103 protein-coding genes, 1 tRNA gene and 1 pseudogene (2 of these 105 only partly in view) are annotated in these 115,343 nt (G+C 51.1%); 47 read left to right on the forward strand and 58 right to left on the reverse strand.

Going from position 1 to position 115,343, the window contains the following annotated elements; translation table 11 throughout:
* The 6 genes in view from pilB to CEK60_RS07170 are tightly spaced (at most 40 nt apart) and all read left to right on the forward strand, a layout consistent with a single transcriptional unit that may run on beyond the window.
* A protein-coding gene (gene pilB / locus CEK60_RS07145; RefSeq protein ID WP_089038435.1) for a type IV-A pilus assembly ATPase PilB crosses the window boundary here: on the forward strand, positions 1-537 show its 3' portion. Its footprint begins 1,218 nt before the window's first position; only the last 537 of its 1,755 coding nucleotides appear in the window; its start codon lies beyond the left edge, outside the window; it ends in the stop codon at positions 535-537.
* A 6-nt stretch (positions 538-543) separates the two neighbouring features.
* Entirely contained in the window at positions 544-1,773 is a 1,230-nt protein-coding gene (locus CEK60_RS07150; protein WP_089038436.1) for a type II secretion system F family protein, read from the forward strand.
* Positions 1,774-1,813: 40 nt separating this feature from the next.
* The gene (locus CEK60_RS07155; protein ID WP_089038437.1) at positions 1,814-2,659 is read left to right on the forward strand and encodes a prepilin peptidase; all 846 of its coding nucleotides are present in this window, start codon (positions 1,814-1,816) and stop codon (positions 2,657-2,659) included.
* Between the two features lie 40 nt (positions 2,660-2,699).
* The gene (gene coaE, locus CEK60_RS07160; protein ID WP_089038438.1) at positions 2,700-3,296 is read left to right on the forward strand and encodes a dephospho-CoA kinase; all 597 of its coding nucleotides are present in this window, start codon (positions 2,700-2,702) and stop codon (positions 3,294-3,296) included.
* Between the two features lie 39 nt (positions 3,297-3,335).
* Positions 3,336-3,569 (forward strand): DNA gyrase inhibitor YacG, encoded by a 234-nt coding sequence (gene yacG / locus CEK60_RS07165; RefSeq protein ID WP_083004574.1) that lies wholly within the window; start codon positions 3,336-3,338, stop codon positions 3,567-3,569.
* A 13-nt stretch (positions 3,570-3,582) separates the two neighbouring features.
* Positions 3,583-4,455: a DNA replication terminus site-binding protein gene (locus CEK60_RS07170; RefSeq protein WP_089038439.1), complete on the forward strand. Its 873-nt coding sequence runs from the start codon at positions 3,583-3,585 to the stop codon at positions 4,453-4,455.
* A gap of 27 nt (positions 4,456-4,482) precedes the next feature.
* Here CEK60_RS07170 and CEK60_RS07175 read toward each other — a convergent pair whose 3' ends face one another.
* Positions 4,483-4,830, reverse strand: a complete 348-nt coding sequence (locus CEK60_RS07175) for a hypothetical protein (RefSeq protein WP_089038440.1) — start codon at positions 4,828-4,830, stop codon at positions 4,483-4,485.
* A gap of 370 nt (positions 4,831-5,200) precedes the next feature.
* Between CEK60_RS07175 and CEK60_RS07180 the strand changes: the two genes are divergently transcribed.
* On the forward strand, positions 5,201-5,782 hold the full coding sequence (locus CEK60_RS07180) for a helix-turn-helix transcriptional regulator (RefSeq protein ID WP_232471483.1): 582 nt from the start codon (positions 5,201-5,203) through the stop codon (positions 5,780-5,782).
* Between the two features lie 333 nt (positions 5,783-6,115).
* On the opposite strand, the gene CEK60_RS07185 is transcribed toward CEK60_RS07180, so the two are convergent.
* The 8 genes from CEK60_RS07185 to CEK60_RS07220 form a co-directional block, all read right to left on the reverse strand.
* Positions 6,116-6,490, reverse strand: a complete 375-nt coding sequence (locus CEK60_RS07185) for a histone-like nucleoid-structuring protein, MvaT/MvaU family (protein WP_009724762.1) — start codon at positions 6,488-6,490, stop codon at positions 6,116-6,118.
* A gap of 285 nt (positions 6,491-6,775) precedes the next feature.
* Positions 6,776-8,452: a 30S ribosomal protein S1 gene (gene rpsA, locus CEK60_RS07190; protein ID WP_089038441.1), complete on the reverse strand. Its 1,677-nt coding sequence runs from the start codon at positions 8,450-8,452 to the stop codon at positions 6,776-6,778.
* A gap of 184 nt (positions 8,453-8,636) precedes the next feature.
* Positions 8,637-9,326 (reverse strand): (d)CMP kinase, encoded by a 690-nt coding sequence (cmk, locus tag CEK60_RS07195; protein ID WP_089038442.1) that lies wholly within the window; start codon positions 9,324-9,326, stop codon positions 8,637-8,639.
* Positions 9,316-11,607, reverse strand: coding sequence for a bifunctional prephenate dehydrogenase/3-phosphoshikimate 1-carboxyvinyltransferase (locus tag CEK60_RS07200; RefSeq protein WP_089038443.1), 2,292 nt, complete (start codon positions 11,605-11,607; stop codon positions 9,316-9,318). The genes cmk and CEK60_RS07200 overlap by 11 nt, the downstream gene beginning before the upstream one ends.
* An 11-nt stretch (positions 11,608-11,618) precedes the next feature.
* On the reverse strand, positions 11,619-12,710 hold the full coding sequence (pheA, locus tag CEK60_RS07205; RefSeq protein WP_089038444.1) for a prephenate dehydratase: 1,092 nt from the start codon (positions 12,708-12,710) through the stop codon (positions 11,619-11,621).
* Between the two features lie 5 nt (positions 12,711-12,715).
* Complete coding sequence (gene serC / locus CEK60_RS07210) at positions 12,716-13,819, reverse strand: 3-phosphoserine/phosphohydroxythreonine transaminase (RefSeq protein ID WP_089038445.1); 1,104 nt, start codon at positions 13,817-13,819, stop codon at positions 12,716-12,718.
* On the reverse strand, positions 13,803-16,577 hold the full coding sequence (gyrA, locus tag CEK60_RS07215) for a DNA gyrase subunit A (protein WP_089038446.1): 2,775 nt from the start codon (positions 16,575-16,577) through the stop codon (positions 13,803-13,805). The genes serC and gyrA overlap by 17 nt, the downstream gene beginning before the upstream one ends.
* Positions 16,578-16,730: 153 nt before the next feature.
* Positions 16,731-17,165: an acyl-CoA thioesterase gene (locus tag CEK60_RS07220; protein ID WP_089038447.1), complete on the reverse strand. Its 435-nt coding sequence runs from the start codon at positions 17,163-17,165 to the stop codon at positions 16,731-16,733.
* Positions 17,166-17,322: 157 nt separating this feature from the next.
* Here CEK60_RS07220 and CEK60_RS07225 point away from each other — a divergent pair, with 157 nt between their 5' ends.
* From CEK60_RS07225 to metG, 4 genes are all read left to right on the forward strand, one after another.
* On the forward strand, positions 17,323-18,261 hold the full coding sequence (locus tag CEK60_RS07225; RefSeq protein WP_089038448.1) for a recombination-associated protein RdgC: 939 nt from the start codon (positions 17,323-17,325) through the stop codon (positions 18,259-18,261).
* Positions 18,262-18,319: 58 nt separating this feature from the next.
* Positions 18,320-19,501 (forward strand): 1-acyl-sn-glycerol-3-phosphate acyltransferase, encoded by a 1,182-nt coding sequence (locus CEK60_RS07230; RefSeq protein ID WP_089038449.1) that lies wholly within the window; start codon positions 18,320-18,322, stop codon positions 19,499-19,501.
* Positions 19,502-19,686: 185 nt separating this feature from the next.
* The gene (locus CEK60_RS07235; RefSeq protein WP_038484684.1) at positions 19,687-19,968 is read left to right on the forward strand and encodes a hypothetical protein; all 282 of its coding nucleotides are present in this window, start codon (positions 19,687-19,689) and stop codon (positions 19,966-19,968) included.
* A 99-nt stretch (positions 19,969-20,067) separates the two neighbouring features.
* Positions 20,068-22,104 (forward strand): methionine--tRNA ligase, encoded by a 2,037-nt coding sequence (gene metG, locus CEK60_RS07240; protein WP_089038450.1) that lies wholly within the window; start codon positions 20,068-20,070, stop codon positions 22,102-22,104.
* Between the two features lie 130 nt (positions 22,105-22,234).
* Here the strand turns inward: metG and CEK60_RS07245 are convergent, their stop codons facing one another.
* The 3 genes from CEK60_RS07245 to CEK60_RS07255 are packed head-to-tail and all read right to left on the reverse strand — an operon-like array spanning position 22,235 to position 24,608.
* On the reverse strand, positions 22,235-23,197 hold the full coding sequence (locus CEK60_RS07245) for a PstS family phosphate ABC transporter substrate-binding protein (protein ID WP_198361474.1): 963 nt from the start codon (positions 23,195-23,197) through the stop codon (positions 22,235-22,237).
* Complete coding sequence (locus CEK60_RS07250; RefSeq protein WP_089038451.1) at positions 23,194-23,424, reverse strand: hypothetical protein; 231 nt, start codon at positions 23,422-23,424, stop codon at positions 23,194-23,196. Before CEK60_RS07250 ends, CEK60_RS07245 begins: the two co-directional genes overlap by 4 nt.
* A gap of 20 nt (positions 23,425-23,444) precedes the next feature.
* Complete coding sequence (locus CEK60_RS07255; protein ID WP_089038452.1) at positions 23,445-24,608, reverse strand: Na/Pi symporter; 1,164 nt, start codon at positions 24,606-24,608, stop codon at positions 23,445-23,447.
* 244 nt (positions 24,609-24,852) lie between these two features.
* Here CEK60_RS07255 and rsxA point away from each other — a divergent pair, with 244 nt between their 5' ends.
* The 7 genes from rsxA to nth are packed head-to-tail and all read left to right on the forward strand — an operon-like array spanning position 24,853 to position 30,774.
* A complete protein-coding gene (rsxA, locus tag CEK60_RS07260; RefSeq protein WP_089038453.1) occupies positions 24,853-25,434 on the forward strand; it encodes an electron transport complex subunit RsxA in 582 nt (193 codons plus the stop codon).
* Positions 25,435-25,439: 5 nt separating this feature from the next.
* Complete coding sequence (rsxB, locus tag CEK60_RS07265) at positions 25,440-26,042, forward strand: electron transport complex subunit RsxB (RefSeq protein WP_089038454.1); 603 nt, start codon at positions 25,440-25,442, stop codon at positions 26,040-26,042.
* The gene (gene rsxC, locus CEK60_RS07270) at positions 26,029-27,708 is read left to right on the forward strand and encodes an electron transport complex subunit RsxC (RefSeq protein WP_089038455.1); all 1,680 of its coding nucleotides are present in this window, start codon (positions 26,029-26,031) and stop codon (positions 27,706-27,708) included. The genes rsxB and rsxC overlap by 14 nt, the downstream gene beginning before the upstream one ends.
* Positions 27,705-28,754 (forward strand): RnfABCDGE type electron transport complex subunit D, encoded by a 1,050-nt coding sequence (locus CEK60_RS07275; protein ID WP_089038456.1) that lies wholly within the window; start codon positions 27,705-27,707, stop codon positions 28,752-28,754. Before rsxC ends, CEK60_RS07275 begins: the two co-directional genes overlap by 4 nt.
* A complete protein-coding gene (gene rsxG / locus CEK60_RS07280) occupies positions 28,751-29,422 on the forward strand; it encodes an electron transport complex subunit RsxG (RefSeq protein WP_089038457.1) in 672 nt (223 codons plus the stop codon). Before CEK60_RS07275 ends, rsxG begins: the two co-directional genes overlap by 4 nt.
* Positions 29,419-30,120: an electron transport complex subunit E gene (locus CEK60_RS07285; protein ID WP_089038458.1), complete on the forward strand. Its 702-nt coding sequence runs from the start codon at positions 29,419-29,421 to the stop codon at positions 30,118-30,120. The genes rsxG and CEK60_RS07285 overlap by 4 nt, the downstream gene beginning before the upstream one ends.
* Positions 30,121-30,135: 15 nt before the next feature.
* Positions 30,136-30,774: an endonuclease III gene (gene nth / locus CEK60_RS07290; protein WP_089038459.1), complete on the forward strand. Its 639-nt coding sequence runs from the start codon at positions 30,136-30,138 to the stop codon at positions 30,772-30,774.
* A 53-nt stretch (positions 30,775-30,827) separates the two neighbouring features.
* Here nth and CEK60_RS07295 read toward each other — a convergent pair whose 3' ends face one another.
* Positions 30,828-31,886, reverse strand: coding sequence for a tRNA-queuosine alpha-mannosyltransferase domain-containing protein (locus tag CEK60_RS07295; protein ID WP_089040875.1), 1,059 nt, complete (start codon positions 31,884-31,886; stop codon positions 30,828-30,830).
* A 154-nt stretch (positions 31,887-32,040) separates the two neighbouring features.
* Here CEK60_RS07295 and CEK60_RS07300 point away from each other — a divergent pair, with 154 nt between their 5' ends.
* Genes CEK60_RS07300 through CEK60_RS07315 form a run of 4 tightly spaced genes read left to right on the forward strand, consistent with a single transcriptional unit; the run spans position 32,041 to position 37,443 of the window.
* On the forward strand, positions 32,041-32,415 hold the full coding sequence (locus CEK60_RS07300) for a response regulator transcription factor (RefSeq protein ID WP_089038460.1): 375 nt from the start codon (positions 32,041-32,043) through the stop codon (positions 32,413-32,415).
* The gene (locus tag CEK60_RS07305; RefSeq protein WP_089038461.1) at positions 32,412-34,472 is read left to right on the forward strand and encodes a 3'-5' exonuclease; all 2,061 of its coding nucleotides are present in this window, start codon (positions 32,412-32,414) and stop codon (positions 34,470-34,472) included. Before CEK60_RS07300 ends, CEK60_RS07305 begins: the two co-directional genes overlap by 4 nt.
* Positions 34,469-34,672 carry a hypothetical protein gene (locus tag CEK60_RS07310; protein WP_089038462.1) on the forward strand — a complete coding sequence of 68 codons (204 nt, stop codon included), beginning with the start codon at positions 34,469-34,471 and terminating at the stop codon, positions 34,670-34,672. The genes CEK60_RS07305 and CEK60_RS07310 overlap by 4 nt, the downstream gene beginning before the upstream one ends.
* A 2-nt stretch (positions 34,673-34,674) precedes the next feature.
* A complete protein-coding gene (locus CEK60_RS07315; protein ID WP_089038463.1) occupies positions 34,675-37,443 on the forward strand; it encodes an ATP-binding protein in 2,769 nt (922 codons plus the stop codon).
* A gap of 3 nt (positions 37,444-37,446) precedes the next feature.
* Here CEK60_RS07315 and CEK60_RS07320 read toward each other — a convergent pair whose 3' ends face one another.
* Genes CEK60_RS07320 through CEK60_RS07330 form a run of 3 tightly spaced genes read right to left on the reverse strand, consistent with a single transcriptional unit; the run spans position 37,447 to position 40,205 of the window.
* Complete coding sequence (locus CEK60_RS07320; RefSeq protein WP_089038464.1) at positions 37,447-38,574, reverse strand: DUF294 nucleotidyltransferase-like domain-containing protein; 1,128 nt, start codon at positions 38,572-38,574, stop codon at positions 37,447-37,449.
* Between the two features lie 30 nt (positions 38,575-38,604).
* Positions 38,605-38,931, reverse strand: coding sequence for an HlyU family transcriptional regulator (locus CEK60_RS07325; RefSeq protein ID WP_089038465.1), 327 nt, complete (start codon positions 38,929-38,931; stop codon positions 38,605-38,607).
* Between the two features lie 53 nt (positions 38,932-38,984).
* Positions 38,985-40,205 carry an argininosuccinate synthase gene (locus tag CEK60_RS07330; RefSeq protein ID WP_030072775.1) on the reverse strand — a complete coding sequence of 407 codons (1,221 nt, stop codon included), beginning with the start codon at positions 40,203-40,205 and terminating at the stop codon, positions 38,985-38,987.
* 209 nt (positions 40,206-40,414) lie between these two features.
* Here CEK60_RS07330 and rnt point away from each other — a divergent pair, with 209 nt between their 5' ends.
* Both rnt and CEK60_RS07340 read left to right on the forward strand, forming a co-directional pair.
* The gene (gene rnt / locus CEK60_RS07335; RefSeq protein ID WP_038484741.1) at positions 40,415-41,083 is read left to right on the forward strand and encodes a ribonuclease T; all 669 of its coding nucleotides are present in this window, start codon (positions 40,415-40,417) and stop codon (positions 41,081-41,083) included.
* A 217-nt stretch (positions 41,084-41,300) separates the two neighbouring features.
* On the forward strand, positions 41,301-42,560 hold the full coding sequence (locus CEK60_RS07340; RefSeq protein ID WP_089038466.1) for a 6-phosphofructokinase: 1,260 nt from the start codon (positions 41,301-41,303) through the stop codon (positions 42,558-42,560).
* Positions 42,561-42,651: 91 nt separating this feature from the next.
* On the opposite strand, the gene CEK60_RS07345 is transcribed toward CEK60_RS07340, so the two are convergent.
* Positions 42,652-44,367, reverse strand: a complete 1,716-nt coding sequence (locus CEK60_RS07345; protein ID WP_038484747.1) for a bifunctional protein-serine/threonine kinase/phosphatase — start codon at positions 44,365-44,367, stop codon at positions 42,652-42,654.
* 257 nt (positions 44,368-44,624) lie between these two features.
* Here CEK60_RS07345 and ppa point away from each other — a divergent pair, with 257 nt between their 5' ends.
* The 8 genes from ppa (at position 44,625) to purH (ending at position 53,506) form a co-directional block, all read left to right on the forward strand.
* On the forward strand, positions 44,625-45,155 hold the full coding sequence (gene ppa, locus CEK60_RS07350) for an inorganic diphosphatase (RefSeq protein ID WP_009724723.1): 531 nt from the start codon (positions 44,625-44,627) through the stop codon (positions 45,153-45,155).
* A gap of 217 nt (positions 45,156-45,372) precedes the next feature.
* A complete protein-coding gene (gene dsbD / locus CEK60_RS07355) occupies positions 45,373-47,253 on the forward strand; it encodes a protein-disulfide reductase DsbD (protein ID WP_089038467.1) in 1,881 nt (626 codons plus the stop codon).
* A gap of 296 nt (positions 47,254-47,549) precedes the next feature.
* On the forward strand, positions 47,550-48,014 hold the full coding sequence (gene accB, locus CEK60_RS07360; protein ID WP_089038468.1) for an acetyl-CoA carboxylase biotin carboxyl carrier protein: 465 nt from the start codon (positions 47,550-47,552) through the stop codon (positions 48,012-48,014).
* A gap of 30 nt (positions 48,015-48,044) precedes the next feature.
* Positions 48,045-49,385 carry an acetyl-CoA carboxylase biotin carboxylase subunit gene (gene accC / locus CEK60_RS07365; RefSeq protein WP_038484756.1) on the forward strand — a complete coding sequence of 447 codons (1,341 nt, stop codon included), beginning with the start codon at positions 48,045-48,047 and terminating at the stop codon, positions 49,383-49,385.
* Positions 49,386-49,493: 108 nt separating this feature from the next.
* The gene (gene prmA / locus CEK60_RS07370) at positions 49,494-50,405 is read left to right on the forward strand and encodes a 50S ribosomal protein L11 methyltransferase (protein ID WP_089038469.1); all 912 of its coding nucleotides are present in this window, start codon (positions 49,494-49,496) and stop codon (positions 50,403-50,405) included.
* Positions 50,406-50,504: 99 nt separating this feature from the next.
* On the forward strand, positions 50,505-51,545 hold the full coding sequence (dusB, locus tag CEK60_RS07375) for a tRNA dihydrouridine synthase DusB (RefSeq protein ID WP_089038470.1): 1,041 nt from the start codon (positions 50,505-50,507) through the stop codon (positions 51,543-51,545).
* Positions 51,542-51,865: a DNA-binding transcriptional regulator Fis gene (gene fis / locus CEK60_RS07380; RefSeq protein WP_038484762.1), complete on the forward strand. Its 324-nt coding sequence runs from the start codon at positions 51,542-51,544 to the stop codon at positions 51,863-51,865. Before dusB ends, fis begins: the two co-directional genes overlap by 4 nt.
* Before the next feature lie 60 nt (positions 51,866-51,925).
* Positions 51,926-53,506, forward strand: coding sequence for a bifunctional phosphoribosylaminoimidazolecarboxamide formyltransferase/IMP cyclohydrolase (purH, locus tag CEK60_RS07385; protein WP_089038471.1), 1,581 nt, complete (start codon positions 51,926-51,928; stop codon positions 53,504-53,506).
* A 129-nt stretch (positions 53,507-53,635) separates the two neighbouring features.
* Here purH and CEK60_RS07390 read toward each other — a convergent pair whose 3' ends face one another.
* Entirely contained in the window at positions 53,636-55,093 is a 1,458-nt protein-coding gene (locus CEK60_RS07390; protein ID WP_089038472.1) for an NAD-dependent succinate-semialdehyde dehydrogenase, read from the reverse strand.
* Between the two features lie 119 nt (positions 55,094-55,212).
* Positions 55,213-55,764, reverse strand: a complete 552-nt coding sequence (folE, locus tag CEK60_RS07395) for a GTP cyclohydrolase I FolE (protein ID WP_038484772.1) — start codon at positions 55,762-55,764, stop codon at positions 55,213-55,215.
* 297 nt (positions 55,765-56,061) lie between these two features.
* Between folE and CEK60_RS07400 the strand changes: the two genes are divergently transcribed.
* The gene (locus CEK60_RS07400) at positions 56,062-56,655 is read left to right on the forward strand and encodes a hypothetical protein (protein ID WP_089038473.1); all 594 of its coding nucleotides are present in this window, start codon (positions 56,062-56,064) and stop codon (positions 56,653-56,655) included.
* 56 nt (positions 56,656-56,711) lie between these two features.
* Here the strand turns inward: CEK60_RS07400 and CEK60_RS07405 are convergent, their stop codons facing one another.
* From CEK60_RS07405 to CEK60_RS22670, 3 genes and pseudogenes are all read right to left on the reverse strand, one after another.
* On the reverse strand, positions 56,712-57,686 hold the full coding sequence (locus CEK60_RS07405; RefSeq protein ID WP_089038474.1) for a serine/threonine protein kinase: 975 nt from the start codon (positions 57,684-57,686) through the stop codon (positions 56,712-56,714).
* A 34-nt stretch (positions 57,687-57,720) separates the two neighbouring features.
* Positions 57,721-58,059, reverse strand: a complete 339-nt coding sequence (locus CEK60_RS22665; protein ID WP_232471536.1) for a ComF family protein — start codon at positions 58,057-58,059, stop codon at positions 57,721-57,723.
* 174 nt (positions 58,060-58,233) lie between these two features.
* A pseudogene (locus CEK60_RS22670) lies at positions 58,234-58,440 on the reverse strand (double zinc ribbon domain-containing protein); the annotation flags it as partial.
* Positions 58,441-58,526: 86 nt separating this feature from the next.
* Here CEK60_RS22670 and CEK60_RS07415 point away from each other — a divergent pair.
* Both CEK60_RS07415 and CEK60_RS07420 read left to right on the forward strand, forming a co-directional pair.
* Positions 58,527-58,611: transfer RNA gene (locus CEK60_RS07415), tRNA-Leu, on the forward strand.
* Between the two features lie 158 nt (positions 58,612-58,769).
* Entirely contained in the window at positions 58,770-59,783 is a 1,014-nt protein-coding gene (locus tag CEK60_RS07420) for a hypothetical protein (protein WP_089038476.1), read from the forward strand.
* A 103-nt stretch (positions 59,784-59,886) separates the two neighbouring features.
* Here the strand turns inward: CEK60_RS07420 and CEK60_RS07425 are convergent, their stop codons facing one another.
* Entirely contained in the window at positions 59,887-60,648 is a 762-nt protein-coding gene (locus CEK60_RS07425; RefSeq protein WP_089038477.1) for an SDR family oxidoreductase, read from the reverse strand.
* 229 nt (positions 60,649-60,877) lie between these two features.
* Here CEK60_RS07425 and CEK60_RS07430 point away from each other — a divergent pair, with 229 nt between their 5' ends.
* From CEK60_RS07430 to CEK60_RS07445, 4 genes are all read left to right on the forward strand, one after another.
* On the forward strand, positions 60,878-61,348 hold the full coding sequence (locus CEK60_RS07430) for an FxsA family protein (RefSeq protein WP_038484793.1): 471 nt from the start codon (positions 60,878-60,880) through the stop codon (positions 61,346-61,348).
* A gap of 232 nt (positions 61,349-61,580) precedes the next feature.
* On the forward strand, positions 61,581-61,874 hold the full coding sequence (locus CEK60_RS07435) for a co-chaperone GroES (RefSeq protein ID WP_038484796.1): 294 nt from the start codon (positions 61,581-61,583) through the stop codon (positions 61,872-61,874).
* Positions 61,875-61,932: 58 nt separating this feature from the next.
* Positions 61,933-63,576, forward strand: coding sequence for a chaperonin GroEL (groL, locus tag CEK60_RS07440; protein WP_089038478.1), 1,644 nt, complete (start codon positions 61,933-61,935; stop codon positions 63,574-63,576).
* A 155-nt stretch (positions 63,577-63,731) separates the two neighbouring features.
* Complete coding sequence (locus CEK60_RS07445) at positions 63,732-64,466, forward strand: RNA methyltransferase (RefSeq protein ID WP_089038479.1); 735 nt, start codon at positions 63,732-63,734, stop codon at positions 64,464-64,466.
* 75 nt (positions 64,467-64,541) lie between these two features.
* Here CEK60_RS07445 and CEK60_RS07450 read toward each other — a convergent pair whose 3' ends face one another.
* From CEK60_RS07450 to CEK60_RS07460, 3 genes are all read right to left on the reverse strand, one after another.
* Positions 64,542-65,888 (reverse strand): Na+/H+ antiporter family protein, encoded by a 1,347-nt coding sequence (locus CEK60_RS07450; RefSeq protein ID WP_089038480.1) that lies wholly within the window; start codon positions 65,886-65,888, stop codon positions 64,542-64,544.
* A 169-nt stretch (positions 65,889-66,057) separates the two neighbouring features.
* Complete coding sequence (locus CEK60_RS07455; protein ID WP_089038481.1) at positions 66,058-67,305, reverse strand: acetate/propionate family kinase; 1,248 nt, start codon at positions 67,303-67,305, stop codon at positions 66,058-66,060.
* 2 nt (positions 67,306-67,307) lie between these two features.
* Positions 67,308-68,735 (reverse strand): bifunctional enoyl-CoA hydratase/phosphate acetyltransferase, encoded by a 1,428-nt coding sequence (locus tag CEK60_RS07460; RefSeq protein ID WP_089038482.1) that lies wholly within the window; start codon positions 68,733-68,735, stop codon positions 67,308-67,310.
* Positions 68,736-69,167: 432 nt separating this feature from the next.
* Here CEK60_RS07460 and CEK60_RS07465 point away from each other — a divergent pair, with 432 nt between their 5' ends.
* From CEK60_RS07465 to mntR, 5 genes are all read left to right on the forward strand, one after another.
* Positions 69,168-70,376, forward strand: a complete 1,209-nt coding sequence (locus CEK60_RS07465) for an MFS transporter (protein WP_089038483.1) — start codon at positions 69,168-69,170, stop codon at positions 70,374-70,376.
* Complete coding sequence (locus CEK60_RS22790) at positions 70,373-70,504, forward strand: hypothetical protein (protein WP_269768699.1); 132 nt, start codon at positions 70,373-70,375, stop codon at positions 70,502-70,504. The genes CEK60_RS07465 and CEK60_RS22790 overlap by 4 nt, the downstream gene beginning before the upstream one ends.
* 35 nt (positions 70,505-70,539) lie before the next feature.
* On the forward strand, positions 70,540-70,989 hold the full coding sequence (locus CEK60_RS07470) for an ion channel (protein ID WP_089038484.1): 450 nt from the start codon (positions 70,540-70,542) through the stop codon (positions 70,987-70,989).
* A gap of 29 nt (positions 70,990-71,018) precedes the next feature.
* The gene (locus tag CEK60_RS07475; protein ID WP_089038485.1) at positions 71,019-72,557 is read left to right on the forward strand and encodes a cation:proton antiporter domain-containing protein; all 1,539 of its coding nucleotides are present in this window, start codon (positions 71,019-71,021) and stop codon (positions 72,555-72,557) included.
* Between the two features lie 288 nt (positions 72,558-72,845).
* On the forward strand, positions 72,846-73,322 hold the full coding sequence (gene mntR / locus CEK60_RS07480; protein WP_089038486.1) for a manganese-binding transcriptional regulator MntR: 477 nt from the start codon (positions 72,846-72,848) through the stop codon (positions 73,320-73,322).
* A gap of 14 nt (positions 73,323-73,336) precedes the next feature.
* Here mntR and CEK60_RS07485 read toward each other — a convergent pair whose 3' ends face one another.
* The 31 genes from CEK60_RS07485 to CEK60_RS07635 form a co-directional block, all read right to left on the reverse strand.
* Positions 73,337-74,053, reverse strand: coding sequence for an RES family NAD+ phosphorylase (locus CEK60_RS07485; RefSeq protein WP_089038487.1), 717 nt, complete (start codon positions 74,051-74,053; stop codon positions 73,337-73,339).
* Positions 74,047-74,445: an antitoxin Xre-like helix-turn-helix domain-containing protein gene (locus tag CEK60_RS07490; RefSeq protein WP_089038488.1), complete on the reverse strand. Its 399-nt coding sequence runs from the start codon at positions 74,443-74,445 to the stop codon at positions 74,047-74,049. Before CEK60_RS07490 ends, CEK60_RS07485 begins: the two co-directional genes overlap by 7 nt.
* A gap of 304 nt (positions 74,446-74,749) precedes the next feature.
* Positions 74,750-75,691 (reverse strand): glycosyltransferase, encoded by a 942-nt coding sequence (locus tag CEK60_RS07495; protein ID WP_157698018.1) that lies wholly within the window; start codon positions 75,689-75,691, stop codon positions 74,750-74,752.
* Between the two features lie 79 nt (positions 75,692-75,770).
* Positions 75,771-76,982 (reverse strand): CDP-glycerol glycerophosphotransferase family protein, encoded by a 1,212-nt coding sequence (locus CEK60_RS07500; protein WP_089038490.1) that lies wholly within the window; start codon positions 76,980-76,982, stop codon positions 75,771-75,773.
* 40 nt (positions 76,983-77,022) lie between these two features.
* Positions 77,023-77,484, reverse strand: coding sequence for a glycerol-3-phosphate cytidylyltransferase (gene tagD, locus CEK60_RS07505; protein WP_089038491.1), 462 nt, complete (start codon positions 77,482-77,484; stop codon positions 77,023-77,025).
* A gap of 26 nt (positions 77,485-77,510) precedes the next feature.
* Positions 77,511-78,431 carry a glycosyltransferase family A protein gene (locus CEK60_RS07510; protein ID WP_089038492.1) on the reverse strand — a complete coding sequence of 307 codons (921 nt, stop codon included), beginning with the start codon at positions 78,429-78,431 and terminating at the stop codon, positions 77,511-77,513.
* 88 nt (positions 78,432-78,519) lie between these two features.
* Positions 78,520-79,734, reverse strand: coding sequence for a glycosyltransferase family 4 protein (locus tag CEK60_RS07515; protein ID WP_089038493.1), 1,215 nt, complete (start codon positions 79,732-79,734; stop codon positions 78,520-78,522).
* A 141-nt stretch (positions 79,735-79,875) separates the two neighbouring features.
* Positions 79,876-81,081 (reverse strand): DegT/DnrJ/EryC1/StrS family aminotransferase, encoded by a 1,206-nt coding sequence (locus tag CEK60_RS07520; protein WP_089038494.1) that lies wholly within the window; start codon positions 81,079-81,081, stop codon positions 79,876-79,878.
* Positions 81,074-82,150 carry a hypothetical protein gene (locus CEK60_RS22375; RefSeq protein ID WP_198361475.1) on the reverse strand — a complete coding sequence of 359 codons (1,077 nt, stop codon included), beginning with the start codon at positions 82,148-82,150 and terminating at the stop codon, positions 81,074-81,076. The genes CEK60_RS07520 and CEK60_RS22375 overlap by 8 nt, the downstream gene beginning before the upstream one ends.
* On the reverse strand, positions 82,143-82,766 hold the full coding sequence (locus CEK60_RS07530; RefSeq protein WP_089038495.1) for a sugar transferase: 624 nt from the start codon (positions 82,764-82,766) through the stop codon (positions 82,143-82,145). Before CEK60_RS07530 ends, CEK60_RS22375 begins: the two co-directional genes overlap by 8 nt.
* 81 nt (positions 82,767-82,847) lie before the next feature.
* On the reverse strand, positions 82,848-84,230 hold the full coding sequence (locus CEK60_RS07535; protein ID WP_089038496.1) for a UDP-glucose dehydrogenase family protein: 1,383 nt from the start codon (positions 84,228-84,230) through the stop codon (positions 82,848-82,850).
* A 51-nt stretch (positions 84,231-84,281) separates the two neighbouring features.
* Positions 84,282-85,364 (reverse strand): NAD-dependent epimerase, encoded by a 1,083-nt coding sequence (locus CEK60_RS07540; RefSeq protein ID WP_089038497.1) that lies wholly within the window; start codon positions 85,362-85,364, stop codon positions 84,282-84,284.
* 53 nt (positions 85,365-85,417) lie between these two features.
* Positions 85,418-86,611 carry a hypothetical protein gene (locus tag CEK60_RS07545; RefSeq protein WP_089038498.1) on the reverse strand — a complete coding sequence of 398 codons (1,194 nt, stop codon included), beginning with the start codon at positions 86,609-86,611 and terminating at the stop codon, positions 85,418-85,420.
* A 188-nt stretch (positions 86,612-86,799) separates the two neighbouring features.
* Complete coding sequence (locus CEK60_RS07550) at positions 86,800-87,648, reverse strand: hypothetical protein (protein WP_089038499.1); 849 nt, start codon at positions 87,646-87,648, stop codon at positions 86,800-86,802.
* A gap of 1 nt (position 87,649) precedes the next feature.
* Entirely contained in the window at positions 87,650-89,659 is a 2,010-nt protein-coding gene (locus CEK60_RS07555) for a polysaccharide biosynthesis protein (protein ID WP_089038500.1), read from the reverse strand.
* 73 nt (positions 89,660-89,732) lie between these two features.
* Positions 89,733-90,872, reverse strand: a complete 1,140-nt coding sequence (locus CEK60_RS07560; protein ID WP_089038501.1) for a hypothetical protein — start codon at positions 90,870-90,872, stop codon at positions 89,733-89,735.
* 38 nt (positions 90,873-90,910) lie between these two features.
* Positions 90,911-92,728, reverse strand: a complete 1,818-nt coding sequence (locus tag CEK60_RS07565) for an ABC transporter ATP-binding protein (RefSeq protein WP_089038502.1) — start codon at positions 92,726-92,728, stop codon at positions 90,911-90,913.
* Positions 92,729-92,734: 6 nt separating this feature from the next.
* The gene (locus tag CEK60_RS07570; RefSeq protein ID WP_089038503.1) at positions 92,735-94,993 is read right to left on the reverse strand and encodes a polysaccharide biosynthesis tyrosine autokinase; all 2,259 of its coding nucleotides are present in this window, start codon (positions 94,991-94,993) and stop codon (positions 92,735-92,737) included.
* Positions 94,994-95,035: 42 nt separating this feature from the next.
* Positions 95,036-96,187 (reverse strand): polysaccharide export protein, encoded by a 1,152-nt coding sequence (locus CEK60_RS07575; RefSeq protein ID WP_089038504.1) that lies wholly within the window; start codon positions 96,185-96,187, stop codon positions 95,036-95,038.
* Between the two features lie 645 nt (positions 96,188-96,832).
* A complete protein-coding gene (locus CEK60_RS07580) occupies positions 96,833-97,285 on the reverse strand; it encodes a low molecular weight protein-tyrosine-phosphatase (RefSeq protein WP_089038505.1) in 453 nt (150 codons plus the stop codon).
* 150 nt (positions 97,286-97,435) lie between these two features.
* Complete coding sequence (locus CEK60_RS07585; protein WP_089038506.1) at positions 97,436-98,668, reverse strand: O-antigen ligase family protein; 1,233 nt, start codon at positions 98,666-98,668, stop codon at positions 97,436-97,438.
* A 479-nt stretch (positions 98,669-99,147) separates the two neighbouring features.
* Positions 99,148-100,044 carry a 1,4-dihydroxy-2-naphthoate octaprenyltransferase gene (gene menA, locus CEK60_RS07590; protein WP_089038507.1) on the reverse strand — a complete coding sequence of 299 codons (897 nt, stop codon included), beginning with the start codon at positions 100,042-100,044 and terminating at the stop codon, positions 99,148-99,150.
* A gap of 394 nt (positions 100,045-100,438) precedes the next feature.
* Positions 100,439-101,428 (reverse strand): GTP 3',8-cyclase MoaA, encoded by a 990-nt coding sequence (gene moaA / locus CEK60_RS07595; protein WP_089038508.1) that lies wholly within the window; start codon positions 101,426-101,428, stop codon positions 100,439-100,441.
* Positions 101,425-101,829, reverse strand: a complete 405-nt coding sequence (locus tag CEK60_RS07600) for a putative zinc-binding protein (protein WP_089038509.1) — start codon at positions 101,827-101,829, stop codon at positions 101,425-101,427. Before CEK60_RS07600 ends, moaA begins: the two co-directional genes overlap by 4 nt.
* A gap of 53 nt (positions 101,830-101,882) precedes the next feature.
* On the reverse strand, positions 101,883-103,145 hold the full coding sequence (locus tag CEK60_RS07605; RefSeq protein ID WP_089038510.1) for a molybdopterin molybdotransferase MoeA: 1,263 nt from the start codon (positions 103,143-103,145) through the stop codon (positions 101,883-101,885).
* The gene (moaB, locus tag CEK60_RS07610; protein ID WP_089038511.1) at positions 103,142-103,720 is read right to left on the reverse strand and encodes a molybdenum cofactor biosynthesis protein B; all 579 of its coding nucleotides are present in this window, start codon (positions 103,718-103,720) and stop codon (positions 103,142-103,144) included. The genes CEK60_RS07605 and moaB overlap by 4 nt, the downstream gene beginning before the upstream one ends.
* Before the next feature lie 22 nt (positions 103,721-103,742).
* Positions 103,743-104,564, reverse strand: a complete 822-nt coding sequence (locus CEK60_RS07615; RefSeq protein WP_089038512.1) for a peptidylprolyl isomerase — start codon at positions 104,562-104,564, stop codon at positions 103,743-103,745.
* A 138-nt stretch (positions 104,565-104,702) separates the two neighbouring features.
* The gene (gene narI, locus CEK60_RS07620; RefSeq protein ID WP_039858452.1) at positions 104,703-105,395 is read right to left on the reverse strand and encodes a respiratory nitrate reductase subunit gamma; all 693 of its coding nucleotides are present in this window, start codon (positions 105,393-105,395) and stop codon (positions 104,703-104,705) included.
* A gap of 13 nt (positions 105,396-105,408) precedes the next feature.
* Positions 105,409-106,221, reverse strand: coding sequence for a nitrate reductase molybdenum cofactor assembly chaperone (gene narJ, locus CEK60_RS07625; RefSeq protein WP_089038513.1), 813 nt, complete (start codon positions 106,219-106,221; stop codon positions 105,409-105,411).
* Positions 106,214-107,776 (reverse strand): nitrate reductase subunit beta, encoded by a 1,563-nt coding sequence (gene narH / locus CEK60_RS07630; RefSeq protein WP_089038514.1) that lies wholly within the window; start codon positions 107,774-107,776, stop codon positions 106,214-106,216. The genes narJ and narH overlap by 8 nt, the downstream gene beginning before the upstream one ends.
* Entirely contained in the window at positions 107,773-111,600 is a 3,828-nt protein-coding gene (locus tag CEK60_RS07635; RefSeq protein WP_089038515.1) for a nitrate reductase subunit alpha, read from the reverse strand. Before CEK60_RS07635 ends, narH begins: the two co-directional genes overlap by 4 nt.
* Positions 111,601-111,911: 311 nt before the next feature.
* Here CEK60_RS07635 and CEK60_RS07640 point away from each other — a divergent pair, with 311 nt between their 5' ends.
* Positions 111,912-112,358 carry an Rrf2 family transcriptional regulator gene (locus CEK60_RS07640; protein ID WP_089038516.1) on the forward strand — a complete coding sequence of 149 codons (447 nt, stop codon included), beginning with the start codon at positions 111,912-111,914 and terminating at the stop codon, positions 112,356-112,358.
* Between the two features lie 6 nt (positions 112,359-112,364).
* Here the strand turns inward: CEK60_RS07640 and CEK60_RS07645 are convergent, their stop codons facing one another.
* A complete protein-coding gene (locus CEK60_RS07645; protein WP_089038517.1) occupies positions 112,365-113,576 on the reverse strand; it encodes an NnrS family protein in 1,212 nt (403 codons plus the stop codon).
* 158 nt (positions 113,577-113,734) lie between these two features.
* On the opposite strand from CEK60_RS07645, the gene hmpA reads away from it, so the two are divergent.
* Together hmpA and CEK60_RS07655 are read left to right on the forward strand one after the other, a co-directional pair.
* Positions 113,735-114,907 (forward strand): NO-inducible flavohemoprotein, encoded by a 1,173-nt coding sequence (gene hmpA / locus CEK60_RS07650; protein ID WP_089038518.1) that lies wholly within the window; start codon positions 113,735-113,737, stop codon positions 114,905-114,907.
* Between the two features lie 116 nt (positions 114,908-115,023).
* On the forward strand, positions 115,024-115,343 hold the 5' portion of the coding sequence (locus CEK60_RS07655) for a DUF488 domain-containing protein (protein ID WP_089038519.1). It continues 31 nt past the right edge of the window; the window shows 320 of its 351 coding nt (coding positions 1-320); it begins with the start codon at positions 115,024-115,026; the stop codon falls past the right edge of the window.

Genomic DNA, 115,343 nt, shown 5'->3' on the forward strand with positions numbered 1-115,343 from the left:
CCTGATGTCGTCATGGTGGGCGAAATTCGCGACTTGGAAACCGCTGAAATTGCCGTAAAGGCAGCCCAAACAGGCCACTTAGTGCTATCTACCGTACACACTAACTCCGCCGCTGAAACGCTAACCCGTTTAGCGAATATGGGCATCGCATCGTATAACATTGCAAGCTCAGTTAGTTTGATCATTGCCCAGCGCTTGGCACGCAAGCTATGTGACCTATGCAAAGTACCCGCTAAGATTCCTGCCGAAGCGCTGCGTCAGGCTGGCTTTAGCCAACAGGATATTTGCAACGGCACGATTTATTCAGCAGTCGGTTGTAAACAATGCACCCAGGGCTATAAAGGTCGTATTGGTATCTATGAAGTGGTGCCTATTACTGATGCCATGCGCCAGCTGATTATGCGCGATGGCGATGCGCTAGATATCGATCAACAAGCCCGCCGCGAAGGCTACCCTAGCCTTTATCAGCGTTGCCTAAGTCGTGTGCTGGATGGCAGCACTAGCCTGGCAGAAGTTAACCGCATCAGTAAGGAGTAACGCGCCATGGCCAACGCTAAAGCATATCGCACCAAGCCAACGCCGCTACACCGCTGGAAGTGGGAAGGTAAAGGGCCGCAAGATCGAGCCATGCGCGGTGAGTTGATTGGCCGCACCAAACCCGAAATCATTGAACAACTGGCTAAGCAGCGTATTGTCGCCACAAAAATCCAAAAACGTAGCAGCTTTAGTGGTCGCAGCAAGGTATCCAACGTCGACATCATGATTTTTGCACGGCAAATGGCCACCATGGTGCGAGCAGGTATCCCTATTCTTCAGGCGTTACAAGCCGTTTCTGAAAGCCTAAAAAAACCCGCGATGGTAGCCCTAACCCAGAAAATCATGGAAGACGTCTCTTCGGGCGATAGCCTTTCCAGCGCCATGGCAAAACACCCCAAACAGTTTGACCGCCTGTTCGTTAGCCTGGTCGACGCAGGAGAGCAGGCTGGTGCGCTTGACCAGATGCTGGAGCGGGTAGCCAGTTATAAAGAGAAAGTTGAATCACTCAAAAATCGTGTCAAAAAAGCGCTCTGGTACCCCACTACGGTGATGATCATTGGTGTTGCCGTTACCATGCTACTACTCATCAAAGTCGTGCCTGAATTTGAGAGTATGTTTCAAGGTTTTGGCGCAGAACTGCCAGCGCTCACTCAGTTTACGGTTAACTTATCGGACATGGCCCAAAAGTACTGGTTACAAGCAACGGGTACACTAATCGGCAGTATCATGCTGCTGAAAGCTGCAGCGCGACGCTCACCACGCGTCGCTTATCGGTTAGACAGCATGATGCTTCACCTGCCTATCCTTGGCGATATTTTACACAAATCGGCTGTCTCACGATTCACACGCACCTTAGCGACTACCTTTACTTCAGGCGTGCCACTTATTGAAGGGCTCGAAACTGCCGCAGGTGCATCGGATAATCGCGTGTATATCAGAGCGATTAATGAAGTGCGCCAAGATGTCACTACTGGACAACAGCTGCATTTCGCCATGCGTATGACCAACCGCTTTCCAGCGCTGGCAGTTCAAATGGTGAGTATTGGTGAGGAAGCCGGCTCACTAGATGCCATGCTTAACCGAGTCGCCGATTACTACGAAGAAGAAGTGGATAATAAAGTAGACGCCCTGACCTCGTTAATGGAACCGATTATTATCGTTGTCCTTGGCGCACTAGTGGGCGGCGTTGTAGTCTCCATGTATTTGCCTATTTTTGAAATTGGCACCGCACTATAAATAAACCGTTCACACGCACTTCCCCAACAATTGGAATACCATGGGTTTATCATCAAGCTTTTACCTCTTTTTTGCTTTACTGATCGGCCTCTGCTTTGGCAGTTTTCTCAACGTTGTCATCACCCGTTTACCCGTTATGCTAATGCGCCGTTGGCGTAATGAAGCACGCGCCTCTCTTGAACTGGCCGAAGAAACACCCCCCCGCTTTAACCTTGCTACTCCAAGGTCAATGTGTCCACGCTGCGAACAACCCATTGCTTGGCACGATAACCTACCCTTAATCGGCTGGCTAAAAAGAAGGGGAAAATGCGCCCATTGCCAAACCTCCATCAGTGTACAGTACCCATTCGTTGAGCTGATGGGCGGACTACTTGCTGTGGTCGTTGTGGCTTTGCATGGCCCGACGCTAAGCGCAATGTTTATCTATGGCGCTTGTGTAACACTACTGGCTTTGGCAGTGATCGACTTTCGAACCTATTTACTCCCTGATATGTTGACCCTACCGTTGTTATGGGCTGGCTTAGCTTACCAACTGTTCTTTCAGCCCCTGCTGCTCCCTGGCGCTGTCATCGGCGCAATGGCGGGCTATCTTGTGCTATGGAGCTTTTACTGGGTATTTAAGCTCATAACTGGCAAAGAAGGCATGGGGTTTGGGGATTTCAAATTACTCGCTGCGCTTGGTGCCTGGGTAGGTTGGAGCATGTTACCGCTACTGCTTATTTTATCTGCAGGTATTGGCGCAATCATAGGATTAGCCGCTCAAGCTATTTATCCCCGGTTACGCGGCCAACCTCTCCCCTTTGGCCCCTTTCTTGCGCTGGCGGGCTGGATTTGCATACTGGTAGGCAACGAGTTAATGACACTCTATACGTCGTTGCTGTATTAAGCCTAACGCCGGTTTTGATTCAATTCTATGGGGAGCATGCATGATCATTGGACTAACAGGCGGTATAGGCTCGGGAAAGTCAACCGTTGCCCGTGCATTTGAAGAACTGGGGATTGGCTGGGTAGATGCCGATGATGTCGCGAGAGAAGTCGTTGCCGTTGGCGAACCCGCGCTAGCCGCTATTGCCGAACACTTTGGCAGCGACGTATTGAACCTCGACGGGACACTGAACAGGTCAGCACTGCGTAGCATCATTTTTGAAGATCCTGCGCAACGGCAGTGGTTAGAGTCTGTTACTCATCCCAGAATACGCGAGCGCCTGCTTTTGCATCTAGACCGCCTGCAGGCACAGTCGCCTTATGTGTTATTAGTGTCTCCTCTGCTTTTTGAGTCTGGCCAAGATAAGTTGGTTAATCGTACGTTAGTCATTGATGTGCCCGAATCGCTGCAATTAGCGCGTACGCTTGCCCGAGATGGGGTGAGTGAATCCCAGGTGCGTGCTATCCTCGCCGCCCAACTTCCACGCGAAGAACGCCTTGCTAAAGGCAATGATGTCATCGACAACAGTGGTGACCATGCGAATATGACGCGCCAGGTCATCCAACTGGATCGTCGTTATCGCGCCGAGTGCACTTAACGACGTACTTGAGACGTACTTTTGAAACAGGAGTTTGTCATGCCCACACCGGCAAATGATTCACCGCTAGAGGTTGCTTGCCCCCAATGTGGCAAGAAAGTTATCTGGGGGCCAGAAAGTACTTATCGCCCTTTTTGTAGCAAACGTTGCCAACTGCTTGATTTGGGCGCCTGGGCGGAAGAGTCACATCGCATTGCAGGTGAGTCCGCCATGGATGAGGCGGACTTAGATACCCTGCTTGCTCAAGCAGATAGAGACGCACCGCTTTCTTAAAGGCTCGCCCAACATGACTGACGCCACGCTGCCTCTATATCATCTACTGCATGAACTTGATGCCCACTTTGATCAACTGGTAGCCACCATTGAGCGGGCTGCAGCGCTCTACGAATTTAGCCCACCACCTACTTGGCGGTTCCAGCCTGACGCGAACGATTCTATTTGGCTGAGGGAAGCACTGCTGGACATGTGGCATCAGCAGGGACAGGATGGCCGCGAAACGCGTAACTACATCGCGGTCATCGCCGCTAACGATGATTTATTAGCAGCGTGCCATCAAATTAACCACGCAAAAGCACGTATCAGCGATTTACTCGCGCGCATTAAGCAGTCTCATCCAAACGCGTTGAGCGATGCCAAGTCTCGTTTACCGAGCAGGCACCCACATATCGACGACATACTGCGTAAAAGCGGATTTGCAAGACTCCACTTGAAACAGTGCTGGCGACAACTCCCCATTGCCCCTGCGCCGGTGTCTAGAGTTAGGCTAGCGTGGTACAGCAGCGGTCGCTCAATCAAACGCGTTAGTGTTCAAGAGGCTGAGCAAAAATTATTACAACTAGACAGCGATGCACCACATATTCGTATACAGCTACGCAAGCTCGCCAGCATTCCAAGTGGAGAAATATTGGCGCAGGTACAAACCCAAGCCCCTTTAATGCGCGCGAATCTGTTTTTTGTCGAACCGCTTGCGGATGGGCACACGCGACGAGCACTTAATATTGCAATGCCGCTAATTGTGCCTGCTAATGAAGGGCGATTACCACATCTCAAAGCCCCAGCAGAAATGCCTCCAACGACTCGCACAAGAGCTAAGCGGCGCGACGAAAAACTAGAAGATGACGTATATTTACCTAGCTTACGCATCTATCGGTATCGCTAACGAGTTACCTCATCTCATAACGTCGCATTATTTACCCGCTACTGGCACGTCATCAAGCTTCCACCGCTTAGACTCCAGCAGCGCGTGTATGACCTCGCTTACATCTCGCTCCGACAAATCATATTCGCCAATCAGCGCTTTTAAGCGTTGATCAAACAGACGCTCTTGCTCATCCGAGTGTGCCGCTTCGTCTGCAGCTTGATCCTCAGCTTCCAACGCTGCAATTGAACGTACTGGCGGCCCCGTTGGAATATTGAAATCGCTGTTAGGATCTTCTAACTGGCGCAGCGCCTGCGCGAAGGCATCATCCAGCTCACGAAACTTACGTAGCTTTTCACGCTCATCTAGCTGTTTTTGAACTTTTTGATATTTCATCGATGTTTCATTTACACCTTACTTGAAATGGATGACAAGTCTGCTGAAACAGACCTTTTTCCGACAAAACTGTGCCCAAACGCGTAAAGCCTCTGAGCAAACTTGCCTTTGCTCTTTCTTCCCAGCATAAAGGCATCACAACTTAGTAATAAATAAGCTGCTCCCGATATAAAACAGGATGCTCCTACTGGCAGAGCAAAAACGCCCAGTTAAGCAACCTAAGGTGGCGCATATAGCGGCAAATTCATCTAGTAGGCAAGCAGCAATGTTAATCGCCTATTAGATCACTAGCAACGCAAGCACCGGGATGGTGCATTACAGGTGAGATGAGTAGCGCGACCTGTACGACTTAAGCATAGGAGGCCAGATAATGTTCAATGCAATGATGCGAGCTGAGATCTGGCTGCAAGACACTCTCGATAAGCCGCTTGGAATCGAAGACCTTGCTAATCACTTAGGATACTCAGCATCACAAATACGCCGACAGTTCCGCCACTGTTTCAACATTTCACCTAGTGCTTACCGTGAAAAAAGGCGTCTTGAGCGAGCCGCTGTCTTACTTTCACTCACCTCACAAAATATAGCGCAAATCGCTATTCGTTGTGGATATACTAATCACTCTTCTTTTTCACGTGCATTTCAGCGCCGCTACCGGCTGTCACCCCGCGAATACCGTCAAGCGATAAGCAGCCTGTATCTTCTGAACAGACCTGACAAAAAATTCACAATCAGCATTGAAAGAAACCGTCCCGCACATGTGGTTTTAATGCGCTTGTACCAAGCACCAGACCACATTCCTGGGCTAGGCAACAAAAAGTATCACGCTAACCATTTAGACCACCTACAAGCCCAACTAGAGGCGTCCACCCCAACCATGGTATTGCCAGACCTTTTAACAGAGAAAGTGACAGCCGCTGTAAGAAGAGCCTGCACCGAACCACACTCGAACTGATATCGGGCTCTATCTAGAGAATAGAGATACTGCCGAATACCTAGCACTGCCTGTCAACTACCGTCGGGTAGACATTCCTTCACGCTACTATGCGAAAATATACTTCGATAATATTTCGCAATTATCTTATGTAATATCTGAAACGCTAGTGGCATTAATGGATGAAAAAAATCGTTTAAATATCAGCGGTGATGCACCGCAAGTATTATGGCATCCGCATCATATTGAGCTTCGAATACCTTTATCTGCCTAGCCAGTCTGGATAATTTTTTTATCCGCTCTCATCAAACCAAAAACCGGCACTTCTTGTTAGAAATGCCGGTTTAAAACGACTCAGTCTTCCATACGCTCTAGCCAGGATTCGACGGCTTCATCACCATGCTCATCTTTCCAGCTACGCAGGCCTTTATGATTACCGCCACGAGTTTCAATCACTTCACCAGTATGCGGGTTCTTATAAATCTTCAGACGACGCTTACGACGCGTAGAGGATGCCGCAGCACCTTTGGATCCGCGCTGATCCGCGTTAGGGTCCAGCAATGCAATAACATCAGAAGGACGCTTACCAAACTCGTTCATTAACGCTTCAAGCTTAGCTTTAAATTCAAGCTCGCTTTTCAAGCGCTGATCACCTTCCAAGCGCTGTAAGTCTTCTTGCAGTTGTTTTAGCTGCTGTTCCTTTTGAATATACTCATTTAATAACGACATGGGGATTCCTTTTAGCAAAGGTTTAACTGCGCGAGTTAATCAATCTATCAACTCAGTACGCACGGGTTCAGGATGCGCGCACATTATTGCTTTAAATGCGCTAGCTGACAATAGTCTAGTTGATTTTAGCTTAAATACTAATCGATTTTTATTGCTTAGTTGGAACTATAAAAACGAGCTTTATACTCAAGTCAAACATAGGCTAATGATCTATGTCATATCATACAGATTCATAAAAAACGCCGCCCATTAGGGCGGCGTTTTTCAAGACTATCAACTACTTAATTAGTCTTGGCCCATCTGCTGTTTGATTAGATCACCGATAGTGGTCGGACCACCTGCTTCCGGCTCTTGATCACGCAGCTTCTTCAGATTTTGACGAGTATCATCTTGCTCTTTCGCTTTAACCGACAGACTGATCTGACGGCTCTTACGATCAACGCTTACGATACGCGCTTCAATGCTATCGCCTTCATTCAGCACGTTACGGGCATCTTCAATGCGATCAGCACTGATTTCAGACGCCTTGAGGATAGCAACAACATCAGTCGCTAGCTCAACGTGTGCTTCTTTGGCATCAACTTCTACGATACGGCCTGTAACGATGCTGCCTTTGTCGTTAACCGACAGATATTCAGCTACTGGATCGGAATCCATTTGCTTAATACCTAAGGAGATACGCTCACGCTCAGGATCGATTGAAAGAATAACGGCTTCAGCTTCGTCACCTTTCTTGAAGTTACGGACGGCTTCTTCGCCAGTTTCTGTCCAAGAGATATCGGACAGGTGAACCAGACCATCAATACCGCCTTCAAGGCCGATAAAGATACCGAAGTCAGTGATTGACTTGATGGTACCTGAAACACGGTCGCCCTTGTTGTATTCAGCGTTGAAAGTTTCCCATGGGTTAGCAGTGCACTGCTTGATACCCAGAGAAATACGACGACGTTCTTCATCGATGTCAAGAACCATAACGTCAACATCGTCGCCCACTTGGACAACTTTAGACGGATGGATATTCTTGTTAGTCCAGTCCATTTCTGAAACGTGAACCAGACCTTCAACGCCCTCTTCTAGCTCAGCAAAGCAGCCGTAGTCAGTCAGATTAGTGACAACTGCGTGCACTTTGGTGCCTTCCGGGTAACGGTCTTTGATGTTGACCCAAGGATCTTCACCCAGCTGCTTAAGACCTAGTGATACGCGGTTACGCTCACGGTCAAACTTCAGCACTTTGACGTTGATTTCGTCGCCAACAGCAACGATTTCGGACGGATGCTTGATGCGCTTCCACGCCATATCAGTGATGTGCAGCAGACCATCAACGCCGCCGAGATCAACGAAGGCACCGTAATCAGTCAGGTTCTTAACGATACCTTTGATTTGCTGACCTTCCTGCAGGGTCGCCAGCAGTGCTTCACGCTCAGCACTGTTTTCAGCTTCCAATACAGCACGACGCGAAACAACGACGTTGTTGCGCTTCGGGTCAAGCTTGATGACTTTGAAGTCTAGTTCTTTGTTTTCCAGGTGCGCAGTGTCACGAACCGGACGAACGTCAACCAGAGAGCCCGGCAAGAAGGCACGGATAGAGTCGACGTCGACGGTGAAGCCGCCTTTGACCTTACCGTTGATCACGCCCTTGACGACTTCGTCTTTCTCGAAGGCTGCTTCCAGAATCTTCCAAGCTTCTGCGCGCTTGGCTTTTTCACGGGACAGACGCGTTTCACCGAAGCCATCTTCTACGGCTTCAAGTGCAACGTGCACGTCGTCACCGATAGCGATGGTCAGTTCACCGTTCTCATCGCGGAATTGTGACGCAGGGATCTGACCTTCAGATTTCAGACCAGCGTTAACGGTAACCCAGTCACCGTCAATGTCGACAACCTGAGCCGCGACAATTGCGCCTGGCTCCATGTTGATGTCGTTAAGAGACTGTTCAAACAGTTCAGCAAAGCTTTCGCTCATGGTTTTCCTACGTGATCAACGTTGTTGAGGCATAAATGCCTTCTCCGTACCACCAGCAAGTACGGGCCTAATGTCATTCAGCTTCTGGAGGTGTTAGCGCTGGTTAGACCTGACCGGGCTCTCTGATATGGAGTTATCGCCCTGCCACGTCGTGACACCTTTCCAAAAACGCCGCAAGGGAGAATCAACTGCCGCTTACTATGCCACGTTGGTCTAGTAATTCGGTCAACTGATCAACCACTTCCGGTATGCTCAGGCATGTGGTATCAAGCGTTATGGCATCATCTGCCGGCTTGAGAGGAGCCACACTGCGCTGCGTATCGCGTGCATCGCGTGCCTGAATCTCCTTTAAAAGACTCGATAGACTAGCATCCACCCCGGCTTCCTGCAACTGTAGATGCCTACGCCGAGCCCGCTCCTGCGCACTTGCAGTCAGAAAAATTTTTAATGGCGCATCAGGGAACACGACGGTTCCCATATCACGGCCGTCGGCTACCAGGCCTGGCGGTTGTTGAAAATCTCGCTGACGCTGAAGCAATGCTTCACGAACTTGCGGTAGAGCCGCCACACGGGATGCCCGCTCACCAGCCTGCTCTGTGCGTATCGCTCGGGAAACGTCTTCACCTTCTAAAAGCGTTTGAGATTGCCCACCTTGCACTGGGAAAGCGACATCAAGTTGCGCAGCAAGCAATGCCAACGACGCCTCATCATCCAACGCCACGTCATGCTTTAAAGCTGCCTGAGCAGTAAGCCGATAAAGCGCCCCACTGTCTAACAGGTGCCACCCCAGGCGTTCGGCGACCAACCCACTGATGGTGCCTTTACCTGCACCACCCGGTCCGTCAATCGTTAGCACAGGGGCGTTAATCGGCATTAGCTCCCTCCACACTTACCTGCATACCAATACGCTGCGCCAAGGTCACAAAATCAGGGAAAGAGGTGGCCACATTAGCGCAGTCATCAATAACAATCTCATCGCTTGCACGCAAAGAGGCTATTGCAAACGCCATGGCAATACGGTGATCACCTAAGCTATCAATACGACCACCGCCATAGCTCGCCACGGCATCGTCAGCATTGCCAACAATATCAATACCATCTTCAACAACTGTGTGTTCAACGCCTAGTATCGCCAGCCCATCGGCCATTGCCTGAATCCGATCAGACTCTTTGACCCGCAGCTCTTCAGCACCGCGCAAGCGCGTTTTGCCTTGCGCGTTAGCAGCCGCGATAAATAGTGCAGGGAATTCATCAATGGCAAGCGGTACTTGATCAACCGGGATATCAATCCCTTTTAATGGCGCATAGCGAATACGGATATCCGCCACCGGCTCACCGCCTACCTCGTGCTCATTTTCAAGCGTTAAGTCAGCGCCCATCAGGCTGAGGATGTTAATCACACCAACGCGCGTAGGGTTGATACCGACGTGCTCAAGGGTAATGTCAGCCCCTGGCGTAATTGCCGCAGCGACGAGGAAGAACGTGGCAGAAGAAATATCAGAAGGGACATCTATCGGGCCTGCCGTCAGCTTACCGCCACCTTGAAGCCAGCAAGTATCGCCCTCGCGCGAGACCTCGTAGCCAAAACCATTAAGCATACGCTCGGTGTGATCGCGAGTAGGCGCTGGCTCACGCACGCGAGTTTCACCTTCGGCGTACATACCGGCTAACAGCAAGCAGGATTTCACCTGCGCACTGGCCATCGGCATGTCGTAGTAAATACCCTGCAATGCGGCGCCACCTTTGATCCTGAGTGGCGGGCGGCCACCTTCAGCGGTGTCGATAGTCGCACCCATCAAACGCAGAGGGTCAGCAACACGCCCCATTGGCCGCTTGGTTAACGACTCGTCACCGGTTAGCTCACTATCAAACGCTTGGCCTGCCAATAATCCCGCAAACAGGCGCATGGCAGTACCTGAATTACCCACGTACAGCGGGCCTGCCGGGGCTTTCAAACCATGCATCCCTACGCCATGAATAGTAACCCGCCCCTGATATGGCCCTTCAATGGCAACACCCATTTCACGAAAAGACTGCAGTGTTGCAAGACTGTCCTCACCTTCAAGAAACCCTTTAACCTCGGTGACTCCCTCCGCCAGAGCACCCAGCATAATGGAGCGATGGGACATTGATTTATCGCCCGGCACGCGCAGACGGCCTTGCGCCTGGCCGCCCGGCTGCACCCGATAAGTCACTTTACCGTGTGGTTGCATATGATATTCCGCCTGATAGCTGGTTTTATTCAATAACGTATCGAAATAATGGCGTGCATGACTGGCACGATCAAACGTTGCAATAAGGGCATCGCTATCGCCACTTTCTACCGCCTTCCGCAGCCGAGCGAGCCCCGCCTCAAAATCATCTAACGACGACAAGACGGCGTCCCGGTTGGCAATAAAGATATCTCGCCACATAACAGGATCGCTGCCCGCGATACGGGTAAAATCACGAAACCCACCGGCTGCATAGCGAAAAATTTCTAACCGCTCGTCTTGACGTGCCAGCGTATCGACCAACGAAAATGCCAGCAAATGCGGCAAATGACTGGTACGTGCCAACACTTGGTCGTGCCGCTCTACACTCATTTGCAGTACGTCTGCGCCAGCGGCACACCACAACGCCTCAACCCGTGCAAGCGCTCCTGCGTCGACATTCGGCTCCGGCGTTAGTATCACTTTGTGATTGATATAGAGGGTGGGGTCTGCTGCAGCAACACCACTTTTTTCAGAGCCTGCAATAGGATGACCTAGCACCACTGAAGGGGGCATCTCCCCGAAGGCACGCACAGCACAGTCACGGATCGTCGCTTTCGTGCTGCCCACATCGGTAATCACCACGTTTTTAGACGCACGGTGAAGCGAACCTGCCAGGGTGGCCATCACACTCTCCATGGCCAATACCGGTACGGCCAAAATCACCATAGAGACGTCATCAAGCAGTTCTGCTAACTGTGAACCGCCATGATCTATCAACCCTAAATCAATCCCCAAGGCGATTTCTGACGCATTGGAGTCACACGCTGAAATATGCCCTTTGAAACCTGAGTGCCGTAGCGCGGCGGCCAGCGACCCTCCGATCAGGCCAAGGCCAACAATCAGCAGGTGCGACTCTTGGCAAGATGACCGAACGCTAGCGCTAGATGCCAACGCTTGCACAGCACACTCCGTCACAGCACGCCTAGAGGATAGGAGCCAAGCACACGCAGCTCAGAAGCACGTAACCTTACTTCTTCGAGCACTGCTGCTACCTGCGGCTCATCCCGATGCCCTTTGAAATCGATAAAGAACACATAATTCCAAACACCAGTCCGCGAAGGCCGTGTTTCGATCCGCGTTAAATCAATGCGGTGACGATGGAACGGTTCCAGCAGATCATGCAGTGCACCGGGCTGGTTACGCATTGCGACAACAATTGAGGTTTTATCCTCGCCAGATATCGGCACATCTTGATTACCAATAATCAGAAAGCGCGTGGAGTTATCAGGGCGATCTTCAATCTTTTCGGCAATGCGCTCTAGACCATACAGTTTGGCCGCCATATCTCCGGCAATTGCTGCACTGTGCCACTCTGTTTTGACCAGCTTGGCAGCTTCTGCGTTAGAGGAAACTGGCACCCGCTCAGCGTGGGGATAGTGAGCATCAAGCCATTTACGGCACTGGCCAAACGATTGAGGGTGGGAATAGATGCGTGAGACCTTATCCCGACGCGTGGTTTCACTAATTAGCAGGTGGTGGTGAATGCGTAGCACCACTTCACCGCAGATCTTGATAGACGAGTCCATAAAGGTGTCAAGCGTATGATTGACAACCCCTTCGGTGGAGTTCTCTACCGGCACCACCCCATAATGAACAGCACCTGCCTCTACTTCACGAAAGACTTCATCAATCGCTGCCATCGGCATACTGACAGCGCTCTCACCAAAGTGCTTAAGCGCCGCCTGCTGGGTAAATGTACCCTCTGGGCCTAGGTAGGCAACTTTGACTGGCTGCTCCAGCGCAAGGCACGCCGACATAATCTCGCGAAACAACCTCGCCATCTCTTCTGAGTCTAGCGGGCCAGGATTCAACGACATAATGCGGCGCAGCACCTGCGCCTCCCGCTCAGGACGATAAAAGACGGCGTCTTTATCTTGAGCAAGCTTAACGTGTGCCACCTGCTGGGCGCAGTTGGCGCGCTCACTAATCAAGCGCAGAATATCGCCATCCAACTGGTCGATACGTTGACGTAAGTCGTCTAATTTAATTGGCGTATCGGACATGATGGTTAGCCTCTTCGTTGTTCAAAATCCGCCATAAAGGCGATTAGCGCGTCAACGGCCTCTTCAGGCACCGCGTTATATAAACTCGCACGCATGCCGCCAACACTACGATGGCCCTTTAGGTTAAGAAGCCCCGCCTCGTCAGCTTCTTGCAGGAATACGCTGTCTAAACTGCTGTCGGCCAGCACAAACGGAACATTCATGCGGGAACGGTTACGGCTGGCAATCGGATTAGTATAAAAATCACTGGCATCAATAGCGGCGTAAAGCTTCTGAGCTTTGCGCCGGTTAATGTCATCCATCACCTCTAAGCCACCGATGTCATCTTTTAACCACTGGAAAACAAGGCCAGCCAAGTACCATGCAAACGTTGGCGGCGTGTTGACCATAGAGCCTGCGTCCGCAAGCATTTGATAGTCAAACAGTGACGGAATGGAGCTAGGCGCTTTGCCGAGCAAGTCATCACGAATAGCGACCAAGGTTAAGCCAGCCGGGCCAATGTTTTTCTGAGCCCCCGCGTAAATCACTCCAAACTGCGTCACATCAATAGGGCCGGACAGAATGTTCGACGACATATCGCAAACCAAAGGTACATCCGCGCCATCTGCACGCTGCACCCTTGGCGTGTAGTCGAACTCTAAGCCACCGATGGTTTCATTTGAGGTGTAATGCAAATAGGCGGCATCGCTGCTAATCGCCAATGCATGTTCATCAGGCACCGCTGTATGACCATTGACTTCACTGCACGCTGCCATATGACAGCTAAACCCTAACCGCCGGGCTTCACTAATCGCCTTTTTACCCCAAATGCCCGTTTGGATAAAATTGGCGCTTCCCCCTTGACCAAGCAAATTCATCGGCAGCATCGCAAACTGCATGCTGGCTCCGCCCTGCAAGAAGAGCACTTTGTAATTACTGGGAATATCCAGCAAATGACGCAGATCTGCTTCTGCTCGATCAGCAATAGCGACAAATTCATCACTGCGATGACTCATCTCCATTACAGACAAGCCACGCCCTTGAAAGTCCAGCAATTCGTTGCGCGCACGTTCAAGTACGGCAACAGGCAGGGCCGCTGGCCCTGCACAAAAGTTATAATGACGTGTCATCGGTTCCCTGTTCCTGTTCGCCATCGTCAGCGTTATCTGGCTTGCCGGGATCAACAGCATCGCTATCGACGACATCGGTATCAATCGCACCGGTGTCTAGAGCGTCTGTTTCTGAACTATCTGACTCAAGCTCATCTATTTCGGCAGGCTCATCCACACGGACAGTTTTTACTAGTTTTTCTTCTTTACCCAGGCGAATCAGCATAACCCCCTGAGTATTTCGTGAGGTCGTTGACACTTCTTCAACCCGAGTACGCACCAAGGTGCCACGATCAGTGATCAGCATCATTTCATCGCTGTCATAGACTTGCATTGCGGCCACTAGAGCGCCGTTACGCTCGCTGGTTTGCATGGCAATAACGCCCTGCCCACCACGACCACGCAGCGGGAATTCTTCTAGGCGCGTACGCTTACCGTAACCATTCTCACTGGCCGTGAGAATATAGATCTGTCCTTCCGCTTGAGCATTCTCGGCCGCGACAAGCTGGGTATCAGCATCTACATCGACGTCATCTTCTGCGTCAATTTGCTGGCTCTTAGGAATGATCAAGCTAATAACTTCAGCATCCCCCGCCAGGCGCATACCGCGCACACCACGGGCGGTACGGCCCATGGCGCGCACATTGCCTTCTTCGAAGCGGATCGCCTTACCGTTGGAGGAAAGCAGCATGGCGTGATCAGAGCCAGACGTAATAGCAGCCCCAACCAAACGGTCGCCCTCTTCCAAGTCAATGGCAATCAAGCCAACACTACGTGGGCGAGAGAATTGCTCAAGACTGGTACGTTTAACGGTACCTTTCGCCGTGGCAAAGAAAATGTAGTGCTCAGGATCGTAATCACGCACTGGCAAAATAGCGTTGACGGCTTCGCCTTCTTCAAGCGGCAGCATATTGACCAGCGGCTTGCCCCGAGAACCACGACTGGCGTTCGGCATCTCATACACTTTCAGCCAATACACCTTGCCTCGGTTAGAGAACAGCAGCACGGTGTCATGGGTAGATGCGACCAACAGGTGCTCGATAACGTCTTCATCTTTCATCGCGGTGGCTGACTTACCTCGCCCACCACGGCGTTGTGCCTGATAATCAGACAACGGCTGAGTCTTGGCGTAGCCTGAGCGGGAAACAGTGACCACCATATCTTCTTCAGCGATGAGATCTTCAATCGACAAATCAAGGTGGCTCGCCTGAATTTCCGTACGGCGGTCATCGCCATACTGCTCACGTACAGCATGCAGCTCTTCTCGGATGACTTCCATCAGACGATCTGGAGAAGCCAGGATGGTCGTAAATTCCGCGATTTTCTCAAGAATCGACAGGTATTCGTCTAACAGCTTCTCGGTTTCAAGACCTGTTAGGCGATGCAGACGAAGCTCTAGAATTGCTTGAGCCTGCGCCGGCGACAGTCGATATTCCGTCGCCGCCGTATTTAGACCAAACCCTTCATCCAGATCTTCAGGCTTGCATGAGGTTGCGCCAGCACGTTCCAGCATCGCGGTAACCTGTCCGGGCTGCCACGTTTTAGCCAACAGTTTTTCACGCGCTTCAGAGGCATTGGGAGATGCCTTAATCAGCTCGATCACTTCATCAATATTGGAGATGGCAACTGCCAAACCCTCCAACAAATGGCCACGTTCACGGGCTTTTTTCAACTCATACAAGGTACGGCGAGTAACAACTTCACGGCGATGGCGAATAAACGCCTCAAGCATCTCTTTGAGGTTAAGAGTGCGTGGCTGGCCGTTCTCCAGCGCCACCATGTTAATCCCAAACACATTTTGCAATTGTGTTTGCGCAAACAAGTTGTTGACGACGACATCACCTGACTCGCCGCGTTTGATCTCAATCACCACGCGCAGGCCGTCTTTATCCGACTCATCGCGGAGTTCAGCAATACCCTCGATTTTCTTCTCTTTTACCAGCTCAGCGATTTTCTCGATCAATCGCGCTTTATTCACCTGGTAAGGCAGTTCAGTGATAATAATGTGATCTCGACCACTCTTATCATCATGCTCAATCGTATGGCAGGCACGCACATAGATACGCCCACGCCCGGTGCGGTAAGCATCTAAAATACCCGCGCGACCATTGATAATGCCCCCGGTAGGGAAATCTGGCCCTGGAATGTACTGCATGAGGTCATCAACGGTGAGCGTGTAATCATCAATTAACGCCAGACAACCATCAATTATTTCCCGCATGTTATGGGGCGGGATATTGGTCGCCATGCCCACCGCAATCCCTGATGACCCATTGATTAACAGGTTAGGAACTTTGGTTGGTAGCACGGCAGGAATACGTTCGGTGCCGTCGTAGTTATCGACCCAATCGACGGTATCTTTTTCCAGGTCAGCTAGCAGCTCGTGGGCAAGGCGCGCCATGCGCACCTCGGTGTAACGCATGGCGGCCGCGTTATCACCGTCAATAGAACCAAAGTTACCCTGGCCATCCACCAGTACGTGACGCATGGAAAAGTGCTGGGCCATACGAACGATAGTGTCATACACCGCACTATCACCATGCGGATGGTATTTACCGATGACATCGCCGACGACACGCGCCGACTTCTTGTACGGTTTATTCCAATCGTTGCTCAGCTCGTGCATGGCAAAAAGCACGCGCCGGTGAACAGGCTTGAGGCCGTCACGCACATCGGGAAGAGCGCGACCGATAATGACACTCATCGCGTAGTCGAGGTACGACTGTTTAAGCTCGTCTTCAATATTGACGGGCAAGATTTCTCTGGCGATGTCACCCATGAAAGTCAGATCCTTTGCACTGCATTGGCACTGCGAGAGTTGAAAGCGCTTAAAAAAGCCGCCCTTGATACCACAACAAGGCGGCGCGCAGAGTCAGCACCATCATACCACTGCATAAGCACCATGGGCAGTCAGTGGCAACGGCATTACGCTTTACGCTAAAAAGGCGTCTTTATCGACCACAAGCCCCTCAAACACCTCTCGCACGTCTCCTTCAATAGGAGCGGCCTTATTCGCCTTCACATCTAGCAGCACAAAGGTCAAATCTGCCTGAGCAACCAGTACGCCGTCTTGACGCACAATTCGATGATGGCAAATCGCGCTACGATCACCCACGTCTACTATGCCGGTCATAATCTGCAAATCATCGTTCTGAACAGCGGCCGCTCGATAATCAATATTCAAATTGACCACGACAAACGCTCGGCCTGCCTTATGAAGTTGATTTATCAGGCGCGGATGGTCATCAAAAAAAGCCCATCGCCCCTCTTCCATAAATTCAAGATAGCGCGCGTTGTTGACGTGACCGTAGCCGTCCAAATGGTAACCACGCACTCGCAGCGCAACACTGGATATTGCTGTAGACATAACACCCCCATTTCTAAAAATCTGTTAACCATTCACAAAACTTCTCAAATCAAACACAAGTTTTAAACCAGTGCAACAACAAGGCAATCCCCTAAGGCGCTGGTAGGAAAGGCTTGGTTTCGCCATAATGTGCCACCTTTTTAATAGGATTGGTGACATGTGGTTTAAGCACCTACATTTATACCGCCTTCACGGCGCCCCTGAGCTTGACAGCGATACACTAGCGAATGCACTCGACGAGCATGCAGCCAAGCCGCTAGGCAGTGCGGATGCGCGTCGCTTAGGGTGGACAGCCCCGGCAGGACGACTGGGTGGTGGTCAGCGGCTGCATGAAATCCAAGGCCACCGACTACTTTCAGCCCTGCGCCAAGAGCGCTTGCTTCCTGCGTCTGTAGTAAAAGAGGAAGTGGACGATAAAGTCGCTGATATCGAAGCCAGCGAAGGGCGCAAAGTAACGCGCAAAGAAAAAACGTCGCTGAAAGAGCAAGTCACTGAGGAACTAATGCCCCGCGCATTTGTTCGCAGTCAGAAGATCGATTTATGGTGGGATACGCGTCATCAATTAATTGGCGTCAATGCCAGCTCTCGTACACGGGCAGAAGACGTGCTGGATCTACTACGTGAAACGCTGGGCAGCTTGAAAGTCACGCCGCTCACATCACAAACACTGCCTATCCGTGCGATGACGCAGTGGCTGGGCGAAGCGGAAAGTCGCCCTGCTGATCTTGTGTTAGGGGATCAGGTTGAGTTAAAAGCCAAAGGCGATGATGGCGTGCTGCGCGCTCGCCAAGTTGATCTAGACAGCGACGAGATCCAGCAACTGCTTGAAAGCGGACGTCAAGCCAGCAAGCTCGCAGTTAGCCTGGAAGGTCGTTTAAGCTTTGTTCTGCATGATGATTTAGCGCTGAAATCATTGCGTTTTGGCGATGCATTAATAGAGGAAGCTGATCACGCAGATGATGGCGATGATGCACTTGCTCGCTTAGAAACTGATTTTATTTTGATGGCGCAGGCACTTTCTGACGATATTCCTCGCCTAATCGAGTGGCTGGGTGGTGAAGCTCAGCGCGAAGCTGCTACGCAGCCAGACGCTTAATTCAGCCGTTAGCCTGCTGATATAAACTGTTTATTTCTGCCTATATCCAACGGATCGCATGACTCATCACAACAACGCACTTAACGCTGACACCGCCAACGACCCCTGGGCTGACATTCGCCCCTATATGGATCATGAAGTGGCCAATGTTCTTGAGCGCCTATCACATGATAGCGAGCTTTTAAATGCATTGACTCAGTTCAGGCTTCCGCGCATGGCCAAGTGGGCGCCTCCCATTGCCCGCGCCTTAGCAGGCCATGCCGTCCGTCGTGAAGTAAAGGGCGTTACATCCGTATATGACTTCCAGATGCGGATCGCCAGCTATATGGAGCGCATGATTCGCACCACCACGGATGCCTTCGAAGTCTCTGGGCTTGATAAGCTAGATAACAACAGCGCTTACCTGTTTATAGGCAACCATCGCGATATATCGCTAGACCCCGCCTTTGTGAACTATGCGCTTTATCTGGCGGGTCGCGATACCGTGCGTATTGCGATCGGAGATAACCTCCTGAAAAAGCCCTACGTCACCGATCTGATGCGGTTAAATAAAAGTTTTATTGTACCGCGCAGTGCCCGAGGCAAGCGTGCGATGCTGGCGGCATATCAGCAGTTATCAGCCTATATCCGTCACTCAATTACTGTTGATCAGCACTCTATTTGGATGGCGCAGCGAGAGGGTCGTGCTAAAAATGGCATTGATCGCACCGATCCCGCCATCATCAAAATGCTGACCATGGCCAGACGCAACGCTGACCGGGATATGGTATTCGGTGATGCCATTGCCGAGTTGAAACTGGTGCCGGTATCGATTAGCTACGAATACGACCCTTGCGACCAACAGAAAGCTCAGGAACTTCACGATATCGCTACTGAAGGAAGCTACGCGAAAAGCGAATTCGAGGACATTCGCTCTATTGTGTCAGGCATCACCGGTCCCAAGGGTCGGGTACAACTGCGCTTTGGCAGCCCGGTAGGCGCTGATATGGCAACGCCGGATGAAGTGGCAGCGGAAATTGACCGCCAAGTGATCGGTGGTTATCGCCTGTTTCCTAGCCATTATTTAGCACTGGAAGCCCTAGGCGAATCACCAGAACTGATCGCCCGCAAAACGATAACGCGTCAAGACAGAGAGCGTTTTAACGCTCGGCTGGCAAGTATACCTGAAGCGTTGCGGCCTTATTGGTTGGAACAATACGCCAACCCTGTCAAACACAAGGCTGGGCGCCTGAGCCTCTAAAGCGCAGGGTACTGGAAGCATACGTACTGGAAACATACATACTGGAACAGTGTGCTAGTAAAAGCCTATAGACTGCATCCAATGCTTCCAGGAACCCATGCTCAGCTGTTAAAAAAGTGCTATGGTCAAAGCATTAATTGGTCTCGCTTGAACATCCCTCAAGCGCGGTCTTAAGGAGAACTCCAATGTCCGCATCAGAAATTCAAAAAACACGTATTATTAATGAACTACGCGATTTTATTCGCAAGCTGCTCCAAGACCCAAAAATCTTAGAACAATCCCTAGCGATTGCACGACAGCAGCTAGTCGAAGGCAACAGCCCTGCCGTAATGGCCAAAATTGCCAACGAAATCTCCGACACTACGAGCGTCCATATTCCCGAAGACCCCACTGAGCACTCTGAAGCTGACAAGCTTTTTTTAGAGCTTCTGCGTGAAGTCGTTCAGGAAGAGCAGGCACTCTACTAGTGGAGAAATAGCTGTAAGCAGCATGTTGACGTTACCGGCGAAGCGCACCCCTACTTCGCCGTCTTTATTTGCACTGCCTAACCGGAATTATCATTCACCATGTCAAATACTGCCCCGCGCAACATCTTGGTGACAAGCGCGCTTCCTTATGCCAATGGCGCCATTCACTTGGGTCATCTTCTTGAGTACATCCAAACCGACATTTGGGTGCGTTTTCAAAAAAGTCGTGGACAGCAGTGCTACTACGTTTGTGCCGACGACGCCCACGGCACTGCCATTATGCTGCGGGCTGAGCAGGAAGGTATTACGCCCGAAGCCCTGATCGAGCGCGTTTCCCAAGATCATCAGGAAGATTTCGCCCGCTTTGGCGTGGGATTTGATAACTATCATTCCACCCATTCAGAAGAAAACCGCTATTTTAGCGAACTGATCTACACCCGCTTGCGTGATAAAGGCCATATTGCCACCCGCGATATTGAGCAAATGTTTGATCCGCAAAAGGGTCTATTCCTAGCTGACCGTTTTATTAAGGGCACGTGTCCTAAATGTGGTGCCGATGATCAATATGGCGATAACTGTGAAAAGTGCGGTGCCACTTACACGCCTGCTGACTTAATCAATCCTGTCTCCGCTATTTCTGGGGCAACACCAGAAGTACGTAGCTCTACGCATTACTTCTTCAAGCTACCAGACTTTGCTGAATTTCTTCAGCAATGGATTAATGACGGCCATGTACAGCCGCAAATTCGTAACAAGCTGATGGAGTGGTTCGAGTCGGGCTTTAATGAGTGGGACATCTCCCGAGATGCGCCCTACTTTGGCTTTGAAATTCCCGATGCCCCAGGTAAATACTTCTATGTCTGGCTAGATGCCCCCATCGGCTATCTGGCAAGCTTTAAGAACTTATGTGATCGGGAAGGGATCGACTTCGATACCTTTTGGAAGAAGGATTCCGATGCAGAGGTTTACCACTTCATTGGCAAAGATATTGTCTATTTCCACGCCCTGTTTTGGCCTGCCATGTTGCATGGTGCAGACCTTCGTACGCCGACTGCGGTCAACTGTCACGGTTTCTTAACTGTAGACGGTGCCAAGATGTCGAAATCTCGTGGCACTTTCATCAAAGCCGCTACTTACGCTGAACATTTAAATCCAGAGTATTTACGCTACTACTTTGCCGCTAAATTAACGTCCAAAGTGGATGACCTGGATCTTAACCTCGACGACTTTTCTGCACGGGTTAATTCTGATCTGGTAGGAAAAGTAGTCAATATCGCCAGCCGCTGCGCCGGCTTTGTGAAAAAACTGGGCGGCGGTAAGCTGGCTGAACACTGCGCCGAACCACAAATGGTCGCGCGCTTTATCGCGGCTGGCGACGAGATTGCTGACGATTTTGAAGCGCGTGAATTTAGCCGGGCCATGCGCAAAATTATGGAATTGGCCGATGAAGCCAATACGTACATCGCCGACAAGGCCCCCTGGGCACTAGCCAAGCAGGAAGGCCGTGACGCCGAAGTACTGGAAATCTGCTCAGTAGGCATCAACTTGTTCCGCCAGTTGATGGTCTATCTTGCACCTGTGGTGCCAACCATGGCCGAACAGGCACGTGAATTCCTGGCGATTGAATCACTCGACTGGGACAGCCGCAATAGCGTACTAGTCAATCACTCAATCAACAAATTCAAGCCGTTAATGACGCGGGTTGAGCGGGATAAGATTGACGCTATGATTGAGGCATCCAAGGAGGATTTAGTGGAAGAACAGAAGCTGAAAAACACTCCCAAAGGCCCCCTGGCGGAAGAACCGATTGCGGCAGAAATCAGCTTTGAAGATTTCGCTAAAGTTGATTTACGCATTGCCCGCATTGCCAAAGCACAGTACGTTGAAGGCGCTGACAAGCTGCTCCAGCTTACGCTGGATTTAGGTGGTGAAACGCGTAATGTCTTTTCAGGTATTCGTTCGGCCTATTCACCAGAAGCGCTTGAAGGCCGCTTGACGATTATGGTGGCTAATTTAGCTCCTCGTAAAATGCGCTTCGGTTTATCAGAAGGCATGGTATTAGCATCTGCTAACAAAGAAGGCATTTACCTACTTTCCCCCGATGCCGGTGCGGAACCAGGGCAGCGTGTAACTTAACGGCTAATACATTAATAAGTAACTAATAAGGGGCAAGGCCTGCTACAGCCTTAGCCCCTTTTTTTGCCCATCTCTTAGCGACAATGAGCTACCCAGAGAACAACTAATATGCGGCTAGCTTGTTACTCCCTCACTGACTTTCAAGCTGGCGAAGCGCGTCAAGGGTGTCGGCATACTCCTGCTCTTCAAGCGGAAGGTAGCCGGTAAAATGAATCCAGTCACGAATGCCTTCGACATAGGCCATCGCAAAACGGTGAAGCTCCGGTTTTTCCTCGACACTTTGTCTATTCAGGTAAAGATAAAGCGGACGAGATAAGGGGGTATATTGACCACGCTTGACGGTTTCCAGCGTCGGAAATACGGGTTGATCACTATTGGCCACCGCAAGAAGTTTTAGCTCATTCCAGTGACGGTGATATCCGCCGATACCAAAAAAACCCAAAGCACCTGGTTCAGCAGCAATTTGCGCAGCTAGAAACTCCTCATCTTCGCTGGCAACGTAGTCCATCCGGCTACTACGGGTCGCGCCTACAATGGCCGTTGTGAAGTAGTCATAAGTTCCCGAGTCCTGTCCTCGACCAAACAGCTCAATGGGCTCATCTGGCCAACTTGCGCGCACATCACGCCATGTCATGACCTCGCCTTCTGACGCCGGAGACCAAAGCCTGTGAAGTTCGTCGACAGTAATATCATTTGCCCAGCGGTTGGATGGGTGGACCACGATCGAAATCGCATCCATCGCAATAGGCACTTCCACATACGCTACATCGTTAGATGCGCACACGGCCCGCTCGCTTGCGTCTATTGGCCGCGATGCATTATTAATATCAGTCTCGCCTGCACAAAACTTCTCAAAACCAGCCGTTGTTCCAGTGAACTCGACGGCAATATTGGCAACAGGATTAGCACGCTCGTAACGACGTGCTGCTTCTCGCGTCAATGGATAAACGGTGCTGGAACCGCTGGCAGTTAAATCACCAGAGGCGGCTGCCTGCATTGAGTGGCTATCCTCGCTGTAACCTTGAAGCAAAAGGCCCAATAGCAGGCCTGACGCCATCAAGGAGTAGGAATATCCGCGTGTAGCATTAATCATTGCCTCCCCCCCAGCTCTTTCTTGAGAGCTTGCCAGAAGGTTTTAAGACCGCTCACTTTGGTATCTACAGCATCAATATAATGATCAAGCTGGTCGATCAGCTCATGCTGCTCATGCTCTTCCCGCTCCTGGGTGGACGCCTCAGCCAACTGCGCTTCCAGCTCATCAATCGATTCACGTAGTTCGCGAATGCGTGCTTCTGTCTCAACTCTGCGTTGTGAACTCATGCCAATTCCATCCCCTTAGATCAAAACAACTGACTCGCCCCGATCAGGAGCAATGGCAGCACAAAGAAAACACCTAAAATATAAGCCACCACATAGAGTTTGTTTTTCTGTGCCAGCTCCGCAAGGCCAGTGGCAATGCTAGGCGGAATACCACGTAAGAAAGGTAGGCCGTATATGACTAGTATCCCCACTAGGTTAAACATCAGATGCACCAAGGCAATCTGCATAGCAAGCACCGCCGTAGGGCCACTTATCGCCGTTGCAGCGAGCAACGCAGTGATACAAGTGCCCACATTGGTACCTAATGTGAACGGATAGACCTGCCTGAGATTAAACACACCAGTACCAGCAAGTGGCACAATCAGTGCTGTAGTGGTAGAGGACGACTGCACCAACAGCGTAATGATTGCCCCCGAACACATACCGGAGACAGGCCCTCTCCCCACGCTTGCATGCATGATGTCACGCGCTTTACCCACCATAACCTTGCGTAATACCTTACCAATCGCCGTTACCACAAAGAGGATTAGCGCCACCCCAATAACAATCATAGCAACGCCCATCCAGATCGGATTCGGCAGCCACGATACCGAGGCGCTCAGCAAGTCGGTCGCCGGTGAAATCGCCATTTTCATGAAATTGACGCTTTTCATGTCGACGCTGGCATCGCTAACAAAAAAGCCCGCCAGCAACGCGGAGGTTTTTTCTAAAAAACCAAACATCATTTCTAACGGAAGCAGTATAGCCACGGCAACGATATTGAACGCATCGTGCACCGTCGCCGCAGAGAAGGCGCGGCGAAACTCTTCACCACTACGCACATGACCTAAACTAACGATAGTGCTGGTCAGCGAAGTACCAATATTGGCGCCCATGATGAGCGGAATCGCAATACTGACTGGCAAACCACCCGCCACCATCCCCACAATGATGGCTGTCACCGTGCTTGAGCTCTGAATTAGCGCAGTTGCGACAACTCCGATAACTAACCCAATCATTGGATTAGTAGCAAATGAAAACAGCTCCTTAGCATTGCTTGCGGTAGCAGCCTTAAAACCGTCTCCGATAGCCCCCACCGCAGCTAACAACAAATAAACCAGTCCAATGACAATTAACCATGATAGCCATTGCGACGTCCCTGGGCGCTCCCCCTGCGTCGGTAAGACAACTCCTGAAGTCGACATGTGTTCCCCCTCCCTAGCTGATTTTAATTTGGATGAGGGTATGCAGAGATGATGTAGCTTTGATGACAGGATTAAAACGGTCTCATGACCAATGCCTGAGCTTGCCCCAGCCGTCATTTTCGAAGATGGGCAACAGGAGAGCGGTAGCAAGTTCTGCTGACTAAGTACTTATTTCTGGTCAATAGTGAGCCATAGCGCTTCCCCCACTAGCCAGCAACGATTTTTCTGCGCACAATACGCCGCTATGAATGAACTCTTCTTGATTTTGGTCAGCACTGCGCTGGTCAACAACTTCGTATTGGTACAGTTTTTAGGGCTCTGCCCGTTTATGGGGGTTTCCAATAAGCTGGAATCCGCGATGGGTATGTCGCTAGCGACGACGTTCGTGCTGACACTAGCATCTGCCGCTAGTTATGCGGTCTATCATGGCTTACTTGTACCCTTGGACGTTACTTATCTTCGCACTATCAGCTTTATCGTTGTTATTGCCGCCGTCGTGCAATTTACCGAAATCATGGTGCGTCAACTCAGCCCCCTATTGCATCAAGTGCTGGGGATCTTTCTACCGCTGATTACGACTAATTGTGCGGTACTTGGTGTTGCCCTGTTATCGCTTAACCGTGAGCTGAGTTTCTTTCATACGACTCTCTATGGCCTGGGTGCTGCGCTTGGGTTTTCGATGATTTTGGTGCTGTTCGCCGCGATGCGCGAGCGATTGGCCAATGCTGATATACCAACCCCGTTTAGAGGCGCCGCCATTGCAATGGTCACCGCCAGTCTTATGTCACTGGCCTTTCTCGGCTTTTCAGGTTTAGTACAGGGGTAACCGCCATGGGAGACATATTTTCTTGGTGGGGCATTCTCAGTGCAGTGGGTGTGTTGACCGGAATAGGAATAACGTTTGGGGCACTACTGGGAATGGCCAGTGTGCGCTTCAAGGGCGAAGAGAACCCGCTGGTAGAGCAGATTGATGCGCTGCTGCCACAAACCCAATGTGGCCAGTGCGGTTACCCAGGCTGTCGGCCGTATGCCGAAGCCATCAATCAGGGCGATGCTTTGAATAAGTGTCCGCCTGGCGGCGAAGCGACTATTCACGCATTAGCAGACTTATTAGGCCGAGAGCCTGTGCCACTGGATGGCGAAGCAGCCAGCGAAGATAGCGTTGCATTTATTCGTGAAGCCGAGTGCATTGGCTGCACTAAGTGCATTCAAGCATGTCCGGTGGATGCCATTATTGGCGCTGCAAAGCAAATGCATACGGTGATAGAAGATGAATGTACCGGCTGCGATTTGTGCGTTGCACCCTGCCCCGTAGACTGTATTGATATGTTGCCCAGAAGCAAGCCTCTCAACCAATGGCAGCCTGTCGTCACCATAGCACCTTTAATCGCCAGCGATCGCCAGCTAACCAGGAGCCAGCATGCCGGCCTATGAATTCCCAGGTGGCATTACTCCGCCCGAACGAAAAGATCGCTCGAACCAATCGCCAGTTCGCAACGCGACGCTGCCTGCCCGGGTAACACTTCCGCTGAAACAGCACTCAGGTAATCCCGCGATCCCCTGTGTGGCTATTGGAGATGCGGTTCAGGTGGGTAGCCCGATTGCCCAGCGAGACGGCATGGTATCAGCCAACCTGCACGCCAGTATTAGCGGGACAGTGACTCAGATTAGTGATACCGCCATCACCATCGACGCCGATGGCTTAGACCGTTGGCAAGTGCTGCCCTCGCTTGATTGGCGCAGCGAAGACCACCAAGCGATCATTGATAGACTAGACAGCTGCGGGCTAGTAGGCCTTGGTGGTGCCGGTTTTCCCGCTTATATCAAAGCCCAAATAGCGGATCATCAGCGCATTGATACGCTCGTCATCAACGCCGCCGAATGCGAGCCGTATATCACCGCAGACGACTTGGCTCTTCGCCACTATCCAACAGAGATACTGGGAGGCGCGCAAATGGTCGCTAGGCTCTGCGGTGCCCGTCAGATTGTGGTGGGTATTGAAGATAATAAGCCCGAAGCGATCCATGCATTAAAGGAGGCGCTCTCTCATTTTCAACAGTCTGACTGCCAGCTTCCAGCGAGCATAACGATGAAGGTCATCGAGACCCGCTATCCCAGCGGTGGTGAGCGCCAATTGATCAAGAAACTGCTCAACCTCGATGTTCCCAGTGGTGGCCTTCCTGCCGATGTCGGTGTTCTCTGCCACAACCCCGGCACACTGCTGGCAGCGCTATATGCAGTACGTGATGGTAAACCTTTGGTCGAGCGAATTGTCACCTTGACGGGAGACGCCATCAGCACACCAGGCAACTACTGGGTGCGTATTGGCACATCTATTGAAACGCTGCTTCAGCAGGTAGGGTTAACAAACCAACAGCTTCATCAAGTCATTGTGGGCGGTCCGATGATGGGCTTACCACTCACAACACTTGATGTCCCGGTGACCAAAACGACAAACTGCTTGATTGCAGCCACCCGTGAAGAACTTCCTCCAGCCCCCAGTGAGTCTCCCTGCATTCGCTGTGGTGCCTGTGAAAGTGTTTGCCCTGTTCAGCTTCTTCCGCAACAGCTGCATTGGTATGCCCGTGCAGAGAACGACGCTACATTGGAAAAACTTCACTTATTTGATTGTATTGAGTGCGGCGCCTGCAGTTATGTTTGCCCTAGTTATATCCCATTAGTACAAGACTATCGTTCGGCAAAGCAGCGTATTCGCGATAAGCGCATTGAGTCCGCCAAAGCCGAGCACGCTAAACATCGCTTTGAATTTCGTCAGGCTCGACTGGCGCGCGAGAATGCCGAGAAGCAAGCTCGTCGCCAAGCGAGGCAGGCACAAAGTCGTCAGACGTCAGATAGCGCAAAGACAACCGACAGTGCCGCGCCAGTGGTGGATTTACGCAGCTTGCGCATTGCTCAAACCGCCGCTAAAGCGGCAGTGAGAAAAGCTGAAAAAAACCTCGCAAGGGCTGCAGCAGAAGACCCAACTCAGCGCCACGATGATTTAGAAACTCAACTGGCCACCGCCCAAGAAAACCTTAAGGCAGCTGATACCCGGCTGGCTGAAGCTCGCGCCACGATGGCACAACAGGAATCGCCATGAGCATGATGCACGCCTCGCAGCGAACGACTGAATCATTAAATACGACGCCACCCACCGCTCATTTAATGCGATGGGTGATCGTCGCCACCGCACCGGGTCTTGGCGCAATGACGTTTTACTTCGGCCTGGGCGTTATTAGTAATGTGCTTTTAGCCGCCCTGTTTGCACTCGGCGCAGAAGCGCTGGTGTTAAAACTTCGCCAGCGCCCGTTACAGCCTGCGCTTAGAGATTCAAGTGCAGTATTAACCGGCGTACTGTTAGCTGCATCGCTACCACCTGCTAGCCCCTGGTGGCTCATTGGGATAGGCGTTATTGCGGCCATCGTGGTTGCTAAACAACTGTATGGCGGCCTAGGCCAGAATCCTTTCAATCCCGCCATGGTGGGCTACGCACTCTTACTCGTATCGTTTCCCACTTACATGACGTTATGGTCGCCGCCGCAGCCACTAATCTCTGAAAACCTATGGGCCCAGATAAGCGGTACCTTACCGGCCTCCACACTTGATGCGCTAAGTGGTGCTACGCCGCTAGATGCCTTTAAACATAAAGGTGAAGCGGTACTGGCCAGCGAGTTTTGGGCTAGTCAGCCTTTACCTGAAGGAACATTGAACGCTTGGCGCAACGTCGCGCTAGCCTGGTTAGCAGGTGGGCTGCTATTAATTACCAAACGAATTATTAGTTGGCACATCCCTGCTTCGATGCTTGTTAGCATGGCAGTGCTCGCCACGCTTTTTTATGCCAGCGACCCAAGCCACTTCGCTTCACCGCTGTTTCACCTAACCACAGGTGCAGCAATGTTTGGGGCCTTTTTCATTGCCACTGATCCCGTTTCAGCGGCAACCAGCCGCCGAGGAAAACTGTTTTTTGGCGCAGGGATTGGCGCGTTGGTCATGATTATTCGCACGTTTGGCGGCTACCCCGATGCAGTGGCATTTGCCGTTTTACTAATGAACTTATGTGTACCGCTATTGGATCTCTATACCGTGCCACGCCCTACGGGCCAGCCTAAAGCACAGCGGCATGCAAAGCACGGTGAGTCACAATGACGCCCCGCCAAGCCATGCTACGCGGCGCTTTCGCCTTAGGAGTGTTCTCACTGGTCACTGCTGGCAGCGTTGCGTTGACCCGGGCGGTGACTGCCGAGCGTATCGCTGATCATCAGCTAGCCTATCAACACCGCCAACTACAGGATGTATTGCCTGCCGCATTAGCAGACGTAGCGGTTCAAACGGTTTTAGATGGCGTATTTAAGCTTCCTAACCCGGAACAGCTGGGGCACCGCGAACCTCAACAGGGATGGTACGTCCAGCGCGATCATCAGCGTGTCGTCATCCTGCCGGTCGTTACTCGCCAAGGCTATAATGGCGAAATTCGGCTACTGGTGGGCATTGACCAGCAACAACGTATTACCGGGGTACGTGTTACCCACCACCAAGAAACGCCTGGGCTTGGCGATGACATTGAGCGCCAGCGAAGTGACTGGATAAGCGAGTTTAATGGCTTGAGTTTAAACAGCCTGCCACCGGGTGGATGGGCCGTACGTAAAGATGGCGGCCACTTTGACGCTTTTACTGGCGCCACCATTACGCCACGCGCAGTCGTCAACGCCGTCCATAGTGCTCTTAGCTATGCCGCCGAACATGCCACCGAACATGTCGCCGAAAACGCCACCGAAACAGAACTCCCTATTACCTTCGAAGAGTCCAGCCAATGAGTCAGTGGCGCGAACTAGCCCGAAACGGCCTATGGTCGAATAACCCTGCTCTCGTTCAGTTATTGGGGCTATGCCCCTTACTGGCTGTTAGTGGTAGCGTTGTCAATGCACTGGGGCTGGCATTCGCTACCCTGCTTGTCATGGTGGGCGCTAGCACTACTATTTCATTGATTCGCCACCAGGTTCCCAGCGCAGTAAGACTGCCCGCCTTTGTTATGGTGATTGCCGCCTTTGTTACCTGTGCGGAGCTTTTAATGGCCGCATTTGCCTATTCGCTTTACCAAGTGTTGGGGATTTTTATTCCGCTGATTGTCACTAACTGCGCCATTTTAGGGCGTGCAGATGCGTTCGCTTCCCGCCAGCCAGTCATACCGGCTGCCATTGATGGATTTATGATGGGCCTCGGGTTCGGTGCCGTATTGGTTCTGCTCGGGGCACTTCGCGAGCTGCTTGGGCAAGGCACGCTGTTTAGCGATATGGAACTGCTATTTGGGCCTATTGCCAGCAACTGGCAACTCACCTTCGTCGATGATTATCAGTTTTTGTTTTTCGTGCTGCCACCCGGGGCTTTTTTCGTTGCGGGGCTATTGATTGCGTTAAAAAATGTACTTGATCAACGCCGCAGCGCACGCGCGCAACCTGCTCAAGCAGCGCCCCGAACAGATCGTCGAGTCCGTGTTACTGGCACTATCAAATAACCAAGAGAGCATCCGATGAATGCCCAAAAGCGTCATGAAATTTTTGCTCGCCTACAGGCGGAGAATCCCCACCCCACGACTGAGCTAAACTGGAGCACGCCCTTTGAACTGCTAGCTGCGGTGCTGCTGTCTGCTCAAGCGACGGACGTTGGTGTTAACAAGGCCACTGACAAGCTTTTCCCTGTGGCCAATACGCCGCAAGGGATTATTGACCTGGGTATCGAAGGGCTAAAGAGTTACATTAAAACCATCGGGCTGTTTAACACTAAAGCCGAAAACCTGATGAAAACCTGTCACTTGCTGATCAATCAACATGGTGGCGAGGTACCTGAAACACGCAAAGCACTGGAAGCCTTGCCAGGGGTAGGGAGAAAGACCGCCAATGTGATTCTAAACACTGCGTTTGGTCAACCCACCATCGCCGTAGACACGCACATTTTTCGAGTTTCTAACCGCACGGGTATCGCCAAAGGCAAAGATGTCGTTGAGGTTGAGCAAAAGCTACTACGCCATGTTCCCAATGCATTTAAACAGGACGCCCACCACTGGCTGATTCTTCATGGGCGCTATACCTGCATTGCCCGCAAACCACGCTGCGGCAGCTGCATTATTGAAGACCTGTGCGACTATAAAGACAAAACCGAACTTGCTTAAGCCCACTGGTTGTTAACGTGAGTAAGGCAGGACCTCGACCAACAATGCAGTGATCAGTGCTCCATCAAAAGCGCACGGTAAGCGCGACGCCATTCAGGCCACTGCCACTGCTGAGTATTCAACAGTGCTGGTTGGCTAGTAGGGTCGGTTAACCAAGCGTGGAGTCGTTGGTAAAGCCCCTCTTGCGTGCCATCAAAGCGGTAGTCGTTAGGGTAGAGTTCGGGGAAACACAGCCTGTCTGGCACTAGCGGAATCGCGCCGCGCTGGGCAGCTTCCATAATGGCTAATCCTTGGAACTCGTGCCACGTGGTCGAGACCACAATACCACCACCGGTGAGCAATGCTCGATACTCCGCTTCTGGCTGCGGCCCCCAGCAAATCGTGTGTGCCGCCAAGCGTTCTTCTGCCTCATCAAAAATGGCAGGTACATCGCGAAAGCGCTGTCCAAGCACCGCTAGTTCAAAAGGAACCTGCTGCTCACTCAGCTTGAACAGCACTGTAAAAAAGTCTTCGGGATTTTTATCGTACTCCCAGCGATGATTCCAAATAATCCGCCGTGGGTGTGCGTTTGTCTGGGGAGAAGCCGCTAGCGGCATTATTGGCACAGGCAACACTTTTGACTGTTGGCGTAAGCGCTCTAATGGCTTAGCTGCTGGCAGGTTTTCAGGCATCTTTTTTAACAACCGCCGCGCACCGTCGAAAAAAGAGTCACGGTTGTAAGCGGTATTAAACACCAACGTATCCGCCGCCAACGCCGCGTATAAATTGACCATTTTGGCCTCTACCTGGGAGATTTGATCGCTAGACTCTGGGTAGGCAAACTGGTTTTCATGAAAGTAAACAATCTTTCTGGCTCGCCCTAAATGAGGGAATAAGCCAACGAGCGTGGCAATATCGACCATCGAAGTGGCTAACACAACCTCATAGGATTCACTCAGTGTCTCGTACTCTTTTAACCACCAACTCAATGGGTTGCCGCGGATTCGCCACGAGAAATGGCGTGGTGGCAAGCTAAGCAACGTCCAAGAGACATCGTTTACCTCGGCCATCAGACTTTGTGCCCAATAGCGGTGACTAACAGCCTCATAAGCAGACAATAATAAAACGCGCATAAACACCTTACTAAAAAGCCCATTAAGCGAAGTAAACAGCAGCCACTTGATGAGAGACGTTACGAGCATTCGGCCAAGGTCGTCTTGGCCTAACCTGTCGCGCTACATACACTCTAATCAAACACCTAACAATGACCCCTTTAGGGAGGGCATCATGGCCAAAGTACTCGTGGTCGACGACGAGCCCAATATTGTACTGTCTCTGGAATTTTTAATGGAGCAGGCAGGCTTTCAAGTTGTCACCGCCTACGACGGAGAAGCCGCACTCGAACGTATCAACGATTCCGCCCCTGACCTGCTACTGCTCGATATCAGCCTGCCCGGAATCAGCGGTTTTGATGTACTAGAGCATCTTCGCCGTTCAGAAGCGACGGCCCAACTGCCGGTCATTATGCTGACCGCCCATGGGCGAGATATCGAACGTGAGAAAGGCTTAGCGCTAGGGGCTGATGACTACATCACCAAACCGTTTTCGACCCAGTCGCTAATTAAAAAAGTTAAATCACTGCTCAATGGCAACCCACAATGACCCGCGACGGGCTCCCTAAACGTCAGCGACTCATTGGCCTATGGCTGCTGCTAAGTGGTATCAGCTTGCTGGGGGGCGCTATTTTTGCTGCGTGGCTGGATGCTCAGCTTTCGCCTACTGGCCCAACCCGTATAGCGCTCTGGTTGGGCAGTTTTTCCGGCGGTGCGACGATATTTTTAGTTGGCCTGCTACTAGAACGCATGCTTTTCACCCCTCTACGCCATTTACAGGTTCAGTTGGCCAGATTAGTGGCAAACCCAGATGCTCGTGATGAACACCCACCAGAAGGCTGGCTGAAAGGGCTTGGCCCTGACCTACGAAGAGTGCGCGAGAGTTGGCGCATTGACCGCAATCAATTAGCCACGGCTCATGCCGATGGCGCACGAAGCGCCGCAAAAATACGTCGCGAATTAGAAACGCTGCTGCAAGTACTCGAAACCCCCTTATTACTATGTGACCACCACCGCCGTTTGATGCTATTCAACCAGGCCGCAGAAGATTTCTTTGTCGATAATACGGCGTTGGGCTTGGGAAAACGCTTAGAAGCGCTACTCCCCGTTGCCAGCCTACAACAAGCGCTTAGCCAACTTCCTGCGGATGGTTCGCCCCGCGAACTGCTTGCCCCCTGTGATAACCGCTGGTTAAAGGTCGTGCTACGTCGAGTTCCTGGCAGTGATGGAGAAACACTACTAACGTTTAGCGATGCAACCGCTTCCTGGTCAAATGAAATGGGTGTTAGAGCAGAACTCGCCACCAAGCTCCCCCTCCTACGCCAACACACAGCAAGCCTGACCAGTGCAGCGGATGCACTGATACAACTGCGCCATAACGGCGCAGAGAACCCAGCGTTACGTCATCGGTTCGAGCAGGTAATCCAAGAGGAAGGAGCGACCCTGGGTGATAATGTTGGTCAAATCGGACAGTTATTGGATGATTTGCAACATCAAGGCGAGCGCTTAACCCCTATGTGGTCGAATGACTTCTGGCAAGCCCTGGATGAACGCTTAGATCCAGCGCATCGGCTCATCACCCCCGTCGGCATGCCTGCCTGGTTTAAAGGCGACGCACCGGCACTGATTGTTCTGTTTGATTCCTTAGTCAAGCATCTTAACTCTCACCTGCCGGTTAGCCATTTTGAAGGTGAGATATGCCTTGGCAACAAGCGGGTTTATTTGGACTTAATTTGGCAAGGCAGCCCCTTACCAGAGCATGAGCTAGCGAAATGGCGTCGCCAGCCCCTGCCATCGCTACCACTTAATCCGCTGGTGTCAGACGTACTGCGCCAGCATGCGAGCGATATTTGGAGCCTTGCTGACGATGATGCTATTCATGCGCGCCTGCGCCTGCCGCTACCAGCCATGGAGCGCGTTGGGGCACCCCGTGAAACCGCACCTCCGCGACCAGAGTTCCATGATTTCGGCATCGCTGACCTGCCGCCACCCGATGAGGAGTTGGCGAACCGCACATTACGTAGCCTAGAAGTGGTTGCGTTTGATACTGAAACCACTGGCCTTGAGCTACGCCGAGGGGATACGGTGATTAGCCTGGGGGCTTGTCGGGTGGTCAATGCGCGGCTATTGGCCAGCGAGGTCTTTGATCAAAAAGTCGATCCGAAACGTCCAATCCCCCCTACCAGTACAGCAATACACGGATTGACAGATGCTGATGTGGCCGGTGCACCGCCCCTTGATATTGTCCTAACGCGCTTCCGAGATTACGTCGGTGAAGCGGTTTTATTAGCGCATAATGCCGCGTTTGATATGCTCGCCATTACTAACAAAGGGGTTGTCTTTGATTTGCCTGTCATCGATACCTTATTAATCTCAAGAGCATTAGACGAAGCGTTAGATGGGCATGATTTAGATACGTTGGCACAACGCTACGACCTGACGTTCCCACCAGGCACTCGCCACACGGCGCTTGGTGACGCCCGTGTAACCGCTGAATTATGGCTAGCGTTGTTACCCCGGCTTGAAGCACGTGGCGTGGATACGTTAGAGCAGCTGTTGGCGCTGCAGGCCAACGCGTTTGATCGCCAGGATGCCAGCGCCTCATGAAACATCCAGGCTCACGGCAAATCGAGCGTTTAATAGCCTTATTCGCCCTAGCAATACTGCTCTTCAGCCCCCCGCTGATTATCATGGTTGACCGGCTCACCTCTTTGAGCATGAGCTGGTTACCGCTTTATCTGTTTATTGCTTGGGGCGCGGTAATTGGCCTCACCGCCTGGTTAATGGAACAACGTTCAGGACGCTGATCATGCGTACAGATGCAGTGATTCTAGGAACGGCATTTGGCTATTTGGCACTACTGTTTGTCGTCGCCGCGTGGGGGGACCGTCGTGCCGAGCAGGGTCGATCATTAATTGGCTCGCCCACGGTATATGCGCTGTCGATTGCCGTTTACTGCACCGCATGGACGTTCTATGGCAGCGTGGGACGCGCAGCAGACCACGGCCCCAGTTTCCTGCTTATCTATCTTGGCCCAACCCTGGCGATGCTTCTCGCCCCTGTCGTCATTCGCAAAATGGTGCGCATCGCATCCCGCCAGCGAATCACTTCTATTGCTGATTTCATTAGTGCTCGTTATGGCAAAAGCACCAGCTTAGGCGCACTCGTTGCATTAATGGCCCTCATTTGTATAACGCCCTACATTGCGCTGCAGTTAAAAGCGATCACCGTTAGCCATGCAGTACTGGTGAACTATCCCAATACCGCGGATGCCACCCTGGTTGATGAGCGTTTCTGGCTGGACAAATCGCTTTGGGTCGCCTTAGTGCTTGCGGTATTTATTATACTTTTCGGCACCCGCCATCTCGATGCCAGTGAACGACATGAGGGAATGGTTGCCGCTATTGCCTTGGAGTCACTGGTAAAGTTGGTTGCGTTTATGGCCGTCGGTATTTTTGTGGTATTTGTGTTGTATGAAGGCCCCAGCGCGCTATTCGCCAGCGTCGCCACGATGCCAGAAATAGCGGAAAAAATGGGGTTGGAAAGCGTACCAGGCGGTGCCACTGGCTGGGTCGGAATGCTAATACTTGCCTTTCTGGCCTTTTTAACCCTGCCTCGTCAGTTCCAGGTGTTGGTTGTCGAAAATGTCGATGAACAGCATTTAGCCAGGGCGAGCTGGTTATTTCCGCTTTATATGTTGCTCATCAACCTGTTTGTTATTCCTATCGCCTTTGCTGGCCTTCTGTTAGGTGCTGGCGCGGGTGATTCCGATAGTTTTGTGCTGACACTGCCCCTTTCTGCAGGGCTTGAAGGATTACCCTTGCTGGTATTTATAGGCGGTCTTTCAGCAGCTACTGGCATGGTGATTGTTGAAACGATTGCACTTTCTACCATGGTGAGTAACCAGCTCATTATGCCCTTACTACTAAGAACACAACGCCTTCACCTGAGCACGTCCGGCGAGTTGGCAGGTTGGCTGTTGGGCATTCGCCGAATTGCCATCGTTTTGATACTGCTGCTTGGCTATCTATATCACGCGCTGATTGGTGACTCCTACAGCCTTGTCACTATCGGGCTTGTCTCCTTTGCTGGGGTGGCACAATTTGCCCCAGCCCTGTTAATTGGCCTCTACTGGCGTGGCGCGACTCGCCAAGGAGCCACCGCTGGCTTAATCGCAGGCTTTTTAGTCTGGTGCTATACGTTACTGCTACCAGGTTTTGCCCAATCCGGTTGGTTAGATGCAACGTTTCTAACTCAGGGGCCATGGGGCATTTCATGGCTGATGCCTTACCGCTTATTTGGCCTGGAAGATTGGGATATTTATTCCCACGCACTGCTGTGGAGTATGCTGGCAAATGTTGGCTTACTGATTGGCGTGTCACTTTTTAGCCGCCCTACGCCACTTGAGCAAACCCAAGCCGCCCTTTTCACTGGCGCCTTACACCCTAACTTGCAAACGACCTCTTTATGGAGAGGACAGACGACTCAAGGCGCCTTAAAAGAATTACTTATTCGCTACCTTGGCAACCAAGTCACCCATCGGGTGTTTAACCAAAGCATTAATAAGAGCGACTACCGCTCAGACGAACCGGCAACAGCCGATCTAATTACCCGCTCAGAGCAGGCGCTGGCAGGGTCACTTGGCAGTGCATCAGCGCGCGTACTAATCAATTCAGTGGTACGTGGAGAAGCACTCGATCTTGAGTCGATTTTGAGTATTTTAGACACTACGTCACAAACCCTGGAGTACAACCGTCGGCTAGAGCAAAAATCACAAGAATTAGTCGCCGTAAGTGACGAGCTCCGCAGTGCCAATGAACAGCTGCGCGAGCTTGACCGCTTGAAGGACGAGTTTGTCGCTATGGTAAGTCATGAGCTTCGAACCCCGCTAACCTCGATACGCGCGTTTGCCGAAATATTACGCGATAGTGATCAACTACCCGATGAAAAACGCCAACATTTTCTGGGCGTTATTGTCCATGAGAGCCAGCGTCTTTCGCGTTTAATAGAGGAAATTCTTGACCTTGCACGCTTAGAGAGCGGTCGCCTGACGCTTCACCCGGTTCCCCTCGACCTAGCAGCCCTAGCGAGGCAGAGCATCGATGCGGTTGCTCGATTACATGAAGATCGAGGTATTACCCTCGATATCAGTTTAGCGGCTGACCCCGCCATGGTGGTCGGTGACCAAGACCGCTTGGAGCAAGTCATTATTAACCTGCTCGATAACGCCAGTAAATTTGCTGACCGCCAGCAGCCTCAAGTGCGGCTGGCACTTTATCGGCATCGTAATCATTTTCGTTTAAGCGTTGAAGATAACGGACCCGGTATCAGCGCTGACGAACGTGAGCGCGTGTTTGAGAAATTTCATCAAATACAGCAAAGCGGCGAAATACCACGCGGCCGCCCCAAAGGTAGCGGCCTTGGCTTACCTATCAGCCGAGGCATTATTGCTCACCTTGGTGGAAGACTTTGGGTGGAAGACGCTAAAACGCTGGGTGGCGCATGCTTAACCCTAGAGCTGCCAGCAGCTCCTAAGGAGTCAACTCTAGGTAACTCTTCGCAGCTTACGGGGGAATAGCCGTTATAAGCGCTTTACTTGGTTAACAAACGCTTTGATTTGCTGTAAATCAAATTTCAGCAGTAGCCGCTCATCATCACGAAGACGTCGCAGGTCCACCCAGCCGTCGGCGGTTTGCCCGTGAGACTTATTGTGGCGCTGCTGCTCTAGAAGCAAGTGCTGCATACGGCTAAAAGCGGCTAGCAGTAAGTTCGATTGCTCCTTCGTCAACGTACGTGTGAAATGGGCAAGTGCCGTTAGTCGTTCACGTGTGCCTATCTCACGTCGCTGGTAGCGCACACAGAGTAATCGGGCAGCGCTTATTAACGGCATCAATCCTTGTCGCTTAAGATCGATTGCTTGGTCATAGGGAGCCGCTAGCCCAGGATGTGAAGCAATGCGACCAAACCGGTCAAGCGCCACCGGCAGCTCATCTAACAACGCCGCCATTTCATTCATGAACAAAGGCGCGCTTGAGAGAGTTGAGCGCACCCGTTGGCCTAACGTTTGTGCAAACTCAACATTCCCTGCCACAGGATAAAAATCGAGCCATATATTGGTTTGCTGCACCCGCTTAACCTGACGATCCGCACTCCAAATTACAAATTGCTGCTGCCATTCGCTCAAGCGCTTGCGCCACATTGGCCAACGCGCCATGACATGGCCACGGCACAGCGGAATGCCCGCTTCATCTAAGCGTTGTGTAAAACGTTCGCCTAGCGCCTGAAAGTAGCCATCAATTTCAACGTGTCGAGCGTCAGGATAGTCACCAATAATCAGCGCATTGTCCTGGTCAGGCCCAAGCAAGCTTTCAAAGCGTGCCGCCGAGCCGAGCGTAACAACACAGTAATCTACCGGTGGCTTACCCCACCCTTGTGCCTGCATTTCATCTAGTGCTGCTGCAATCGATTGACGATAAAGCCAAGCGATGTGGTCACTAATGAGTTCGCTAATACGCCAAGCAGGCAAGTCATAACGCAGCAATGTCTCAACAAAAGAGAGCTGTGCGGCATAGGCGTCAGATAAGGATGGATTAAAAAGAGAGGTATTCGTGTAAAAATCGCGAAGTGGAGCACTTAGCGCCGAGATATCCAATGAGCCATAATGACATACCAAGGAGCGCCAAGGGGAAGCACGATAGACCATGTGCATACTCCGCTCCTCAACTAAACGAAAAGCTTGCTAGGTGTCACTAGCATTACGAGGATCAGCCGTAAACATCTCCTCACCCACTTCATCAATAAAGCGCTGCGCTTTAGCGACCATCATCGCATCACAGGCTTCACGGCCTGGCAGCATGTCAGAGCGTTCAAAGCGGTGCTCGTGAGTAACGCCCTCGCCATCTAACTTACGGATCCAACCGCTAACGCGAAATTGTCCGCTTTGGTTATCAGGCTGAGACACAATTAAATACTCTTTATATTCAACTGGCTCGGCCGCTTTGGTGGCTCCTTCCGAGGCGCCAGCCCCCGCGCCACCCAACAGGCCAGAAAATAGTTTTTTAAACATTCGGACTCCTTCGCAATAAAAGCGGCCAGACGTCGTCTGGCCGCTTAGCATGCTTAGCTCTGTTGACGACCTTTACCGGCAGCAATCCGTAGACGCAATGCATTCAGCTTAATAAAGCCTTCTGCGTCTTTTTGATCGTACGCGCCCGCATCATCTTCAAACGTTGCAATCGACTCATCAAACAACGACTGCTCGGACTTACGCCCTACAACCGTTGCATTGCCTTTATAGAGCTTCATGCGAACAACGCCCGCGACGTTCTTCTGTGTTTCGTCGATCGCCGCTTGTAGCATACGACGCTCGGGGCTCCACCAATAACCGTTGTAGATCACTTCAGCGTATTTAGGCATTAGTTGATCTTTCAAGTGCGCTTCTTCACGGTCAAGCGTCAGCGACTCGATGGCGCGGTGAGCACGCAGCATGATTGTGCCCCCTGGTGTTTCATAGCAACCACGGGACTTCATACCAACATAACGGTTTTCAACGATATCCAGGCGGCCAATACCATTATCGCCACCTAGTTTGTTAAGCTTTTCAAGCACTTCATGAGGCTTAAGCGCTTCACCATCAATAGCGACGATATCGCCATTCTCAAACGTCAGCTCTACATAAGTCGGCTGCTCAGGCGCGGCTTCAGGAGAAACACTCCAACGCCACATGTCCTCTTCTGCTTCCGCCCATGGGTCTTCCAAAATGCCGCCTTCATAAGAAATGTGCAGCAGGTTGGCATCCATGGAGTACGGTGATTTTTTCTTTTTATTAGAAAAATCAACGGGAATTTTGTGCTCTTCGCAGTAAGCCATCAACTTCTCACGCGAAGTAAGATCCCATAAACGCCAAGGAGCAATAACCTTCACGCCAGGTTTGAGTGCATAGCCACCCAGTTCAAAACGAACCTGATCGTTCCCTTTACCCGTTGCACCGTGAGAAATGGCATCAGCGCCCGTCTCATTAGCAATTTCAATCAAGCGCTTAGCAATCAACGGACGAGCGATAGAAGTACCGAGGAGATACTCGCCTTCATAGATGGTGTTCGCTCGGAACATTGGGAATACATAATCGCGAACAAACTCCTCGCGAAGATCTTCGATATAGATCTCTTTAACACCCAGTGCTTGAGCCTTAGCGCGTGCGGGCTCGACTTCTTCACCTTGACCGATGTCGGCTGTAAAGGTCACTACCTCGCAGTTGTAGGTCTCTTGCAACCACTTAACGATAACGGATGTGTCCAGGCCGCCTGAATACGCCAGCACAACCTTTTTGACATCGGACATTCTTTGCTCCTTGTTCATGAAAAGTAGTTCACCCAACGACACCGCGCTGAGCGCAGTGCAATAACATAAACTACGAGTATAGCGCTCTCAATGCTCAGCGAATACCGTCAACGACGCCTAAGGGGTAAAGCTGCTAGAATCATAGCCAACAAAGGGGTTGCTTTAACCGCTTATTCTAACTACTTACTCGCTTTACTAAGGAGAGCTGCATGAGCGAGGCATTTGCCCGCGAATTGATGGCCCAACGTTTTCGCAGTTATCTGCCGGTTGTCATTGATTTAGAAACGGGTGGGTTTAACGCCCAAAGTGACGCAGTACTCGAAATTGCTGCCGTGACGCTTACTATGGATCCTGACGGTAATTTATTACCCGACGCCACTTACGCGTATCACATTCATCCGTTTGAAGGCGCGAACGTTGAGCAATCCGCCCTTGATTTCACAGGCATTAATCTAGATGACCCTCTGCGTCGCCAAGTGGCGCTAAGCGAATCTGAAGCGCTAGGTGAAATTTTTCGCCCTATCCGCAAATCAATCAAGGCACATGGGTGCTCTCGGGCAATACTGGTTGGTCATAATGCTGCCTTTGATCATGGCTTCCTAAATGCGGCGGCGAACCGCTGCAGCGTAAAACGGAATCCGTTTCACCCTTTTTCCAGCTTTGACACAGCAACCCTGGCAGGCTTTGTATATGGCCAAACAGTGCTTGCTCGTGCGTGCCGTGCGGCAGGTATCGAGTTTGATAACAAGTCCGCCCACTCGGCCCGCTACGATACCGAACGCACAGCAGAACTCTTTTGTGCGATGGTCAACCGCTATAAAGACTTAGGCGGATGGCGGCTGGCTCAGCAGGAACAAGAACTGGACGATAGCGAGTAATGAGCCTCCAAGATGCACCCACAGTGGCTTTGCGCTAAACTTCGCGGCTGCAGGCCACGCGTTTGCACGATCTTTCTACGTAAGCGTGTCATTAGTGGTAAGCGTGCCATTAGTGCGCGCTGCTTAATGCACGATTATGAAAACAAGCAAAGGGGCGTCATTTCCCCTTGCTTGAATACTGTTTTAACTACCCGTTTTCAGGAGATGAGACGTTTCCATGGCCCAGCATAATGCCTTTTACGCCCAGTCCGGTGGCGTTACCGCCGTCATCAATGCCAGCGCCTGCGGCGTTATCGAAGCTTGCAGACAAGCGCCCGACCAGATTGGCAAGGTATATGCCGGTCATAACGGCATTATCGGTGCCTTAACGGAAGACCTCATCGATGTGACTCAAGAGAGCGATGAATCGATTGCTGCCTTACGCCATACGCCTGGCGGTGCATTTGGTTCCTGCCGCTATAAGTTGAAAGATATTGATACCCACCGTGCTCAATACGAACGCTTAATCGAAGTTTTCAAAGCCCACGATATTCGCTACTTCTTCTACAATGGCGGCGGTGATAGCGCAGACACCTGCCTTAAAGTGTCCCAACTGTCAGAAAAGCTCGGCTACCCGCTAACCGCGATTCATGTGCCGAAAACCGTTGATAACGATCTGCCTATTACCGATAACAGCCCCGGCTTTGGTAGCGTTGCCAAATATATTGCCACCTCTACCCGTGAAGCATCGCTGGATATTGCGTCTATGTGCGCCACATCCACTAAAGTATTCGTCCTTGAAGTGATGGGGCGTCATGCTGGCTGGATTGCAGCAGCGGGCGGCTTAGCAGGAGAAGGCGAAGGCGAACCGCCTCACCTGATTATCTTTCCTGAAGTATCGTTTGACCGTAAAGCGGTCATGGCGCGCGTTGAAGAGTGCGTTCAGAAGTACGGCTATTGCGTTATCGTTGTCTCTGAAGGCGCACGCTACGAAGATGGCACTTTCCTTGCCGATGCGGGCAATACCGATGCCTTTGGTCACCGCCAGTTAGGCGGCGTAGCACCAACGCTGGCTGGGATGGTGAAGCAAGACCTGGGTTACAAGTACCACTGGGCAGTTGCTGATTATTTACAGCGCGCGGCGCGTCACTTGGCCTCTAAAACCGACGTTGAACAAGCCTATGCAGTGGGCCGCGAGGCGGTAACATTAGCACTTGCAGGCAAAAATGCCATGATGCCCGCCATACGCCGTATTTCACAGGATCCCTATCAGTGGGATGTCATCTCGGCGCCGCTGTCACAAGTGGCTAACCAAGAAAAATTCATGCCACGGGATTTCATTAGTGAAAACGGTTTTGCGATTACACCTGCTTGCCGAGCGTATCTCTCTCCACTCATCCAAGGCGAGGATTTCCCTCCGTTTGAAAACGGTCTGCCTAAAGTAGCTAAGCTAAAGCTCGCAAAAGTGGAACAGAAACTGCCTAAATTCACGCTGTAAATAGTTAGCGTGTTATAAAAACGGGGCGATGAAATCATTCATCGCCCCGTTTTTTATGGTTAGCGTTTATTAATTGAGCAACGTTACGCTTTTAGCGCAATAACCAGGAAAGCACTAATAAGAGCAGCAGAATACCCGCCACCCCCTGCCAAAAACGCCGTGACTCTTGGCGAGGCTCCTCACGACTGGGCACGCGCCCTAACGGGACTCTTAAGGCATGCAGAAATTCGGAGAGCCGTCTAAAACGTAGTGCACGCTGAGGATCTAGAGCCCGACGTAACGCATCATCAAGCTCAGTCGATATTTCTGGATTGGTTGTTCGGGCACTACGGTAGCTGAGCTCTTCAAGATCGGTGTGGCTGCGCAGTCGATTAGGCGTCAACGTATAAGGCAGTGCCCCTGTCAGCAACCAATAGACCGTTGATGCCAATGAATACTGGTCACTGCGCCGACCTACGCTATCACCCAGTGCGTACTCAGGGGCCGTGTGTTCATTAAAACCAATTTGGCGAAGTAGCTCGCCCGAGTGGCGATGGCCATCCACCTCGCGCATGTGGCAGGCACTGAAATCTGCTAACACGAGTTTGCCGTGGGGGTCGATCAGCACATTATCAGGGGTAATTTGCTGATGAATGATATCGCGATGATGCAACGCTTGAACCGCTTTACCCAGTTGATTGGCGATATCCAGGCGCTGCACCAAACTCGCTTGTGGGTGCCTTTCTGCCCACTGGCGGAGCGTTTCACCTTCAACGTGCTGCATTAAGTAATAAAGGTAACGGCGTGGTCGTGACGACTGCATTACTTTGACTACAAAGGGCGAATTTACACGCTCTACCACCCATTGCTGCAGTAAAAAATGTTCCAGATAAGCGTTACGCAAAGAGAGTTCTGGGCTGGGTGCTTTCATCACCATTTCACGCTCTGAATGCACATCACGGACGCGATAAACTCTTGATTGCGCATTACGTGACAGCACCGACAGCACCTCAAGCCCATCAAACCGCTCTCCTGGCGTCAGCTCGGGGGGAATAGGCAGGTCACCATAAATAAGCCCTGGGTGATCTTCAGACTCTTCCGGCAGCTCATCGATACGCAGCAGTTGGAAGCAAAATTGATCACCTCCATACCCCCTATCTTGGGCACGCTGCTTTGCTTCACTCGCTAGGCACTCACAGGCGGCGTCTAGATCACTGGCATTTTGGCGGATCAGACGAACGTAATCAGATGGCATTAAGGTGCCACGGACGCCCTGAGTAGTAAAAACAAAAAAGTCGCCCTGTTTAAGCGGTAGATGGGTATAGTCGATATCGACGCTGCCATCCATCCCCAAAGCACGTGAGGGGTAACGATAGCCGCCAATATCGGTCACATGGTCGCGGGTTAGCTGCTCGAACTCAGCGCCTCGCAATCGAAAAACTAACGTATCCCCCATATGAAATAGGTGCGCTTCCCGCTCGCGAAAGACCATCGCGGATAGCGAAGATACGAAACTTCCTTCTTTAACATGCTTGCTTTGGCTGTAGCACCAACCATTGAGAGCACGCAGTACCCGGGTTGCCGACGTTTTCGTGTCCCAGTGGTCAGGAGTAGAGTAATAGTCAGCCAAAAAACCACGAACACTTAAATCACCTGCCTGTTTAGCCAAGGTGTTACGAGAAATCGAGTCACTAATAACTGCGCACCCCCCTTTTACTTTCAACAGCTGCGCATCAGGCAACCGCACCGACATGGAGCTACGGTGTAGACGCCGATCAGGGGCCACAAAGGCTTGGCCATAACTAATTAGTAACTGGGCGTGCGCCAACTCATCCTCCTAGGCTTTAGGCTCTTCATGGGAACCACACAGCGGTTATGATACACGCTGATCAAGGGAAGCGATGCCCGCCAAACGTCGTGATGGCGAAAAACGACGCTTATTTTTGGATTCATCGTCATTGTTAGCGGCACACACCTATGTCGCATTGGTAATCCACTAGCCAACTTCGTATAATTCTCCGCCATTAATGCAATGCATCAACTGCTTAGCCTTCGCACTACATAAGCCAAGCCAAGGAATAAACGATGAACTTCGATAACATCCCCGCTGGAAAGGATCTGCCCAACGATATTTACGTGGCGATTGAAATTCCCGCTAATCACGCGCCGATTAAGTATGAAATCGATAAAGATATGGGTGCCCTGCTGGTTGACCGCTTCATGGCAACTCCCATGTTCTATCCGGCTAACTACGGCTTTATTCCCCACACCCTGGCCGATGATGGCGACCCGCTGGATGCCTTGGTAGTTACCCCCCACCCCGTGGCTCCGGGTAGCATCATTCGCGCTCGCCCTGTTGGCATTTTGAATATGACCGACGAAGCAGGCGAAGATGCAAAATTGGTGTGCGTCCCGCATCCCAAGCTGAGCACTCTGTATGATGATGTTCAAGAAGTGACTGATCTTCCTGAACTGCTACGTCAGCAAATCGCTCACTTTTTCGAGAACTATAAAGACCTCGAAAAAGGTAAGTGGGTGAAAGTAGAGTCTTGGGAAGGTGTTGAAGCGGCACGCAAAGCGATTGAAAAATCAGTCGCGGCTTACCAAAAAGCTTAACCTATCGGGTTGAGCGATAACGCCAGACCGCGCTTCCTCTTAAAGGCTGCCCATGTGGCAGCCTTTTCTATTATCTGCCGTTTAATTCCGAGACCTGAGATTCAACATTAACGGAGTATGAAGAAGCGCGTCACGTCACCGCAGCATCTACGCTGACATCACAAGGTAGGATATGCTATTTCAAAATTTCCCTGATACGTCTGCGTAAGGATACTTCGTGTTGTCTTTTAAGCGTTTAAGTCTGTTACTGTTACTCTGCTGGCTTCCCCTGCTAGCCCATGCTCAGTGGTTTTCCTCTTCCAGTAATCAAAGCGATTTTTTACCTGTCCTAGAAGCCTTTCAGCCTACCGCTTGGCATGACGGCAGCGCCATTTATATTGGTATCGATATTGCGGACGACTATTATTTATATCGCCACCAATTTAGCGTTAGCAGCACAACGGACGCTGTATCCCTTGATGAGCCGCTACTTCCGCAAGGAACATTCACAACTGATGAATTCATGGGCGATGTGTATGTTTTTCGTGACATATTAGTCTTTGAAACGCCATCTTCCCCGTCCTATAGCGGCCCGATCGATATTGAACTGACGTTCCAAGGCTGTGCCGACGCAGGCCTTTGCTATCCGCCGGAAACCGTATCGCTTGATGCCTCAGAGTCATCTCCCCCCTCGGCCTTTGCTGACTGGGACGCTGCAGATCAAGCACTGCCAGGCGCTGAAGGCAGCGACGACCAGCAAATTAGTCAAACCGCGGGCACAAATAGCAGCGCTGAATTCTCAGCCCCACAAAGCGAAGATAGCCGCTTTAGCGCATTGCTCGACAGCGCCAGCCTCCCTCTTGCCTTAGGGTTATTTTTTATCGCCGGACTGGGCCTTACTTTCACGCCCTGCGTCCTACCGATGGTGCCTATTTTGTCTTCCATTATCGTAGGACAAAAACCAACTCGGCCCCGAGCGTTTGTACTCTCAGCCAGCTATGTATTGGGCATGGCGTCCACCTACGCGTTAGTCGGTGTGCTAATGGGCCTGTTTGGCGCGGGCTTAAATCTTCAGGCCCACCTGCAATCAGCGCCGGTGCTGATTACCTTTGCTGTTCTATTTACGCTATTTGCCTTAGCCATGTTCGGGGCGTTTGATTTAAGGGTTTCGCCGCGACTGGCCTCAAAAATTGACGGCTGGCAAGCACGTGCACAGCAAAGCGGCCCTGCAGGCCTAGCCCTGGCAGGCGCACTATCGGTATTAGTGGTTTCACCCTGTGTAACGGCCCCACTTGCCGGTGCGTTGGTGTTTATTTCCTCGACCGGAAACGCTGCCATGGGCGGAGCTGTGTTATTTGCACTAGGCCTAGGCATGGGTGTGCCACTGCTATTAGTGGGTACCTTTGGGGCAACGCTGCTACCGCGCTCAGGCGCTTGGATGAACGGCGTTAAAATTGCTTTCGGATTGCTGTTACTGGGCGTTGCCATTTGGATGGTTGAGCGATTAGTGCCGCCTTCGCTGGCGCTTTTGCTCTGGGCAGCGCTGGCCATAGGTAGCGCACTCATGCTGGGCGCCTTAAATATGAATCAGTCACAAGGCTGGCCTAAAGCACGACAAACATTAGGGCTGATGCTACTGGCATGGGGCATTGCTCTTGTCATTGGCGCAGCCCAAGGCGGCAGCAACCCATTGCGCCCCTTAACGGTATCAAGCTCCTCAACGGAGAGCGGCACGCCGCAAGCAACGCTTGTTTTTCAGCAAGTTGATGAACTGAGTGCACTTGAAACCGCACTCTCTGAAGCCGCGAGTGCCCAACAGCCTGCCTTTGTTAATTTCACTGCTGACTGGTGTATCTCCTGCAAGCTAATGGAGCGCGATGTTTTTCCAGACCCCAATGTGGTCGCTGCATTGAACGATTTTCGCCTGATTGAGGTCGATGTCACCAATACGGATGCGCAAAGTCGGGAACTGCTAAACCGCTTTAACTTATTTGGCCCACCAAGTCTGCTTTTTTTTAGCCAGGGCGAAGAAGTGCGAGATGCACGCATTCAAGGTGAAATAACGGCTACCCAGCTGGTACAGCACCTGGAAGCGTTACGGCGCTGGCAACAAGGCTGAGCTGAAGCCTATGACCACCTTGTGTCGCGAACGTCGTCAAACGGTTGTTTAAATAACCGGCAACGAGCTTATGTCGACCTTCACTAGACATGCCCGTACTTTTTCGGCAAACTTCGCAGCCATATCAGCTAAAATCTTCATGTTTTAGGACTTAGCACCGGGTAACGTTCAAGATCGTGCAGCGTTCTGTTCATTTTCAAACAAGGTTTACTGCGCTGTGACAGCGCTCAATGCAGCTGGTGATACGATACTCAACTGCATTGCGATTAACTTTCATCACTTTTGGGGCAACAGGTATGGATATTCGTAAAGTTAAAAAACTGATTGAACTCCTCGAAGAATCAAACATTAGCGAAATCGAAATTCAGGAAGGCGAAGAGTCCGTCCGCATCAGCCGCCATCCGAATGGTGCAACGTGGCAGCCTCAGCCGATGCCACAGTACGCTCAAATGCCGCCTATGCAGCAGGCACCTGCTCAACCCAGCGCTCCGGCTGCTGAGGCAGAGCCCCAAGGCGTAAGCTATCAAGGTGAAGCGGTTAACTCACCCATGGTTGGCACGTTCTACCGTAGCCCAGCACCAGGCGCCAAATCGTTTGTGGAAGTTGGCGATACGGTTAAGCAAGGCGATACGGTATGTATCGTTGAAGCAATGAAAATGATGAATCAAATTGAAGCCGATCGCGACGGCGTCGTCGAGGCCATCCTAGTGGAAGACGGAGAGCCGGTGGAATTCGATCAACCTATGATCGTCATCGCTTAATCTTTCACAACAACACGGGTGGATTCTCCCATGCTGGACAAGGTACTTATCGCAAACCGCGGCGAGATTGCCCTTCGTATTCTCCGGGCCTGTAAAGAGCTAGGGATTAAAACCGTTGCGGTTCACTCCAAAGCCGACCGTGAATTGATGCATGTTCGCTTGGCCGATGAAGCGGTATGCATCGGCCCCGCCTCCTCAGCGCAGTCGTACTTGAATATTCCTGCATTAATAAGCGCTGCTGAAGTGACCGATTCAAGCGCCATTCATCCTGGTTACGGCTTTCTCTCGGAAAACGCTAATTTTGCTGAGCAGGTTGAGCGCTCTGGCTTTACCTTTATTGGCCCGCGCGCGGAAACTATCCGCCTGATGGGTGATAAAGTTAGTGCCATTGAAGCAATGAAGATTGCTGGCGTTCCTACCGTGCCTGGCTCAGACGGCCCGTTAGGTGACGATGAAGCCACCAACCTAGCCACTGCACGCCGCATTGGCTATCCGGTAATTATCAAAGCTGCTGCAGGCGGTGGTGGCCGCGGCATGCGGGTGGTACACACTGAAGGCCATCTGCTTTCAGCTATTACTGTCACTCGCACTGAGGCACACTCAGCGTTTGGCGATGGCACGGTTTACATGGAAAAATTCCTTGAGAAACCCCGCCATGTTGAGGTCCAGGTGCTGGCTGACGGCCAAGGCAATGCTATCCACCTTTATGATCGCGACTGTTCTTTACAGCGTCGTCACCAAAAGGTTCTGGAAGAAGCGCCGGCCCCTGGCATCGACCCGGAAGCGCGTGCAAAGGTGCTAGAAGCATGCCGCCAAGCGTGCCTCGAAATTAACTATCGTGGCGCGGGCACCTTTGAGTTTCTGTACGAAGACGGTGATTTCTTCTTTATTGAAATGAATACCCGTGTACAGGTAGAGCACCCTGTCACCGAGATGGTCACAGGCGTAGATATCGTTAAGGAACAGTTGCGCATTGCCTCCGGCCTGCCACTTTCGATTCGTCAAGAAGACGTAAAGATCAATGGCCATGCCTTTGAGTGCAGGATCAATGCGGAAGACTCGCGTACGTTTATGCCCTCTCCGGGCAAAGTCACCCTGTTCCATGCTCCGGGTGGCCTTGGCGTGCGTATGGACTCTCATCTGTACACTGGCTACACCGTACCGCCTCATTATGACTCACTGATTGGCAAGCTAATCACCTGGGGAGCTGATCGCGAGATTGCCCTAACGCGTATGCGCAACGCCCTAGATGAGCTGCTGGTCGAGGGGATCAAAACCAATATTGATCTGCAAAAAGATTTGGTGAGGGACAGTTATTTCCGCCAAGGCGGCGTCAATATTCACTATCTTGAAAAGAAACTCAGCAGCTAATATCTGCAAAAGCGGTATGGATAGCTGATAATGCTCAACGGGGTGGCCATAGCCACCCCGTTATTGTTTTACCTTTGCGTGAATGCACGCACGCAGTGGAGATTACTAATGCCCTGGCTCCAACTCAAAGCCCACGTTGCTCCAGAACAAGCCGAACTACTCGAAGATCTACTGTTAGAGGAAGGCGCGACAGCTATTGGTCTTCAAGACGCCCACGATGATCCTGTTTTCGAACCCGAGCGAGGCACTACCCCGCTTTGGCAAGATACAATTCTCACTGGCCTATATGATGACTTAGACGGCGTTGAATCCATGCTTGAGCGCATTCAAGCTGCTTGGTCTGAACAAGTCCCCGGCGAACCCTGCCCAGCGATTGAGTATGAGCTATTAGCCGATAGAGACTGGGAAAGAGAGTGGATGGATGACTTTACGCCGTTGCGAATGGGCCAACGACTATGGATCGTCCCGAGTTGGCATGAGCCACCAGAAGCCAATGCCGTCAATCTCATTCTTGACCCAGGTCTTGCCTTTGGCACTGGCACCCATCCCACGACGGCTCTTTGCCTGGAGTGGCTGGATAGCCTTGCGGTTAGCGGCAAATTGGAAGATAAAACCGTCCTGGATGTGGGCTGCGGCTCAGGCATTCTTGCCATTGCCGCGCTAAAGTTAGGTGCATCCCACGCCGATGCTACTGATATAGATCCACAGGCACTTCAGGCAAGCCGTGACAACGCAGCGCGCAATCAGATTAGCGACGCACAATTGTCCCTTTACTATCCTGAACAGCTGATCGACGGCCACTACCCAGTTGTCACCGCCAACATTTTAGCTGGGCCATTAGTTGAATTAGCCCCAATGATTGCAGGTCATGTCGCGCCCGGCGGACAAATAGCACTGTCTGGCATTTTAGCTAACCAAGCGGATGAGGTTTTGCAAGCCTACGAAGCCCAGGGTTTGACAATGGAAGAGCCCACAATTCGCGAAGGGTGGGTTCGCCTATCAGGCTACCGCGCTGTTTAATCTAGCCAACGGCCTTCACCCCATCGCCGAGTAGGCGTATCATACGCCCCCTTGAAACGCCTACTCGGCGATTTTTATCTGTATCTACAGCGCAGCACAATGACCACACAAAACTTTCAGCCACCAATGATAGGGCCTCACCAGTTACCCAACCAAGTTATCTTGGCGCCGATGGCTGGCGTTACCGATCGCCCATTTCGCCAACTTTGTAGGCGTTTAGGTGCTGGATGGGTGGTCGGCGAAATGGTGACAGCCGATCCCTCTCTTTGGCATACCCGAAAGTCCAAGCTACGCATGGATCACCAAGGCGAGCCCGACCCACGGGTTGTACAAATTGCCGGGGGTGACGCTGAAATGCTGGCTAATGCTGCGCGCCTTAACGCCGAACTAGGCGCTCAGGTGATTGATATCAACATGGGATGCCCGGCTAAAAAGGTCTGCAATAAGGCTGCTGGTTCGGCCCTAATGCGTGATGAAGCCCTAGTAGCCGACATTCTGGACGCCGTTGTCAAGGCTGTTGATATTCCGGTTACGTTAAAAATTCGCACAGGCTGGTCTGCTGAAGCTAACAATGGCCTGCGCATTGCTAAACTCGCGGAATCCGCAGGCATCCAAGCCTTAGCGGTACATGGACGTCATCGAGAGCAGCGCTATACTGGATGGGCTGAGTACGACACTATCGCTGAAATAAAATCGCACCTGACGATACCGGTTATCGCCAATGGGGATATTACCAGCCCTCAAAAGGCCAAAGAGGTCTTGTCATATACAGGTGCCGATGCAGTAATGATTGGCCGCGGAGCGCAAGGCAACCCATGGATATTCGAGCAGATTACCCACTATCTTGCCCATGGAGAATTGCTAACACCCCCGACTCTTGATGAGCGCCGCAACGTTCTCAATGAGCACCTACAAGCTCTGCACACGTTTTATGGCGATACAATGGGTGTTCGCATAGCGCGTAAACACCTAGGTTGGTACTTGAATGAAGACCCGCGCTTCAACGACAAACAGTATTATCTGCTGAAGCAGCAATTTAATGCGCTTGCCACCCCAGCATCGCAATTTGACTGGATTAATGATGCCATGACGCAAGACGCTGCAGAGCGTCTGCTAGCTAAAGGAAGCCATGCTGCATGACTGAACGCGACCTGCTTTCGAACGAGCTCTCTCACCGTCTCTCAGGCACTCTGGCGGACCCCGCCGCGAGCGTACCGCCCCAACCACTTAGAGAAGCGGTTGAGACGGCGATACGCCGTTACTTCGAGCATCTCGATGGCAGCCAGGCAACTGATCTCTACGCGATGGTGATGGCCGAAGTAGAAGCGCCGCTACTTAGCTGCGTAATGGAACATACTGAAGGCAACCAAACCAGAGCCGCGGATGTATTGGGCTTAAACCGTGGCACATTGCGCAAAAAACTTAAGCTCTATGGATTGATTGAAGGTGACGCCCCATAAGGGGCGTTGTCGTTTGTAATTTTCGATGTTAATTCCTTGACTCTGCACACGAGCACTCTAATGGCTGATAGTACTGCTACCCCCGTCCGTCGCGCCCTTTTGAGCGTATCCGATAAAACCGGCATTGTTGAATTCGCCCGCGGTTTAAGCCAACACGGCGTAGAACTTCTTTCAACTGGCGGAACCTTCCGACTGCTTCAGGAAAATTCTGTTCCTGTTAAAGAAGTCTCTGAGCACACTGGTTTTCCTGAAATCATGGATGGCCGTGTAAAAACACTGCACCCCAAAATCCATGGTGGAATTCTGGCGCGCCGCGGTCAGGATGATGCTGTGATGGCAGAGAACGACATCACCCCCATCGACATGGTGGTCGTTAATCTTTATCCATTTGCTGCCACTGTCGCCAACCCAGACTGCACACTGGAAGACGCCATCGAAAATATCGATATCGGCGGGCCGACCATGGTGCGCGCATGCGCAAAAAATCACGCCTTTACCACCATCGTGGTAAATGCCGATGACTATGCTCGGGTACTGGGAGAGCTGGCCGCGCAAGATGGTCAAGTGAGCGCCGCTACCCGCTTTGACCTGGCCGTAAAAGCATTTGAGCACACCGCCGGTTATGATGGCGCCATTGCCAATTACCTTGGCCGCAAAGTGACTAGCGAAAACGCAACGTTTGCTCGCACTTTCAACCTGCAATTAGACAAAAAGCAGGACATGCGATACGGCGAAAACCCGCATCAGCAAGCTGCTTTTTACGTGGATCCCCAAGCAAGCGAACCGAGCGTCGCCACTGCAAAAACTCTGCAAGGTAAGCCACTCTCCTTCAATAACGTGGCCGACACAGATGCAGCATTTGAATGCGTTAAAGCGTTTGATGAAACGGCTTGTGTCATCGTCAAACATGCCAACCCTTGCGGTGTAGCCATTGGCGCTACTGCACTTGAAGCATATGACAAAGCCTTCGCTACCGATCCGACCAGCGCTTTTGGTGGCATTATTGCGTTTAACGTGGCGCTAGATGCCGAAACCGCTCGGGCAATTATTGATCGCCAGTTTGTTGAAGTTATTATCGCACCCGGCGTGAGTGATGAGGCAGTTGCTATCGTGGCAGAAAAGCAGAATGTACGCCTGCTTGATGTCAGTGCCCACTGGCCTGGCGAAACACAGCCTGCGTTTGACTTTAAACGTGTTAACGGCGGACTGTTGGTACAAGAGCGCGACCAGGGCATGGTAACCCGCGAAGAGCTGACCGTGGTTAGCGAACGTGTTCCAACAGAACAAGAACTTCGCGACCTGGGTTTTGCTTGGCGAGTCGCTAAATTCGTTAAATCGAATGCGATTGTATACGCCAAAGAGGGTCAAACAGTGGGTGTTGGCGCAGGTCAAATGAGCCGCGTTTACTCAGCGAAAATTGCGGGCATTAAAGCGGCGGATGAAGGTCTTTCAGTGCCCGGCTCAGTTATGGCGTCAGATGCATTCTTCCCTTTCCGCGATGGTATTGACGCCGCCGCAGCCGCAGGCATTACTGCCGTTATTCAGCCCGGCGGCTCCATGCGTGACCAGGAAGTCATTGATGCCGCTAACGAAGCGGGCATTGCCATGGTATTTACTGGCATGCGCCACTTCCGTCATTAATCGCTTCGTCTTGCCATAAAAGCAGGCCCCCAACGGATTTTCCGACGGGGGCCTGTTTGCTGATAGCGCTGTTTATTTATAGCAATGCTTATTTATAGAACTGTTTATTTCTAGTACTTGCGCCTGCGCTTAACCTAGATCAATACACAGATATTTTGTCTCAAGGTACTCTTCCAAACCTTGATGCCCGCCTTCACGCCCAAGACCGGACGCTTTTACGCCACCGAAAGGAGCGGCTGCATTAGAAATAAGGCCGGTGTTAATTCCCACCATGCCATACTCAAGTGCATCGGCGACGCGCCAAACGCGACCCAGATCTTGAGAGTAGAAATAGGAGGCTAAACCATACTCGGTGTCATTAGCCATCTCGATAGCAGTTTCCTCTTCATCGAAGGGAAAAACTGCCGCCAGCGGGCCAAAGGTTTCTTCGTGAGCCACCTTCATCTTATCTGTTGCAAAGCTAATCAACGTCGGCGTAAAGAAGTTTCCACCGAGTGGGTGCGGATGACCACCTAGCAGCAGCTCAGCGCCATTATCGACCGCATCCTGCACATGCTCACTGACCTTTTTGACCGCCTCACCGTCGATCAACGGGCCAATGTTAATATTGGGCTCGGTGCCATTACCTACGTACAGCTCACTATTCATAGCAACCGCCAACTTCTCACAGAAGGCGTTAATAACGCTGGACTGCACCAAAAACCGGTTAGTGCATACGCATGTTTGACCAGCATTACGAAACTTCGCAGCCATGGCACCTTCCACAGCGGCATCAAGGTCTGCATCTTCAAACACGATAAAGGGCGCATTACCGCCCAGCTCAAGGGATATTTTTTGCACATGCTCAGCCGCCTGAGCCATGAGCTTGCGGCCAACCTCCGTAGAACCCGTAAAGGTAATTTTGCGCACTTTGGGTGATTGAGTAAGCGCACTGGCGATATCTGCAGCACTGCCAGGCACTACATTAAACACGCCACGGGGAATGCCTGCTCTCTCTGCCAACATGGCAAGAGCCGTCGCAGAAAATGGCGTTTGGCTTGCAGGCTTAACAACAATCGTACAGCCCGCGGCTAACGCGGCGCCTGCTTTACGCGTGATCATAGCAGCCGGAAAATTCCAGGGGGTAATAGCCCCGACAACACCGACAGGCTGTTTTGTCACCACAATACGCTGGTTTGATTTAGCGGCGGGAATAGTCTCGCCATAAACACGGCGCGCTTCTTCTGCAAACCAACGTAAAAAACTAGCGGCATAGACAATTTCGCCCTCTGCCTCTTTTACTGGCTTGCCTTGCTCGTAGGTCATGAGCAAGGCGAGATCATGTTTATGCTCCAGCATGAGATCATGCCACTTCAGCAGCAGATCAGCTCGTTCTTGAGCGGTCAACGCACGCCAAGCGGGTAACGCAGCATCCGCTGCATCGATAGCGCGCTCAGTCTCAACTTTACCCAGTCGTGGCATATCGCCCACGGACTCACCCGTCGCAGGGTTTAAGACATTAATTTGCTCACCGCTGTCGGCGGCCACCCAGCTACCATCGATATAGGCAAACGGGCAATACAGCTGTGTTTCTTTCAGCGCTTCCATGACAGACTCCTGACCAAATATTGGCCTCACGGGCTCATTGACCTGTTCATGCTAAGACGAAACCGCGTGTTTAACCAAATCTTTGCAATGAAATCTGCCAAAGATTCTTAGCCAATATTTCAACTGATTAACGTTAAGAATTCCTGCCGCGTTGCTTGGTTGCTGCGAAAACTCCCCAGCATCACAGAAGATGTCATGCTTGAATTTTGCTTTTCCACACCGCGCATCATCATGCAAAGATGGCGTGCCTCAATCACCACAGCGACACCTCTTGATTGGGTAACTTGCTGCACTGCCTCGGCAATTTCACGCGTCAAGTTCTCTTGAATTTGCATACGCCTAGCATACATATCAACGATACGGGCAAACTTCGAAAGCCCTAGCACTTTGCCGCTAGGCAGATAAGCGATATGACATTTGCCAATAAAGGGGAGCAAGTGGTGCTCGCACATGGAGTACAGTTCAATGTCTTTTACAAGGACCATTTCATCTGTTTGTGACTCAAATACCGCGCCATTAACAATCTCCTCAAGTGATTGCTGGTAGCCAGCATTTAAGAACTGCATTGCTTTTGCGGCTCTTTTTGGCGTATCGCGCAGTCCTTCACGGTCAGGATTTTCACCTATTGCGGCGATAATGTGGCGGTAGTGTTGAGCAATGTCGTCGGTCATTTGAAGCCTCATCAAAACTGTACGTGCTAGCCACTGAAAAACGTCTGGACTACTAGAGCGTTTAATCAACAGCGAAATATTGCTATCTATCAATAGCTGAGAGCTGTGCGCCAATCATGTACAAAAAATATACGCTAAATAACTTTTGCACAATAAAAAACACCACATCCCGTTATTTTAACGCACCTAACCCTGCTGTGGCAGAGTGCCGCGCACCCCCCTTTGAGACTATTTAAGCTGTGCTATCATGGATCGAACTAGTCAGCTTAATTCGTAGCGCTCATCTGAGAGTTCCTTATGTCATTCAAACCTGCACCGTTTTTCTTAACTGCCCTATTGGGAGCTGCATTGGCAACACCCTTGTTAGCCGCCGAACAGACATTAACACTACCTAAAGGTGCCAGTGTCGGTGTCGAGGTCATCGAAGAGTTTGCTTTTACCGACAGCCAATCGCGTTATGAAGATATCTTACTTCATCCCACTCAAGCTGGCAGTGCCTCGCATCAGTTGCCCGAATACTGCGTTTTAGTCGCCAATGCACAGTTCACTAATGGGCGCATTCGTATTACAACTCAAGACGCAACCTGCATTGAAACACACGATGCTGAAAGCGCTATTTTCACCGGGTCATTTAGTGCCGGTGCGTATGCAGAAGACGGTCAGTACGGTCTTGCCTGTGATGAGTCGCCTTGCACCTTATCGCCAGGCCAAGCATTCGTGGTAACACTGGATGAAAATATCGATATCAACGCTCAAGATAACCCTTCAGCGGAAATTAATGCTGCTCGGCGAGAGGCTGATGGAGAAGGCGTAGCCAACCCCATCCCATCAGATCGGCCTGACCCCGATGCAAGCGCTGAAAACCCACGTGCGGTCAATCAACCTGAATAGAACCACGTTACTCATCGTCAATGGGGGCGATGCTTAATTAACTACCCGTGCAATTGTTATGCTAGCCAAATAGGCTTTTCAAGCTGTAACAACTGCTGCTCCAGCTGGCGGATGTGCTGATCCCAATAACCGCTCTCCGCCAGCCATGGAAACGCACGAGGAAACGCTGGATCATCCCAGCGAGAAATAAGCCACGCGGTGTATCGGATAAGACGATAAGCCCGCAACGGCTCGATTAGCGACAGCTGGTGTTGCGGAAATGTTTGCTCCTCTTCATAGCCTTCAACAATTTCACTTAGCTGTGCTCGCCAGCCAGATGGATCATCAACGGGTAACAGCATCCATACATCTTGGATAGCGGGCGCCATAAGGCAATCGTCAAAATCCACCAAGGTAAATGATTCATCTCTTCCTAAAACATTGCCCAGATGACAATCACCATGCGTTCGAATCATTTGATCGCTGGCGATGGGGTGCTTTTCAAGATGACGAAGAATTTTCTGTACAACGTTGTGATAAGCGCGCTGCTGATGCTTGCTTAGCCTTTTACTCTCGATAACACGGGCCTCAGCATCATCAATATCGCCCTGCCACTCTAATGTTGGACGGTACTGAAACGCCTTTCGTGATGACACTGCATGTAACCGCCCTAACGCATTACCTAATGCAAAAAGATGCGACGGATTGTCTAGCTCAGGCGCTTGACCACTGCATTGAGGGTAAAGCGTGAAGCGAAATTGCTGGTAAGTATGGAGTGAGTGGCCATGCTGATCCCGCCATGGCGCAACAACGGGCACATTTGCAGCAGCCAACTCCTGAAGAAAATCATGCTCTTCCTGAATGATCTCATCTGCCCAACGACCAGGACGATAGAATTTCACAACCCAGCGCTCACCGTCATCGTCACGAAACATCAGCACTCGATTTTCATAGCTATTAAGTGCAAACGGCTCGCCAGCCGGCCAAATCCCAACAGACTCCGCAGCAGACATAACAGTGTCCGGAGAAAGCGTACTAAACGGGTGTGGCATATACCGCTCCTGTGCAAATTAAGCCTGCATTCTATCAATTATGCACCAGAGGTGTTCGAGCAACTGCCCAAACATCGACACGTTTAGCCCCCGCACGAAGCGCTTCTTCAGCAAGTGCTTGGCAAGTCGCGCCAGTAGTAACAACGTCGTCAATGATGGTGAGATGTGATGGCAGTGAACCATTAATATGAAAGGCACCTACTAAATTTTTTGCTCGCTCCTTTCTGTTTAACGTCCGTTGAGAAGGCAGCTGTTGACGACATTCAGCCGTTAACACGGGCAGTTTGACCCGCTTGCCTAGCTGATCAGCCAACCAGTGGGACTGATTAAAGCCACGCTGCCGAGCTCGAACAGCGTGCATGGGTACAGGCAAGAGACCTCCTCCCAAACAGCTGGGAGCTTTACTCATCATCAGCTCTACCAGCAACATGCCCGCACGGGGCGACGCATTAAATTTAAAGTCATGAACTAACGCTCTTATAGGCTCTTCAAATAAAAGCTCCACCGTCGCGACGGTAAACGCTGGTGGATTCTCTCTACAGTGCCCACAAACGGATTGAACGGATGCTACGCCCCAAACAGCCAAAGGCTCTTTACACTGCCAGCAGCCATTGGCATTCCACGGCAACTGTTCAAAGCACTCCTGACACCAACCACCACTGGTTTGCCCGGGAGAAAGGCAAAACGCACAATAACCTGGCAGTCCCTTTTTGGCCCAAGTGCTTGCACAATGTACTAACCGCGTTAGGAGCATACTTTCCTCAGACTGATTTAATTAACAATTTTAGTGACGCACCGTTGACATTAATACGAATGCTGTTAATATACGTCTCGTCTTCAGCGGATGTGGTGGAATTGGTAGACACGCTAGATTTAGGTTCTAGTGCCGTAAGGTGTGGGAGTTCGAGTCTCCCCATCCGCACCAATTTAAAGGTCTTTACCTTCGAAAAATTCGGTAGCTTTATGCTAACCGAATTTTTTTGTTTTACGATCCTGTATAAACCGATTAGCTGACCTCAGTCTGTTTTTGAGTTAGGTTAGCAGCTAACAACTAACAACCTTATCGCTTCCAGGATCTCTTCGATGAAACCAGTGCTCGCTGTCTTTTTCCTTGGCGTATTTTGCGCACTGTCGCCAGACACCTATTCTGCCGAAACCTATACTACTGAGGAAGATAGCGACAGCGACCTACCCGAGTGGGCTGAAGCGCGCGTGGAGCCATTTCGAGCAAGCATTGGCAACTGGGTAGACAACACATCAAGAAACATTGACTCTTTTTTTGGTGGTGATCAATCCGCTTCTGCTGATAACAGATCTTACCTCCGCCTTGGCCAGGAAATAGACTGGATGGAAGGCGAAGGCACTAACGGTGATATTAGTGTGCGTTATCGCATCGATCTTCCTACGACAGAAGACCGCCTGCGCTTAATCATTGAAAGCGATCCAGAAGAATCACAAGGCACACTGGCTGAACAAGGCTCTGGGCGGCTCTATAACGACCAACGCGATCGCAGAACATCAACATTCGGCCTTGATTGGTTAGAAAGTAGAGACAAACGTGAGAACTGGAGCAACCGCTTTGGCGCTGGCGTCCGGCTTCGTCTGCCTCTTGATCCCTATGTCCGCTTTACCAGCGAACGCCTGTGGGACTTAAAGGATAGCCCCTGGCAGCTAGAATCATTTAATCGCCTATCCTGGTTTAACAACTCAGGTTATTCAGCACGCACCGAGTGGGATCTTGGCCGCCCATTATCCACCAATCGCCACCTGCGATTTATCACCAACGTGCAATGGCGTGAGGAAGAGGACACGCTTGAGTACAGCGAGGTAGTGCAGCTAAACCAGCGCTTAAACAGCCGTAGCGCACTTCGCTACTCAGCTATCGCCATTGGTGAAAGCCTGTCTAGCCCACGAATGACAAACTACTACCTGCAAACCCGCTACCGCAGAGATATCCATAAAGGAATACTGTTTGCAGATGTCATTCCAGAACTGCATTTTCAGCGAGAAGTTAGCTACGACCCGCGCTGGGCGATGACACTACGGGTAGAAATGTATTTCCAACGCGAGCTCCAGCGCGATCACTTCCACTTCTAGCAATTAGCGCCCCACCGCGAACGCACGATAGGCCATTGGCAGTTCTGCCAATGGCCTATTAGTTAGATGCAACAGTCAAGGGCAACAGCTAGTCTCTTATGGTTTAAAGCCGCAACCCACCGTCGCACTCGATAATTCGCGCCGTGAAGTAATCATTTTCAAAAATGAAAGCGACGCTTTTCGCGATGTCATCAGGATTACCCAGCCGCTTAAGAGGCACACTGGAGGAGATTCTTTCCAACATATCGGGGCGCATGGAAGCTGTCATGTCGGTTCCAACAAACCCTGGCGCCACGGTTCCAGTACGAATACCGTAACGGGCAAGCTCTTTGCCCCAAGTAACTGTCAACGCATGGACACCAGCTTTGGCAGCAGCGTAATTACTTTGCCCCATATTTCCGGCTCGGGAAATACTTGAAATATTGACAATAACGCCCTGGTGCCCAGCTTCTACCATTTGCGTTGCCGCTTCCCGGCCGCACAGAAAAACGCCGGTTAAATTAACATCAAGCACTTTCTGCCAAGCAGATAGCGACATACGTTTTTCAACTACCCCTTCTTTTGCTTTGATAAGTAAGCCATCGTCAGTGATCCCTGCATTATTAATACAACCGCCTACCGGTCCCATGCGGGCCGCAATGTCAGCAAATGCCTGCTGCACTGACTGCTCATCAGCCACATTGGTCACAAATGCGTGTGCTTGAATATCTTGAGACGCTAACGCTGATACCGCCTCATCCAATGCTGCTGCACTCATATCCAAAAGCGCCAAACGAGCACCTTGCTTGCCTAGCCGCTCCGCCATAGCAAAGCCCAGACCGCGGGCTCCCCCGGTAATCGCGATCACTTTATTTGTCAGGTTCATCTGATTCTCCTTAGGCCGATACTTATAAAGACTGATACTTTAAATTGCTTGCTAAGCGCTACCTATCTCGCCTCGTAAAATGGCGCTATTGTGCATCGCAGCATAGAAGTTATTGAGCGAAATATCGAGCATTAGAACACATACGTAAGCAGGCTAACCGAACGTTGGCTGCTTGTTTTCGCGAATTCTGCCACCATATTGACGAATTACGTTTGTTATGGAGTCTGTCATGCCCATTCTTCTTTTTATATCGCTGTTTACGTTAGTTGATTTTGTACTACTGTTTTCGATCGGTAGCCAAATTGGTTTATTAACCACTCTGCTTCTCGTACTGGGCACTGGTTTCATTGGACTACATCTAATTCGCAAAGAGGGTGTTTCCACTCTGGCGCGCGCGCGACAGCGCATGCAAGTGGGCGAAATTCCCTCTCAAGAACTGTTTACCGGGGCCGCTCTGATTTTCGGAGGCGCCCTACTTTTGGCCCCAGGCTTTCTCTCTGACGCGCTAGGCATCGCCTGCCTGCTGCCTAACGCTCGCCAGTTAATATTTAAAGCCCTCACCTGGCTAGGCTTAAAAAGCACTGCTGACCAACAGCAGCAAGCAAGCTACGAACAGGCCCAGACATCACGCTCAAGCAGTCAAGAAGGGCCGATTGAAGGTGAATTCATTAGCCGCGATGAAACAGCAAGGCGGCGCTGAAGGCTCATCGAAGAAGAATGCCAAAAAACCACATTTTTTTTTATCACTTACCCCTTGAAAGGCTACGAGCAGCCCCCACTTTTGAGTCAGCACACAAGTTCGGCGGATGCACTAGCTTTCGCCATTAACATGAAGGTGACTTACCTTCACTTTTCGCGGGCAAGAGGCCCACGAAAATCTCATTTAGCTAACTGCCCTTATGGGCTTTGACGATACTCAGGAGAACGTGAGCATGAATATCCGTCCTTTGCACGATCGCGTCGTTGTTCGTCGCGTGGAAGAAGAGCAGAAAACCGCTGGCGGCATCGTGCTTCCGGGCAACGCCCAGGAAAAACCCACTCGCGGTGAAATCCTGGCGGTTGGTAATGGTCGCATTCTCGACAACGGTGACGTTCGCCCGTTGGACGTTAAAGTTGGCGACTCGGTGATTTTCAAAGACGGTTTCGGCGTTGAGAAACAGAAAATCAACGGCGAAGAAGTTCTGATCATGAGCGAAGCCGATATCTTGGCAGTCGTCGAAGGCTAAATCTCGCCTCGACTACTTACTTTTCCTTTTAAATTTCAATGTTTAGGAAATAACGAACATGGCAGCTAAGCAAGTAAAGTTCTCCGATGATGCCCGCAAACGCATGGCTCGTGGCGTTGACGTTCTGGCCAACGCAGTAAAAGTTACCCTCGGTCCGAAAGGCCGTAACGTGGTACTGGACAAGTCCTTCGGCGCACCGACCGTTACTAAAGATGGTGTATCGGTTGCTAAAGAGATCGAACTGAAAGACAAGTTCGAGAACATGGGCGCTCAGATGGTTAAGGAAGTTGCTTCCAAAACGTCTGACGCTGCAGGCGACGGTACCACTACGGCAACGGTTCTGGCTCAAGCCATTGTCGCAGAAGGCTTGAAAGGCGTTACTGCGGGCATGAACCCGATGGATCTTAAGCGCGGTATCGACCAAGCGGTTAGCGCGGCTGTTAAAGAGATTCAGGCAATGTCTGTTCCTTGCACCGACACCAAGTCGATTGCTCAGGTAGGCACAATCTCTGCTAACGGCGACAAGCGCATTGGCGAGATCATCGCTGAAGCGATGGAAAAAGTTGGTAAAGAAGGCGTCATCACTGTTGATGAAGGCCGTGGCTTCGAAGACGAGCTGGAAGTCGTTGAAGGTATGCAGTTTGATCGCGGCTACCTCTCGCCCTACTTCGTTACCAACCAAGACACCATGGCTGTCGAGCTGGAAGACCCTTACATCCTGCTCGTAGACAAGAAAATCTCCAACATCCGCGAATTACTGCCGGTGCTGGAAGCGGTTGCTAAGCAAGGTAAACCGCTCGCGATTATCGCTGAAGATATCGAAGGCGAAGCGCTAGCAACGCTGGTTGTGAACAATATGCGCGGCATCGTTAAAGTTGCTGCAGCTAAAGCACCTGGCTTCGGCGACCGTCGCAAAGCGATGCTGCAGGATATCGCTATCCTGACTAACGGCACCGTGATTTCTGAGGAAGTTGGCCTGACGCTTGAGCAAGCGAACCTGGATCACCTGGGTACCGCTAAGCGCATGACGATGTCTAAAGAAAACACCACCATCATCGATGGCGCTGGTGTCGAAAATGACATCGAAGCACGCGTTAACCAGATCCGTGCGCAAATCGAAGAAACTTCTTCTGATTACGACAAAGAGAAGCTGCAAGAGCGCGTTGCCAAGCTGGCAGGCGGTGTTGCTGTTATTCGCGTCGGTGCGGCTACCGAAGTAGAAATGAAAGAGAAGAAAGCCCGTGTTGAAGATGCGCTGCACTCAACCCGCGCTGCAGTAGAAGAAGGCGTTGTACCTGGTGGCGGTACTGCACTGGTTCGCGTCATGGCTAAAGTACAAGGCCTGACTGGCGACAACGAAGACCAGAACCACGGTATCAACATGGCGCTGCGCGCTATGCAGTCTCCGCTGCGTCAGATTGTCACCAACGCCGGTGAAGAAGCCGCTGTTGTTATCAACAGCGTGAAAGATGGTGAAGGTAACTTCGGCTATAACGCACAAACGGGTGAGTACGGCGACCTGTTCGAAATGGGTGTTCTGGACCCGGCTAAAGTAACCCGTACTGCACTGCAGTCCGCTGGTTCTGTTGCTGGCCTGATGATCACCACTGAGTGCATGATCGCTGACGATCCTGAAGAGAAAGACGCTGCTCCAGACATGGGTGGCATGGGCGGAATGGGTGGTATGGGCGGCATGATGTAATGCAACCCTGAGCCCATCGCTCTGACGTTTAACGTCGCTAAGAACCCCGCCACGGCGGGGTTCTTTTATTTGACAATACCCCACCCACCTCTAACGGTAGCTAAAATCATGCTACCATCAGCGCCTTTATCCGGCAGCTGTAGGTCTTCATTACCGTGCTCTCCAATATTCGCATCGTACTAGTGCAAACCTTCCACCCAGGCAACATTGGCGCTACTGCTCGCGCGATGAAAACCATGGGCTTATCCGAGCTCGTATTGGTTAATCCGCGCGCATTCCCAGATGACGAAGCCACTCGCATGGCAGCAGGTGCAACGGATGTACTTGAACATGCCCGTTGTGTAAGCAGCCTTGAAGAAGCGGTTAGTGATTGCGTACAAGTGGTCGGTGCGAGTGCAAGGCTCCGTAGCCTGCCGCTGCCGCACTTCGATGAACCTGATGACATGGCGCAGCAGGTGATTGAGAACGCCGCACAAGCGCCGGTTGCACTGGTATTCGGGCGTGAACGCTCAGGTCTCACCAACGACGAAATACGCTGCTGCACACACCAAGTCAGCATACCTGCCAACCCTGAATACGGTATTTTAAATCTATCTCAGGCCGTGCAGATTTTAGCCTATGAAGTACACCGTGCTTGGCGGAAGCGCGATGATAGTCACTTCATGTACCAACGGCCACTTGAAGCCACGCCGCCCAGCCGCGAGCAGTTTGTGCACTTCCAGGAGCATCTTGGACGCCTGATGCAGCAGAGTGGCTTTCTTACCCAGCCCCATGCCCGCACTGAAGAACAGCTTCAGGCGCTGTTCTCCCGCTCTCAGCCTAGCCGCAAGGAGCTCTCCTTACTCCGCGGCCTGCTCAGCGCTTTCGAGACACACCTACCTGGGCAATAATCATGGTTTTAGTATAAAAAAGGGCAGCTCATGGCTGCCCTTCTTAGTCTGCGTGTTGGTTTGCGCGAAAAAAACTTAAAGCGACATCGCTGCCAACCACCCAAAAGCAATCAGCGGTATATTGTAGTGCAGGAAGGTAGGCACCACGCTGTCCCACATATGATCATGCTGTCCATCAACATTTAGACCTGAAGTTGGCCCCAACGTGGAATCAGACGCTGGCGAGCCAGCATCGCCCAGTGCAGCCGCCGTACCAACCAGCACAACCGTCGCCATTGGCGAGAAACCAAACTGCACCGCCAGCGGTACAAAAATCGCTGCAATAATGGGAATGGTCGAAAAGGATGAGCCAATTCCCAGGGTAATAAACAAGCCTACCAGCAGCATAACAAACGCCGCTAAACCGCGGTTATCACCAAACAACTCAAACGCACCTGTCACTAGCGACTCGATATCCCCTGTCGCCTTCATTACTTCTGCAAAGCCAGCTGCTGAAATCATGATGAAGCCGATTAACGCCATCATGCGCATACCGCTGGTAAATAGATCGTCCGCTTCACGCCACTTAAAAATGCCGCCCAGCGAAAGCAGACCAATCCCCACTAGCCCACCAATAATCATAGAGCCGGTATATAGCTGTAAACCTAACGCAGCCACAATAGCCACGCCCGACATCACCAGCCCAAACGTATGAGGTTTTGCAGGCGAGTGACCTTGGTGGGCATTAGTCGCCACTAGATCTTTATTAGTATATTCACGCTGCCCACGGTAGCTGAAAAACAGTGCTACGAGTAAGCCAATGGCCATTCCTCCTACCGGAATAGCCATTGCCATGGGCACCATGCCCCGGGTAATTTCCAAGCCCAGTGACTCGCCAGCGCTATTTAAATTTGCCAGCAGAATATCATTCAAAAAGATCGCGCCAAATCCTACAGGTAGCAGCATATACGGAGCGGTTAACCCAAAGGTAAGCGCACACGCCACCGCGCGACGGTCAAGCTGGAGACGATTCATTACCACCAACAACGGCGGAATCAGCACCGGGATAAACGCTATATGCACCGGAATGGCGTTTTGTGATGAGATAGCCACCAAGAGCACTGCGACGAGCAAAAACACCTTTACCCGCGCCTGATGTGCCGCAGTCGCTTCTTTTCCCAACATTGTAATCAGGCGATTGGCCAGCATATCTGGAAGCCCTGAACGGGAAATAGCCACCGCAAAGGCCCCAAGCGTGGCATAAGCAAGGGCTACTTGCGCGCCTCCACCAACACCATCATTGAATGCACTGAGCGTTTCATCCAGTGAAAGACCGCCAACCAAGCCCCCAACCAGCGCGCCTACAACCAGTGCAAACACCACGGATACCCGAGCAAGCGAAAGCGCCACCATGACTAGCACAGCAAGAATTACCGCGTTCATTAAGATTCCCAGTTAGATAAGTGAGTGAGCTTACAAAAACTGGGGATTCTATCAGATCAGTGGTTTCTCGGTAGCGGTAATGACAGTCGTAATCACCACAACAATGACAACACTCAACCCTCTTTACGGTCAGTGGCTCAACTAATCTCCCTGGCATCAGGTGGCTGAATTAAAACGCTGCTTGATCCGCCCTATTGAGAAGCGCTAGGCAATCACTGGCGATTACTCGCTCTTCATCGGTTGGAATGACCCAAACGCCCACACGGCTACTCGCTGAAGAGATGCAACAGGCATCACGCTTATTGGCTTTTTCATCAAGTTGCATGCCCAACCACTCACACTGCGCCACAATACGTGCACGCACCGGTGCTGCATGCTCACCAATACCGGCGGTGAATATCAATTGATCAAGCCCGCCCAGCGCGCCAGCTAAACTGGCGATTTCCCGCGCGGCGCGATAGCAGTAAAGCTCAACAGCCTCTTCGGCTTCCGGGGCATCACTTGCAAGCAACTCGCGCATATCGCTACTTATTCCAGAGACACCGAGCAGCCCTGAACGCTTGTATAAAAGCGCTGATACGTCCTCAATACTCATTTTTTCATCACTAATTAAGTAAAGCACTACTCCTGGATCCAAGGCACCAGAGCGAGTCCCCATCGGCAATCCATCAAGCGCAGTAAACCCCATGCTGGAAGCCACACTAATGCCATCACGAATAGCACACATACTGGCACCATTACCCAAATGCGCCACCACCACCCGTGAACGAGGTGCATCATCCGGCAATACATTAGGTAGCGTGCGCTGAATATAATCGTAGGAAAGGCCATGGAAGCCATAACGTATCAACCCCTTGGCCGTCCATTCCCGCGGCAAAGCAAACTGCCGAGCCACCCAGGGCTGATGAGCATGAAACGCGGTATCGAAACATGCGATCTGCGGTACGTCTGGCAGACGCGCCATCAGTAGTTTGATAGGCGCAAGTCCATGGGGCTGATGCAACGGCGCTAAGCTTGAAAATTTTTCCAACTCGATCACGTCGTTAGCGCTTAATCTAGTCGCTTCACAGTAGGTTTGGCCGCCATGAACAACGCGATGCCCAATGGCAACCAGGGTACTTTTATCCTCACGCTGCTCAAGCCATGCCATCAACTTTGTGATGGCCTCTTCATGGTTTATTGCCGGGGTTAGCCCCAGCGCCTCCAGAGTTTGCAAATCATAGCGATGCGGGGGCTGTCCAGGTTCGCGATGCGCTAACGACACGCGACATTGCGACGTTGCCAAGCCCGAAAAATGGCCGCTGTAGGCGACCGTCAACGCCTCCTGAATTCCACCGGCAGCGTCTTCATCAGTGATATGATAAAGCGCAAACTTGACGCTGGAAGAACCACTATTCAGCACCAGTATTTCCTGCATGGTTATGCTCCTGAAGGGTTACTGAGTAGGCTCCGACGCTGATAGTCAGCGAGTAGTAACGCTAATGCACTGGATGCCATGCGCGTCAATGCATCATCCGCGCGGCTTGTCAGCATGATCGGCACCCTAGCGCCGACGACAACGCCCGCCCCCGTGGCATCCGCCAAGTGAGTCAGTTGCTTCATCAACATATTGGCCGCTTCAAGATCTGGCGCGAGTAGGATGTCGGCGCGCCCTGCTACTGGCGAAACAATACCTTTGGTTCTTGCCGCTGCTTCTGAGACGGCATTGTCGAAAGCCAGCGGACCATCCAAGGTGCCACCGCTAATCTGGCCACGCTCAGCCATCTTACACAGGGCCGCCGCATCAATCGTAGAAGTGATTTTGGGGTTAACGGTCTCGACAGCAGAAAGGATCGCCACACGGGGATTGTCGTTACCCAATGCGTGAGCTAACTCGATCGCGTTTTGAACAATATCGCGCTTCTCAGCTAGCTTAGGATAGATATTGATTGCCGCATCCGTAATCAACAATGGTCGCGGGTAGGTTGGCACATCAAAGGCCATCACATGACTTAGGCACCGCTCGGTACGCAACCCTGTGTCACGCTTAAGCACTTCATGTAAAAGCTCATCGGTGTGCAGCGCACCTTTCATCAACGCACCTACGCGGCCCTGACGTGCTAATGCCACCGCTTGTTCAGCAGCCGCGTGGCTGTGGGGAACATCCACCAGTTCGAATGCACTGATATCCACCTCGGCTTTTTCGGCGGCGAGTTGTATTTTCCCTTTGGGCCCAACCAGCACAGGAATAATTAAACCTTGCGCCGCTGATTCAACCGCTCCACAAATAGCACTTTGATCTACCGGATGAACAACGGCAGTGGGCATTGGCTCCGGATGATCGGCAGCAGTTAAAATCTCATGCAACCTGCCACGCTCGGTTAAACGCACTTTGGGCAGCAACGCGCGAGGCCGTTGAATTTTTTTAATCGGTGCCAATACGCTAGCGTCACCTTCAATGACCGTATCACCGCGTTGATTTTCGCAACGGCAGGCAAAGGTGATCCTATGGTGCTGATCGTCTTTTTCGATAGCCCGCACGGATACCCGCAGTACATCCCCCAGCCTTACGGGTGCCTTAAACTGCAACGACTGGGTAAGATAGACCGTGCCCGGTCCGGGCAGCTGCGTTCCCAGCACAGTGGATATCAGCGCGCCGCCCCACATGCCATGAGCAATGACTTCCTGGAAACGGCTGCTCTTAGCAAAGTCGCTGTCGACGTGTGACGGATTAATGTCACCTGACATCACAGCAAACAGTTTGATGTCCTCCATGGTCAGGCGTTTTTCTAGGTGGGCTTCATCACCGACCGTTATTTCGTCATAGGTGCGATTTTCAATTAGATCATTAGCGTCATTGGCCGACATCGAGTGACTCCTTTAAACCACGTCCTTAAACTAGGAAACTTCCTTAATCACCCATACGTTAGAAGCGAATATGGTGACCTGCATCTACATAGTGGGTTAAACCCGTCAGTGACGCTCCAGCATCAAAGGCGAGATAAACGACGGCATTGCCGACAGATTAAGAAGTTCGTCGGTATCACCCTCACTTAGCTGCCCTAACTTAAGCATTTTTTATGTCGTTTAAGCGTCACTAACAGATACGAATCATTTGTGACACAAGCTTACGACTTTAGTCAAAGCACACTTGTTGCTTTGCAACATACTACCTAGTATGCCGCCCTCAACTTATTATCGACACTGCTAATTCGTCCGACAGTTGATAGCTTCTAAAAAAATCTGACCCGTGAGATAGTTAGTTAACGCGTTAACAAACTACAGAACAAGGGACGTAAAATGGCATTGACGCGACATCGCACACTACTCCTTATCATGCTAGCAAGCGTGGTTATTTCCACTGCTATGGGGCTTCGCCATGGTTTTGGGCTTTTCCTTGAGCCGATGAGCAGCGATTTCGGCTGGGGGCGCGGCGTGTTTGCCTTTGCCCTTGCAGTTCAAAACCTAATTTGGGGGCTCTCTCAGCCTTTCACCGGTGCGCTGGCTGACCGTTTTGGAGCGGCGAGAATTATTGTCGTAGGAGCCATTTTGTATGTGACGGGGCTGTGCTTTATGAGCCTTTCCACCAGCGCATTAGGCATGACTCTAAGCGCTGGATTCCTCATTGGTTTAGGCCTATCCGGCACTACATTTTCAGTAATTTTGGGCGCAGTGGGACGCGCAGTACCCCCCGAAAAACGCAGTATGGCGATGGGCATTGTCAGTGCCGCTGGCTCTTTTGGACAATTCGCGATGTTACCCGGCACACTGGGGCTAATTGAGTGGCTTGGCTGGTCAGCAGCTCTTCTAGCGATGGGCGCCATTGCTGCACTGATGATTCCCCTGGGGGCGATGTTAAAAGACCGCCCAAGCCCCAGCGCACTGGGCGACTTAAGCTTACGCGACGCGCTCAATGAGGCGGTCGGCCAGAAAGGCTTTTGGCTGCTGTGCCTCGGCTTTTTCGTCTGCGGCTTCCAAGTTGTATTTATTGCTGTCCATCTACCTGGGTATTTATTCGATAACGGTCTGGCCATTCAGGTGGGCACCACGGTGTTGGCACTGGTCGGTTTGTTCAACATTGTGGGTACCTATACGGCAGGATGGATGGGAGGAATTTGGTCAAAACCGCGCCTACTTAGCTGGCTATACTTAATTCGCGGCGCGATAATTACCGCTTTTGTCATGTTGCCGCTGACCTCTACCAGTGCTTATTTATTTGGTATCGCCATGGGCCTACTATGGCTCTCAACCGTACCGTTAACCAACGGCATTGTTGCGTCTGTATTTGGTGTTCGCCATTTATCCATGCTGGGCGGCATTGTATTCTTATTTCACCAGTTAGGATCATTTATGGGTGTCTGGCTTGGCGGATATCTTTATGATCTCACTGGCCATTATGACACTGTCTGGAAGATTGCCATTGTGCTTTCACTGGTCGCCGCTGGTCTGCACTGGTTTATTAGCGAAAAACCACTGGCACGCAACATCGCTCCTCAGGTGGCCTCATGAAGCCATTAACAGCGTTTGCACTGTCGATAGTATTAGCAACGCTACTGCTGGGCGGAGGAGTGCTAGCCTGGTGGGGCTGGCACTCTTTAGATGGCTCACTGCTGTTATTCGGCAGCCGACTGTGCTGAACATTTTCTCATAGCAACGTTGGGATTCTTACTACTTGACCATTCCATACCCCGAACATTTGGTCGTCGTAATAACGACGTTCATCGCTGTCGTAATAGCGGTGCTGCTTCACTACGAATCGCTATGGCTTATCTCACGGCAAATTGAACAATCACATAAGCCTCATCGCCAGCGTATCCTTGGCATGGCATTTGGTGTTTTATTGACGCACGTTGCCGAAATTTGGCTGTTTGGTATGACCGGATGGTGGCTAACAGCGCTCAACGGTATTGGCGCCCTGCGAGGTTATGACAGCTTTAATCTATTAGATTATATATTCTTTTCTGCCGTCACCTACACCACAGTCGGTTATGGGGATATTTATGCAACGGGCCCCGTTCGATTCCTATACGGAACGCTGGCTTTAACAGGCTTTGTCCTGATCACTTGGTCGGCATCGTTCACCTTTATTGAAATGCAAAAACATTGGCGGGTGGGAAGATAACCAAGCCACCTTTATGTTAAGGATTCAGCATGTTTGAAGTGCTTATTTTATCGTTTGCTCTTGTCTTCGGGATTATTGCCCGTCAGCTTAGCTTACCGCCCTTGGTGGGTTTTTTGGCCGCCGGGTTTGCACTCAACGCCTTCGGCCCTAGCGTTGGCCTGCCCAGCGAGGCAGGTCCCTTACTAGAACATCTTGCCCACTTAGGCGTTCTATTGCTGCTCTTTACCATTGGCCTAAAACTTAACGTGAAGAGCCTTGCTGAGCCCGTCGTGCTTGGAAGCGCATTTATACACCTAGCCATTACCTGCTTATTTTTTACGGTTGGCTTCGTCGTGTTTTTATCGCTATCTATGGATAAGGCAATATTGCTTGCCATAGCCCTCTCATTTTCAAGCACCGTTCTTGCCGCTAAGGTACTTGAGGCTAAGCGAGAATTGCGCGCTCTCCATGGCCGAATTGCCATCGGCATTTTGATTATTCAAGACTTGGTCGCCATTGCAGTACTCAGCTTTTATAGTGGCCAGACCCCCAGCCCATGGGCACTACTGGTATTTTTACTACCACTACTTAGACCCCTTCTTTATTGGTTAATGAGCATTGCCCAACACGATGAGCTGCTGGTACTGCTAGGCGCTGTGTTAGCAATTGCCATCGGTGGAATGGGATTTGAAGCCGTCGGGTTAAGCTCAGAGGTAGGTGCCTTAGTCATGGGCCTATTGCTGGCCAAACACCCCCGCGCTCAGGAGCTTTCAAAGGCGCTATGGGGCATAAAGGAAATGCTCCTAATCAGCTTTTTCTTACAAATAGGAATGGCTGGGCTACCCGACACCAATGCCTTGATTTTTGCCGGAGTTCTCGCCTTAGCACTGCCCTTAAAAGGACTACTATTTTTTGCGCTATTGATCGCATTTCGTATCCGGGCACGTAACGCTTTTCTGGGAGGTTTAAGCCTAACTGCCTACAGTGAATTTGGCTTAATCGTTGCCTCTAGTATTTTAGAGGAGTGGTTGGTACCGCTCGCCATCGCCGTCGCATTATCTTTTGTCATTTCGGCACCTCTGAACCGCTTAGCTCATGGACTTTTCGACCGCTGGGAAAGGTCGTTAACACGCTTTGAGCGTGATACACGCCATCCAGATGAACAGCCCGTTAACATCGGTAGTGCTACCGTATTAATACTTGGCATGGGACGCACAGGTAGTGCTGCCTACGACTTTTTTAACGACAAGGGGGTGTCAGTTGCGGGTATTGATTCTGATCCTAATAAATCGGAGAACAAACGCCACGTCTACTATGGCGATATAGAAGACGTGGGATTTTGGCATCAATTAGATATTTCAAAGCTGGTGGCAGTAACGTTGGCCACCCCAGAGCTTGAAAGTAAATTAATTGCCACTCGCGAGCTGCGTAAAGCAGGCTTTACTGGACAGCTGCTTGCGGGCATACACTTTCAGGATGAAGCAGCCCCATTACATGGGGCAGGTGTCGACCAAACCTACTTATTAATGACAGGGGCTGGTATTGGCATCGCAGAAAAGGCATGGGAAAGTCTCCAATCTCCTTCTTAAGCGTTATCGGCAGTAGCGATCTTACGATGACGCCATAAGCGCATTAATACGCCGTGCCTGGGTGAAAAACAGGGCCAGGAAAAAGCAGCAAGTCGCTACTAGCACAATGATTAACCAGCCATACTGCTTGGTCATTATTTCGCTCTCCTGTGCTAGGATCCCAACAAGTACAGCTGTAGCTCAATAAAAAAGCTTTATGCAAACAGTTTAGCCATGGCTAACAATTATCTAAAAAAATGCGCTACCATCACTAATTAACGTTTCCACTAACCTTGATAAATTTTGCCAATGAGTGAATACCAACAGCAACACTCTCCTACCGCATACGGCCAAGATGGAGATGCGCTACCGCCCGTGGAACAGCATGCACAGCAGTATGAGACGGTGCGTAATGCCCACGAAACGGAACTGATCGAAGATTATGTCGAGTTAATCGGCGACTTATTACGCCACCGCGGAGAAGCGCGCGCAGCCGATATCGCTACTCGAATGGCCGTTAGCCAAGCGACCGTCTCTAAAATGATTCGCCGCCTGAATGAGCTGGGCCTAGTGACAAGCAAGCCCTATCGCTCGCTCTTCTTGACCGAAGAAGGCCAAAAAATGGCCGAAATTTCCCGGACGCGTCACGATGTAGTGCTGCATTTTTTGCGCGCCCTTGGCGTTGATGACAGTACAGCGCGTATTGATGCAGAAGGCATGGAGCATCATGTTAGTGATAAAACACTCACGATCATGCAGCGCTTCACCGAACAACAGCGAACATAATTACTCTACTGAATTCACTTGATGGGTACCGCTGAGAGGCGATTCACTTGGGCTATTCGCCCGTTCCAGATCATCTCAATATGAGTGGTCTGGATAATATCCAGGACGAACTGCGGCGTCATTAACGCCCAGCAAGTGGCACCTGGTTGCCGAACAGAGTGGTAACGCAAACCGGTACGTTGCTCTTTACGAAGCTCTCTGCCTAACGTGCGCGCTGCTCGATAATCGTCGGCATCATAAATGGCATGGGATGGCTGAAGCGCCAAGCCATCACGACAGGCTTTTTCATTAAATAGGCACTTAAGCCCACGGAAGATAAACCGTTCAAAATGTAACGATGGTACGTTTTTCCAATAGATTTCCTGATGGTGTCTCACTTCACGGATGGCCGTTGGTAGTGCATCCGCAATGTAAAGCACACCAAAGCTGCCGTCGCTAAAGCGAGAACCTTCCGGATTAACGTGGGTAAAAGGCGCTGTCGCATAAGAGCACCCTCGGATACCAAAGGGAATCTGGTTGTGAGGAATGAGCCCCAAATCGCCAGCCTCGTTACGCAGCCTTGGATTCGTCAGCGCCTGCAGGGCATAAAGCGCTTCAAACTCATCGAGGCTCGCAACATCGTCAAACAGCCCAATGGGAGGAAATTTACTGTTGACTAAGCGATACCCCACTACCTCTTTCGATTGACAAAGGGGCAGCGAACCTTCGCTTATTCCCGCCGAATCTACCACTGAGCACCTCGCAAGCTATCAATACGCTTGAAGGTTTCATAAAGTGCTGCGAAATCTCCAGTACCAATCACCTCAAGCGGCGTACGCCCGTTAAAGTAAGGATTGTGATTTGCCATGGAGACGAACCCGTAAACATTATCAGGGTTTTCAAACAGCATTCGCAGTGCCGCATGAATATTGAGCAAATAACTGATTCGTGCCAATTGATCACTATCTAACTTGATCTCAGCCAAATCTCCCCGCCGCGCGCGGGCATAGCTGCTGTGGGAGACGCGTAGAATCGATTCGCCCTGCTCACCTGTCGCCCGCCATTTATCCAAAATACGCACAGCGGCTTTCAAACCAGCCGCAGCGGCGGCCTTATCCTGAATAATACTGCTGGCTGTTTGCATAAGCACCTCGTACCCTGTCTACATCCACCTATCCATAGATACTAAATTAAAAAATCTGTATCTGCAAAGACAATGCCTACAAATACCGTATCTACAGATACAACTTAATTCAAAGGACTATCCACCTCAAAGCGTAACCTTAGACTTATCAGGCACCTACGGATGAAGACGATAGTCTGCTGCTCTCTAAAAAAACATTAAGTAAAAAAAATGCCTCGCCGAATATTTTCTTAATATTCGGCGAGGCATTTATAAAAACAATACTCGACTACCGCTAATCAATCACCAATCACATAACTTCAAGCTAAGATCTTTCTGGCTTAGCCAAGCCGAGGAGTAGCGCCAACCTGTACGTTGCTGAATAAGATTTAAAATAATAACACAACAGATAAGCTAAAAATCTTTCTGAAAAAGTCAACTCTTTTTCTAAAAACAACTTGAGCGCTTTTATTGGGGGGAAATAGCCTTTAGCTAAAATTATAATAAAACTTCTCTTCGAATTCTTTTTCATTTTATTCAACTGTCCTCCCATCACTCGCCTTCGTTTTTTAAGAATATCCTTTACATTTGAGCGTGCTGGATGGTTAACAATAACCTCCTGGGCGTATTCAACAGGGATCCCTTTTTCGCTCGCACGCACTCCCCATTCATTGTCACCACCAGACATGAGGTTATCGTTAAAATATCCAACTATTTCAAAGTTTTTTGACCAAGTCACCATATTAGCAGTCACCGCTCCTCCCCGCTGAGCATAGCGTTCTTGATCAAATCCAAAGGCCTTTTCATAAATTTCAACAAGCGTCAGTTTTTCAGATTTGAAGAAAAGCTCTACTTTACCAGCAACGCGTTCTGCACCTTTATCGAGTCGATTAATAGCTGTCTCCAGCCAATAAGGATCTGGGATACAATCAGAATCAGTAAACGCCACTATTTCACCTCGAGAAATCTTTAATGCGGCATTTCTTGCTGCATATGAGCCTGGTTTCGCTTCTTTGATCATGGTGAAGTTGTTGGGTAAGTAAAAGTCCGCTGGCGGAGAATCATCAGAGGCATTATTGACAATAATGACTTCAAAATTGTCTTGAGCAATCGACTGGTTCTCTAATGCAACAACACACTTTTTTAGACGTGACCAGTCATAATACGTCGGTACAATCACAGAAATCCTTGGAAAACCAACTCGAGCGCCAACATTGGCATCGTCACTTACCTGCCTGCTTTTTATACCTTTTTCATAAAATGACATGTCGCATCCCCATAAAATCATTGAGAAGCTGGCTTTATTCTCTATTCAAACTACATACTCATTTTGTAGTTACATTCGTTCAGGCATGGCTGGTTACTTCGAGGCGACAGCTGTTACGCAGATGAGAGGTGACGCGTTCACACTCTCTGCCATCGTTCATAGCGGCATGGCGAGCTACAAAAGTTGCTAAGCGCTGGTGATGGACCTTTTTAGTCAAGGAGTCCCAGGCTTCAGGTAAATGCTCCCAAGATTCGATTACCGGACCTGGCGCATCAGCAAGATAATCTCCATAAACTCCTACATCGAGGTTGAGATAATCATCCAGGTCAGGTGCCATCAAAATGATGGGCCGATTCAAACAAGCATAGTCGAACATCAAACTCGAGTAGTCCGTGATAAGTACATCCACGGCCGGAAATAAAGCATTTACATCTGGAAATATACTGACAGGCGCTTCACGAATACTCGCATTCCCCTCCATTAACGCTTGTACACCGCTCATTTTCAACGAGGTGTGCCCGCGGATGAGTAATAGTACTCGATGCTTTTCAAGCCATGGTAGTAATGCTTCTAGGCGTTCTCCTTGAGACACATCAAGCCCCCCTTTGCCTTGCATTCTAAGGGTCGGGGCATATAGCACCACCTTGTCGTACGCCAATATATCGATGCCAGCCTGTTGCAATAATGTTGACGCATTTTCTTGGAAAGCATTCCAGCGAGGATAGCCAAGGGCAGTGACACGATCGCTTGGTAAACCGAAGGCAGAGATCATCCGCTCTCGGCCGACGTCGGAAGCCACTAATACTTGCTGAGGCCTGCGCTGCCCAGGTAGAAGCCGGCGCAGGTAACGATCATACACGCCGGTAAAAACGCCAAGCCGGGAAGAGCGAGCATCCTGAACCAAGCGCTTAAGAGGGGTTCCATGAGTTAGGTTGATTAGCTGCCCCCCAAATGACGCATGCGGATTAACATCTTCTGCTGAATGAGTGACGAGAAAAAGCCGCGCACGCAGCGACAACAGGATTCCTTTGCCTGAGTAAGCAAGATAGGATTCTCCGCCCTCTTCACGAACTCGCTTAACAATTTCTTGATCATGCGCAAGCCAAACCGCTCTCAAGCTAGGCTCGTGATCACGTACATGGCGATACAAATAGCTTGTGTTGTCAGCGAACTGGCGACCATGCCAAGCACCAAATATCCATAAACGATCATTGCGGGGGAAGCATCCGCCAATCAGGCACAGCGGTAACCATGCCAGCTGTTTTGCTAAACGAAGTGTGTAAGAGGACATTGTGATTTCCTTGGCACTATCGCCATCAAACAAAGGAACATTAGCCGAAGTCTTTTCTTAACGTATCGAGCACGTCAAAGGCATTCATTAACTCATCACGTGAAACGCTATAGAAAGGATTAAGTGAACGTTTCAATTGAGTCGTAGAGACGCCATCGGTACGTGGCAGATATATCACTTCACAGTGGGGTGAAAGAAAGTCAAAGTGGCCTTTCCAATCATCACCAATGGCAAAGGTGTCAACTGAATAGCGCTGGATATCCTGAAGCTTTTGTTCCCAGTCGGTCTCGGGAATCACTTGGTCGACATAGCGCAAGGAGCGAACAATCTCAGCACGGTGCTCAAATGGAATCAACGTGCGCTTGCCTTTGAGCGTGTTAAACTCATCCGTTGAGATCCCCACTACCAAACGATCCCCCATTTCAGCCAACCGTCTTAGCAAATTCAGATGGCCAATATGGAACATGTCAAAGGTGCCATAAGTAATTACTGTCTTGGTCATGAGTACTGCCCCCTTGCTTGCTCAGATTATTTAATACGGCGACGCAACTGATCGTAATAAGGTTGGGGCACTAGTAATGAGATAGCATGCAGCCATAAACGCATGTTCATCCCTCCCAATCTTAATGCTTCTAAATCCAAGCGCACTGATTGGCCAAGCAGCTTCTTCTCAACGGCCCAAGAAAGAACTTTGCGATTTATTGCCAAACGCAATTGTCGCCGCTCACTACGCTTTAATGTAGATTCATACTGTTTAAAAAGATCAACACCTGGATGTAAACCGACAAGGTTGCGTTTATCACGAGTAATATCGCTGTTTTCAAGCAGCCATAAAGTAGTCACATTGGCGTTGTAGTGAATGGTTTTTAATTCGCAAAGCACTTTCAACCAGAAATATACATCGCCACCTCGGCGATAAAGCCCTGCAGGAAACCCTCCCATAGATAAAAAACGCTGACGCGAAATACACGCACCATTCATGTGAATAAAGTCGAAAAGTGCAAAGAATTCTAGGGCTTCCAAGCGGCTCAGACGACCACTAGCCCGCCCTTTTATTCTCGGCAGCCGCCGCCAGCCTTCCATCTTCTGGTAAGCATTGACATATAATTCAATATCAGAATATTGACTAATTGCATTGGCAAAACATGACAAGTGGTCTGATAACATAATGTCGTCAGCGTCAAAAAAAACCAACCACTTACCTGTTGATTTATCTGCCCCTAAGTTGCGCGCAGCATATCCTCCTGAACCGGGAGAATCACGCTGGTAAAGCCTTAACAAACCGGCCTTCTCATACTGCTGCAAAATGCCAAGAGAGCCATCAGTAGAACCATCATCTACGGCAATCACCTCAAAGTCTTTGAAATTTTGCCTATATATACACTCCAGAGAATCACTTAAAGTGTTCACCTTATTATAGACAGGCATGATCACCGAGAAGAAAGCCATATCAATAGGTTCTCATAATTGTATTAGAAATAGGATTAACAGGTTTTATCCAACAGACCATTAACCCCTAGGAGATAATTTTATATTTTTAGGCTTCATTAATAGCATTATTTTTAACTAGCGCTTGCTCTCGGCTACTCGCTACCAGATTTTTTATTTGCATCGATTTAAGCATGACGGCATTAACTTTATGAACGTCGTACCGATCTTTAGCAATTTCATACGAACGTCGGCCCATGGTTTGTACTAGGGCAGGACTGTCAATGAACGCCTGCATGGCGCTCTCAAGCGCACCGACATCTCTAACGGGTATCAAGTAGCCATTATCACCCTCAATGACAGTCTCACGGCATCCAGGCGCATCGGTAGTGATCACCGCCCGCCCCATCGCCATGGCTTCCAAGACTGATCGGGGTGTACCTTCCCGGTAATAGCTGGGAAGTACATAAACACTGCAATCCGCTATTGCCGGGCGCACGTCATTAAGCCAGCCTAAATGATCAATTGAGCCCTCCTTAATCCAGGTATCCAATTCTTCCCGGGTAATCGTATCGGGATTACTATCAATGTCACCGGCCAGTTGAAATACTATCTCGGGGTGCCGCTGTTTGATTCGGCGTGCAGCGTCAGCATATTGACGCACGCCTTTATCGCCCAACAGGCGAGCAATCAGTAAGAAGCGCGGTGGGCCTACGGGTATAGGAGCTACCGTAAAATGACTCATGTCTACCCCTGATCCATTGAGAACCTGCGAAGGCACCGTCTCACGCAGTATCCCCAACTCACGAAACAAAGCGTTATCATCAGGATTCTGAAAAAACACCTTGTCTGCTCTATTGAGTGCCGCGGCATATAACCTACGCACAACTTGATAGACCAGAGCACGCTTGCCGCTGGCCTGACTAGCAAATGCGTAACCCAACCCGGTAACTAATGCATAGCGGCGAGGAACTCTGGCCAACCAGGCGGCTAGCAGTCCGTAGACAACTGGCTTGATTGTGTAGCTAAGCACCATTTCTGGGCGAATTCTGCACATAAGACGATAAAGTGCGTGCAGCGTTAAAGCATCGCGCCACGGGTTTAGTCCATTTCTCTGCATCGGAAAGTCGTGAGCAACAGCCCCCCAAGCTTCAAGTTGCTGGCGGGTAGTCATGTCTTCAAGAAGCCCTGGAGCAGCCACATGAACGTCTAATCCAGCTTTGATCAAGGCTTGCACCAGTGGCCCTCGAAAATTGACCAACGAATAGCTTGTGCCCGATATCAGCAAAAAACGCTTATTCGAGGTAGCAACCTTAGGCGTCATAAAAAACTCCTTAACGAAACACCAAGCCACACAGGTTGAGGGCTCGTTTGCCGACATTAGCTATTTTAAATAGTGAGCTTTAAATGCAGGTAGCTTTAAAGGCAGATGATCTTTTAAATTCTGGAAGGCTTGAAAAAATGATTAAACAGCTAGCGCCATGACCTCTTTGAGCACTTGACATGTCTTATCAATTTCTTCTTGGGAGAGTGTCGGATGGCACAAAAACATCAGACTGGTTTGACCAAGCTCTTGTGCAACTGGCAAATTGCTTTGTGGCTGCCAGCCAGCGTTTAAAAAGGCCTTTTCGAGATATACTTCAGAGCAACTGCCTGGAAAACAGGGTACTCCTCTTAGGTTGATATCATTCAGGATACGATCGCGATCCCAGCCATCCCGTAGCTGACGCGGATCAATGAATACATAGCATTTATAAGCGGCATGCTGGGTATCTTGCCTTCGTGACCCAGAGGTCATATCTAAACAAAAATCAGGTACACGCAACCCTTTACAATCCAACGCAGCTTGCCAGATATGTTGAGCATTCGTCTGGCGAATCGCACTCCACTCAGGCATCCGTTTAAGTTGAATACGACCAATGACGGCCTGCATTTCAGTCATGCGCCAATTGGTGCCAAACGTATCATGCAACCAGCGGAAACCCGGTGGATGTTCTTGCACATAGACAGCGTCCCAGCTCTTGCCATGATCTTTATAAGCCCACATTCGTTTCCAAAGCGCGGTGTCATTGGTAGTGACCATTCCCCCTTCGCCACCGGTGGTCATAATTTTGTCCTGGCAGAACGACCAACACCCCACATGACCTATTCCTCCGACGCTTCGGCCTTGATAACGAGCGCCATGAGCCTGAGCGCAATCTTCGATGACATAAAGCCCATATTGCTCTGCCAACGCCATGAGCTCCTGCATTTCGCAGGGCCATCCTGCTAGATGCACGGCAACAATAGCGCGAGTGCGCGGGGTAATTTTTTCAGCTACCGTGGCGGCAGTGATATTTTGAGAGTCGCGATCAACATCAGCAAAGATTGGCACAGCCCCGGCATTGGCAATGCATGATGCAGAAGCCACGAACGTTCGAGAGGTAACAATCACCTCTTCATGCTCTTTTTCGCCAATACCCAGCCCTTTAAGAGCTAAGTCTAGCGCGTTAGTCCCATTTGCTAACGCTATGGCATGCTTAGTCTCGGCAAATTGAGCAAACTCCTTTTCGAATTCAACGCACTCCTTGCCTGTCCAATAGTTCACTCTGTTGGAAAGCAGTACGTCCTGAACAGCCTGGGCCTCTTCCAGAGTAAAGGAAGGCCAAGGAGAAAATGATCCGTTAAGCATGGCGGGGATCCATATCTAATAGATCTTTTTCATTCATGACAACTGGCTTTTCATCCACATCTCTTAAAAATATGGTGCCTTTTGGAAACTCATAATGTTTGTATACGTGTGAGAAGTTGTCTGGATTAAGATTCATCTCAAGATAGTCTAGAGGGAGATTAGCGCCTGCTTGAGCCAAAGACGAAATAAAAGCAACAAACCTAACATTTATTTCGGTGATCATTGGATTCCCCTGCGCATCCTCTTTGAAATCTACGGTAAATATGCCATTCGCTTTCGATTGATAGTGATTAAAAAATGAACTAATCGCATCATCAGCAATATTCACAAGCTGAGTATCATTAATCATACGACCAAACGCAGTGTTGCCAGTTATTCCAGAAGGCGCAACCTTAGACATGATATACGTTACTCTCTCGGCACAAGCAGAGCGTAAAATCTTACCGTCCATATAAATAACCTTACACGCAAGGTTTCTTCCCGGTAAAAACTCCGATGCGATAAATTCTTCAATGAGAGGGTTTATTTGCATCCATTCATCGAGTTCTTTCTCACTTGTGACTTTTAAAGAACCCAATCCACTTGATCCAACAGTACCACGTACCCAAAAAGGATAATCAAGCGTAAAATCAAGGCTTTTCAAGCCGTTTGAAAACGTGCAGTAACGGGGTATATAAGGCTTATCCGCCAGTATTTCATGCAGTTTTTTCTTATCGATCAGTGCCTCGGTCGGCTGGCTTGAAGAAATAAATGCTTTACAAGGCAAACCTTCAAGGTCTTTCCGCTTCGACCATGCCACTACTTCAACTTCAGGCAACACAACCGCAAATTGAATCTGGTGATGATCAATTATTTTTGATATTTCTAACCAGTAACGTTCATTATCAGCTCTTGGCACCAAATAGGTATGATCATATGAAGATTTATCATAAAGGCCTATCGCTAATGGGTTAGCATCAACACCAATAAAACGATAACTATCAGCTCCAGAGTCAAGGACAGACCTGACAAAGCTGCGTGGCGTTGGCCCACCGACGCCAGTGACAAGGATATTTATTTTTTTAGCCATTTTGCCCACCTTTGTCGTTTTTCAACTTTGATGCTTTAAAGTTTGGCATCGCTACATCACCCGAGTAACTGATACCTTCGCGGAAAAAAACTTTTTTCACTGTCAATAGTAGTATTTTGATATCCAAAAGCAGTGTCTGGTTATCTACATACCAAATGTCGTAATCAAACTTTTTTTCCCAAGAGATACCATTACGACCATTTACTTGTGCCCAACCTGTCACACCGGGGCGAGCTTCATGCCGACGAAATTGGTGGGCGCTGTAATAAGGCAAATATTCCATTAATAAAGGCCTGGGGCCGACCAAGCTCATATCTCCTTTCAGTACATTCCATAGTTCGGGTAACTCATCCAGACTGGTAGCACGCAGACGCCGGCCAAAAGAAGTCAGCCGCTCTTTTTCTGATAATTTTCGGCCTTGCTCATCATAGGCATCTCGCATAGAGCGAAACTTGACGATTTCAAATGGCTTACCGTTTAGCCCTGGGCGATACTGACGGAAGAGAACTGGCGTACCTAGCTTATAGCGAATAAGCAGCGCTATAACAACTAGCAGAGGTGATAGCAACACTAACCCTATCACTGAAATGATAATATCAACTTGGCGCTTTAACATGAGCCACCTACCATTAAAAATACAACATAAAGCCAGCCACAATAACTAAATGACCAAAAACATCCATATTAGATATCGACTTTAATGACTGGCAGTGACTACATGCAGCTCAGGTGGAGCTGTTATTGACAGCGTTGGTTTGGCTCTACCTACCGAGTAGTAGTTAAACCCTTTATCTGCCATTCTGTGTGGTTCATAAAGATTTCGACCATCAAAGATAGTCGGTTCCGACAACTGAGCTTTGATAAGCTCAAAATCAGGCGCTCGGAAGTTTTGCCACTCGGTAATGATAATTAACGCATCACTATTTTTTAACGCGGCTTCTTTGGTTCCACAAAGGGTTAAATGCTCACGATTTCCATAGATTCGCTGCGCTTCTTCCATAGCTTCCGGGTCATAAGCCTGCACCTTTGCACCTGCCGCCCATAGAGCCTCCATAAGCACTCGGCTGGGCGCATCACGCATATCGTCCGTATTGGGCTTGAAGGAAAGCCCCCAAATAGCAAAGGTTTTACCCTTTAACTGTGCATTGAAGTGCTGATTTATTTTCTGGAAAAGCGTGGTTTTTTGCTCTTTATTACGTAATTCCACCGCTTTGAGCAGTTTGGCGTCAAAGTCGATACTATTTGCAGTGTGAATAAGCGCCTGTAGGTCTTTGGGAAAACAGGAACCCCCGTAGCCTACACCAGGGTAAATAAAGTGGTAGCCAATGCGTGGATCCGAACCGATTCCCTTACGCACGGCTTCAATATCGGCTCCCAGTAACTCGGCTAAGTTTGCCATTTCGTTCATAAAACTAATCTTGGTTGCTAACATGCAGTTAGCGGCATACTTTGTTAACTCAGCGCTTTTTACATCCATCACGATAACTTTGTCGTGATTGCGATTGAAAGGCGCATATAATTCTCGCATAACCTCTATTGTTGCATCGCAACTGGTACCAATAATAATTCGATCTGGCTTTTGGCAGTCTACGACGGCACTACCTTCCTTTAGAAACTCAGGATTCGACACCACATCAAAGCTGATATCGCTTCGACCACGCCTTTTCAATACATCTTCCATCACGACACGAACTTTGTCGGCGCTACCTACTGGCACAGTGGATTTGTTAACGATAACTTGGTCGCGCTCCATGTGTTCAGCGATAGTCGTCGCCACGTTGAGCACATAGGTTAGATCCGCACTTCCATCTTCATCGGGAGGCGTTCCCACGGCGACAAATTGAACCTGTCCATGTTTAATCGCGGCAACCGCATCGGTAGTAAAATCGAGCCTTCCAGCAGCGTGATTCTCTTTTACTATCGACTCCAAACCAGGTTCATAGATAGGCGTGATACCCATCTTAAGCTGTTCAACCTTATGAGCATCCACATCTACGCAAACAACGTGATGACCGACTTCAGACAAAATTGCACCTTGAACCAGGCCAACATAACCCGTTCCGAAAACTGTAACGTTCATTGGAGTTCCTGCTAGGGTTGGGTGTACTAAGGGAGAAGTAAGGAGTTCATATCACTTAATTAAGCCAGACACTTCGTTTGCAGCATCAGAGGAGGCAGTAGGTGAATATTTTTTTAATGAGTAATAGTCGCGATACCAAGCAATGAAGTTTTCAATGCCCTTAAAGATTGGTGTAGAGGGTTTATATCCCACCCTTCTTTCTAATTCACCTGAGTCGGCATACGTATCTAGCGCATCTCCCGGCTGTAGAGGCAGCATTTCTTTGATGGCTTTTTTACCTAGCGCCTTTTCAATGGCTTCGATATAAACACTGATCGTTACCGGATCATTATTACCTATGTTAAAGAGGCGAAACGGTGCATTACTGGTAGCAGGATCGGGGCTATCGCTATTCCACTCTTGAGCCGGGGTTGCGATGTCGTCACTGGCGCGAATAATGCCTTCTACAATGTCATCTACATAAGTAAAGTCGCGTGTATGGTGGCCATAATTAAAAACCTGAATAGGCTCATCAGCCAGAATGTGCTGGGTAAATTTAAAAAGTGCCATGTCTGGGCGACCCCATGGCCCATAGACAGTAAAAAACCTTAGGCCAGTCGTCGGCAGTCCAAACAGATGACTATAGCTATGAGCCATCATTTCGTTAGCTTTCTTGGTGGCCGCATAAAATTGCAACGGATGATTGGCGCCCTTGTGCTCGGAAAATGGCATTAGCGTATTGGCACCGTAAACGCTGCTGGTGCTGGCGTAAGTCAGGTGCGCAACCTTAGCGTAGCGACACGCTTCTAATATATTGGTAAAGCCAATTAAGTTACTTTCCACATAACTAAGCGGATTTTCCAGTGAGTAGCGCACGCCAGCTTGGGCAGCAAGATGAATAACGCGATCAAAGCAGTGCTCTTCAAAGCACGTTGCCACCGCTTGCTGGTTAGCTAAGTTGGCACGAATTGAGAGGTAGTTATTTCCTGTCTCAGCTGCCGTCTGTTCAAGTATTTTGAGACGCGCTTCTTTTATAGCAGGGTCGTAATAGTCATTAACGTTATCAAACCCGACAACACTATCCCCCCGCTCTAGCAGACGTTTAGCAGTGTGAAAGCCAATGAATCCAGCATGGCCGGTTACTAGAATCTTCATACAGTGACTCCATGACGAGACAACCGTGAGCAAGAGGAAGGAAGGGAGATAGATCAGTTACGCACCAGGCGCTGAATATGTTGCCAACTCACTCGCCTTAAACCGTCTAACGTTAAAGGCACTAGTGCCGCCGAGCGCACCATGGTAAGTACCGGTCGCGGAAGCTTGTTCAAACATAGGGTTCGGGGTAGCCCGGTATAGGGGAACCAGCGCTCATGATAGGAGCCTTGATGAGCCGAAATTGGCAAATCCCCCTTGAAACGTGATGGCACGTCATACCAAGCATAATTGCCCTTCAAACTTTCTATCTCGTCGGTGCCAGGCTGAAGAAATTCGAAATCGATAATTTTGAGGCCTTGGCAAGGGTCATAAATCAGGTCTTGCGGATTGAGATCAATACACTCGTAGCCAAGACGTCGATAATGCAAGATAACCGCTCTGACGCGCTCAATTGTCCAGAGAGGTAGTAACCCATGTGGTGAGAACGGTGCACGGGGAGAAAGGATACGCTCCATACGATTGGAATAGCGCTCAAACACCAGGTAATGAGGCCCCACCTCTAGCAATCGCGATACTTCAGGTAATGAAGCGCCTAGCTCACGGGCTTTTACTTCACGCTCTAAATACCGCTCGCGCCCCGGGCGAAAGGTTTTGCAAACTGCTTCAGTGCCGTGAAAATCCACCAGCTCTACTTTGGCTCGACATACCTGCTTACTCACGTCGGCTAGCACTGGATAAGGGGTGCGAAACTCAATGTTATAGCGCTGCGCTGTCGCACGTATTTTACCGATTTGCTGTGGAACTATTTTCTTTAGGTATTCAAGTGTCTGAGTGGTGCTACAAGACAAATACAGTGGACTGACGTGTTCTTGGCCACTGCGCCCATCGTTGACCTTTTGAGTTAGCACTGTTTCTACAGTAAGCAGCCGTACATTATCGGTTCGTCCAGGAGTCTCCCTTGAAGAAGGTTGTTCCATCACAGGATGCACATCGTGCACCACCAAAAAATAAGCTGGCAGGCCGCCATTACCAGGCCAATCCACAGGCTCCTGTTCACTACTATCAATCCACTTTGCCAACGTTTGCCGCTGATCTTCATGAATAGCTAGTTCGCACAAAATATTGAAACCGTAGCGATCAAGCAGGCTACGTAAGACATCTAAATATGCCAGCCCACGCTCCCTAATTAGAAAAACGGCAACGCCAGTTAACCACTCATTTTCCTCAATATTATATTGTTTATTCATCGTAGCCTTTCTCCTTCAAAACTAAAGGGAGTGTCCTAAAAATCTAACAAGAGACGTTATAATTTCTCTTACAAAAGACTTATAAAATAATTTAAATTAAAATCACTGAGAGAGATTAACGAAAAACTATGTAAGAGATAAAAAACACCTTAATCAGAGCGACTTTATTAAAAAGGTATTTTTATATATTAATCGGCAAAGTAGTTATCGAATATTTTAAGGGCTATTTCTTGGCTAAATAGCCCCAAGGTCACTGTAGGCCAAAGGGCGACGTCTTCACGCCGAATAAAACGCTCCACCCGAATAATAGCCCGCGGCGCCCCTAACGCACTGATCACCGCGTAACGATGCTGGCCACCATGTACCATCCAGCGCCAGCGCCCATCTGAGTGGGTCAAAACGCACGCCCGGATATCTCCATCAGTGCCGTCATGGCGACAGATCCCCTGACGGCGAATCGATTCCAGTACCCGAGCCAAACGCTCAACCTCAACTTCAAGCTTATCTTCGCTGACGGGCCCACAGAACTTCCAACCCGCACTAATGTCCAGGCGTTTGCCTAATATTCGGGTATTTTCACGCAATTCAGTTCGCTGGCGTTTGACGCTTTTTTCTACTGCATTGTGGGCATCCCATGGCGAATAAGCCTGCCACGGTGGTGCATCGACTAGTTCACCCGCTTGACCAAAAGAAACTCCCAGAAATTCGGCTGCATTGGCTGGCTGCCAGTCAGCATAGAAAACACGCAGGGCGTCACGGAGCAAGTCGCGCTCCCTGCCAGGATTATCAAATGCTTCCTGCATCACATCATTTAGGAAGCGCCGATGACCACTGAGATTGAACAAGCCAAACCCCCACTCCATAGGCGCCTCAAGGAGCAGCTCTCTACCAGGATAAAGATAATTTAACTCAAGTGGATTACTCAGATGCCTACGGGCATCCACTGGCCGAACATGTTTCATCGACTGAATGTGTAATCCCGCACTCTCGACCTTTCGGAGCATCCACACTTTGATAGACAATGAGTCGATCAGCATTTTAGCTTTCCTTGGTGGCGGGATTAAGCGCTTGGTTAAGAACTGGATCGAGTCGGTTCATAGACGTTAAGAATGGATTCGTAGTTAAGCGTTGGCCCTGTGGCTCGAGGGGCGAAGCTTGACGCGCTGCCCATACTAAGTCCGCTATGTCGCCTAAGGGGTGATAATCTAATGGGGCCAACTGTAAAAGTTGACGGATACGCAAATGGTCGGTCTCGATAAAAGCCTGTTCCAATTCTTTTAAAAAGGTTTCAAGCCTTGGCCATTCCCAGAAGCGCTCTTTTGAGGTCATTATGCGGTCGTGACGAGTCCGCCTGACGTCATCGCCGATTAACAGCTCTTCGTATAACTTTTCTCCTGGGCGTAAACCGGAATAAACAATCTCAATATCACCTTCAGGGTGTTCGGCATCTTTCACCTCAAGCCCTGAAAGCCTAACCATATTCATTGCCAAATCCAGAATACGGACCGGTTCACCCATGTCGAGAACAAATACCTCGCCACCTTCGCCCATGGCGCCAGCCTGGATAACCAGCTGAGCGGCTTCGGGAATTGTCATGAAATAGCGGGTGATTTCCGGGTGGGTAACTTTGATAGGGCCGCCCTGCTCAATCTGTTTGCGAAACAACGGTACAACAGAGCCACTTGATCCCAACACATTTCCAAAACGCACCATGCAAAAACGTGTATTTGACTGCGCATGAGCGAAAGCTTGGCAAATAAGTTCAGTCAATCGCTTGGAAGCCCCCATCGCATTGGTGGGACGAACTGCCTTATCGGTGGAAATTACCACGAAGGTTTCGACACCGGCTGTGATTGCCGCCTGAGCCAGGTTTAAGGTGCCAAAGACGTTGTTACTGACCCCCTGGACAAGATTAAACTCAACCATCGGCACATGCTTGTAAGCGGCTGCATGGTAGACGGTATGCACCTGAAAGCTTTCAAATACTGCTTTAAGGCTACCCGCATGCTGAACCGAAATAAGCAGTGGTTTTAATTCACAACGTGAATGGGTAGTTTCTATTACCTGCCTTAACTCCTGCTCAATGGCGTATAGGGCAAATTCGCAGTTGTCGACCAGTAACAGGCGTATGGGATTCTGAGCAAGGATCTGGCGGCATAGCTCACTACCAATTGACCCTCCAGCGCCGGTGACCATAACCGCCTTATCGCGAATATTGGCCTGCAGCAACTCAGGGAAGGCGGGTACAGCCTCTCTCCCCAATAAATCCTCTAGCGCCACGTCATGAAGCTCGCTAATTTTTGCTCTCCCGGCAATCACATCAGCGCTACCAGGAATTGTTTTTAGAGGAACAGACAGGCCCGAAAGCCAGTGTAATATCTCACGGCGTCGCCAACGCGGAGCGCTAGGAATTGCCAGCAGCACCATGGCAGCCTGATGCTCTTGTACCAAGGCGGCTAACGCAACCGGTTGGTGTACCCTCAGCCCTTCGACCATGGCACCTTCTAGCCCACGCCAGTCATCTACGAAAGCCACCGGCTCATACTCACCACCATGGCGAAGCGCATCGACCAATTCGCAGCCAGCGGCTCCTGCCCCATAGATCACTACTGGCTTGCGTTGACGACGCTGGCTATAGCGATACAGTTCACGGATAAAAAAACGCAGGCTACCAATACCTAATAATAGGAGGAGCGTATAAATGACGATGACGGATAGCCCGACAGAGTGTTCAACCATATAACTGACTGGCACCACTAATAGCGCTGACGTCACGACGACCATAGCGACGGTCGGTACAGTGACATGGCTCATATAACGAATCACTATTCGATATAGCCCGAGCCAATGGAAAAGCAACAGACTTGTTGGCACTAACAGGCCAATCGTCATCCACAGGGAGCCATCTCTTAGTGGCTGCAAATTTTCCACGTGAATCACCGTTGCCAGCTGTAAACTACCCGCTACAATCACACCATCCAGCAAGACAAGGACTCTGCGTTTTATCCAGCGGGGTGTCACCGACAACGATTTCATTAAGCTATCCATGATTCCCCCGTTATTATTCTTTGCTGGCGTTACGTGCGAGTTATCTGGCCACATGAGTGGCAATGGTGTTATTTCAGTGCACGTCAGGCATCAGCCGATGATGCGAAGCGGCTAATGCCCCTTGTCGGTAAAGGTGCCAACACAACACTAGCACCAACCAAAATAGCGTCGCGCGAAGGCCATTATGGGTAGTCGAATAGATCAACGGTCCGGCCACACCCGCCCAGACATACAGCGGCGCTCGTCGTAGCGCGATAACGATCGTCAATAGGAAAAGCCCTAGGCCTGGCAGCCCGTAGGCAAATAACATGTTGACGAAAGAGGAGTGAATTTCAAGCCCATCGTAGGGAGCAAAACGCTGACGTTCAGCCTCCCCCGCACCTAAAATGGCGTATTCAGGGAAGTTCGTTAGTCGGTCAAATTTGCGTTCTTCGTAGACGCTATCTATTTTACTTGGCGCCCTATCCATGCGCGCCTCTATGTTACGCAACACTTGTCCATCCGAGCTGATATTGGCGAACAAAACACCCAACAGTAGCAACGGAAGTAACAGTAGCAAACGCGCAAAATGCTTAATTTGACGAGCATTCGCCAAGGCCCAGCCGATCAGGACTAAGACACCTCCTCCCATTGCTGCTAGCGATGACGCAGCGAGAACCCCCAACACGCCGGAAGCTAGACCAGCCAATCCCAAGAGTCTCATCCGCGGATGAAAATCATCAAGCATCAATAACACCACCACGCCGCATAATGAGAAATAAGCGAGCTGGTTAGGGTTATTGAAACTTCCCGTTGTGCGGTTAACTCCCATGGCTAACTGCAATAACACCTGACTACCTGCGATCAGCAGCGCGATTGCTACGCCATTACGGATAATCCCTGTGACACGTTCGCCATATACGCTAAGAAAACGTAATAACGCCATGCCCACGAGAAAATTAAACAGGAAAAACAGAACGGGTCTAAAAAAGCTGGTCGTTCCTAAGACCAGCGTCCAGCTAAGGCAAACCATCAACACCCACAGCACCATCATTCCCCAACATATGGCAAAAGGGGAAACTTTCAGATGTTTGTCGCCCAGGGACATCACCAACATCACGCCGACGAAACCTATCAAGACAACATCAGTCAACTGCGGTCCACCACTAGGGAACAAATAAAGGCTACTTAATGAAAGACCCAAAAATAGTAGTAGTGCGCCGATTAAGTTCATGGCGGTACCCTTTTGTCTATCTTGGAAGAGACGCCTGGCTAGAGATTCGCCATCATCTGGAAAGTATGGTTACGGCTGGCCAAGTCGTCGTAAGTGCCAGCATCAATTACCTGCCCATTCTCAAGCATATAAATGATGTCGCACCCCTTAACGGTCGCTAGACGATGGGCAATCATGATGACGGTCATCTGGCCGGAAAATCGCTGGATGTCTTCCATTACACGGCGCTCGGTAATGCCATCCAGCGCACTCGTCGCCTCGTCAAACACCAGCACTCTAGCTTGCTGATAAAGGGCGCGCGCGATTCCCAGGCGTTGGCGCTGCCCACCAGATATCTGAACACCGCGCTCGCCTATGCGTGTTTCAAGCCCCTCCGGGAATCTATCAAGCAGATCATCCAGTTGCGCCATACGCAGCGATTCCTTAACCCTCTCAACATCAATATTCTTGCGCTCGATAGCAAAGGCGACGTTTTCGAGGATGCTGGCATCGGACAAGAATATCTGCTGAGGCACAAACCCCACCCCCGCCTGCCATTGGCGTAAATTCCCATGCGTTAGAGGAACACCATCAATCAGTACTTGACCTTGCTGGGGCTCAATCAAGCCGAGTAATAAATCCACCGCAGTGCTCTTGCCACTACCAGAGGTTCCCACTAGCCCCACCATCTGGTTGACGGGGATCGTTAGCGTGAGCCGATCAAGCGCCAAGGCCCGCGTTCCTGGATAGTCGAAGACCACATCCTGGATTTTTATCTCTCGCTGAGGCACCCAGGGCGTTATCGGAGCGGCTGACTGAGTTTCACTAATGGCGATATCGCCGTTTTTCGTCTCATCACGACTAGCGATCAAGTCATCACGAATGGCGTTATAAGCGGCTAAGTTGCCGCGAATTTTTGTAAGTGAGGTGTATATCTTTTGAAAACCAGGCAGCATTTTAAAGCCTGCCAACGCATAGATAGAGAGTGCTGGCAAAATTGCCCCAAGATTACCCTCATATAGGTTAAGCAGATAAAGCACCAACACAATAACCGAACCAAAAGCTACCAGTTCAATGGCATAACGTGGGGCTTCACTTAGCCCCTGCGTCACTCCTTCACCACGCGCGATAGAATTGCAGGCATCATCAAAGCGTGTGGTAAAACTTGCCTGACGATGTAGTAAAAGCAGATCTTTAATACCCCCGAATCCTTCACTCATCAATTTAAAACGCTTGGATTGTGCTTTAGAAATTCGTCTTCCGTTAATAATTAAAAAACGCCGAACCGTTTGGTAAAGCAGCAAATAAGTCCCAAAAAAGACCACCACACCAATTATCGCCACCAAAGGGTTGTAGAGAAAAATGGCTAAGGTCATCAGTGAAAGCATGATCAACTTAGCATTAAGCTCCATAACAGGATTGATGATCTTGAGAGACACACGCTGGACTTCCGCAGAAACCTTAGTGGTCAGAGCACTAGTATTCTGGTTGGAATGAAACAACCAAGGCTGGTGCAGGTAATAGCGGTAGAGGCGACTTGACAGTTCTGCCCCCACACGGGCGCTGTAAAGCGCCAGCCGCCACGACGTATAGATAGACAGCAGGGCCGCCATCAACAGAACGCCGAGCACCATGGCACCCAATAAACTTAAGAAAGCCTTGGGACTTTGCATACCGGTAACGCTATATGCCATAGCAAGCCAACCATCACCCTGGAGCTTACTCATATCACCCACAACCGCCATAAACGGCCCAATAGCAATGACCCCAGCAATTTGTGCCAACGCCATACCGATAATCAGCACCTGGAGCCTCAATAGTTGGCGCCGCTGTTGCTGCGTCAATAACGAGTAGAGTTCGCGTAATTGCTTCAGCATCTTGGATCACCGGTAAGCATAGAGGTAACTGCCATAGTAGCCATGACGGCTATTGGTCGTTTTCTTAACACCGTTTAGGATTGCACCTTTAATATTCACACCAGCGCTCTCCAGGCGGCGCTTAGCAGCCTTAATTTCTCCAGGAGGGTGACTGTCGAAGCGGACTACCATCAAACTGGTTCCCGCCAGCTTACCCACTACCGTTGCATCGGTTACCGCCAGTATCGGTGGTGTATCGATGATCACTAAGTCGTAGCACTGGCTCATGACTTCCAGGAACTCGTGGAAGCTTTGCTGCATTAACAACTCCGATGGATTAGGCGGCACACTGCCCCGGGCAACATAATCCAATCCTTCTAAGTCACTATGGCGAACAGCTTCTTCTGCATCAATTCGCCGCGCTAGCAACTCTGAAAGGCCTTTAACGCCCTTGCTGTGAAACGCATGATGCAGATGTCCACGACGCATATCGGCATCAATCAGTAGCACTCTTTGCCCCGCCTGAGCGCACACAGCGGCTAAATTAGCGGCGACAAAGCTCTTGCCAACCCCTGGGCTCGCACCGGTAATCATCAAGCGGTTATTGTCAGATTCGAGCATCGCAAAATAGAGGCTAGTTCGCAGACCACGCAACGCTTCCACCGCAATTTCGGCGGGTTTTTTAATCGCCAGCAAGCCTCGAAAAACTTCCTGAACCTTTTTAGAATGGCGCGGGCGAATTCGCTCGGTAAGCCCTGTTTGCCCGCCAGAATCTGGCAGCGTTGCATAGACAGGCAACCCCAGCTCTTCCAGTTGCTCGGGTGACTTAATCGCGCGACTCAATAACAACCGCACCACCACCAGCATCGTGGCTAACAATGCGCCTATCAGTGCACTGACAGCCGTTATCAATGGAATGCGCGGTGCGATAGTGCCCGGATTTAGAATAGCGGCATCAAGTATGCGTACGTTACCCACCGTACCGGCTTTAACCAAGCGCATCTCTTGAAGTTGATTGAGCAGTTGAACATACACTTGCTGATTGACCTGACTGTCCCGAGTCAGGCGAAGCACTTCTTGTTGAGTTTCAGGCAATTCATTGACCTGGGCATTGAGACGGTCACGCTCCTCTACGAGTTGAGAGCGCTGCCTTAACAAGGTTTGATAGTTGGGATGCGAGGGGCGGTACCGCTCAGCTAAGTCGGCCTCCCTCATAGCCAACTCGCTGAGTTGATTTTCTACATCTACCACACGGGTGAGAAGATTTTGCGTCTCGAATGTTAAGTCGACTGAGTCACGCTGCGCCCGATAGTCATTGAGCATGCCCTCCGCATTAGATAGCTGATCCCTAACTTGGGGAATTTGCTCGCCAAGAAAGGCGATTTGTTTCTCTGCTTCTTCTGAATGACGCTGCACATTCTGAGTTAGAAAAACCCCTGTTAGGGTGTCAAGTGTCGGCTGGATCTTACTGCGATCCGCGCCACTAAGCATAAGTTCATAGACACCTGATTCAATACCTCTCGGCATTACCTCAAAACGACTTTCAAGGTCTTTTATCGCATTCAGAGAAGACATACGCGTCAAGCTGAATTCAGCACCAGGATGGGCAACTGCCTGGCTAATAAAAAGACGATAACCGACCCCCTCATCTTGAACGGTTTCCCCAACGTTACCGATAAGCACTCGCTCATCTTCTAGCCATAACTCAAAGTTACCCTCTTCCTTTATGCGCAGTAGGTGCTCGCTTCCGACATGTTCATCGGGCACAGAAAAGCGTGAGACACGCACAGACTCGTTGGCCCACACATAAGGATTTTGCCAGCGACTCTCTTCTCCCATTCCTAACCATTCGCGCATAAAGGCCGGGGTTAGGCTTTCGATTAAATCCTGACTAACCCCATGATTGACAAGAAAGTCTCCAATGACCGGCAATCGACGCGGTTCAACCTTAATCGCCAAGTCTTGCCGATCAGCTGTTTCTCCCAACACCATACGTGATCGCAATATTTCGAGTTCTGCGGCGGTAGGATTACCTGGCTGTTGCTCACCCAATGACTCCATAAACGCCAAGTTCGCCCCTCGGCTCTCTATCTGAACCAACGCGTCAGCCTGATAGATACGTGACTGAGAACTGGCATAAAAATATCCTGCCAGGAGAAAAAGCCCCGTTATCGTTACGATAAACCAGCGATGGTCAGATAGTGTGTCGACCAGCTTGCGCAGATTAAGGTCATCACTCTCCTGGGGGCCAGCTGATGATGAAGGTGGATGAGGAAAGTAGTTCATGGTCATGCCTCGCTATTCAGAAATGCTATTCAAAATAGCCACTTAAAGCTCGCTGGCATCATTGGCTACCGTTACAACATTGCCCGGCAGACTAACTGATGGCAGCAGCAGAGAAATGACCGAGTTCCAACGAGCCAGTGGTGCTGATGTCACGTACACCACATCCTGAGGCTGGAGAGGAAAGCGAGTTCCAAGCAATAGCCGTGTAGCATCCCTGATATCTAACTGATAAACAGTGGCGAACTTTTCACTACCTGGCGAGTTACCTCGTACTACAAAAATTCCTGAAGGCTCAGCCCGGCTCTCATTCACACCACCAGCCCTGCCTAATGCATCCGTTAAGGTGATCCGTTCATTGCCAATAGCGATTGTACCGGGACGTACTACCTGCCCCATCACCACTACGTTCTGGTTCTCCATAGTAGGGACATGCAGCAAGTCACCATCACGCAGCAAACGATTCTGCGTCATATCCCCCTGACGCATCATTGCATAAAGTGAGATGCGCTCTTCGCTACCATTACGGCTCAACGTTACGTTTCGCCAGTCGGCATTTTCCCGCGCCCCGCCTACTGCGCTGATGGCATCCAGGATTGTCATCGGTACGATGGTCAGTGGTAATGTGCCAGGGTTTTCGACAGCACCACTGATATAGACTTTCTGGGAGTTAAACGCCGCGATGCCAACTTCCACTTGCGGCTCATTGATCACATTGGCTAGACGCCGAGTAATAAGGTTACGCACTTCATCAAGCGTCATTCCCTCAACCCTTACACGCCCCACGTATGGATAAAACATGGTGCCATTGGGCCGTATCCGATTACCGGTTTCTGCTGCGGAGCGCTCAGAACCTGCGGGAATAGTCAGTTCCGGATGGTCATAGACAATCACACTTAAAATATCGCCAGGCCCCACCCGGTACTCATACCCCGGCACCACTGGATTCAATGCGGGCGATGGAACCCGAGAAGAAACATCTCTTTCAAACATCGCATTCACTAAATCTGGGGTGATCTGCTCCACGTCCACTCGCCCATCTAGTGATTGCTCAAGATTGTCCTGATCAATATGGCCACCAGGAGCCATAGCGCAGCCACTGAGGGCTCCCAGCAGCACGATCAATACGAGATAATGGGCTAGTCGAATTGGGCTTCTTCTAGATTCCACTCTTTCTACTTCATTGAAATTATTCATGGTTGCTCCCTTTGCTTTTGTCTAGCCACGCTACCGCCCGGGGATTTTGGTCAGACATTTCCCAGAGCCTTATTGAACACAGCCCAGGCGACGTCAATTCGCTATCGCCATGAGACAGAGCTACCTACTTGGTAATTATTTTTAATGTTACATAAGAATACAAAAATAATAACTTTATTTACATAACTATCGAAGGGTGAAATAACTACTACTTTTTCGAGCAGGAAGGCGTACATCTGTGGTAGTAAAAACAGCAAAATTTCTAGGTTGCCGGGGCAGAAAGAAAAGGAGAACTGGCATTATTTAAAATAATTATCTTTAAAAATCAATATATTAAAAAAATGAATAATATATTAACAGTATTGTCATTAGATTTTTACAATACTTATATGAAGGCAGCTGATGTTCTCTGAAAGCCAATCTTTCATGTAACATAAACGTTACAAACATAGCGTTAACTTAGATTGGGCCTTCACGTGCGTAAATTCTTAATTAGAAATCAATCTGGCTTTTAATAGCTGCACACAGCATCAGTGAAAACTCAGCGAAAGAGAGAAAGGGTCTCAGAGGGAGAAATCTAGAAGGCTACCCGTCGAAGCCTAGAGGGCCCTACTTATCAGGGGACCCCACTCAACATGGCCGGTATCAACGTAGCGTTTTTGGAAGCTTTTCTGACCACAAAAGACTCGCGTCTTTTAATAGCGTATGTACATACTCAAAGACATCTAGCGTCTTTCTATAAGGATCAGGGATATCTTGCCCTTCACCGTCATTCAGCCAACGACCAAGTAACAGCGTTTTCCCCAAGGCCTGCGGTGTTTGCTTCCCTAGAGCACGACGCTGGCCTTCCGTCATGACCAAAATGAGATCGGCTTGCTGAATCATTATCGTCGTCAACTGGCGTGCTCGGTGGTGAGTGACATCCAGGCCATCCGATTCTGCCAATTGTCGTGCAAACAATGATACGGGCTCCCCTTGTAAGGCACCTAAGCCAGCAGAGCTGATTTTATAGTTGGGGAGTTGCTGCCTGAGAATTGCTTCAGCGACAGGGCTGCGGCAGATATTACCCGTACAAACCACCAAAATATGCTTGAACATAAGCTACTTATTTCCTTAACAAGAAGCGGAGCGTCTAGTCTTCAAATATCGTGCTTAATGCATGCACCCGATAACAAGCCGACCCCGCATTCGATACAAAGGTGATAGTCATCAAAGCCATGGGATATCACTATTGTTGCAGCCAGTGCATTAATTAGCGTATCCATAGCGACTCTTCTGCGGAAGTGCCTCTGGAATCTGAACCCATAGGAAAATCAGCCAGCTAGCGTATACGGCTATACCTGCAGGGTACGCGAAAAAAGAGTAGCTCAAACCAAAGCTTATAAAGGCGACTGTCAACAGTACTCCAGCAACAGAAAAAGATTTATGCACTGGATTTTCACTGCGCAAACCTGGGAGGAAATGCCACAAAGGCACAAGGTAAAGCCCCAGCACCACTAACATGCCAAACAGTCCTCGCCTCACCCAGGCATCCAGTAAATCATTGTGCGCATGCCAGTAATTGCCTAATTTCGGGCTTAGAACCCCTTCAGCTTCTAGCCTTTGCATTGCGGGCTGATAGCCTTCATGTCCGTAGCCCATGAACGGATGCTCGCCTATTAACCACAAGGCACCGCGATACATTTCCAGACGCGCTCCCACAGAGCCAACATCCGTTCCCTCAATATAGTGGTGCACATCAGCTACCGCCTTACTCACCCGCCTTTCCACTCCGCTTTGTGGCATTACGTACGCCACCACCAATACTGCAATTACACTGCTAATCCCTACCCAGCGCCATGCTGCTCGCCACTGATGCGCATAACTGTAATAAAACACACCTATCGCTAATGGCAGGGCTAACCAACCACCTCGCGTACCGGAAAGTGCCGATGCTATGACGCCTCCTGCTGCGCCCCCCAGTAACAGCAAAAACCAACCAAAACGTGACGTTCTCTGATGCCAGGCCCAGCTCAAACCAGCCAGACATAGCAGCGCACTCAATAACGCAAAATTACCGAAGAAAATGGAGTGTAACGGTGGGTGTCCTGTCGCGCGCGTCAACCCAATCCCAAATTTTTGCCACGCCGCCCATCCACCCGCTCCTAACCCGCTTAATGCCAGCCCCGCCCACCATCCTGCTGGCGGTGGTTTAACGGCGCCAATTATCAACACAACCAGCGCAGCTAGCCAAGCGGCGCCTACTAATGGCAAGGCCTGGCGCAAGCTGTCATGCCATACGCCAATGACAATATCGACCACGCCCAGCCCGACAATCAACACTAATAAAAGGTGATCATCACGCCCATTCGGATGCTCTATACAGCGCCAGTTTGGTGTTTTCCTCCAAGCAAGGCTTCCCCCTATAAGAGTAACCACCAGCCCTAGCCAATAGCCTAAAGGCACCAACAGAGGGAATGTGGTGATTGCGATAGCCTGCATAAAGCATCTGCCTTGTCAGTGTCACCGGGAAGCAATCTCTAGCTTGTTTACGCAAGCCCGATAGCCTTTTAAATACGCGCACACAGTCTGTATTATTTACTTGCACAGTATTGCTGGAAATTTGGATCTATCAAAATCACTCAATAAATTACGCGTAAAATCTAGTCACCGACATTGATTGTAGAGGGACTTCCCAATTAAAAGAACACCATTGATCAGCTTAACCTTATCGATAGTAAAACAAGCTGACGATAGCTTGATAACAATCAGCCGGCACATTAACCAATAAAGCTTAACAACATCAGCCGCACACGATTAAAAAGCCAATTATCTGCAGGCAACAAGAACCCAAGCGCGACAATGCTCACGGGAACTTGCTACCAACGGCTTCCTCTCCCCTTTACCTCCTCATTACAGTGAATAAAACGCACTAAAAGAAAAGAGAACAGCAGCCATTATTGATCCGCATGTGTTGTTGCTTACGCAAAACGTAGAATCAACCAGACGGCTATCGCTAAAGAGTAGAGCGCTGTCTTTCCCAGTACTGGATTGAGTGCCGCCCCATCTCGCTGCCAAAACACTACATTTAATCCTACGCCTATCAAGCCCAGGCAGCTCCATACCCCCCAGCGCCAAACTTCTGTTGTGAAAGGCAGGGATACCATCCAAGGGCCGAGCGTTAAGAAGCTAAATAGCCATCGAGTGGCCCGTGGTCCGAGCCGCACTGCTAGTGTTCGCTTACCAGCCCGCGCATCAGTAAAGCGGTCACGAAGATTATTAACGACCAAAATGGCAGCCACGGGTAGCCCCATTAACAATGCGCTGATGATGGCTCTTTCGTTTACTGGGCTTTGTTGGGCCAGCAGGCTACCTAACACGGCCACTGGGCCAAAAAACAGCCAGACTGCCACTTCTCCTAATCCTAGGTTGGCATAGGGACTCCTACCACCGCTGTAACCCAGCACACCAAGCAGCGCTAGCCCACCAAACACCCACAATAACCAATGCCCAAAGAGGGCTAGCCATACACCCGTTACCAAGGCAATGCCTAGCATTAGCAGCAGTCCTACCCGCAGCTCACTAACTCCTAACAAGCCAGACTGGAGTGCACGTACTGGCCCTAGACGATCGTGCTGATCGACGCCCGAAAGCCCATCAAAAAGATCATTGGCCAAATTAACCGCAAGCTGTAGCGCTAATGCACTAACCAAGCATAAGCACGCGGTGAGCCAGGAGAAATGGCTTGGCAGGACTAACGCCTGCCCTAGCAAAATGGGGCCTATCGCTGCAGGCAAAGTACGCGGGCGAAGTGTTTGAATCCAGACGGCCAGTTTGTTGCTGGCAAACTCACCTTGAAATGGCTTAGTACGCGTCATTAATTGTCTTCTTTGGGTTATTGATCATTCCTGGGGCATAGCAGCGATTCTAACCCCGTCCTAGTCGATTAATTTAACAAAGGTACTGCTTCGCTTTCCGTTATGACAAATGTTAACGCATACAAAGGCACGCCATTAAAGACAAATTGGCAATTTTTTATGCGAAGAAGACAGAGTTAACGACGAGACACGACAAAGCATCCCTTCGCAAAACCACTGCCAAAACGGATGAAATCAAGAGGAAATTTATGCCAACTCGAGGAGGGTCGATTCAGAGGCTATCTTGAAATTCTCTTCACCGAAGCTCCTCATATTAAAAATATACTTAGGTTACTTCTTAGGCTCTATCAAGCAGATACAGTTTGAAGTAAAAACTGCTTTCAGCAATGCTGCACTAACCGCCAGTTGCATTCATAAATCGCAAAACCTGAACCTCACCATCGGTCGTAAAGTGGTGCCGCTCAGGCTTTTTCGTCATCGCCCCCACAATGGCTGCTTTTAGGCGCTGGATCTCCCCCGGATAACGTCGCATTACGGCGCGTAAATCTACCGAATGCTCATTGCCCAAGCAGAGGAGTAGCCGCCCTTCCGCCGTCACTCGAACACGATTACAGGCAGCACAGAAATTGTGGCTATGGGGAGAGATAAAGCCAATCCGCGATTGGCTGTCTGCCATGCGGTAATAGCGGGATGGACCTAGGGTGGTCTCGGTGGTGGGTAAGAGTCGATAGTGGTTTTCTATGGTCTCACGAACCGCATCAGTGGAAAGAAAGGTTTCACCACGGTTATGCTCGCTGATAGCGCCCAGGGGCATTTCCTCGATAAAGCTGATATCCACTTGTTCATCCCGGGCAAAGTTTACCAAGTCGATAATTTCGTCGTCATTACGCCCCTTAAGCAATACAGCGTTGAGCTTAATCGACTGAAAACCAGCGCGGCGTGCGGCACGGATACCCGCGATCACTTGGTTTAAGTCACCTGTTCGGGTTAATGCTTTAAAACGCTCGGGCTTGAGCGAGTCAAGGCTAATATTGAGCCGATGTAGCCCGCCTTGCCGCAAAGCATCGGCATGTTTGACCAGCCCTGAGCCATTGGTAGTCATAGCCAGTTCGCGCAGGCCCTCCAATTCAGCGAGTTTTTGCACTAGCGTTAGCACGCCCTGGCGTACCAGCGGCTCACCGCCAGTTAGACGGATTTTTTCCACGCCCAGCTCGACGAATGCCTGCGAAAGAGTGGCTATTTCCTCAAGGGTTAGCAATTGGGCTCGAGGCAGGAAGGTCATCTCCTCAGCCATGCAATACACACAGCGAAAGTCACAACGATCCGTTACCGATATACGTAGGTAACGCACCGTACGGCCAAACCCATCGACTAGCGCACTCATTTTTCGGGCTCCTCTTGGGAACTGACATTAACGGGCAGCCGAGCAATGAGTCCTTTTACCTCAGCGGTCACTTCGATGATTGTTTGCTCATCATAAAACTGACCCCGCCGCTTGCGCAGGCCGTTTTCATATAGCTTTACGTGCTCTGTGGGTATCACATCCGCGTTGGCGAGACAGTGGCTGGCACAGTGCATCTGGCACCCATCAATGGCTACGATAGGCCGCCCGGAGCGGGCAATGCGTACCAGGCCGGGCACACCACCACCGACACCGGCAATGCACGACATTTCTGCCTCTCCTGCATGGTCAAGTCGCAGGGCAACACTATTAGCTAGTTGCGCAACATCAGAGCAGCCGGAACAAGCATAAATCAGTGCGCGGGGTTTGTGATGTGAAGACATACCCTCTCCTATAAAAAACTAACGAGGTCAGTGGTCACGACTGAAAAAGTGATTCAAGCGACGAACTGATTGATGGGGTAGTAGTGATACGCCTCCCCTTCTGCCACATCGGTTTCGGAGTTAATCATTAAATAACCATCAGCTTGGCTAGCCGCACCAAGCATATGCGAGCCCTGGCCGCCCGCTAACTGCGCCACGGGACTCCCCTGTGACCAATCCAACACTACCCGTAATAGCTCGCAGCGCCCTTTGGGCCCACGCTGAGAGAAGCCCGCTGTTACTGGAAAACACTGTAGCGAAGCTAAGTGTCGACCCTGCATAGCATGAATAAACGGCAGCGCCAGCAGTTGCCAGCCCACCAGGGAGGCCACGGGATTACCCGGCAGCGCCATTAACGGTGTGCAAGTAGCAGGCTCAGCACCTAGATAACCGAATGCAAAAGGCTTTCCCGGTTTCATCGCAACACCATGAAAATGTAGCCCACCGCGCTGCTCAATCACCGGACGAACGTGATCCTCCTCGCCGACCGAAACGCCACCGGTGCATATCACCACATCTGCAATGGTTTGTGCGTGCTCAAAGACCTGGTGCAATGACTGCGGCGAATCAGCGATGACACCTAGATCCACTACATCGCACTGCGCTTGTGCGAGCAGTACGTTAAGCATGGCGCGATTGCTGTCGTATACCTGTCCCGGAGATCGCACCGTGCCTGGGGCAATCAGCTCATCGCCGGTTGAGAGCAGTGCCACCCGCAGGCGCCGCTTGACGGCAACGATATTGATCCCGTGGCTTGCCAGAAGCGCAATCGACGCTGCGTCAAGAAACTTACCCGCAGCGAGTAGCGGGGTTCCCATGCGGGTTTCCTCGCCTTGACGCCGAATATTAGCGCCCAGCACCAAGCTACCCTCGAGGTGTATATGCCCGCGCTTATCAAGGGTTACCCGCTCTTGAGGCACCACAATATCAGCCCCTATGGGTACCGGCGCGCCGGTGAAAATACGCGCGCAGCCCCCTTTCGGTAGCAGCATGACACCTGCGCCAGCCGGCACGCGCTGGAGAATAGGTAGGCCGGCACCGCGAGGTGCCGCTTGGTAATCAGCCAGACACAGCGCGTAACCATCCATAGCGCTATTGTCCACGCCCGGCATATCGAGAGGTGCCACTACCATTTCTGCCAGCACTCGCCCCGCCGACTGTTCAAGGGAGACATTTTCTACGCCATTAATCGGCGTGGCTGCGTCGATAACTCGTTGGCGTGCATCAAATAAATTTAACAAGCCGGGCGTGACTATTTCTGCGCATTGACAGTTCATAAGCGCTCCGAAACATGAGAGGTCGTTTCTACTTGACGTCCACTACAAGCAGGCGCAGAAGGCAACACCATTGCGACAAAGTTGCAGGGCCGCGTGCGGGAGTCCAACTGCAATGAGATGATTTTTTCCCACGCCAATTCGCATGCTTTGGGCGAACCGGGCATCGCAAACAACAGCGTCTGGTTGGCAACCCCCGCCACCGCCCGAGATTGAATAGTCGACGTGCCAATCGTTTGCAGAGAGTAGTAGCGAAACAGCTCGCCATACCCCTCAATTGCTTTGTCAAAAAGAGGAACTAACGCCTCAGGTGTGGTATCGCGAGCAGTGAAGCCCGTACCGCCATTCACCAGGATCGTGTGAATTTCGTTACGCGCAATCCACTCCGAAACCACAGCACGAACCTGATAAATATCATCAGGCACGATGCGCCGCTCCATTAGGTTATGGCCGCTTTCAATAAGATGCGCGGCGAGTAAGTCACCACTGCCATCCTCATCGAATCCACGCGTATCGGAAACGGTTAACACCGCGATGCCAAGCGGAGTGAAAAGTGCATCTACGGGAACATGGGACATCAAGCCTCTCCTATTAGCGTTTCTATTGCAGCAAGCTGCCGCCAGCATCGTCATCCAGCACAATCCCTTCGACGCCTATTTCGCTCTCTAACATCAGCAAATAGTGACGCAGCGCGCGCCGAGTTGCCTGCTCCCGTAGGCTATGGCGCACCCGGTCAATCACTTGATCGAAAGGTAACGCCCTACCTTCTTTTCGTTCGTCAATACTGACCACGTGCCAGCCATAGCGAGACGCCAAGGGGCGCTCATGGAGGCCTGGGGGCAGGTGCTGCAAAGCGCGGTCCAACTCTGGAACGGTTTGCCCCGACACTAGCCAACCCAAATCACCATCCAGCTCTTTTGAAGGGCACGCGGAGTGGTGTTGCGCAAATTCGGCAAACCGTTCGGGTATCTGATTAAGCTGTTCGAGTAGCTTTTCGCCAAGCTGGTAAGCGTCGTCGCGCCCCTGGGAGTCATCGGGTGCGGCCGCGAGCAGGATATGCCGAACGCGTAACTGCACTGGTTCGCTAAAGCGCTCACGGTGGGTGTCAAAAAAGCGCTGGCAATCTGCTTCCCCCGGTTCGGGCACCTCAAGCTCCTGTTCGAGCAAAGCAGCAATCGCCGCATCTTCCTGTGCCTCGCTAACGTCCTGTGTCGATAGTAGGCCCAGGACGCTAGCACGCTGGCGAAGCAGCTCTCTGACCACCAACGCACGGGCGGCCTGAAGCTGGGCCTCTCCCGCCGTTTCAGCGGGGTGATACTGCATCTCCAACGCAATCGTTGCTTCATCGATAGGGGTGTCGCCGACACGTACCGGAGGCGCAGCAACGCCCCCAGGTAGCTGTTCGATATCAATCATCTGCATGTTATTTCTCCTCTATATAAAACCGAGCGTGCGAAGGCCAGACTAGGCGGAGATCGGAGAAAACGCGGAGTTTACGAGTTTGTAAATGAGCATTTTGAGCCGATCTCCAACAACGTATGGCCGAGCAGTAGCCAGTTTTTAGCCGCGGCGGCGGACAAGCTGATAACGCCGGGTTACATAACCAAACGGCGCGCTCCACACATGCACCAACCGCGAAAACGGGAACAGCAGGATGATGGTCAGGCCGATAAAGATATGCAGTTTGTAGATCCACGACACTTCCTGCATGTAATCCGCCGCACCGCCGCTGAAGAACACAATCGACTGCGCCCAGCTGGAGAGTGTCAGCATCATCTCGCCGTCCATATGGCCCAACGAGAAGATGATGGTCACCATACCCAGGCACGCTTGTAAGACGATCAAGCCCAGGATCAAGGTATCCATCATGCTCGACGACGCCTTTACGCGCGGGTTGGCCAGACGACGATAGAGCAACATGGCGCCGCCCACCACGCACATGGCACCGGCAATACCGCCCACCACGATAGCCACTAGCTGTTTAGTACCGGCGTGCAGGAACGGTTCATAAACCCAGTGCGGTGTGAGCATGCCCACCAGGTGGCCGAAGAAAATCACGATAATCCCGATATGAAACAGGTTGCTGCCCAGTCGCATGTTCTTTGAAGAGAGCATCTGGCTAGAACCGGTCTTCCAGGTGTACTGACCATGATCAAAACGGAGCAGGCTGCCAAGCAGAAACACCGTGCCCGCGAGATAGGGGTAGTAACCGTAGATCAGATGGGTTAAGTAATGCGCAATCGCGTCATACATGATGATTCTCCTATTAACGATCGGCGGAAGGAGCGGAAGAGGCATTTAAAGACGGAGCAGGCATAATGCGTACCGGCTGGCTCTGAACGGTGTGTTTGCGCTCGGCCAAGCGACGCCCTTCGGCAGACTGCAACGCACAGTCTTCGTCAGAGGTCGCTGAGAAACGCACCGCTTCTTCTTCCCATACGGCGTCTAGTGCTTCGGGGGTGTTGTCCGGCGCTTCTTTTTTGACCTGGGGCCGATGCTCCTCGACATCACCCTCGGCGCCGATCAACGCCAGCAGTGACAGCGGTACCAGCGCGTGATCCGCTCCCCGCTCCTCTAGCCGTGCCGTCAGCAACGCCAGGATATGGCGTATTTCGCCCAGCCAGCGGCCAATTTCGGCTTCGTCGCACATTGAAAGGTATTCAAGAAATACCGGTAGATGATCGGGCAGTTCACGGGCATCTAGCTCAAAACCGGCCGCGCTGTACTCGGCCATAAGATCCACCATGGCCTGACCACGATCGCGTGATTCACCGTGAACGTGTTCGAATAGCAGCAGTGACGTAGCCCGCCCCTTATCGAACATGGCGACGTATTCAGCCTGCAGCTCAAGCAGGTCGCCCTCTTGGAGACGCTGACACCACGCCATTAGCGACGATTTGAGAGCCGCCCCCAGGCGGCGCTCGGCATTGAGAATTTCGATGAGCTCGCCGCTGGCATCCTGCAGTTCCTGGGTCGGGTAATCGAGCAGGCGGGCCAGTACGCGTAGGCTACGCATACCCTGTAGCGGTTCGAGCGACGGCTCTACCGGGATCGGCGATTGGGTAGCGGCTTCAGTCATGACGAGACTCCTCAAGTTGTGGCTGCGGGTCGAAGACCTCTACCGGTTTCACCAACACGCTGGTCTGCTTACGGCCATTAAACAGGTTGGGCTGGCTCTCACCATGGCAGCCATCACCAAAGGTAAAGCCGCATCCTCCCCGTTCCGGGAAGGCTTCGGTGGCCATTTCCCGATGGCTGGTGGGGATCACAAAACGATCCTCATAGTTGGCAATGGCTAGGTAGCGGTACATCTCCTCTACCTGAGCGACGCTCAGACCCACGGCATCGAGCACGTCGGCGTTGGGTGAACCCTCTACGTGCTTGCCGCGCATATAGACCCGCATCGCCATTAAGCGCTTGAGTGCCAACACCACGGGCTCCTCTTCACCAGCAGTCAACAGGTTAGCTAGGTACTTCACCGGGATACGCAGCGATTCAATCTTGGGCAGGATGCCGTCGAACTCGACATGCCCCGCCTCAGCGGCGGATTGAATCGGCGACAGCGGCGGCACGTACCACACCATCGGCAGCGTGCGGTATTCCGGGTGCAGCGGCAGCGCCAACCCCCAGTCGATAGCCATCTTGTAGACCGGTGAGGCCTGGGCGGCTTTGATGACGTTATCCTGGATGCCATCCCGCTTGGCCTGGGCAATCACTTCCGGATCGTTGGGATCGAGGAAAATCTCGCACTGGCGGTGGTAGAGGTCACGCTCGTCAGGGGAGCTTGCCACTTCCTCGATACGGTCAGCGTCATACAGCAGCACGCCGAGATAGCGGATGCGGCCCACACAAGTTTCGGAACAGATAGTCGGTTGACCGGCCTCAATACGCGGGTAGCAGAAAATACACTTCTCGGACTTACCGCTTTTCCAGTTGTAGTAGATCTTCTTGTAGGGGCAGCCGGAGATACACATCCGCCAGCCACGGCACTTGTCCTGGTCGATTAGAACGATGCCGTCCTCTTCCCGCTTGTAGATCGCACCACTGGGGCAAGCCGCTACACAGGTGGGGTTCAAGCAATGCTCGCACAGGCGCGGCAGATACATCATGAAGGTGTTTTCGAACTGGCCGTAAATATCTGCCTGCACCTTGTCGAAGTTGGCATCTTTGCGCCGCTTGGCGAACTCGGTGCCGAGGATCTCTTCCCAGTTCGGGCCCCATTCGATCTTTTTCATACGCTGACCGGAAATCAGCGAGCGCGGACGTGCCACCGGCTGGTGCTCGCCGATCTTGGCGGTATGCAGATGTTGGTAGTCAAACGTGAACGGCTCATAGTAGTCATCCATTTCGGGCAGATCGGGGTTGGCGAAGATGTTCGCCAGCACCCGCCATTTGCCACCAATACGCGGTTCAATGCGACCGTCGTTACGGCGCATCCAGCCACCCTTCCACTTGGCCTGATTCTCCCACTCCTTGGGATAGCCGATACCGGGCTTGGTCTCGACATTGTTGAACCAGGCGTACTCCATACCTTCGCGACTGGTCCAGACATTTTTGCAGGTCACCGAACAGGTGTGGCAACCAATGCACTTATCAAGGTTGAGAACCATGCCTACCTGGGAACGAATTTTCATTTCACGGCCTCCTGAGCACTGTTCTTGAGAGCACTGTTCTTAAGAGCCACGTTCTCCTGAACACTGTCATTGCCTTCACCATCCAGCCAGTCAACGTGTTTCATCTTGCGCACTAACACGAACTCATCGCGGTTTGAGCCGACGGTGCCGTAGTAATTAAAACTGTAAGAGAGCTGCGCGTAGCCGCCGATCATATGGGTTGGCTTGGGGCAGACACGGGTGACCGAGTTGTGAATACCGCCCCGCGTGCCGGTGACCTCAGAGCCAGGGACGTTCACGTTGCGCTCCTGGGCGTGGTACATCATCACCATGCCCGCCTTGACCCGCTGGCTGACCACTGCCCGCGCGGCAATCGAGCCGTTGGCGTTGTAGACCTCGATCCAGTCGTTGTCCTCGATCTCGATCTCAACCGCATCTGCCTCGGAGAGCCATACCACCGGGCCGCCTCGGTTGAGCGTCAACATCAGCAGGTTGTCCGAGTAAGTGGAGTGGATGCCCCACTTCTGGTGCGGCGTGAGGAAGTTCAGCGCCTTGCTCTTGAAGCCGTTGTCGGCGGGAAGCTGAAAGCCTTTGGCCGCCTTGGTATCGATGGGCGGACGATAGACCAGCAGGCTTTCGCCGAACGCACGCATCCAGGCATGATCCTGATAGAACTGCTGACGGCCACTCACGGTGCGCCATGGAATCAGCTCGTGAACGTTGGTGTAACCGGCGTTATAGGAGACGTGCTCATCCTCAAGGCCGGACCAAGTTGGGCTGGAGATAATCTTGCGCGGCTGAGCGACGACATCGCGGAAGCGGATCTTCTCCTCCTGCTTGGGCCTCGCCAGGTGGGTATGGTCGCGTCCGGTAATCTTGGAGAGTGCATCCCACGCTTTTACTGCCACGGCGCCGTTGGTTTCCGGTGCCAGGGTCAGAATCATCTCGGCGGCATCGATAGCGCTGTCGATCAACGGGCGCCCTTTATGCGGGCCATCCAGCTTGCGATGGTTGAGTTTGCCCAGCAGCTCGACTTCCGCATCGGTATTCCAACCGATGCCCTTGCCGCCGTTACCGATGCTTTCCAGCAACGGCCCTACGGAGGTGAAGCGCTCATAGGTTTCGGGATAGTTGCGTTTGACCTCAATCAGCGACGGCATGGTCTTGCCGGGAATCGGCGCGCATTCGCCCTTCTTCCAATCCATCACCGCCGGCTGGGCTAATTCTCCTGGCGAGTCGTGCTGCATCGGCAGCGTGACCAGGTCGGTCTCTTCGCCCAGGTGGCCTACACACACTTTGGAAAACGCCTTGGCAATACCCTTGTAAATATCCCAGTCGCTACGCGATTCCCAGGCAGGGTCGGTGGCGGCAGTCAAGGGGTGAATAAAGGGGTGCATGTCAGAAGTGTTAAGGTCGTCCTTCTCATACCAGGTCGCTGTAGGCAGCACGATATCCGAGTAAAGGCAGGTGGTGGACATACGGAAATCCAGCGTCACCAGCAGGTCGAGCTTGCCTTCCGGCGCCTCGTCACGCCATACCACTTCTTCGGGCTTCTGGCCGCCGAAGTCGCCCAGATCTTTACCCTGAATACCGTGGCGAGTACCCAGCAGGTACTTGAGCATGTACTCATGGCCCTTACCGGAGCTACCCAGCAGGTTGGAGCGCCAGATGAACATATTGCGTGGGAAGTTCTCTGGCGCATCCGGGTCTTCCGCGGCAAAGCGCAGTTCACCGCTCTTGAGCTGCTGAACCGCATAATCGGCTGTCGACATACTCGCGGCTTCGGCTTTTTTCGCTAGGCGTAGCGGGTTAGTGTCCAGTTGTGGTGCTGACGGCAGCCAGCCCATGCGCTCAGCGCGCACGTTAAAGTCGATCAGGCTGCCGGGGTAATCCTCGGCCTTGGCCAACGGCGAAAGAATTTCTTTAATCTCGAGCTTCTCGTAGCGCCACTGGGAGGAGTGACTATAGAAGAAGGAAGTAGAGTTCATATGGCGCGGCGGGCGCTGCCAGTCGAGGCCAAAGGCCAAAGGCGTCCAGCCAGTCTGCGGACGCAGTTTTTCCTGACCAACATAGTGGGCCCAGCCGCCACCGCTCTGACCGATACAGCCACACATGACCAGCATGTTAATCAGGCCGCGGTAGTTCATGTCCATGTGGTACCAGTGGTTCATACCGGCACCAACGATGATCATGCTACGGCCGTTGGTTTTATGGGCGTTATCGGCAAATTCACGGGCAATGCGGGTGCACTGCTCTGCAGGGACACCGGTGATGTTCTCCTGCCACGCGGGGGTATAGGGGCGAATCTGATCAAACGAGGTCGCGCCATCATCTTCGCCGTCGCCAACAAAGCCACGGTCGATACCGTAGTTGGCACACATCAGATCAAAAACGGTGACCGCCAGCATTTCGCTGCCATCGGCTCTCTTTAAGCGTTTGGCGGGCAAATTGTGGAACAGTAGGTCATCGGCGGCGCCAACACCGGCTCCTTTTACGTGCTCAAAGTGTTCGTGTTCGATACCACCAAAGTAAGGAAACGCAACGCGCGCGACGCTATCGTGGTGGTTGACCAAACTGAGCAACGGCTTGATCTCGGTGCCTGCGGCGTCCAGCGACTCCAGATTCCACTTGCCCACTTCATCACCGGTTTCGCCCCAGCGGAAACCGATGGAACCGCGCGGCACCACCAACTGGTCGCGGGTTTCGTCCCAGGCGACGGTTTTCCACTCGGGATTGTTTTCCTGGCCCAGGGCAGCATCAAAATCACTGGCTCGCAGTTGGCGACCCGGTGCGAAGCTGCCATCTTCACGCGCTTCCAGTTCCACCAGGAACGGCATGTCGGTATAGCGGCGCACATAGTCCGTGAAGTAAGCACTCGGGTTATCGAGGTGGAACTCTTTGAGGATGACATGGCCCATGGCCATCGCCAGGGCGGCATCGGTACCCTGCTTGGCGGACAGCCATTCGTCGGTCAGTTTGGAAACTTCGGCATAATCCGGAGTGATCGAAACCGTCTTGGTACCCTTGTAGCGCACTTCGGTAAAGAAGTGGGCATCCGGGGTACGCGTTTGAGGCACGTTAGAGCCCCAGGCAATAATGTAGCCGGAGTTGTACCAGTCAGCGGATTCAGGTACGTCGGTCTGCTCACCCCAGGTCATTGGCGAGGCCGGCGGCAAGTCACAGTACCAATCGTAGAAGCTCATGCAGACGCCGCCAATCAGCGACAGGTAGCGGCTACCCGCGGCGTAGCTGACCATCGACATGGCAGGAATCGGCGAAAAGCCAAGGATACGATCAGGGCCGTACTGCTTAGCGGTGTAAACGTTAGAGGCAGCGACCAGCTCGTTGAGCTCATCCCAGTTACCGCGCACGAAGCCGCCCATGCCGCGGGCACGCTTGTACTGTTTAGTCTTGGCAGGGTCTTCAACAATCGACGCCCAGGCGTCGACCGGGTCTGGGTTAGCCTTCAGCGCTTCACGCCATAGCGCCAGCAACGGCTTACGAATCAACGGGTATTTGAGGCGATTGGCGCTGTACAGATACCAGGAGTAACTGGCGCCACGCGGGCAGCCACGCGGTTCATGATTAGGCAGGTCGGGCCGGGTACGAGGGTAATCTGTCTGCTGGGTTTCCCAGGTAACTAAACCGTTCTTAACGTAGATCTTCCAGCTACAAGAGCCGGTGCAGTTCACCCCATGGGTGCTGCGTACCACTTTGTCGTGCTGCCAGCGGGCACGATAACTATCTTCCCACTGGCGGGATTCGCTGCGTAGCTCACCGTGTTCGTTGGCAAAAGGCTCACGGGACTTGCGGAAGAAATTCAGCCGATCTATGAAGTGACTCATGGTCGATCTCCAGGCTCCTCGGAAATTTGCGTACCCGCCAGGCGGGCTCCATGGAGTGGATTCTGCGTGATCGACAAGCGAATTACTGCGTGATTACCTCCATATACACCCTATCTACCCCTAAGGTGATAGAGCGGCCAACGTAAAGGAATAGACGGTTGGCGCTGTTGAAATTAAACCGTGCTTGAATGCTTGCTGTAGCGAAGCGGAATATGCTCGCAGGCCTTCAACTACGTTTACATTGCAACTCACTTAACATTCATACAACATGCTTTTTATAGCTGGATTACTCTCGGAGCAAAGCACACTCCATGCACCTCACCCGATTCACTGATTATTCGATACGCGTCTTGATCTTTCTTGCTACCAAGGGAGAGGAGCGCTCTACGATTCACGAGATTGCCGAGACCTTTAATATCTCACGCAATCATTTGATGAAAATCGTTCAAGAGCTAAGTCAAAAGAACTACGTTACCGCTATTCGTGGCAAGAATGGCGGCTTACTACTGACACGGGACCCCGCAACCATTGGGTTAGGCGAGCTAGTACGCGAGATGGAGCATGACATGGCGTTAGTGGAGTGCTTTCATAGCGACAACGCTTGCATCATTACGCCGGCATGTCGCCTTCAACCGATTCTTAATGATGCACTGTCAGCATTTCTAAGTGTACTCGACCACTACACATTGGCCGACCTGCTGGGCAGCCAACAATCTCAACTGGCGCAACTTATGCGCATTCCTACCGTCAGCGCATAGCACTCCCTAGCCATCCTGCCCGTCAACACGCGCCTGCATCAACGGCCAAGTGTAGTGCGCGAGAAATATTGCGTAGGCTAAGCACCAAAAGATGATGCTCAGCGTATAGGTCCAGTGGGTAATCTGGGGAAATAACGCCAAAACGGGTGAGCGCACTAAGGCGGCTATTAGCATTAAGCCCAGCGCCACACCAATACCAGGCAATGTGCGTATGGGACGCCCCGTATGGCCTAGCGAAACCCTGGCCATCATGGCAAGCATCATGGTGCCCATGCCGCCAATGGTCAGGGCGTGCACGGCAAGTTCAACGCGCATCAGCCCCATGAGTGCCAAGACCCACATAATAAGCCCTAGTGGAATGCAGGCGTAGCTGCCGTGCAGCCCCCAAAGTAAAGGTTCACGCCAGCTATGCAGCCCACCCCAACGCGCCATGCGAACAGTGTTGGCCAACGCCGCTAAGAGCATCACTCCCCCCATTAAAACAGCAGGAATGGCAACTCCCAACATGGTGACCAGCTGCAGCACGACGACGCCAGCCGTACTCACCAGCGTCACTCCTTCGAGTAAAGCAATAGGTTCAGGTTTGGTGCGTCCTAAACGATTGGCGGTAAACATGGCAATTACGCGCCCACCCACTACGGTCATCATCAGTGTGATTAACAGTACGGCTAAGTAGGCGGCTTGGCGGATCAGCTCGGCATCACCCTGCATGACTCCTAAGTGCATCGCCAGATTAGCCGTGGCAAACAGCAACAGCACAGGTACAAAGATCAAGTTGCGCCAACGCTTTGCGGTGATAACTAGACGCGCCATAACCATAGCGACAATTGGCAGAAACGCTAGGTCAACCGCCAGCAGCAGCCACTCCGGCAGCCCCATGGGGAAAGCCATCAGCCCCCTACCCAATAGCCATAGCACCACCAGACCCAGCAGCGGCCCGCCGTTTAAACTCGGCAACCCTGTCCAGTTACGCACAGCGGTTAGTAAAAATCCCGCTACCACCGCCGCGGCAAAGCCAAACAACATTTCATGCTGATGCCAGAACACCAAACCGCCATAAGGTCGCAGCAAAATAGTGCCGTGCCAGAAGGCCAACCACACCAAAAGGGACGCCACACTAAACAGCGCGGCCAGCAGAAAGAAAGGCCTAAAAGCCAAGCGCATTAAGGGTAAATGCTCAAGCTTAGAAGCAGGCTGGGATGAGGTGGTCGTTGGCATGGCGTAATCCCGACTAATTTACTTGGAAATATGAGTGTGCGCCTAGCCACCAACAAAGACCATGACATGCATCAAAAATACATCTTATGGCTAGCATTTAAAGGCCTGTGGATTTAAGATGCATCTCTAATACATCTTAAAGTATCGAGGTAGTAACAGTGCTAACACATGAGCAGGAAAAGCTGATTAACGCGACAGCCCCCATCGTGGCCGAACACCTGAATGCGATTACCCAACGCTTCTATCCACTGATGTTCACCCGCTATCCAGAGGTTAAGCCCCTCTTTAATGAGGTACACCAGCAAAGCGGTGGTCAGCCCCGCGCACTGGCCAACGCCGTGTTGGCCTATGTTCAATTGCGCAGCAACCCTGCTCAGGCGCGCGCAACCCTTGATGTCGTGGTTAGCAAACACATCTCGCTAGGCATTCTTCCCGAACAGTATCCAATTGTCGGTGAATGCCTACTGGCGGCGATTGGCGAGGTGCTGGGAGAAGCTGTCACCCCGGAAATTGCCGATGCGTGGGGCGCTCTATATAACGAACTTGCCGCCCTGTTGATCGACCTGGAAGATCAGCGCTATCGAGAGTTTGAACAGCGCCCAGGCGGATGGCGTGGCACACGCCGTTTCAAGATTGCCAGTACCCAGCAGGAAAGTGCTTTAATTCGATCGTTTATCCTTGAACCCGAGGATGGTGGTCGGGTGGCTGACCATGAGCCAGGTCAGTATATCGGTGTACGTCTAACCATTAATGGCGAGCTGGTTTATCGGCATTACAGCCTCTCAGACACGCCGAATGGTCAAAGCTATCGAATCTCGATCAAACGCGAAGAACAGGGCCAAGTCAGCCGCCACTTCCACGATGCCTTACAACCGGGCGACACCTTGGAACTATTACCACCAGCAGGTGACCTCACGCTGATTGAAGGTGACGAACCTCTGCTGCTTGCCAGCGGCGGCGTTGGGCAAACGCCCCTGCTCCCCATGGCAAGACATGCCTTGTCCCTTGGGCGGCAAGTCATCTATCTACACGCTGCCCTGGATGCCGAACATCAGGCCTTTAAAGGTGAATTAGACGCACTGAAGAGCGAGTATCCTCAACGCCTTAAGGCTGTCCGCATTCATGAGCGCGGCAATGAAGCCGAACATATTGGTCGTATCGACCGCAGCTTATTAGCTCACTACCTGCCTGATCTTAAGGCACGCTGCTATTTCGTCGGCCCTCAAGGATTTATGACAGCGATTAACAGCGCTTTGTCCGAACTGGGGGTTGACGAAGATCGCCGACACTTTGAGCACTTTGGCCCCTCACGCCCACTCGACGCAGCTTAATAATGGCCGGTAAGGGCCACCTAGTTCTTGGCTACCTATTAAAGGCAGGGGGTCCTATGAACCCCTGCTCAACTTTACTAGGCTTAAACAGAGGCCAAAGTAATACGGAGGTGGCTATGGAAATCGAATTAAAGCGTGCCTACGACTCACCACACAACAAGGATGGTTATCGTGTTCTCGTCGATGGTATCTGGCCACGCGGGGTGTCCAAGGAGGATGCTAAAATTAATGAGTGGCGTAAGGAAATTGCACCGAGCAGCGAGCTTCGCAAAGCGTTTCATAATGGTTCACTCGATTGGAATGACTTCCGTCGACGCTATCTCAAAGAATTAACGTCCTGTCGCGAGACTCTTCGTGACCTTGCACAACGTGCCAGGAAAGAGCGAGTTACTCTGGTGTTCGCCTCCAAGGAGGAGCGCCACAACAATGCCGAAGT

Origin of the sequence: Halomonas sp. N3-2A, assembly GCF_002216165.1 — a bacterium.
In the GTDB taxonomy this organism is placed as follows: domain Bacteria; phylum Pseudomonadota; class Gammaproteobacteria; order Pseudomonadales; family Halomonadaceae; genus Vreelandella.

Bases quoted from the DNA above. Each gene is read 5' to 3' on its own strand.
- yacG (WP_083004574.1), top strand. From the start codon at position 3,336: ATGCCCACACCGGCAAATGATTCACCGCTAGAGGTTGCTTGCCCCCAA.
- moaA (WP_089038508.1), bottom strand. From the start codon at position 101,428: ATGAGTGCGCTAGTCGATGGGTTTGGCCGTACGGTGCGTTACCTACGT.
- CEK60_RS07645 (WP_089038517.1), bottom strand. From the start codon at position 113,576: ATGCCAACGACCACCTCATCCCAGCCTGCTTCTAAGCTTGAGCATTTA.
- CEK60_RS07250 (WP_089038451.1), bottom strand. From the start codon at position 23,424: ATGAGTTCACAACGCAGAGTTGAGACAGAAGCACGCATTCGCGAACTA.
- CEK60_RS07535 (WP_089038496.1), bottom strand. From the start codon at position 84,230: ATGAACGTTACAGTTTTCGGAACGGGTTATGTTGGCCTGGTTCAAGGT.
- CEK60_RS07530 (WP_089038495.1), bottom strand. From the start codon at position 82,766: ATGTTAAAGCGCCAAGTTGATATTATCATTTCAGTGATAGGGTTAGTG.
- ppa (WP_009724723.1), top strand. From the start codon at position 44,625: ATGAACTTCGATAACATCCCCGCTGGAAAGGATCTGCCCAACGATATT.
- CEK60_RS07405 (WP_089038474.1), bottom strand. From the start codon at position 57,686: ATGCCACACCCGTTTAGTACGCTTTCTCCGGACACTGTTATGTCTGCT.
- CEK60_RS07495 (WP_157698018.1), bottom strand. From the start codon at position 75,691: ATGTCATTTTATGAAAAAGGTATAAAAAGCAGGCAGGTAAGTGACGAT.
- metG (WP_089038450.1), top strand. From the start codon at position 20,068: ATGTCAAATACTGCCCCGCGCAACATCTTGGTGACAAGCGCGCTTCCT.
- CEK60_RS07500 (WP_089038490.1), bottom strand. From the start codon at position 76,982: ATGTCCTCTTACACACTTCGTTTAGCAAAACAGCTGGCATGGTTACCG.
- CEK60_RS07635 (WP_089038515.1), bottom strand. From the start codon at position 111,600: ATGAGTCACTTCATAGATCGGCTGAATTTCTTCCGCAAGTCCCGTGAG.
- CEK60_RS07400 (WP_089038473.1), top strand. From the start codon at position 56,062: ATGTCATTCAAACCTGCACCGTTTTTCTTAACTGCCCTATTGGGAGCT.
- CEK60_RS07430 (WP_038484793.1), top strand. From the start codon at position 60,878: ATGCCCATTCTTCTTTTTATATCGCTGTTTACGTTAGTTGATTTTGTA.
- CEK60_RS07305 (WP_089038461.1), top strand. From the start codon at position 32,412: ATGACCCGCGACGGGCTCCCTAAACGTCAGCGACTCATTGGCCTATGG.
- folE (WP_038484772.1), bottom strand. From the start codon at position 55,764: ATGACCGACGACATTGCTCAACACTACCGCCACATTATCGCCGCAATA.
- CEK60_RS07545 (WP_089038498.1), bottom strand. From the start codon at position 86,611: ATGAATAAACAATATAATATTGAGGAAAATGAGTGGTTAACTGGCGTT.
- narH (WP_089038514.1), bottom strand. From the start codon at position 107,776: ATGAAAATTCGTTCCCAGGTAGGCATGGTTCTCAACCTTGATAAGTGC.
- CEK60_RS07475 (WP_089038485.1), top strand. From the start codon at position 71,019: ATGTTTGAAGTGCTTATTTTATCGTTTGCTCTTGTCTTCGGGATTATT.
- CEK60_RS07155 (WP_089038437.1), top strand. From the start codon at position 1,814: ATGGGTTTATCATCAAGCTTTTACCTCTTTTTTGCTTTACTGATCGGC.
- CEK60_RS07600 (WP_089038509.1), bottom strand. From the start codon at position 101,829: ATGTCTTCACATCACAAACCCCGCGCACTGATTTATGCTTGTTCCGGC.
- CEK60_RS07170 (WP_089038439.1), top strand. From the start codon at position 3,583: ATGACTGACGCCACGCTGCCTCTATATCATCTACTGCATGAACTTGAT.
- CEK60_RS07585 (WP_089038506.1), bottom strand. From the start codon at position 98,668: ATGCAGGCTATCGCAATCACCACATTCCCTCTGTTGGTGCCTTTAGGC.
- CEK60_RS07490 (WP_089038488.1), bottom strand. From the start codon at position 74,445: ATGCAAACAGCCAGCAGTATTATTCAGGATAAGGCCGCCGCTGCGGCT.
- menA (WP_089038507.1), bottom strand. From the start codon at position 100,044: ATGACGCGTACTAAGCCATTTCAAGGTGAGTTTGCCAGCAACAAACTG.
- CEK60_RS07455 (WP_089038481.1), bottom strand. From the start codon at position 67,305: ATGCAGGAAATACTGGTGCTGAATAGTGGTTCTTCCAGCGTCAAGTTT.
- CEK60_RS07515 (WP_089038493.1), bottom strand. From the start codon at position 79,734: ATGACGCCTAAGGTTGCTACCTCGAATAAGCGTTTTTTGCTGATATCG.
- CEK60_RS07390 (WP_089038472.1), bottom strand. From the start codon at position 55,093: ATGGAAGCGCTGAAAGAAACACAGCTGTATTGCCCGTTTGCCTATATC.
- CEK60_RS07550 (WP_089038499.1), bottom strand. From the start codon at position 87,648: ATGCTGATCGACTCATTGTCTATCAAAGTGTGGATGCTCCGAAAGGTC.
- CEK60_RS07320 (WP_089038464.1), bottom strand. From the start codon at position 38,574: ATGCACATGGTCTATCGTGCTTCCCCTTGGCGCTCCTTGGTATGTCAT.
- rsxB (WP_089038454.1), top strand. From the start codon at position 25,440: ATGGGAGACATATTTTCTTGGTGGGGCATTCTCAGTGCAGTGGGTGTG.
- CEK60_RS07295 (WP_089040875.1), bottom strand. From the start codon at position 31,886: ATGCGCGTTTTATTATTGTCTGCTTATGAGGCTGTTAGTCACCGCTAT.
- CEK60_RS07460 (WP_089038482.1), bottom strand. From the start codon at position 68,735: ATGTCGGCCAATGACGCTAATGATCTAATTGAAAATCGCACCTATGAC.
- CEK60_RS07150 (WP_089038436.1), top strand. From the start codon at position 544: ATGGCCAACGCTAAAGCATATCGCACCAAGCCAACGCCGCTACACCGC.
- purH (WP_089038471.1), top strand. From the start codon at position 51,926: ATGGCTGATAGTACTGCTACCCCCGTCCGTCGCGCCCTTTTGAGCGTA.
- CEK60_RS07245 (WP_198361474.1), bottom strand. From the start codon at position 23,197: ATGATTAATGCTACACGCGGATATTCCTACTCCTTGATGGCGTCAGGC.
- rnt (WP_038484741.1), top strand. From the start codon at position 40,415: ATGAGCGAGGCATTTGCCCGCGAATTGATGGCCCAACGTTTTCGCAGT.
- narI (WP_039858452.1), bottom strand. From the start codon at position 105,395: ATGTATGACGCGATTGCGCATTACTTAACCCATCTGATCTACGGTTAC.
- CEK60_RS07570 (WP_089038503.1), bottom strand. From the start codon at position 94,993: ATGAACTACTTTCCTCATCCACCTTCATCATCAGCTGGCCCCCAGGAG.
- CEK60_RS07580 (WP_089038505.1), bottom strand. From the start codon at position 97,285: ATGTTCAAGCATATTTTGGTGGTTTGTACGGGTAATATCTGCCGCAGC.
- cmk (WP_089038442.1), bottom strand. From the start codon at position 9,326: ATGCCGATTAACGCCCCTGTGCTAACGATTGACGGACCGGGTGGTGCA.
- CEK60_RS07640 (WP_089038516.1), top strand. From the start codon at position 111,912: ATGCACCTCACCCGATTCACTGATTATTCGATACGCGTCTTGATCTTT.
- CEK60_RS07465 (WP_089038483.1), top strand. From the start codon at position 69,168: ATGGCATTGACGCGACATCGCACACTACTCCTTATCATGCTAGCAAGC.
- CEK60_RS07285 (WP_089038458.1), top strand. From the start codon at position 29,419: ATGAGTCAGTGGCGCGAACTAGCCCGAAACGGCCTATGGTCGAATAAC.
- rsxA (WP_089038453.1), top strand. From the start codon at position 24,853: ATGAATGAACTCTTCTTGATTTTGGTCAGCACTGCGCTGGTCAACAAC.
- CEK60_RS07325 (WP_089038465.1), bottom strand. From the start codon at position 38,931: ATGTTTAAAAAACTATTTTCTGGCCTGTTGGGTGGCGCGGGGGCTGGC.
- CEK60_RS07555 (WP_089038500.1), bottom strand. From the start codon at position 89,659: ATGGATAGCTTAATGAAATCGTTGTCGGTGACACCCCGCTGGATAAAA.
- nth (WP_089038459.1), top strand. From the start codon at position 30,136: ATGAATGCCCAAAAGCGTCATGAAATTTTTGCTCGCCTACAGGCGGAG.
- CEK60_RS07605 (WP_089038510.1), bottom strand. From the start codon at position 103,145: ATGAACTGTCAATGCGCAGAAATAGTCACGCCCGGCTTGTTAAATTTA.
- accB (WP_089038468.1), top strand. From the start codon at position 47,550: ATGGATATTCGTAAAGTTAAAAAACTGATTGAACTCCTCGAAGAATCA.
- CEK60_RS07565 (WP_089038502.1), bottom strand. From the start codon at position 92,728: ATGCTGAAGCAATTACGCGAACTCTACTCGTTATTGACGCAGCAACAG.
- CEK60_RS07435 (WP_038484796.1), top strand. From the start codon at position 61,581: ATGAATATCCGTCCTTTGCACGATCGCGTCGTTGTTCGTCGCGTGGAA.
- coaE (WP_089038438.1), top strand. From the start codon at position 2,700: ATGATCATTGGACTAACAGGCGGTATAGGCTCGGGAAAGTCAACCGTT.
- CEK60_RS07180 (WP_232471483.1), top strand. From the start codon at position 5,201: ATGTTCAATGCAATGATGCGAGCTGAGATCTGGCTGCAAGACACTCTC.
- CEK60_RS07420 (WP_089038476.1), top strand. From the start codon at position 58,770: ATGAAACCAGTGCTCGCTGTCTTTTTCCTTGGCGTATTTTGCGCACTG.
- narJ (WP_089038513.1), bottom strand. From the start codon at position 106,221: ATGACTGAAGCCGCTACCCAATCGCCGATCCCGGTAGAGCCGTCGCTC.
- rsxC (WP_089038455.1), top strand. From the start codon at position 26,029: ATGCCGGCCTATGAATTCCCAGGTGGCATTACTCCGCCCGAACGAAAA.
- mntR (WP_089038486.1), top strand. From the start codon at position 72,846: ATGAGTGAATACCAACAGCAACACTCTCCTACCGCATACGGCCAAGAT.
- CEK60_RS07315 (WP_089038463.1), top strand. From the start codon at position 34,675: ATGCGTACAGATGCAGTGATTCTAGGAACGGCATTTGGCTATTTGGCA.
- moaB (WP_089038511.1), bottom strand. From the start codon at position 103,720: ATGTCCCATGTTCCCGTAGATGCACTTTTCACTCCGCTTGGCATCGCG.
- CEK60_RS07185 (WP_009724762.1), bottom strand. From the start codon at position 6,490: ATGTCGTTATTAAATGAGTATATTCAAAAGGAACAGCAGCTAAAACAA.
- CEK60_RS07310 (WP_089038462.1), top strand. From the start codon at position 34,469: ATGAAACATCCAGGCTCACGGCAAATCGAGCGTTTAATAGCCTTATTC.
- CEK60_RS07330 (WP_030072775.1), bottom strand. From the start codon at position 40,205: ATGTCCGATGTCAAAAAGGTTGTGCTGGCGTATTCAGGCGGCCTGGAC.
- prmA (WP_089038469.1), top strand. From the start codon at position 49,494: ATGCCCTGGCTCCAACTCAAAGCCCACGTTGCTCCAGAACAAGCCGAA.
- rsxG (WP_089038457.1), top strand. From the start codon at position 28,751: ATGACGCCCCGCCAAGCCATGCTACGCGGCGCTTTCGCCTTAGGAGTG.
- CEK60_RS07300 (WP_089038460.1), top strand. From the start codon at position 32,041: ATGGCCAAAGTACTCGTGGTCGACGACGAGCCCAATATTGTACTGTCT.
- serC (WP_089038445.1), bottom strand. From the start codon at position 13,819: ATGACACGTCATTATAACTTTTGTGCAGGGCCAGCGGCCCTGCCTGTT.
- pheA (WP_089038444.1), bottom strand. From the start codon at position 12,710: ATGTCCGATACGCCAATTAAATTAGACGACTTACGTCAACGTATCGAC.
- CEK60_RS07450 (WP_089038480.1), bottom strand. From the start codon at position 65,888: ATGAACGCGGTAATTCTTGCTGTGCTAGTCATGGTGGCGCTTTCGCTT.
- CEK60_RS07230 (WP_089038449.1), top strand. From the start codon at position 18,320: ATGACTCATCACAACAACGCACTTAACGCTGACACCGCCAACGACCCC.
- rpsA (WP_089038441.1), bottom strand. From the start codon at position 8,452: ATGAGCGAAAGCTTTGCTGAACTGTTTGAACAGTCTCTTAACGACATC.
- CEK60_RS07510 (WP_089038492.1), bottom strand. From the start codon at position 78,431: ATGGCTTTCTTCTCGGTGATCATGCCTGTCTATAATAAGGTGAACACT.
- CEK60_RS07520 (WP_089038494.1), bottom strand. From the start codon at position 81,081: ATGCTTAACGGATCATTTTCTCCTTGGCCTTCCTTTACTCTGGAAGAG.
- fis (WP_038484762.1), top strand. From the start codon at position 51,542: ATGACTGAACGCGACCTGCTTTCGAACGAGCTCTCTCACCGTCTCTCA.
- CEK60_RS07235 (WP_038484684.1), top strand. From the start codon at position 19,687: ATGTCCGCATCAGAAATTCAAAAAACACGTATTATTAATGAACTACGC.
- groL (WP_089038478.1), top strand. From the start codon at position 61,933: ATGGCAGCTAAGCAAGTAAAGTTCTCCGATGATGCCCGCAAACGCATG.
- CEK60_RS07560 (WP_089038501.1), bottom strand. From the start codon at position 90,872: ATGAACTTAATCGGCGCACTACTACTATTTTTGGGTCTTTCATTAAGT.
- CEK60_RS07175 (WP_089038440.1), bottom strand. From the start codon at position 4,830: ATGAAATATCAAAAAGTTCAAAAACAGCTAGATGAGCGTGAAAAGCTA.
- CEK60_RS07255 (WP_089038452.1), bottom strand. From the start codon at position 24,608: ATGTCGACTTCAGGAGTTGTCTTACCGACGCAGGGGGAGCGCCCAGGG.
- CEK60_RS07575 (WP_089038504.1), bottom strand. From the start codon at position 96,187: ATGAATAATTTCAATGAAGTAGAAAGAGTGGAATCTAGAAGAAGCCCA.
- dusB (WP_089038470.1), top strand. From the start codon at position 50,505: ATGACCACACAAAACTTTCAGCCACCAATGATAGGGCCTCACCAGTTA.
- CEK60_RS07340 (WP_089038466.1), top strand. From the start codon at position 41,301: ATGGCCCAGCATAATGCCTTTTACGCCCAGTCCGGTGGCGTTACCGCC.
- tagD (WP_089038491.1), bottom strand. From the start codon at position 77,484: ATGACCAAGACAGTAATTACTTATGGCACCTTTGACATGTTCCATATT.
- CEK60_RS07220 (WP_089038447.1), bottom strand. From the start codon at position 17,165: ATGTCTACAGCAATATCCAGTGTTGCGCTGCGAGTGCGTGGTTACCAT.
- CEK60_RS07275 (WP_089038456.1), top strand. From the start codon at position 27,705: ATGAGCATGATGCACGCCTCGCAGCGAACGACTGAATCATTAAATACG.
- CEK60_RS22375 (WP_198361475.1), bottom strand. From the start codon at position 82,150: ATGGCTAAAAAAATAAATATCCTTGTCACTGGCGTCGGTGGGCCAACG.
- CEK60_RS07540 (WP_089038497.1), bottom strand. From the start codon at position 85,364: ATGAAGATTCTAGTAACCGGCCATGCTGGATTCATTGGCTTTCACACT.
- CEK60_RS22790 (WP_269768699.1), top strand. From the start codon at position 70,373: ATGAAGCCATTAACAGCGTTTGCACTGTCGATAGTATTAGCAACGCTA.
- CEK60_RS07615 (WP_089038512.1), bottom strand. From the start codon at position 104,564: ATGCAGATGATTGATATCGAACAGCTACCTGGGGGCGTTGCTGCGCCT.
- CEK60_RS07425 (WP_089038477.1), bottom strand. From the start codon at position 60,648: ATGAACCTGACAAATAAAGTGATCGCGATTACCGGGGGAGCCCGCGGT.
- CEK60_RS07225 (WP_089038448.1), top strand. From the start codon at position 17,323: ATGTGGTTTAAGCACCTACATTTATACCGCCTTCACGGCGCCCCTGAG.
- gyrA (WP_089038446.1), bottom strand. From the start codon at position 16,577: ATGGGTGACATCGCCAGAGAAATCTTGCCCGTCAATATTGAAGACGAG.
- accC (WP_038484756.1), top strand. From the start codon at position 48,045: ATGCTGGACAAGGTACTTATCGCAAACCGCGGCGAGATTGCCCTTCGT.